Source organism: Pseudomonas fragi (assembly GCF_025426255.1).
Taxonomy (GTDB): Bacteria; Pseudomonadota; Gammaproteobacteria; order Pseudomonadales; family Pseudomonadaceae; genus Aquipseudomonas; species Aquipseudomonas kulmbachensis.
The window spans coordinates 5,037,771-5,150,287 of the sequence record NZ_CP104861.1 but is presented as its reverse complement, the minus strand read 5'-3'; the positions used below and the strand labels follow the sequence as shown (position 1 = coordinate 5,150,287).

Genomic DNA, 112,517 nt, shown 5'->3' with positions numbered 1-112,517 from the left:
CTTGGATCTCGACGCCATTCTTTGGCTGGAAGATTTCCTCAAAAATTACCCCGGCACCTTGCTGTTGATTTCTCACGATCGGGACTTTCTCGACGCCGTGGTCGACAACATTGCCCACGTCGATCAACGTAAAATCACCCTCTATCGCGGTGGTTACAGCGCGTTTGAACGTGCCCGTGCCGAACGTCTGGCCCAGCAACAGCAGGCCTACGAAAAGCAACAGGCGCAACGTGCGCACATGGAAAGCTACATTGCCCGCTTCAAGGCCCAGGCCACCAAGGCCCGTCAGGCGCAAAGCCGGATCAAGGCCCTGGAGCGCATGGAAGAACTGAGCGCGGCCCATGTGGATTCGCCGTTCGACTTCGTGTTCCGCGAAGCAGTCAAACTCTCCAGCCCGTTGCTCGACTTGTCCGATGCGCGTCTGGGTTATGGCGACAAAACCATCCTGGAAAAGGTCAAGCTGCAACTGGTTCCCGGCGCCCGTATCGGTTTGCTTGGGCCAAACGGCGCGGGTAAGTCGACCCTGATCAAAAACCTTGCCGGCGAGCTGGAGCCGCTCTCAGGTCGTCTGGCCCGGGGTGAAAACCTGGTGGTTGGCTACTTCGCCCAGCATCAGCTCGACTCGCTGGACTCCAAGGCCAGCCCCTTGCTGCACATGCAGCGTTTGGCTCCGGCTGAACGTGAACAGACCCTGCGCGACTTCCTCGGTGGCTTCGACTTCCGCGGTGCGCGTATCGACGAGCCGGTGCTGAATTTCTCCGGTGGCGAAAAAGCCCGTCTGGCGCTTGCGTTGATCGCCTGGGGCCGACCGAACCTGCTGCTGCTCGACGAACCGACCAACCACCTTGACCTCGAAATGCGTCTGGCGCTGACCATGGCGTTGCAAGAGTTCAGTGGTGCAGTTTTGGTGGTGTCTCACGATCGCCATTTGCTCAAAAGCACCACGGATGAATTCCTGTTGGTGGCCGACGGCAAGGTGCAGGAATTCGACGGCGACCTCGAAGACTATGCGCGCTGGCTGGCGGACTATCGTTTGCGCAATGCGCCGGCAAGCAACACGCCGGTCAACCCTGACAAAACTGATAAAAAGGCTCAGCGTCAGGCTGCTGCTGCGTTGCGTCAGCAATTGGCTCCGCACAAGCGTGAAGCCGACAAGCTCGAAAGCGAACTGGGCAAGGTCAACGAAAAGCTGGCCAAGATCGAAACCAGCCTCGGTGACAGCGCGGTTTACGAGGCGGCGCGCAAAGACGAATTGCGTGATCTGCTGGCTGAGCAGGCAAAGCTCAAAGTGCTCGAAGGTCAGCTGGAAGAGCGCTGGATGGAAGCTCTGGAACTGCTTGAATCCATGCAGGCAGAACTGGAAGCCCTGTCCTGATGGAGGCCCTGCATTTACCGCTGCCCGCCGAACTGATCGCACCGCTGTGGATCGGCTTGCAGATTCTGCTGATTCTGTTGGCGGGCTATTTTTCTCAGCGCGTCGTGGCCCGTTTCCTTACTCGCCTAGGTCAGCGTTACCCGTTCCCGCCGCAGTTGATGATGCCGCTGCGGGGCGGTTTGCGCTGGTTCATCATGGGCAGTGCGGTGATTGTCGTCCTGGAGCGTCTTGGCGTCTCTGCCACGGTATTGTGGACGGCGCTTTCGGGCTTTGTGGCGGTGGCGGCAATCGCCTTCTTCGCCATGTGGAGCGTGCTCTCCAACCTGCTCTGCGCAGTGCTGATCTTCACCGTGGGGCCGTTTCGCATTGGTGATGTGGTGGAGCTGCTCGACACGCTCGACAAGCCGGGCGTCAAAGGCCGGGTCGTGGCCATCAACCTGCTTTACACCACTCTGATCGAGCCCGCTGAAGCGGGTAGCGGCAGCAGCATGGTGCAAGTCCCCAACAGTCTGTTCTTCCAACGCTCGGTTCGCCGCTGGCGTGAAGGCGACCTTTAATAGTACTACGCCCCATCTGTAGCCGTTGCCGCAGCCTGCGATAAGTGCCGAAGGACCTTCAAGAGGGTCGCTTCGCAACCCATCGCAACCCATCGCAGCCTGCGGTAGCGGCTACAAAAAGTAGTGGTCAATTTTCAACCAACGCATTAGCTTAAGGACTTGTTACAGATTTTGTCCGAGGTGTGCGATGTCGTTGGAAACGTGGTTGGCCTTTTTTGCTGCCTGTTGGGTTATCAGCCTGTCCCCCGGCGCGGGTGCAATTGCCTCGATGTCGTGTGGCCTGCAATACGGTTTCTGGCGCGGTTACTGGAATGCATTGGGCCTGCAACTGGGCCTGGCGCTGCAGATCGCGATTGTCGCCGCGGGTGTAGGCGCAGTGCTCGCGGCCTCATCCACCGCCTTCTATGCGATCAAATGGTTTGGTGTGGCCTACCTCGTCTACCTCGCGGTCAAACAATGGCGTGCGCTGCCAGCTGACCTCAGCGATGACGCCGCCGTACGGCCCATCGGCAAACCGCTGGCGCTGATATTTCGTGGCTTTCTGGTCAACGTCAGCAACCCCAAGGCGCTGGTGTTCATGCTCGCCGTCTTGCCGCAGTTCGTAAATCCCGCAGAGCCGCTGGTGTCCCAATACCTGACGCTGGGCGTGACCATGATCTGCGTTGACCTGATTGTTATGGCTGGCTACACCGGCTTGGCGTCCAAGGTCCTGCGTCTGCTGCGCACTCCCAAACAACAGCAGCGCATGAATCGCACTTTTGCCGGTTTGTTTGTCGGCGCGGCGGGTTTTCTGGCAACGCTGCATCGCTCAACAACCTAAAGGCCTTGAGTCGGGGTGATGGGAAGTGAACAATGTGTTACTTCTCATTTCCATTCGGATTGATCGATGACCGCCCGCTCGCGTTTTTTGGCATGGCTACTGCTGCCCGTGCTCGCGTTGTGCAGCCTTGCTGCTTCTGCCAACGCCCCGGAAGGTGCCTCACAGGCGCTTCACTTAATTGACTACATTGGTGCGGACTACCCGCCTACGGTTGAAAGCGGCAAGGTCATCGACGAGACCGAATACCGCGAGCAACTCGAATTTCTGGTTGTGCTCAAAGGGCTGATCGCTGATTTGCCGCAGCGCCCTGAGCGTGACGAGCTGGTGCAAGGCGTGAGTGCCTTGCACACTGCCATCGAACAGCGTGAAGACGGCGTCGCCGTTGCCCGTGCCGCGCGCCAGCTCGGCGCCAAGCTGGCCGTGGCCTACGAGGTCAGTCAAGCCCCCGCGATTACCCCAGACCCTACCCGCGGCGCGCCGCTCTACGCCCAAAATTGCTCGGTGTGCCACGGTGAAACCGGCGCCGGTGATGGCCCCGCGGGTGTCGGTATGACACCGCCTCCGGCAAACCTGCGCGACGCGCAGCGTCTGGACCGGCTGAGCCTCTACGCGATCTACAACACCCTGGGTCTGGGCGTTGAGGGCACCGACATGCCCTCGTTCGCCGATCAGCTGGACGAGCGCCAGCGCTGGGACTTGGCCACCTACATCGCAGGCTTGAGTAACGATCCGACGGCGTCCAGGGCCGACAAAACCTACAACCTGGCGGACCTTGCCCGCCAAACCCCGAATGAAGTGCTGGCGGCTGAAGGCCCCGAGGCGACAGCGACTTTCCGTGCCCAGCGGGCGCAGCCGCCGCAAGTCAAACGCGGCCCGGCGCAGTTGCTTGACTACACCAGTGCCACCCTCGACAAAAGCCTTGCAGCCTACCGCGCGGGTGACCGTGAGCAAGCCTACGACCTGTCGGTTGCGGCTTATCTCGAAGGGTTTGAGCTGGTAGAAAGCTCGCTGGATAACGTCGACGCCAACGTGCGTAAAAACACCGAGAAAGCCTTGATGGCTTATCGGCAATCGCTGCAGGACGGGTTGCCAATCGAGCAAGTCGAGCAACGTCTGGACACCGCCAAAACCTTGCTCAAAGCGTCTGCGGGGCTGTTGGGCGACGATGGCTTGAGCTGGACCTTGAGCTATATCTCGGGCCTGCTGATTTTGCTGCGCGAAGGCCTGGAAGCGATTCTGGTACTGGCCGCGATCCTCGCATTCCTGCGTAACACCGGCCAGCAATCGGCTGTGCGTAGCGTCAATATCGGTTGGGGGTTGGCCTTGGTTGCCGGTCTTGCGACATGGGCGCTGGCCGCCTATGTGATCGACGTCAGCGGTGCTCAGCGTGAATTGCTTGAAGGCTGCACCGCTTTGTTCGCCAGCGTCATGGTGTTGTGGCTGGGCGTGTGGATGCACGACCGGCGTCACGCGGCAGCATGGCAGGACTACATCAAAAGCAGTCTGGTCAGCGGCGGCGGACGCTTTGGCTTCGCGATCCTGGCGTTCTTCTCGGTATACCGCGAACTGTTCGAAGTGATCCTGTTCTACGAAACCCTGTGGCTGCAAGCAGGCCCGGCCGGGCACAACGCTGTACTGGCGGGCGGCGCCACGGCTTTGGTATTGCTGATGGGCCTGGCGTGGATCATCCTGCGTGGCTCGGCCAAGCTGCCATTGGCGCTATTTTTCGGCATCAATGCGGCGCTGCTCTGCGCGCTGTCGGTAGTATTCGCCGGGCATGGCGTAAAAGCGCTGCAAGAGGCCGGTATTTTCGGTACGCGCCCTGTGGCGTTCTTCGACTTCGAGTGGCTGGGTATTCACGCGGATGCCTACTCGCTGGGTGCGCAGGCCGTGGCGATCCTGGCAATTATCGTGCTGTATAGCCGCAGCAAGTTGGCGGAAAAGCGCCGGGTGCAGGCCTGACCTTATAGCAACCCCGGTGGGAGCGATCCTGCTCGCGAAGGTCGTTCGCGAGCAGGCTCGCTCCCACGGTTGAAGTTTTCTGTAGCCTTCACTGTTCAGGAGTTATCCCCATGCGTGTCTGGATCGACGCAGACGCTTGCCCCAAGGCAGCGAAGGATCAAGTCATCAAGTTCGCCCTCAAGCGTCAATTTGAGGTCGTACTGGTGGCAGGCCAGAGTCAGATCAAACCGACTTATGCGCTGGTTAAACTGATTGTGGTGCCCAGTGGCCCGGATGCGGCGGATGACTATTTGGTGGAGCACGCAGTGCCCGGTGAACTGGTGATTTGCAGCGATGTGCCGCTGGCTGATCGGCTGGTCAAGAAGGGAGTGGCGGCGCTGGACCCGCGGGGCAAGGAGTTTGACCCGCAGAACATGGGCGAGCGGCTGGCGGTGCGCAATCTGTTCACCGATCTGCGCGAGCAGGGCCAGGTGAGCGGCGGGCAGGGTGCCTATGGCGAACGTGAAAAGCAGGCGTTCGCCAATGCCCTGGACCGCATCCTGACCCGGCTGGCGCGGGGCTGATCAGGCTTTTTGCGTCAACTCCAGCACGCGGTCAACCATCTTGTTGATCCCGGCCGCTGCTTCGCTGATGGATTTGGCAAGCATATAGGCCGGGGTGCTGACCAGTTTGCGGGCCTTGTCTTCGACAATCTCCGACACTTCGCAGTCTTCGTGGGTGCCGCCCATTTTGGTCACGGCCGCAGCGGTATCCGCGTCTGTACCGATGGTGCAGATCACCCCCGGGCCATAAATCTTGGCGGCGATGGCGGGAGAAATACACATCAGGCCAATAGGTTTGCACGCTTGTGCAAAGGCTTCGGCCAGGCTCAAAACGTCTGCCTGGACCGAGCACGCGGCGCCTTCAGTGGCAAAGCTGGAGAGGTTTTTGGCTGCACCAAACCCGCCCGGCACGATCAGGGCGTCAAAGTCTTCGACTCGGGCTTCGCGAACATCCTTGATCTCACCCCTGGCAATACGCGCCGATTCCACCAGCACGTTGCGCGTTTCGGGCATTTGTTCGCCGGTCAGGTGGTTGATGACGTGAAGTTGCGCAATGTCGGGGGCAAAACATTGCACTTTGGCGCCACGCTGATCGAGGCGCAGCAGGGTGATGACGCTTTCGTGGATCTCGGCACCGTCATAGACGCCGCAGCCCGAAAGAATGACGGCAACTTTTTTTGTGGTCATGTTGGTCTCCTTGTTCATGGCGTTAATGTCGCCTGATTTGGCGCTTGATGCCATAGGGTTTCGCAGGAAGTGCGCCTACGCTTGATGGATCGTCGGTCGGGGTGTGCCATGAAGCTGATTTTGTATGCAGTGCCGTTTTTCTTTGTGCTGATTGCTGTCGAGCTGCTGGCCGACCGCTGGCGCGGGATGCGTACCTATCGCCTGGCAGACACCATCAGCAGCCTGAGCGCGGGAGTGCTGTCGACCACGACCGGGTTGCTGACCAAGGGCGTGGGCCTGATCACCTACGCCCTGGCGCTGAAGTATGTGGCGTTGCTGCAACTGCCTGAGGACAGCCTGTGGGTCTGGCTGTTTGCTTTCGTGTTTTATGACTTCTGCTACTACTGGCACCACCGCCTTGGGCATGAGCGCAACGTGCTGTGGGCGGCGCATTCGGTGCATCACCAGAGCGAAGACTACAACTTGTCCACAGCCCTGCGCCAAACCAGTACCGGGTTTATATTTGGCTGGATCTTTTACCTGCCGATGGCGTTGTTGGGCGTGCCGTTGCTGGTGTTTGTCACGGTGGCGACCCTTAACTTGCTCTATCAATTTTGGGTCCATACCCGCCATGTGCCCAAGCTGGGCTGGTTCGAGTGGTTCTTTGTGACGCCTTCCAATCATCGGGCTCACCATGCGCAGAATGCTCTCTACATGGATCGCAATTACGGCGGGGTGTTCATTGTCTGGGATCGTTTGTTTGGCACCTTTCAGGAAGAGGATGACGCCGAACCGGTGATTTTCGGTGTGACCACCCCGTTGCAAAGCTGGAATCCGCTCTGGGCCAACTGGCAGTTTTACGGTCAGTTACTGGCCGATGCGCGGCGCACCGAGCGCTGGTGGGACAAGCTGCGGATCTGGTTTATGCCCACGGGCTGGCGCCCCGCGGATGTGGCGGCGAAGTACCCGATGAACAAGCCGGACCTGAGCCAGTTTGTAAAATTCGAGGTGCCATTGGCGCTGCGCCAACAGCTGTATATCGCGATGCAATTTGTGGTGTATGTAGCGCTGGGCAGTTATTTGCTGAACCTGGGCGAGACGTTGCCGACCCCTGCTCTGATCCTGGGTTGGGGCTATATGGCGTTGGGATTGTTTGTATTGGGCGCCAGCCTGGAAAACCGGCCTTGGGCACTGAAGCTTGAGTGGCTGCGCCTGGCGCTGAACGTGCCACTGGTGTGGCTGGCCCCTTGGGTGGGGCTGTGGCCGTCCAGCGCTTTGGGCTGGATCGGCCTGTTCAGTTACACGGCGCTGAGTGTGATGGGGCTGTACATGTGCAGAAACCGCATCACTCAGCTGGCGGGTTGCTGATCTCGGTGGTGCTCTTGCTCTTCTCTTCGAGTGCGGTCTGTTTGGCCTGACGCGCATTTTTGAAGCGGCGACGGGCCCACAGGCACAGACCGATCAGCAGCAATCCACCGAGCACCCACAGCTCATATTTCTTGACGTTGCCCAGCAAGCCTTCGAGCACGGCGCCAAAATGGTAGGCGGCGGTCGCCAGCGCGATAGCCCAAATCGCAGCGCCAATGCCGTTAAGCAGCAAGTAGCGGCCCGGCGGGTAGCCTGACAGACCAATGGCTACAGGCATGACGGTACGCAGGCCGTAGACGAAGCGGAAACTCAAGACCCAGATATCCGGGTGCTTGCGAATGTGCTCCAGTGCCTTGTCGCCCAAAAGTTGCCAGCGCGGTTTACGCGCCAACAGTTTGCGGCCGTGCTTACGCCCCAGGAAGTACCACAGCTGGTCGCCGGCATAACTGCCGAGGAACGCCACGATCATGACCAGTTTGAGGTCCATGTATCCGCGGAACGCCAAGAAGCCTGCGAGAACCAGGATGGTCTCACCTTCAAAGAACGTCCCTAGAAACAGGGCGAAGTAGCCAAATTCTTGAAGAAATTGTTGGAGCATTGTCTGGATGCTGGCGAAATGAACGCGCAGCCTACGCCTTAAGGGACGTTCAGGAAAGTATCGAACTGTGTCTTGTCGTTAACAATTCCTACAAATCATGTGTATTTGACTTACATCATTAGTGTTGTCATCTAGTGTTCATGACGAGGAGCTATAAAGGTGCGCGCGCGTAATTGCTGCCCGTTGTCACCCGGTGTAGCGGCTGCCAAAGGCTGCGATCAGGTCTGCAGGGACTTCGACGTGATGGGGTTGCTACGCGCCCCATCGCAGCCTTCGGCAGCGACTACAGGGGACGGACGTCAGAACAAACTCAACAATTGATCCTCTAATCAGGCTCTAGCCCGCATAAAGCGCCTCTGAGCGGTTTAAACCCACAAGCGTTGATGGCATTCTGGCAACTTGACTGGCGGCGCCGCTTAACTGTTACGAGAGTCAAACCCGCTCTTACAGGAACATTCAATGAATACCGAAGGACTTGCAGAACTCGTTGCCACTGAAGCTCAGCCGATTGCCGAGCCAGTTCCTGAAACCCCGCCTGTATCGCAAGGTCCGGCGCCTGCTGCGGCTGAAACGCACGCGGCGGTGCATCCGACGATTGTCGTTCCTGGCCTTGATGACAGCAGCCTGTATATCCATCGTGAACTGTCGCAATTACAGTTCAATATTCGAGTGCTGGAACAAGCGCTGGATGAGTCCTATCCGCTGCTTGAGCGATTGAAGTTTCTGCTGATTTTTTCCAGCAACCTGGATGAGTTTTTTGAGATCAGAGTCGCGGGTCTGAAAAAGCAAATTACCTTCGCCCGTGAACAGGCCGGTGCTGATGGCTTGCAGCCACATCAGGCGCTGGCTCGCATTAGTGAATTGGTCCACGGCCATGTTGATCGCCAATACGCGATCCTCAACGACATTCTGTTGCCCGAGCTTGAAAAGCATCAGGTGCGCTTTATTCGTCGTCGGCACTGGAACACCAAGATCAAGGCGTGGGTACGCAAGTTCTTCCGCGACGAAATCGCGCCGATCATCACCCCGATTGGCCTGGACCCGACCCACCCGTTCCCGTTGCTGGTGAACAAGAGCTTGAACTTTATCGTTGAGCTTGAAGGCATCGATGCCTTTGGCCGCGATTCGGGCCTGGCGATCATCCCGGCACCACGTCTGCTGCCACGGGTTATCAGGCTGCCAGAAGAGGTCGGCGGTGCAGGGGACAACTATGTGTTCCTGTCGTCGATGATTCACGCCCATGCGGATGACCTGTTTCAGGGCATGAAGGTAAAAGGTTGCTACCAGTTCCGTCTGACCCGTAACGCCGACCTGGCGGTCGATACCGAAGATGTAGAAGACCTTGCCCGCGCCCTGCGTGGTGAGCTGTTTTCACGTCGCTACGGCGATGCCGTGCGCCTGGAAGTCGCCGATACCTGCCCTAAACACCTGTCGGACTACCTGCTCAAGCAGTTCAGCCTGCACGAAACCGAGTTGTATCAGGTCAATGGCCCGGTGAACCTGACGCGTCTGTTTAGTATCACGGGGCTCGACAGCCACCCGGAGCTGCAATACACGCCGTTCACCCCGGCTATCCCGAAGCTGTTGCAGAACAGCGAAAATATTTTCAGCGTGGTCAGCAAGCAGGACATTTTGCTGCTGCACCCGTTCGAATCGTTTACCCCGGTCGTTGATTTGCTGCGCCAGGCGGCCAAAGACCCGCATGTATTGGCAGTACGCCAGACCTTGTACCGCAGCGGCGCCAACTCTGAAATCGTGGATGCGCTGGTGGATGCAGCGCGTAACGGCAAGGAAGTGACCGTAGTGATCGAGCTGCGTGCGCGTTTTGACGAAGAGTCCAACCTGCAACTGGCCAGCCGTTTGCAAGCGGCCGGTGCGGTGGTGATCTATGGTGTGGTCGGCTTCAAGACCCACGCCAAGATGATGCTGATCCTGCGCCGAGAGGCGGGGGAGATCGTGCGTTATGCGCACCTGGGTACCGGCAACTATCACGCGGGCAACGCCAAGCTCTACACCGACTACAGCCTGCTGACCTCCGACGATGCGCTGTGTGAAGACGTCGGCAAGTTGTTCAGCCAGTTGATCGGCATGGGCAAAACCCTGCGCATGAAGAAGCTGCTGCACGCGCCGTTTACGTTGAAAAAGGGCATGCTCGACATGATTGCCCGTGAAACCCAGTTTGCCGTTGAAGGCAAGCCGGCGCACATCATCGCCAAGTTCAACTCGCTGACCGACCCGAAAATTATTCGGGCGCTGTACAAGGCCAGCCAGTCCGGCGTGCGAATTGATTTGATCGTGCGTGGGATGTGCTGCTTGCGGCCAGGGATTCCAGGTGTTTCGCACAATATCCATGTGCGCTCGATCATTGGCCGCTTCCTGGAGCACACGCGGGTGTTCTACTTCCTCAATGGTGGCGAAGAGCAGATGTTCCTGTCGAGTGCTGACTGGATGGAGCGCAACCTCGATAAACGCGTCGAGACCTGCTTCCCGGTCGAGGGCAAAAAGCTGATTTTGCGGGTCAAGAAAGAGCTGGAGTGCTATCTGACCGACAACACCCACAGCTGGAGCCTGCAGTCGGACGGTCGTTATATCCGCAATACGCCAACCGGCAACCAGAACCCGCGCAGCGCCCAAGCCACGCTGCTTGAGCGCCTGAGCCTGCCGGTACTGGCAGTCAGCACCGGGCCGTCGGTTTAGCAGGTGAAGCGAGGTAAGCAAGCTTCGTAGCAGCTGCCGAAGGAACGAGGCTGCGTTCGGCTGCGCAGCAGTCGTAAACCCGGTGGGCGTGATGTAGCTGAAACATCAAGGCTGCATGGTTTTACGACTGCTGCGCAACCGGACGTAGCCTCGCACTGCTCGTCAACTGCTACAGGTATTGTGCTCGCCATGTAGCTGCTGTCTTAGGCAGCGGCTACAAAACGCGGTCAGGAAACCGTCAGCACAATCCCGACCCGAGTCAGCCATTGCGCTTCTTGCTCGAAGTCGGCCTGGGTCAGCGGGTTCAGTTCCAGCCAGCCTTCGGGGAAGATCACTTCAAGGTGATCGCCCTCGGCGCGCAGCTTGACCTGCGAGGCTTCCTGGTTGCCACGGATGTGGTAGAACAGGATCGCAAAGCGCAACAGCACGCACAGGCGAATCAGCTTGATGCCGTCTGCGTCAAATTCGGCGAATTTGTCTTTTGGAATATTACGTCGATGACCGCGTACCAGCAGCGCGAGCATTTGCTGGTCTTCGCGTGAGAAACCGGCAAGGTCGGAGTGCTCGATCAGGTAGGCGCCGTGCTTGTGGTAGTGATAGTGGGCAATGTCCAGGCCCACTTCATGCACCTTGGCCGCCCAACTCAGCAGCTCACGCCAGACACCATCCTTCAAATCCCACGACTTGGTCACCTGGTCAAAGGCGCGCAGGGCTTTGCGTTCAACCCGGGCTGCTTGCTCGCGGTCGACGTGGTAACGGTCCATCAGCGAGCTGAGCGTGCGCTCACGCACGTCTTCGTGGTGATGACGCCCCAGCAGGTCGTACAGCACGCCTTCACGCAGAGCGCCGTCACAGTGATCCATGCGCTGCAATTCAAGCGCATCGAACACTGCTTCAAGGATCGCCAGCCCTGCCGGGAAGATGGCACGACGGTCAGGCTTGATGCCTTCAAAGTCGATCTTGTCTACTTCGCCCAGCTTGAACAGCTTGCGCTTGAGCCAGGACAGGCCTTCAGCGTTCACTTCGCCGTTGCCATGACCGCCGGCCTTGAGGGCCAGGCCAATTGCCCGAATGGTGCCCGAGGAGCCAATGGCTTCATCCCAGGTCAGACGGTGCAGAGCGTGTTCAATGCTCATGATCTCGAGACGCGCCGCGGTGTAGGCCTGGGCGTAGCGAGCCGGGGTGATTTTGCCGTCGCGAAAGTAACGCTGGGTGAAGCTGACACAGCCCATCTGCAGGCTTTCGCGCAGCAGCGGTTCAAAACGCTGGCCAATGATGAATTCGGTACTGCCGCCGCCGATGTCGGCCACCAGGCGTTTGCCCGGGGTGTCGGCGAGGGTGTGGGAAACACCCAGATAGATGAGGCGCGCTTCTTCACGACCGGAAATAACTTCGACGGTGTGGCCCAGAATCTCTTCGGCGCGCACGATAAATTCGTTGCGGTTACGCGCCTCACGCAATGCGTTGGTGCCCACAATCCGCACAGCACCCAACGGCATGCCGTTGATCAACTGGGCGAAACGCTTGAGGCAATCGAGCCCGCGCTGCATGGATTCTTCGGTGAGTTTGCGTTCTTCGTCGATGCCGGCAGCTAGCTGCACCTTTTCACCAAGACGCTCAAGAATACGGATTTCGCCGTTCTGGGCCTTGGCCACCACCATGTGAAAGCTGTTAGAACCCAGATCGATGGCGGCGATCAGGGACGGATTCCTGGCTTGGGATTGGGGCATGGTTGAGGGGTCTCGGTCGATAACTTGGCCATCGTGCCACGATCAAACGCTCGCGCCAACGCGTGATGTCAGATGCATTGATATGAAGCACGAAAGCAGTGACGTTAGTTGGTATCGAACAACTCGTCTTTTCAGGCGATCCGATTTCTGTAGCCGCTGACGAGGTACGAGGCTGCGATCGGTCGCAAAGCAATCGTAAATCCTGAAGTTCGGGAGCACCTGACACGCCGCGCAGCCTGACTTTACGACGACTTCGTCGCCGATTGCAGCCTCGTACCTCGTCAGCGGCTACAGAGTCTCTACAGCGTCCCGATAAAATTCGCCAGCTCCGGGGTTTGCGGGTTGGCAAACAGCACTTTTGGATCACCCACCTCATGTACTTTGCCTTGGTGCATAAACACCAGTTTGTCACCGACTTCACGGGCAAAACGCATTTCGTGGGTCACCATAATCAGTGTCATGCCTTCGCGAGCCAGTTGGCGCACCACGCTGAGCACTTCGTTGACCAACTCCGGGTCGAGCGCCGAGGTAATCTCGTCGCACAGCAGCACTTTGGGTGACATGGCCAGCGCCCTGGCAATCGCCACCCGCTGCTGTTGCCCGCCCGACAGACGCTCGGGGAAGGCATCGAACTTGTCGCCAAGCCCCACCCGCTCCAGCATCTGGCGTGCCAGTTCGGCAGCCTTGGCTTTTGGGACCTTTTGCACCACTTGCGGGGCGAGCATGACGTTTTCACCCACGCTCAGGTGCGGGAATAGATTGAACTGCTGAAATACCATGCCGACCTTCTGGCGCAGGCTGCGCAAGTCGGCCCGCGCGGCGTCCAGGTATTCGTTATCGACTTCAATCACCCCATCGTTGATCGACTCCAGCCCGTTCAGGGTTCTGAGCAGGGTGCTCTTGCCCGAGCCGCTGCGACCGATGATTGCGACCACTTGGCCCTGTTCGACGGTCAGGTCGATGCCTTTAAGTACATGGTGGTCGCCGTAGTATTTATGCAGGGCGGTAACTCTAAGCAGAGGCATGCAGTCTCCTTTCCAAATAGCGCGCACTGAGCGACAGGGGGTAGCACAAAAGGAAATAACCGAGCGCCACCAGGCCATAGACCATAAATGGCTCAAAAGTGGCATTGGCCAGCATGCTGCCGGTCTTGGTCAGCTCGGTGAAGCCGATGATCGAGGTTACGGCGGTGCCTTTGATAACTTGCACCGAAAAGCCCACGGTCGGCGCGATGGCGACACGCAAGGCTTGCGGCAGGATCACATAGCGCAATTGCTCAAGCGGGCTGAGGGCCAAGCTGGCTGAGGCCTCCCACTGGCCGTGGGCAATTGACTCGACGCAGCCGCGCCAGATCTCGGCCAGGTAGGCACTGGTGAACAATGTCAGGGCCAGTGCTGCGGCCATCCATGGCGAAATATCGATGCCCAGCAACGCAACGCCAAAGAAGATCAAAAACAGCTGCATCAGCAACGGAGTGCCTTGAAACAGCTCTATATAGCCGCGTGCCAGGGTGCGGGCGAAGCGGCTTTTGGAAATGCGCATCAGCAACACCAGCAAGCCGATCAGGCCGCCGCCGATAAACGCGACGAGTGATAAGGCCGCGGTCCACTGCAAGCCCGTCAGCAAATTGCGCACGATGTCCCAGAAGGTGAAATCCATCAGCAGCTCCTGGTCAGGTAGCGGCGACCGACCCAGTTCAGCAACTGGCGGATCAGCAAGGCCATGCACAGATAAATCAGGGTCGTCAGGGCATAGGTTTCAAATGCCCGGAAGTTGCGCGACTGAATAAAATTGGCAAAGAAGCTCAGCTCTTCGGTGGCAATTTGTGAGCAGACAGCCGACCCGAGCATCACGATGATGATCTGGCTGCTAAGCGCTGGCCAAACCTTCGCCAGCGCCGGTTGCAGCACCACGTAGCGAAACACTTCAAATCGGCTCATGGCCAAGGCTGCTGCGGCTTCCAGCTGCCCTTTGGGGATCGCCTGAATGCCTGCGCGAATGATTTCCGTGGAATAAGCACCGAGGTTGATCACCATCGCCAGTACGGCGGCCTGCCATTCGCTGATATGCACGCCCAGGCCCGGCAGGCCAAAGAAGATAAAGAACAACTGCACCAGAAACGGTGTGTTGCGGATCAACTCGACATACAGCCCGAACAGCGCAGCAAATGGCCGAATATTCCACGCCCGCATCACTGCGCCGACAATCCCCAGGCTGACCCCAAGCAGCGTGCCGATGGCCGTCAGCTCCAGGGTGAACAGGGCTCCGCGTAATAACAGGTCGCTGTTTTGCAGCACCGGTAAAAAGTCGAACTGATAAGCCATGATTGACCTCGTCGCAAACTATCAGAGGTCGGCTGGCAACGGCTCTTTAAGCCACTGCAGCGCGTTTTTTTCCAGGCTGCCGTCAGCCTTGGCCGTGGCGAGAATCTGGTTCACTTTGTCCAGCAACTCTGGCTGGCCCTTGTTGACGCCCACGTAGACAGGCGAGTCCTTGAGCTTGAGTTTCATCGCCGGGATGCGCTTGGGGTTGCGCTCGCTGATGGTGACCATCACCACGTTGCCGCTGGCGATCAAATCCACCTGGCCTGCCAGATAAGCGGCGATGGTCGAGTTGTTGTCTTCGAAGCGTTTGATGGTGACACCGGCCGGGGCCACATTGGTTAGCTCAATGTCTTCGATAGCGCCCCGAGTGACGCTGATGGTTTTGCCCTTGAGGTCGTCCAAAGTCTTGATTTGGACGTCCGGTGGACCAAACACGCCGAGGTAGAACGGCGCGTAAGCGTGGGAGAAGTCGATGACTTTCTCACGATCCGGGTTTTTGCCCAGGCTGGAGATCACCACATCGACTTTGCCGGTAGTCAGGTAAGGCACGCGGTTGGTGCTGTTAACAGGTGTCAGTTCAAGCTTGACCTTGAGTTGGTCGGCCAGCAATTTGGCGGTGTCGATATCCAGTCCGCGGGGCTTCATGTCAGGACCGACCGAACCGAAGGGCGGAAAATCCTGCGGCACTGCGACCTTGAGCGTACCGCGGGCAATCACATCATCAAGGTCATTGGCGTGAGCGGGGGCCTGGCTCAGCATCAGGCTGGCGAACAAGGCGCAAATCAGGGCGCTGTAACGCTGGGTCATGGCAACTCTCCGGGAACGGGCGGGCGGTGGTGTCTGTTTTGTAGAAGAGCACAGCCCATGCCAACAGCCGTTTCAGAGGGTCAGATGCCAGATTTGGGGGTGTTTTGCAGCCTGACGAGCCTCAATGGTGCGAAAGAGTTGAGATTTATGCACCTCAATGGAGCGCGCCACTTCGGTGGGCTTGCACAAAAGCCCCGGGCGATATCCGCACTCATGTACCACTATAGTAAGAGTCAATCGTCCCTCACCTTCCTGAACGCGAGGATGACAGCTATGATGTGCTACGTTTTTGCTTACAACCACGGAGACTTCCATGAGCAGCGATCTTATTAAACACGTCACCGACGCTAGCTTTGAGGCCGATGTTCTCAAGGCTGAAGGCGCTGTACTGGTCGACTACTGGGCTGAATGGTGTGGCCCTTGCAAAATGATCGCGCCGGTTCTGGACGAGATCGCAGAGACTTACAAAGGCAAGCTGACTGTTGCCAAGCTGAACATTGATGAAAACCAGGAAACCCCTGCCAAGCACGGCGTACGCGGTATTCCTACGTTGATGCTGTTCAAGAACGGCAACGTCGAAGCCACCAAGGTTGGTGCGCTGTCGAAGTCGCAGTTGGCTGCATTCCTCGACGCCAATATCTAAGCGTCGATAAAAGCCCCGCTAAATGCGGGGCTTTTTCATGGCTCAAGGACTAGACGCTATGAAACTCAAGTGGTACATTCGGCCCCGCACTGGTTTCTCCACTGCCCCCTGCAAGCCGTCGCCGACGCACTCCTTATCGAATTAGTACGCGATCCTGTCGCCTTCTCTGCGGCGCGGCCTCATTAAGCCAAAAGCTTAATTTCCCCCTCCATAAATGATTACGTCATTCCTATATGAACCTGACTGAACTCAAGCAAAAGCCGATTACCGAACTGCTCGAATTGGCCGAACAGATGGGCATAGAAAATATGGCCCGTTCGCGCAAGCAGGACGTGATTTTCTCCCTGCTCAAAAAGCACGCGAAAAGCGGCGAGGAAATCTCCGGTGATGGCGTGCTGGAGATTCTCCAGGACGGCTTCGGCTTCCTGCGCTCCGCTGACGCCTCTTACCTGGCCGGCCCGGACGATATCTACGTCTCGCCTAGCCAGATTCGACGCTTCAACTTGCGCACTGGCGACACCATCGTCGGTAAAATCCGTCCGCCAAAAGAAGGCGAGCGGTACTTCGCACTGCTGAAAGTCGACACGATCAACTACGATCGTCCAGAGAACGCGAAAAACAAGATTCTCTTCGAGAACTTGACCCCGCTGTTCCCGACTATTCGCATGAAGATGGAAATCGGTAACGGTTCCACCGAAGATCTGACCGGTCGTGTCATCGACCTCTGTGCTCCGATCGGTAAAGGTCAGCGCGGTCTGATCGTTGCTCCGCCAAAAGCGGGCAAGACCATCATGCTGCAGAACATCGCGTCGAACATTTCGCGTAACAACCCTGAAGTGCACTTGATCGTTCTGTTGATCGACGAGCGCCCGGAAGAAGTTACCGAAATGCAGCGTACCGTACGCGGCGAAGTGGTTGCTTCCACCTTCGACGAGCCACCAACCCGCCACGTGCAGGTTGCTGAAATGGTGATCGAGAAGGCCAAGCGCCTGGTCGAGCACAAAAAAGACGTAGTGATCCTGCTCGACTCCATCACGCGTCTGGCCCGTGCCTACAACACCGTAATCCCGAGCTCCGGCAAGGTATTGACCGGTGGTGTCGATGCTCACGCCCTTGAGAAGCCAAAGCGTTTCTTCGGTGCTGCGCGAAACATCGAAGAAGGCGGTTCGCTGACCATCATCGCTACCGCGCTGGTTGAAACCGGCTCGAAGATGGATGAAGTGATCTACGAAGAGTTCAAAGGCACCGGTAACATGGAACTGCCTCTGGACCGCAAAATCGCTGAAAAACGCGTCTTCCCTGCGATCAACATCAACCGTTCCGGCACCCGCCGCGAAGAGTTGCTGACCGCAGACGACGAGTTGCAACGCATGTGGATCCTGCGCAAGTTGTTGCACCCGATGGACGAAGTCGCAGCTATCGAGTTCTTGATCGACAAGCTGAAGCAGACCAAGACCAACGATGAGTTCTTCCTGTCGATGAAGCGCAAGTAAGTCGTCGCAGGCTAAGCAAAAGCCGGGGAAACCCGGCTTTTTGCTGTCTGAGCTTTTTTGATCCGGGCAGCTCTCCCTTCAGAACAGACGGCTTGGGCGCTACACTCTGCTTCCCAACGCCACGGCCACTATGAGGCTCAAGCATGCAGTATCGCGACTTACGCGACTTTATTAGCGGCCTGGAAAAGCGCGGCGAACTCAAGCGCATCCAGGTTCCAGTGTCTCCCAAGCTGGAAATGACAGAAATCTGCGACCGTACTTTGCGTGCGAAAGGTCCGGCTTTACTGTTTGAAAACCCGGTGGGCTACGACATTCCGGTGCTCGGTAACCTGTTTGGTACGCCGGAGCGCGTGGCCTTGGGCATGGGTGCCGAGGCGGTCAGTGAGTTGCGTGAAATCGGCAAGCTGCTGGCGTTCCTCAAGGAGCCTGAGCCGCCTAAAGGTTTGAAAGACGCATGGTCCAAGCTGCCGATCTTCCGCAAGATCATTGCCATGGCCCCCAAAGTCGTCAAAGACGCGGTGTGCCAGGAAGTGGTCATCGAAGGTGATGACGTCGATCTTGGCCTGTTGCCGGTTCAGCACTGCTGGCCGGGTGACGTTGCGCCGCTGATTACCTGGGGCCTGACCGTGACCAAGGGGCCGAACAAGGAGCGTCAGAACCTGGGCATTTATCGCCAGCAGGTGATTGGCCGCAACAAGGTCATCATGCGCTGGTTGAGCCACCGTGGCGGCGCGCTGGATTACCGCGACTGGTGCGAAAAACACCCTGGCCAGCCATTCCCGGTATCCGTGGCCCTGGGTGCTGACCCAGCGACCATTCTCGGTGCTGTGACCCCTGTGCCGGACAGCTTGTCGGAGTACGCCTTTGCGGGCTTGCTGCGGGGCAATCGCACCGAGCTGGTGAAGTGCCGTGGCAACGACCTGCAAGTGCCTGCCACTGCAGAAATCATCCTTGAAGGCGTGATTCATCCCGGTGAGATGGCCCCAGAAGGCCCGTACGGCGACCATACCGGTTACTACAACGAAGTCGACAGCTTCCCGGTGTTCACCGTCGAGCGCATCACCCATCGGGTCAAACCGATCTACCACAGCACCTATACCGGCCGTCCACCGGATGAACCGGCGATTTTGGGTGTGGCGCTGAACGAAGTGTTTGTGCCGATCCTGCAAAAGCAGTTTCCGGAAATCACCGACTTCTACTTGCCACCCGAAGGCTGCTCGTACCGCATGGCCATCGTGACCATCAAAAAGCAGTATCCGGGGCATGCCAAGCGCGTAATGCTGGGTGTGTGGTCGTTTTTGCGCCAGTTCATGTACACCAAATTCGTTATCGTCACTGACGACGACATCAATGCCCGCGATTGGAACGACGTGATCTGGGCCATTACCACGCGCATGGACCCCAAGCGCGACACGGTGATGATCGACAACACGCCAATCGATTACCTCGACTTTGCCTCACCGGTTTCCGGCCTGGGTTCGAAGATGGGGCTGGATGCGACCAATAAATGGCCGGGTGAAACCACCCGCGAATGGGGCCGGGTCATCGTCAAGGATGAGGCGGTCACTCGCCGGATCGATGACATCTGGAATCAATTAGGAATAGATTGATGCGTGTAACCTTGCAGCCTTCAGGTGCGGTACTGGAAACCTTGCCTGGCGAGCGAATTCTGGATGCGGCCCAGCGTTTGGGCTATGAATGCCCACAGAGCTGTCGCAATGGTAATTGCCACGTGTGTGCGGCCTTGCTGGTTGAGGGTCAGGTGGAGCAGGCGGGTGATGTGCGTGATCACGGCGAGTTTTACACCTGCCTGGCGGCGCCGCTGGAAGACTGTGTAGTGTTGTGGGATGGCGTGCTTGCGTTGGGAGAGTTACCGGTGCGTAGCCTGGCGTGTCAATTGACCGAATGTGTCGATATGGGTGGCGATGTGTGGCGGGTGCGCTTGCGTGCACCTGCGGGCAAGCCACCGCGTTATCACGCCGGACAATACGTGATGCTGGAACGTGAAAACGGCGATAAATCGGCGTTTTCGCTGGCCAGCGCGCCGCATTCGGGGCGCGACCTTGAACTGCATGTGCTGGTGCGCGAAGACAGCGCGCGGCGCCTGATCGAACAACTGCAGCGCAACAAAATGGTTCGTCTTGAGCTGCCGTTTGGTGACACCCATTTGTCCGAACTGCCGGACGGGCCGTTGGTCTTGATCGCTGCTGGCACCGGCATGGCGCAAATGCACAGCCTGATCGAGCATTGCCGCGCCAAAGGCTTCAAGCATCCGGTGCATCTGTATTGGGGGGTACGTCGTCCCGAGGACTTCTACACCCTGGAACAGTGGGCTGAGTGGGAGAAAATCCCCAACCTGTTCCTGCACAAGGTGGTGAGTGACTTGTGTGGCTGGGAAGGGCGGTGCGGCATGTTGCATGAGGCAGTGTGTGAAGACATCAGCGATCTGGCCAGCGTGCATGTTTATGCCAGCGGCTCGCCTGCGATGATCTACGGCACTCTTGATGCGCTGGTGGCTGCAGGCATGGACGCACACCAGATGCGTGCCGATGTGTTTGCCTATTGCCCGCGGCCTTGAGCACAACGCAACATCCGTAGTCGCTGCCGAGGCACGAAGGCTGCGAGCTGTTAAAATTTAAAGCTCGCAGCCTTCGTGCCTCGGCAGCGACTACGTCATAGCAAGTTCAAAAGCGCAGGCCGGTGGTAATCATTGCCGCATTGAAGCCTAGCAGCACCAACTCGGCTGCTACCGGGCCGTAGTAAGCGCCGACCGAGGGAATAATCACCGGGGCTACACCGAAGCGGTTGAGCGGAATCTTGTCCTGGTATTCACCGTGGTAGCCTTCCAGCAGGCCGCCTGTCAGCTTCAGGTATACCGGGTACGTGTCGCTATCAAAGCGTTTGCCTGCATAGGCGTAATACGAACGCTGTCTAAATGAGTTGCGAAAGGTCGCTCCGCCGAACAACCAGCCTGAAGCGTCATGGTGCTCAATGCCGATCAGATCCTGATTGTTGTTATGTTCTGAATCTGGCGAAAAGTGTCGGGTATAGACACTGGTTTGCAGATACCAGAAGCCATCTTCTTTTTGCTGTGTGTCATCTTGTGCCAGTGCTGAACTGGCATACGCCAATATCAACAGGTAGCAAATCCCAATGTTTTTCATGTAACAACCTCTGTTGGGTGTGCGCCTGTGGCTGGCAACTATAAAGGGATTGTTTGAAGAATCCCTGAACGAAAGCCGTTTTGAGTCTAGTTGCATATGTGAAGTCGCCGAGCCATACGTCTTGCTGGGCGGGCCATAGCGTATTGGGTGCTATAAGATTCAGGTCGTTATTTTGTTTACTGCATGTAATGCCTGTAGGACCCAATGCCTTCTGCGATAACTACCCGTGAATCTGCCTGCTTGAATCTGGCTTATCCGCCGCGACTCGACCTAGGGGCGCCGTTGACCCCGGAGCAATTGCTCAACTCCATGCACAGCACTATGGCGCGTCACCAAGGCGGGCCGGTTTGGTTGTTTGCGTATGGCTCCCTGATCTGGCGTCCAGAGTGCACGGCGGTCGAGCGTGTGCGTGGCCGGGTGCATGGCTACCATCGCGGGTTGTATTTGTGGTCCCACGAGCATCGCGGCACGCCGCAATGGCCGGGCCTGGTGTTTGGCCTGGACCGTGGTGGTTCATGCAGTGGCTTTGCTTATCGCTTGCCCGAAGACAACCTCGACGCCTCGCTCTACGCCCTGTGGCTGCGCGAAATGCCGGTGCCCTCGTATCGTCCTCACTGGCTTACCTGCCGACTCGAAGATGGCAGTCAGGTGCAGGCCTTGGGGTTTGTGCTGGAGCGACATCTGCCCAGCTATGCGGGCAACCTTCCGGATGGCGTGTTGAGCCAGGTACTGGCCAACGCCAGTGGGCGCTACGGCACTACTCGCGATTATGTCGAGCAGACCGTAAACGCCCTGCGCAGTCACGCCATGCCAGATCGAAACCTGGAGGCGCGACTCAAGCGCTGTGGGCCGGTCACGCCTTAAGCGGGAGCGCTGACCGCACGTTCTTCACTGGCCGTATTTTTGTGGCGCAACGTCGGGATCATAAACGCGATGGCCAACAGGCACGCGCTGATCAACAGCACAAAGCCGCCATCCCAACCGAAGTGGTCAACCAGATAGCCCATGGCCGCACTGGCCGCGACCGAGCCGCCCAGGTAGCCGAACAGCCCGGTGAAGCCCGCGGCTGTTCCTGCAGCTTTCTTCGGTGCCAGTTCCAGCGCCTGCAAACCGATCAGCATCACCGGCCCGTAAATCAGGAAGCCGATAGAGAATAGCGCGATCATGTCGACGGTCGGGTTGCCCGGTGGGTTGAGCCAGTAAACCAGCGTTGCGACCGTCACCAGCGACATAAATACAATGCCGGTCAGGCCGCGATTGCCGCGGAAAATTTTGTCCGACATCCAGCCGCACAGCAACGTGCCTGGAATTCCCGCCCACTCATAGAAGAAGTATGCCCACGAGGTGGTATCCACCGTGAAATGCTTGGCTTCCTTGAGATAGGTAGGCGCCCAGTCCAGTACGCCGTAACGCAGCAGGTAAACGAACACGTTAGCCATGGCGATGTACCAGAGCATTTTGTTGCGCAGCACGTATTTGACGAAGATCTCTTTGGCGCTGAATTCGTCTTCGTGGCTGGAGTCGTAACCCACCGGGTAATCATTCTTGTACTGCTCAATCGGCGGCAAACCGACAGACTGCGGGGTATCGCGCATGGCAATAAACGCAAATAACGCTACCACCAGGGCAACCGTTGCGGGCACATAGAAGGCGGCGTGCCAGTCGTTGAACCAGGCCATGCCCAGCAAAAACAGCGGGCCGATCAGGCCGCCGCCCACGTTGTGAGCCACGTTCCATACCGATACCACACCGCCGCGTTCCTTCTGCGACCACCAGTGAACCATGGTCCGGCCACTCGGCGGCCAGCCCATGCCCTGCGCCCAGCCGTTGATAAACAGCAAAATGAACATCATGGTCACGCTGGACGTTGCCCAAGGTGCGAAACCGAAAATGAACATCACGCCGGCTGAAATCAACAAGCCAAAGGGCAAGAAGAAGCGCGGATTAGAGCGGTCTGACACCAGTCCCATAAGGAACTTTGACAAGCCGTAAGCAATGGCAATCGCTGACATCGCGACACCCAGCTGACCCCGGGTATAACCCTCGTCGATCAGGTACGGCATGGCCAGCGAGAAGTTTTTACGCAGCAGGTAGTACCCCGCGTAACCGAAGAAAATACCGGCGAAAATCTGCCAGCGCAGTCGTCGATAAGTGCTGTCTATTTTTTCTTCAGGCAGGGGAGCCTGGTGTGCGGCAGGTCGGAAAAAAGCAAACATTCAAGAGCTCCAAATTTCTTGTTATATCAGCGAGCACGAACGTTACATTTTCGTTACTGAAAATGACAGGCATTGTCTTCAGGTGTTGAAGGAAATATCCAGCATGCTGTTTTCACTAATGAACATGGCGTGTGGATATAAAACTATCCACAGGGATGACGAATTTATCGGCTGCGAATGTTTAAGTAGGCAGCGGCCCTATGTGCAATCGGAGCCATCCCACGGCAGGATCGGAGCCCATGAACTGAGAAATTGGGCAGCACATTAATAGTATTTCCCCCTCTGCACCCATGTGGGCGCGGTTTGGTGCAATTGCGGGGGGGAAGGTATGAAATGTGTATTGATGGTGCTGGGTATGTTGATGACATTGAGTGTATGGGCGAAAGGCTATCCACCTTCGATCGAGCATGTCGTCAAACCTGAATATCCAATTGATCTGCAGCGTATCAAACTGTCTGGCGAGGTCTGGGTGCGCTTTATGGTCAACGCCGACGGCTCGGTGGTCGATCCGCAAATTATCTACAGCACTCATCCGCAATTTTCCGGGGCCACCTTGAAGGTCGTCCGCCAGTGGCGATTCTCGACCTGGCCGCTGGAGGGAGATAACCCTGCGCAAGTCGAAGTCAACGCGCCGCTAGTGTTCAGTTTTGACACGAGCCGCAGCTCGGTGACCGATCTGCGCGATTTTGATCTGGGCGGGGCCACTTGCCGGCAACTCAATACCGAGGTCGAACGTTATATGCGGCGCAAGATCAACATGCCGCTGGCACAGCTGAAATTGTTTATGGCCACTCACGACTGGTTAGTTGGCGCGTATATTGCGAAAAAATATTCCAGCGAGCAGTTGGCAGTGGCGCTGTTTGATCTGTCACAAGGGATGGTAAGGGTGGTGCAGACCTGCCAGCAAAAACGCAGCCGCAAGTTTATGGATATTTTGCCCGAGAGCGTCAGGACGCTACTGATGATGGAGGATGCAAGGGTCGAAGAGGTGAGCATAAGCCAGGCTCACAGGCCTATGGCTTTGCAGGTGCTGGCCGATAACGGTGGATAGGCCTGCAAGCAGCCCCGTATGCTTGCCCTCAAACCGAACAAAGGAGCGAATTGTGAAAGCGTGGATCATGTTGATGCTGGCCCTGTCCTTGCCGATGGCGGCAGTCGCGCAAGAGGAACAAGAAGGCGGCGACAAGGTCAGCTATATCACCCTGAGCCCGCCATTCGTGGGCAACTACGGCCTGGACGGTAGCTCAAGGCTCAAAGTCTACAAGGCCGATATTTCCTTGCGCGTGACGGGTGCCGAGGCGGCCAAGGCAGTTAAAGCCAATGATCCGCTGATTCGCAATCAGTTGGTGGGGCTGTTTACCCAGCAGACCAGCGAAACCCTGGGCAGTGTCGAAGCCAAGGAAAAGCTGCGCCAGGATGCCTTGAAGCAAATCCAGCAAGTGATGACCGACGAAACCGGCAAGCCGATGGTCGACGACCTGCTGTTTAACAATTTGATTGTTCAGTAGGGCGCCGTAGACCCGGTGGGAGCGGGCTTACGAGGCAAGGCTCTTGCGAAACCGCGCCAGAGCAATGGCGAAAAACACCAGTCCGATACCGGCCAGTGCCAGCAAGTCAGGCCACACCACGCTCACTCCCGCACCGCGGAACAGGATCGCCGCGCTCAAGCTTACAAAGTGAGTCGACGGCGAGCACTGCATCACCCATTGCAGCCACACGGGCATGCTGTCCAGCGGTGTGCTGCCGCCCGAGAGCAAGAGCATCGGGATGATCACCGGGATCGCCAGCAGACCGAATTGCGGGGTTGAACGGGCCAATGTGGCGAGGAAGATCCCCAGCGCGGTGCTGGCGAACAGATACAGCGCGGTAACCAGCAAAAACAGGGTCAGCGACCCCGCCAGCGGCACGCCCAGCGCCCACTTCACCACCACTTCCAGCGATATCCAGGTGCACAGCACCACGACCAGCATGTTGCTCCAGATTTTTGCCAGCATGATTTCCAGCGCCGTCAGCGGCAGCACCAGCAAATGGTCGAGGGTTCCGTGTTCGCGCTCGCGCAGCAGGGCGGTGCCCGTTAGCACAATGGCCAGAATGGTGATGTTGTTGACGATCTGGATCACGGCCAAAAACCATCCGCCTTCCAGATTGGGGTTGAACAACGCGCGGCTGGAGATCAGTGCCGGGGCTTTAGTGGCCGCGTCACCCTGGCCAGAATAGTTGAGCAGTTCCCGCTGGAAGATCTGCCCGATGTATCCCGCGCCCATAAAGGCCTGGCTCATAGCAGTCGCGTCGATGTTGACTTGCACACCGGGTTCGCGGCCTGCCAGCAAGTCGGCCTGGAAGTTGGCCGGCACATTGATCACAAACGTGTATTGGCCGTTATCCATCGCTTGATCGAGCTGGTCATAAGGCAAGGCTTGCGGCGTTTTGAACTCTGGCGGCAGCAGCGATTCACTGAGTTTGCGTGACAGAGGACTGTGATCTTCATCAATGATGGCAACGCTGGCGTTGTGCACACCGATGATAGAACTCGAGGCGGGCATATAAATCGCCACCGTAAAGGCATAGAGCAAAAACAGCAGCAGCACGCTGTCATGCCGCAGGCTGGTGAGCTCTTTAAGGCCAAGACGCAGGATGTGCGAGAGCTTGTGCATCAAACCTCCTGCTTCTTGAGCATGATCAAACTCAGCCCGGTAAACGCGACAAAAAAGCCAAACAGCGCCAGGCACTGCGGCCACAGTTGCCGCAGGTCGAGCGCTTTGGTGAAGGTGCCCACCGCAATATCGAGGAAGTGCCCGGCCGGGAACAGCATGCCCATCAGTGCCGACGCACCCTCCAGTGAGGAGCGCGGCACAAGCAATCCGGAAAACTGAATAGTCGGCAAGCTGGTGATGATCATGGTGCCCAGGATCGCTGCGATCTGGGTGCGGGTGAATGCGGAAATCAACAGGCCCATGCTGGTGGTCGACAACACATACAGCAGCCCGCCCAGCGCCAGAGTAATCCCGCTGCCTTTGAACGGTACGCCAAACAGCCAGCGGTTCATGGCCACCAGCAATGCCAGGTTGACCAGGCTCACCGCCAGGTACGGCGCCTGCTTGCCCAACAGAAATTCAAGGCGCGTCAGCGGTGTGGCATAGAAGTTGGTGATCGAGCCCAGCTCTTTTTCACGCACGATGCCCAGTGCGGTCAGCATGGCCGGGATAAACGCGAGAATCAGCGCCATCACGCCCGGACCGATGGCGTTTACGCTGATCACATCCTGGTTGTAGCGAAAACGGGTTTCAAGCTTGGCAGCGGCCTGCCTGTTTTGCGCCAGGCTGCTCAGGGTGGCCAGTTGTGCAAGGTTGGCCTGATGCACGGCCTGCACATAGCTACGGCTGGTTTCGGCGCGAAACGGCATGCCGCCATCAAGCCAAGCAGCAACCGTAGGCTGGCGCCCGGCATACAAATCGCGGCCAAAGCCCGGCGGGATCTCTAGGGCGATTTTGATTTCCGAGCGCTGCAGGCGCTTGTGCAACTCGTCAGCACTACGGATTGGCGCGTGCTCTTCGAAGTAGCGTGAACCCCGGAATGCTTCGAGATAGGCCCGGCTTTGCGGGCTTTGGTCCTGATCGTAGACAGCGAAGGCAAGGTTCTCGACGTCCAGCGAAATGCCGTAGCCAAAAATCACCATCATGAACACTGCACCCAGCAAGGCGAAGGCCATACGCACTTTGTCGCGCAGCAGTTCTTTGGATTCACGGCTGGCGACGGCGATCAGTCGGGTCAGGCTAAAGCCTCTTTTACTGACCGGCGGCGGTGCTTTGACGACCGACGTGGCGCCAGGCTCTGCCGCAGGTTCAGGGCTGGCCCCCTGATCGTTTTGTGCCTGCTCAAGGCAGGTAACGAAAGCGGCTTCCAGCGTGTCACCCTTGAACTGTTGTTGCAGCGCATCGGGGGTATCGCAGGCAAGTACCTTGCCTGCGTGCATCAGCGAGATGCGGTCGCAGCGCTGGGCTTCGTTCATAAAGTGGGTGGACAAAAAGATGGTCACCCCCTGCTCGCGAGACAACTCGATCAGCAGGCGCCAAAAGTCATCACGGGCGGCCGGGTCGACGCCGGAGGTCGGCTCATCGAGGATCAGCACTTCGGGGCGATGCAGCACGGCAACCGCCAGCGACAAACGCTGGCGCAGGCCCAGCGGCAGTTCTCCGGACTGCTGTGCGGCCACAGCGCCGAGGTCGAAACGTTCGATCAGCTCTTCGATACGCGGCTCGCTTTCAGCCTTGGGCAAGTCGAAGAGTTGCGCGTGCAGCACCAGGTTTTGTCGCACGCTCAACTCGCCGTACAGCGAGAAACTTTGCGACATAAAACCAACCCGTTTGCGGGTGGCCAGGTCTTTGGCATTCACCGGGTTGCCGAGCAGTTTGGCGCTGCCCTCGGTGGCTGGCATCAGCCCGGTCAGGACTTTCATGGTGGTGGTTTTGCCACAGCCGTTGGAACCCAAAAAGCCGAAAATCTCACCTCGGCCAATGGCAAAACTGACCTTGTTCACCGCCGTAAAGTCACCGAACTTAAGCGTCAGGTCGTGGGCTTCAATGGCGATATCGCTGTTGTCGCTGGTGCGAGGCGGGATCACCAGCGGTTCATTGCTGTGGCCGCTGTCGCCCTGGTAATGGGTAAAGGCCTCGTCGAGTTTTCCGGTGCCGGTGGCCGCCGACAATTCCTGACTTAACCCTGAAGCAATCAATTTGCCGCGATCAAGCATCAGGCAGTGCTCAAACTGCTCGGCTTCTTCCATATAGGCAGTCGCCACCAGCAGTGTGAGTTGCGGGCGCTGGCTGCGTACGTCGTCCACCAGCTCCCAGAAACGCCGCCGCGACAGCGGATCGACGCCGGTGGTGGGCTCGTCGAGGATCAGCAAGTCCGGCTCGTGAATCAACGCGCAGCACAGCCCGAGCTTTTGCTTCATCCCGCCCGACAGCTTGCCCGCCGGGCGTTCGGCAAAACGCTCAAGATCGGTGGCCTTGAGCAGCTCGGCCATGCGCTGTTCGCAGTCGTCTTTTGACAGGCCGAACAGAGTGCCGAAAAAACGGATGTTTTCGCTGATCGACAGTTCGGGATACAGGTTGCCGCCCAAGCCCTGGGGCATAAAGGCTATCAACGGGTACAGGGTGTTGCGGTGACGGCGGTTGTCAATCGGGCCGCCAAGTACCTCAAGGGTGCCTTGTTGCAGTTTTTTGACCCCGGCAATCAGCCCCAGCAGGCTCGATTTACCCGCGCCATCCGGGCCGATCAGCCCGCAGCGCGTGCCTTTGGGCAGGCTGAAGGTAATATCGAACAGCGCTTGCTGTTTGCCGTACCAGTGGTTGATGCCACTGGCGTTGAGCGCCAGATCGCTCATTGCAAATTAGCCGGCCAGTTCACGTCGGCGGTTCGCACATAGCCTGCACCCGGCATGCCTGGCTTGGCCTGTGGCACGGCGCTTGGGTCGGTGAGGCGCAGTTTGACCCGAAACACCAGCTTTTGCCGCTCGTCGCGGGTTTCGACTTCTTTGGGGGTGAATTGCGATTTGGCGGCAACAAAAGTAATTTTTGCCGGCAGCGCCTGATCGGGCAGGGCGTCGAGCACAATGCGAGCGTCGGCGCCGACCGTCAGTTTGCCGACCACCGAAGCGGGCAAGTACAGGTTCATGTACTGGTCGCTTGGGTCGATCATCATGAAGACCCGTCCGCCTGCGCCCAGCACTTCGCCCGGTTCGGCGAGGCGCAACTGGATTACGCCGTTGATAGGTGCGCGCAGGCTGCTGTCATCGATTTCGCTGGTCAGTTGTGCGACCTGAGCTTGGGATGAGCCAATGGCGGCTTTGGCGGCAGCGACCTGGGCCTGGGCTGCGGTCACTGCTGCGTTACTGGTGTCGAACCGGGCCTGTTGCTGGTCCAGTTGTTGGCCGCTGGCAAAACCACGCTGGGACAGTTGACGAAAACGCGCGAGTTCCTGGCTGGCCAGCAGTTTTTCGCTTTGGCGTAATTGCACGTTGGCTTCGTTGGCGGCCAAGGTTTGGCGGGCGCGCAGTACTTCGGCTTCGGCTTGCGCGCGGCTGGCTTCCAGGGTGCGGGTGTCCATGCGGGCCAGCAGTTGGCCCAGGGTCACGCGATCGCCCTCGTCGACCAGTACTTCGGCCAGTCGGCCCGGGGTTTTTGCCGCGATTTGCACTTCAGTGGCTTCGAGCCGACCGTTGCCCATGCTGATGCCTTCAGGGAGGCGGTCGTGCTGGGATTTCCAATAACCGAACCCGCCTGCTGCAATCAGCAAGACAGCCAAGGGGATAACGAAATAGTGGGAAATACGGTGATTGCTAGACATGCCGACATCCTGTGTCACAGAGCGCTCTAGTTTGACGGTTTCAAGGCAAAAACCACTTGATGCCAGTCAAAGGAAGACCAGAGCGTAGACGGCTTTTGAGCTGCAAGCGGCAAGTTTTTAGCTTTAAGCTAATCCCTTGCAGCTTGAAGCTCTGCGATAGCAGCCCATTGCTCCGGGGTCACGGGCATCACTGAAAGGCGGCTGCCTTTTTGTACCAGCGGCATTTCGGCCAGTGCGGTTTGTTGTTTGAGGTAGTCGAGTTTGATCACTCGCGGGAAGGTCTGCTCATGGGCGACTTGCAGCGCGCTCCAAGGGTTTTTCTCGGCGCTGGCCTTGGGGTCGAAATAATGGCTTTGCGGGTCGAGCGCGGTCGGGTCCGGGTAAGCAGCCTCGCAAATGCGACCAATCCCGGCAATACCCGGCTCGGGGCAACTGGAATGATAGAAAAAGAACAAATCACCCACCGCCATGGCACGCATAAAGTTACGCGCTTGATAGTTGCGCACGCCGTCCCAGCGCGCTTCGCCGATTTTCTGCAAATCCTTGATCGAGAACTCGTCAGGCTCGGATTTCATCAACCAATAGGCCATTTTTGCTACTCCAGAAATATGCCGTGGTTATTTTGTCTGGCAACTTTTTGATAAACCGACAGTCGGTTGACGTCAGAGTTTGCGTGTGTGTTCGTGTTGTCGCAAAATGCCCGACTTTTAAGCTTGACGCTGCTGCACGGGCCATACCAAAAACCGTTGCTGTCATCGTGTTGATTTGCCTGAAGGGGGGCAATCGATGAAACGCAAACCGGATTTACTGTGGATATTGGTTATTTTGTTCGGTTTGGGTGTGGTTACAACGGGCTATGCACAAAGTCTCTGGTCAAACTCGATCGATGCGCCTGCTGAATTGGCGCAACAGCAAGTACAACCCTTCAAACGCTAAACCTTGATCACGATGGCATCGCATCACCCGCGATGCCATGGCTGTCAGTGGGCGACGTACCACTGCCTGTCCGAGACCGTGCCCTGCAAAGGGACATCCCAGCTGGCCTGAGCCAGACTCTCGACCTTCTGACACTCGTGGGCCAGCCCCAGTAGTATCGGCTTGCGCCAGCTTTGGCGCCTTGCCTGATATGCCAGGCTGCGGTCATAAAAACCGCCACCCATACCCAGTCTTCCTCCCGTGGCATCAAACCCCACCAATGGCAACAACACCAGGTCGAGCGCCCAGACCTTGCGTTGGCGTGCGCGGTTGATGCGTGGTTCGAGAATACGAAAACGGTTGGGCATCAGCTTTTCACCGGGGGCAACCCGCTGAAATACCATCTTGGTTCTTGGCCAGGCACTGAGCACTGGCAGATAGGTAATCTTGCCTCGGCGCTGAGCTTCACGCAGCAGCAGACGCGGATCGATTTCACCGTCAGTGGGCAGGTACAGAGAGATGTGTTTGGCGCGGCGAAACAGCGGGTGTTGCGCCAGTTGCCGGTACAGGCCGCGAGCGGCCTGGCGTTGCTCGCAGGGCGACAGGTCGCGGCGGGCTTTACGCAGCATTCGGCGAAGTTGCGGGCGGGTAGGCGTCGCAGGTTCGTTCATATGGCGTGCTGTTCAGGAGCGAGTACACCGGATGGTGGCTCGTGGAAGCCAATGCCAGCAGGTGGCTGGCATTGTGCTAGTAAATCAGGCTCCCCGACGTACCGCTGTCGGCTTGGCCCTTGAACCCGAAAGTTCAAGGTGGAAGTTGCAGTAGACCTTAAGGCTTTCCGTCTAGCGGACATGCACACCGGCCCAACGTGCAAGCTCCAGGGTAGTGCGAATCGGCTCAGGGACATCGCTAACTGGCGAATACTCCAGGGAGTGGCGCGAGTATACCCCAAAGAAACCTTTTGAATCAGCTTTGGCGTTCGTTCGGATCAGTGGCCAACACCAGATCAACGCGCTCCAGCAGGTCGCGTACCTGCTCGCGGGTGGCGCTGCTGGTCTGAACTTCGGCGACTTCCTGCTTGTGCAGCAGATCGTGGGTGATATTCAGCGCGGCCATCACGGCGATACGGTCGGCGCCAATAACTTTGCCGCTGCTGCGAATTTCACGCATTTTGCCATCCAGGTAGCGGGCGGCGCTCACCAGGTTGGTCCGTTCTTCCTGGGGGCACATGATCGAATATTCTTTATCGAGGATGTGCACGGTGACGCTACTGCTTGAACTCATGAGTCTTGCTCCAGGGCTTTGAGGCGCGAAATCATCGATTCCACCTTGTGTCGGGCGATTTCGTTTTTTTCAATGAGGTGCGCGCGTTCCTCGCGCCAAGTCTTTTCCTGAGCAATTAAGAGTCCGTTTTGACGGTTTAGTTGCTCGACTCGGCTAATTAGCAACTCGAGTCTGGCCATCAGTGCATGCAGGTCGGTGTCTTCCATTGTGTCCTACTGTGTAATTTCTGATGGATGGCCAAGGCCTGTTGAGGTTTCGTTGTGCCAGCAGACCCTATGTCAAACGAGTTGACGCCTTGATGGTCTGGCACGTCAGCCGATGCTAGGATACAAGCCCTCCATTCTAGACATAGCGCCGCTTGGCGCCTAGCTGACCATGCCTATTCAGAATTCCCCGTATCAAGCCTTTGTTACCCTGCTGACCGCCAGCGGCCACTCCGTTTCGCCTGCTGAACTGCATGGCCACTTGTTGGGCCGCAGTTGCGCTGGCGCCGGTTTCGATGCCGACGGCTGGTTGGTCGAAGCCGCCGAGCTGTTGGCAGGCGAGCCACAAGACAACGTACGCAATGCCTTGATCGGTTTGCAAGAGATGGTCAAGGGCGAGCTGAACAGCGACGACATGACCGTTGTGCTGTTGCTGCCAACCGATGACACACCGCTGACCGAGCGCGCCGCCGCATTGGGTCAGTGGTGCCAGGGCTTCCTCTCCGGTTTCGGCCTGACTCGCCGCGCCTACGCGTTGAGCGATGAAGCCAACGAGGTACTGCGCGACCTGGCAGCCGTTGCTCAGGTGCAAGATGCACTGGAAGAGTCCGAAGACGGCGAAAGCGACTACATGGAAGTGATGGAATACCTGCGCGTTGCGCCGCTGTTGCTGTTCACCGAAACCAAAAAAACCGCTGAACCTGCTGCAGCCAAGCCTTCGCTGCACTGATTGATCGTAAAGAGGGAACCCGTCTGCCCATGATCCATATCCCGAAATCGGAATACGCACGTCGCCGCAAGGCACTCATGGCGCAGATGGAGCCCAACAGCATTGCGATTTTGCCCGCTGCGGCGGTGGCTATTCGCAATCGCGATGTCGAACATGTGTACCGGCAAGACAGCAATTTCCAGTACCTGAGCGGCTTTCCCGAGCCTTCGGCGGTGATCGTATTGATCCCGGGCAGGGCGCACGGCGAGTACGTACTGTTTTGCCGTGAGCGCAATGCCGAGCGCGAACTGTGGGACGGCTTGCGTGCCGGGCAAGAGGGCGCTATCCGCGACTTCGGCGCCGACGACGCATTTCCGATTACCGACATCGACGACATCCTGCCGGGCCTGATTGAAGGCCGTGACCGGGTGTATTCGGCGATGGGCGGCAACCCCGAATTCGACCGCAACCTGATGGAGTGGGTCAACGCGATTCGCTCCAAGGCCAACCTCGGCGCTCAGCCGCCTAACGAATTCGTTGCTCTGGATCATCTGCTGCATGACATGCGCCTGTATAAATCGGCGGCAGAACTCAAGGTCATGCGCCATGCGGCGCAAATTTCGGCTCGTGCCCATGTGCGTGCAATGCAGGCCAGCCGCGCCGGCCTGCATGAATACAGCCTTGAGGCCGAGCTGGATTACGAATTCCGTAAGAGCGGGGCAAAAATGCCAGCCTATGGCTCCATCGTCGCCTCTGGCGATAACAGCTGCATCCTGCATTACCAGGAGAACGACGCCCTGCTCAAAAGTGGCGATCTGGTATTGATTGATGCTGGCTGTGAGATCGATTGCTATGCCAGCGATATCAGCCGCACCTTTCCGGTGAACGGCAGGTTTTCGGCGGAGCAAAAGGCTATTTACGAGTTGGTGCTGGCTGCGCAAGAAGCCGCCTTTGCCGAGATAGCCCCCGACAAACACTGGAATCAGGCTCACGAAGCCACGGTCCAGGTCATTACCGCAGGCCTGGTGGAGTTGGGTTTGTTGCAGGGCGATGTTCAGGAATTGATCGCAAGCGAAGCCTACAAGGCGTTTTATATGCACCGCGCCGGCCACTGGCTGGGACTCGATGTGCATGACGTGGGTGAATACAAGGTCGGCGGCGAGTGGCGCGTGCTGGAAGTCGGCATGACCCTGACTGTCGAGCCGGGCATCTATATCAGCCCGAACAACCTGAGTGTCGCGAAAAAATGGCGCGGCATTGGTGTGCGGATCGAGGACGACGTAGTGGTCACCAAACACGGTTGTGAAATTTTGAGCGGCGATGTGCCAAAAACCGTCGCCGAGATCGAAGCCCTGATGGCGAGCGCGGCATGAGTCGGGTCAATCTGGCAATCATCGGTGGCGGTCTGGTGGGCGCGAGCCTGGCGCTGGCGTTGCAGGCCGGGGCCAAGGCCCGTGGCTGGAAGATCGTATTGATCGAGCCGTTCGCTCCCGGCAACAGCTATCAGCCCAGCTACGACGCCCGCTCTTCGGCGCTCAGCTATGGCGCCCGGATCATCTATGAGCGTTTGGGCCTGTGGCCATCGATTGCCGAGCGCGGCGAACCGATCAAGGACATTCATGTGTCCGATCGCGGACGATTCTCGACGGCGCGGTTGTCGGCTAGCGAAGAAGGGGTTCCGGCCCTGGGTTATGTGGTTGAAAACGCCTGGCTGGGCCAATGCCTGTGGAAAAGTCTGGACCCGGACGTGATCAGCTGGCGTTGCCCGGCCGAAGTTATCCACATGCAACCGCTGGAAGACGGCTACCGCCTGACCCTTAACGATGAGACAACCCTGGAGTGCGACCTCGCGGTATTGGCCGATGGTGGGCGTTCGGGCTTGCGCGAGCAGTTGGGCATCCATGTGCGTCAGCAGCCTTATAACCAGAGCGCGCTGATAGCCAATATCACCCCAAGCCGACCTCACGGCGGGATGGCATTCGAGCGTTTCACCGACGAAGGCCCGATGGCCTTGTTGCCGTTGCCGGACAACCGCTGCGCACTGGTATGGACCCGTCTGGGGATGGACGCACAGCGTCTGGCAGCACTGGACGAACGTAGCTTTCTCAGCGAACTGCAGGGCGTGTTCGGCTACCGTCTGGGCACGCTCAAGCAAGTGGGCGCGCGGCATCTGTACCCGTTGACGCTGATTGAAGCGCAAGAGCAGGTACGCCCGCATCTGGCGGTATTGGGTAACGCGGCCCACAGCCTGCATCCGATTGCCGGGCAGGGCTTTAACCTGTCCCTGCGAGATGCCCAGGCCTTGGCCGATGCTTTGCTGGCCAGTGATAAAAAGCCCGGTGATTTCACTACGCTGCTGAGTTATCAACAGGCGCAAAAACTCGACCAGCAACTGACCATAGGCTTTTCGGACCAGGTAACGCGGGTGTTTGGCAGTGAGCAGCCATTGGTTTCGCTGGGTCGAAACCTCGGTTTACTCGGCCTCGACCTGCTGCCACCGGCCAAGCGCTGGTTTGCCCGCCAGGCAATGGGCCTGGGCACCCGCGCAGACAGTTGATGACGACTGGGGCGAGTACGCTCCATGTCGATCCATTTTTTCAGGTGCGGCGTACGCCGCTAGCGAGACAGGCTTAAAGCATGGAAATGCGCGCAGATCTGCTGATTGTTGGGGCCGGAATGGTCGGGAGCGCACTGGCGCTGGCGCTCAAGGACAGCGGGCTGAAAATCCTGCTGCTCGATGGCAGCCCGCTGAGCGTCCAGCCCTTTGCCGCCGAGGCGCCGTTCGAACCTCGGGTCAGCGCCCTGTCGGCGGCCAGCCAGCGTATCTTGCAGCGTCTTGGCGCGTGGGAGGGCATCACCCGACGTCGTGTCAGCCCCTATTCGCATATGCAGGTATGGGATGGCAGCGGCACAGGGCAGATCCACTTTTCGGCGGCCAGCGTGCATGCCGAGGTGCTGGGCCATATTGTCGAGAACCGCGTGGTGCAGGACGCGCTGCTTGAGTGCCTGCAGGGCACCAGGATCGAAATGCTGGCCAATGCGCGCATGGAACAGATGCGCCGTTCAGGCGACGACTGGCTGCTGACCCTGGCTGATGGCCGCACCCTGCGTGCGCCGCTGGTGGTTGCCGCTGATGGCGCCAACTCGGCGGTTCGTCGCCTGACCGGCTGTGAGACTCGGGAGTGGGATTATCAGCATCACGCTATCGTCACCAGCGTGCGTTGCGCTGAACCCCATCAGCAGACCGCCTGGCAGCGTTTTACCGACCACGGTCCGCTGGCATTTTTGCCCCTTGAGCGCGATGGTCAGCAGGACTGGTGCTCGATTGTCTGGTCGACCACCCCCGAACAGGCTGCGCACTTGATGGCACTGGACGACGCAACCTTCTGCCGCGAACTGGAACTGGCCTTTGAAGGCCGTCTGGGCAGCGTGTTGAGTGCTGATCCGCGGGTGTGTGTGCCCCTGCGTCAACGCCATGCCAAACGCTATGTGGCCGAAGGCCTGGCGTTGATCGGTGATGCGGCGCACACCATTCACCCGCTGGCTGGGCAGGGTGTAAACCTGGGGTTTCTGGATGCGGCGGTGCTGGCACATGTATTGTTGCACGCGGCTGAGCGCGGCGAGCGTTTGGCCGATGTGCGTGTATTGAGCCGTTTCGAGCGTCGGCGCATGCCGCACAACCTGGCCTTGATGGCGGCGATGGAAGGTTTTGAGCGGTTGTTCCAGGCCGACTCGCTGACCGCACGCCTGCTGCGTAATACCGGCTTGAAGTGGGTCAATAAAATGCCTGAAGCCAAAGCGCTGTTCGTGCGCCAGGCGCTTGGCCTGAGCGGCGACTTGCCACCGCTGGCCAAGCCCTGAAAAATCTATGTAGCCGATGTCGAGGCACGAGGCTGCGAAGCGTCCCCGTTTCTTGAAGGTCCTTCGGCCCTTATCGCAGCCTGCGGCAGCGGCTGCAGGGCTTCAGTAACATCTGGTAACTCCTCGGTGGCGAGTTAGGTTGAGCTGTTAAATGTGATTCACTACCATTTACGCCCGATTCGCATTAAGAGAGACCGCCCCTCATGTTGGCACCCAAGCGTCTACTGACTGCCCTGGCCCTAACCGTTTTTGCGAGCAGCGTTTCTGCTGCCGATGAAGTGGTGGTTTACTCCTCGCGTATCGACGAGCTGATCAAACCGGTATTTGATGCCTACACCGCCAAAACAGGGGTCAAGGTCAAGTTCATCACCGACAAGGAAGCGCCGCTGATGCAGCGCATCAAGGCTGAGGGGCAGAACGCCACCGCCGACCTGTTGCTGACCGTAGACGCCGGTAACCTGTGGCAAGCCGAGCAAATGGGCATCCTGCAGCCGTTCACCTCCGAGGTGATCGACAAAAATATCCCGCCGCAATACCGCTCCTCCTCCCATGAGTGGACGGGCCTGAGCCTGCGCGCACGGACCATCGCCTATTCGACTGACCGGGTTAAGCCTGAAGAGTTGTCGACCTACGAGGCTTTGGCCGACAAGAACTGGGAAGGTCGACTGTGCCTGCGCACCGCCAAGAAGGTTTACAACCAGTCGCTGACGGCCACCATGATCGAAGTGAATGGTGCTGAGAAAACCGAAAAAATCCTCAAGGGCTGGGTCAACAACCTGTCTACGGACGTATTCTCGGATGACATCGCGGTGCTCGAGGCAATCAACGCCGGGCAGTGTGACGTGGGTATCGTCAACACTTACTACTACGGCCGTTTGCACAAGCAAAAGCCGGATCTGGCGGTGAAACTGTTCTGGCCTAATCAGGCTGACCGTGGCGTTCACGTCAACTTGTCGGGCATTGGCCTGACCAAGTACGCCCCGCATCCCGAAGCGGCCAAGGCACTGGTGGAGTGGATGACCACTCCTGAAGCCCAATCGATTTTTGCTGGTGTAAACCAGGAATTCCCGGCCAACCCAAGCGTTGCACCTTCGGCCGAAGTGGCCAGCTGGGGCAAATTCAAGGCCGACGAACTGCCGGTTGAAGTGGCGGGCAAGCGCCAGGCCGAAGCGATCCGCATGATGGACCGTGCTGGCTGGAACTGATAAGAGTCTGAAGTAATACCTGTGGGAGCGGGCTTGCTCGCGATAGCATCGCCGGGGTTTCATTTGAAACTGCGGTGTTTGCATCGCGAGCAAGCCCGCTCCCACATTCGTTTTCACGTCGTCCCACCCACCTTCCGAGAGTTTTTCGTGGCCCATCCTGCCCAACGCCGCTGGTATCCGCTGGTCTTTGTCATTGCTGCTCTGGTGCTGTTGCCGCTGAGCGTTTTGCTGTTGTCCTGGCAAAGCATTGATGGCCAGATCTGGAGCCACCTGTGGGACACGCAAATGCCGCGCCTGCTGGGCAATACCTTGACGCTGATCGTCGGGGTGGGTGTTGGGGTCACGCTGCTCGGTGTGAGCCTGGCGTGGCTGACCAGCCTGTGTGAGTTCCCCGGCAGGCGTTGGCTGGATTGGGCGCTGATGCTGCCGTTTGCGATTCCTGCCTATGTGCTGGCGTTTGTCTTTGTTGGCTTGCTGGATTTTGCCGGGCCCGTGCAAACCCTGCTGCGTGAATGGTTTGGCATGGGTCTGAGGTTACCGCGGGTGCGTTCTACCGGCGGGGTGATCATCGTGCTGATTCTGGTGTTCTACCCCTACGTCTACCTGTTGGCGCGCACGGCGTTTCTGGCGCAGGGCAAAGGCCTGATGGAAGCCGCCCGGGTACTGGGGCAAAGCCCGTGGCAGGCGTTCTGGCGCGTGGCGTTGCCGATGGCGCGCCCGGCGATCGGTGCGGGTGTGGCGCTGGCCCTGATGGAAACCCTGGCCGACTTTGGCGCCGTGTCAGTGTTCAACTTCGACACCTTCACCACCGCTATCTATAAAACCTGGTACGGTTTTTTCAGTCTGTCGACAGCGGCGCAATTGGCCAGTTTGCTGTTGCTGGTGGTCATGCTGGTGCTCTACGGCGAACGCCGCGCCCGAGGTGCCAGCCGCGCCAGTAACGAACGGCCACGCGTCAGCGCCTTGTATCACCTGCGTGGGCCCAAGGCGTGGCTGGCCAGTGGTTGGTGCTTGCTGGTGTTTGCCTGTGCGTTCGTGATCCCGATGCTGCAACTGGTGGTGTGGTTCTGGCAGCGAGGGCGGTTTGACCTGGACGAGCGATACACCGGTTTGATCCTGCACACACTGTATTTGGGCGCCATGGCGGCGCTGATCACCGTCAGCGTGGCTCTGGTGCTGGCATTTGCCCGACGTCAGGCGCCTACCCCGGCCATTCGCGCCGGGGTCAGCCTGGCGAACCTGGGCTATGCCTTGCCGGGCTCGGTGTTGGCGGTGTCGATCATGTTGGCATTCAGCTACCTGGATCGCGAACTGGTGATCCCGGTATCGGGCTGGTTGGGCGGCGCGGGCAAGCCGCTGTTACTGGGCAGCCTGTCGGCCTTGTTGTTGGCGTATCTGGTGCGGTTTATCGCCGTGGCCTATGGCCCGCTGGAAAACAGCCTGGCGCGTATTCGTCCTTCCTTGCCGGAAGCTGCACGCAGTCTGGGGGTCAGTGGTCCACGACTGTTTTTCAAAGTGTATCTGCCGTTACTGCTGCCAGGCACCTTGAGTGCTGCACTGCTGGTGTTTGTCGATGTGCTCAAGGAAATGCCGGCCACCTTGCTGATGCGCCCGTTTGGCTGGGATACGCTGGCGGTGCGGATCTTCGAGATGACCAGCGAAGGCGAATGGGCGCGGGCCTCGTTGCCCGCCCTGACGCTGGTGCTGGTCGGTTTGTTACCAGTCATCGGGCTGATTCGTCGCTCGGCACATCGAATCGGTTAGGTGTCAGTCCTCCTCCATGCGGCTACAATGCGCGGCATTCGGTGCGGTCTGTCTGTCAGACCAGGTTTCTGCGTGATGTAAGAAGGCCATTTTTCAGGCTTGAAATGCTTCGCAGCCTGTCCGCACCCTCGCCAAGCCCGGAAGGAGAAACCCATGGGACAGCGTACGCCTCTGTATGACCTGCATCTCGCCCTCGGCGCGAAGATGGTCGATTTTGGCGGTTGGGATATGCCCTTGCATTACGGCTCGCAAGTTGAGGAACACCATGAGGTGCGCCGCGACTGTGGGGTTTTTGATGTCTCGCATATGACCGTGATCGACATCACCGGGCTACAGGCCAAGGAATGGCTCCAGTACTTGCTGGCCAATGATGTCGAGCGTTTGAATACGCCCGGCCGCGCCTTGTACAGCGCCATGCTCAATGAGCAGGGCGGTGTGGTCGACGACATGATTGTCTATCTGATGCCCACGGGTTATCGGCTTATCGTCAATGCCGCTACACGTGATCAGGATATGGCCTGGATGGAGACTCAGCGCCAGGGCTATGACGTGCAACTGCAGGAGCGCCCGGAACTGGCCCTATTGGCCATTCAGGGGCCACAGGCACGGCATAAAGTGGCCGAGCTGGTGAGTCAGGCACGTGGTCAGTTGATCCAGCAGCTCAAGCCCTTCGAAGGGCAGAGCAATGGCGACTGGTTTATCGCCCGTACCGGCTATACCGGTGAAGATGGTCTGGAAATTGTCCTCCCGGCCGATCAGGCCCCGGCTTTTTTCAACGATCTGGTAGGCGCCGGTATATCACCGATTGGCCTGGGCGCACGCGATACCTTGCGTCTTGAAGCCGGCATGAACCTCTATGGGCAGGATATCCACCTGTCTGTTTCCCCTCTTTGCGCCAACATGGCCTGGACCATCGCCTGGGAGCCTGCCTCGCGCAAGTTTGTGGGGCGCGAAGCGCTGGAGGCCGAAAAGGCTGGTGGCGTGCAGCTCAAGCTTGTGGGGCTGGTGCTCGAGGAACGGGGCGTTTTACGCGCTCATCAGGTGGTTCGCATCGCCAATGTTGGCGAAGGAGAGATCACCAGTGGTAGCTTCTCTCCTACGCTAAGCAAATCGATTGCCTTGGCGCGAGTTCCGATGGCAACGGCTGATCGTGCCGAGGTTGAGATTCGTGGCAAGTGGTACCCGGTTCGCGTAGTCAAACCTACTTTTGTTCGTCAGGGTAAAGCCCTGATTTAACCTTTACTGGCGGGCATGCACAGAGTGTGTGCCGCTGACATTAATTCTTGAGGACACTGAATATGAGCCTGATCCCTGCTGAGTTGCGCTTTGCCGAAAGTCACGAGTGGGCACGCCTGGAAGCGGATGGCACGGTTACCGTCGGCATCAGCGATCACGCTCAGGAAGCCTTGGGGGATGTGGTGTTTGTTGAGCTGGCCGAAGTCGGCAAAGTATTCGCCGCAGGCGATACCGCGGGCGTTGTGGAATCGGTAAAAGCAGCTTCGGACATCTACTCGCCGGTGTCGGGCGAAGTGATTGCGGTCAACGAAGCACTGGCAGACAGCCCGGAGTCGCTGAACAGCGAACCGTACACCAGCTGGATTTTCAAACTCAAGCCAAGCAACACGGCCGAGCTGGAAAAGCTGCTGGACGCTGCCGGCTACAAGGCTGCAATCGGCGAGTAATCCCCGGTTTACTGTGGGATTGACTATTGCTCTTGTGGGAGCGGGCTTGCTCGCGATGGTATCCATGCGGTTTACCTGACAGACCGCGTGAGCCGTATCGCGAGCAAGCCCGCTCCCACATGTGTATCGAGTTGTATTTAAGCGTCTTTCAGTACTGCTTTCACCGCTGCAACCGAACGCTCCACATCGGCCTTGGTCATTGCCGTAAACATCGGCAACGATACGATCAGTCGTCCGACACGCTCGGCAACCGGGAACATCCCCTCCTTGAAGCCCAGCGCACGATACAAACTCAGCAAGTGAATTGGCGGGTAGTGGTAGCCCACGCCGACGCCCAGCGCCTGCATCTCTTTCATGAAGGTTGCACGTGCAGGCTGGCCGTCCTTGCGCTCAGGCAATACAAGCTGGAACAAGTGCCAGTTGGTGTTGTTGAAGTCTGCGACCGGCAGTTGTGCACCGTACTTGGCTTCAAACTCTGGCCCGAAGCATTCGAAATAATGCTTGGCCAATTCCCTGCGATGGGCCGTGATGGTTTCGATATGGGCAAACTGGCCCAGGCCAATCGCAGCGGCGATGTCGGTCATATTGAACTTGCCGCCCAGTACATCGACATCCAGACCGTCGAAACCGGTGCGGGTAACGCCTTGCAGGCGATATTTCTCGGCCAGTCGGGCTTCTTCTTCGTTGTTCAGTACCAGGCAACCGCCCTCGGATGAGGTGATGTTTTTGTTGGCCTGAAAGCTGAACGAGACAAAGTCGCCGCGAGCCCCAATACGCTGACCTTGCCAGCTGGAGCCCAGCGCTTGAGCAGCGTCTTCAACGACACGCAGATTATGCTTTTTGGCCAGCGCGTAGAGCGCGTCCATGTCTACTGGCAAGCCCGACAGGTACACCGGAATGATTGCTTTGGTGCGCGGGGTGATGGCTGCTTCGAGCTTGGCCAGATCGATATTGCGTGTTACCGGGTCGATATCGGCAAACACCGGCGTGGCGCCGACTTCGATAATCACGTTAGCGGTGGCCACCCACGAAATAGGTGTAGTGATGACTTCATCGCCCGCACCGATACCTGCAATGCGCAGAGCGATTTCCATAGTGCAGGTGCCGGAGTTGAAGGTGCGCACCGGGCGCCCGCCAAAATACTCGGACAACTGCGCTTCGAAGGCCTGGACCTTTGGTCCGCTGGTAATCCAGCCCGAGCGCAATACGTCGCCCACGGCAGCAATGGTGGCTTCATCAATGGTGGGTTTGGAAAACGGCAGGAAAGGCAACGAGCTCATAGAGGCGTGACGTCCGATGTGAATGAGTTTGGGTGACCAAAGAGCAGTAGCATATCGCTCAAGATCATACTCGGAGGATCGCTCACATCGGGTGAAAATTCTGTATGGCGGCTGAATCAAAAGGGCAGACCTATCGCCTGTAGCCGCTGCCGCAGGCTGCGATGAGATCCGAAGAATGATCAGAATCTCAGGGTTGCTGCGCAACCCATCGCAGCCTGCGACAGCGGCTACAGGAGCAGGGTTTACTCTGCCGTGGCGTTTTTCACCAGAATCGCGTTAGCCAGCTCCATGTCGCTGACCTTCAGGTTCGGGTTGTCAGCACGCACCTGTTGCATGGCCGATTCCAGGTATGGACCACGGATCGAGCCGTTACTGGCAACAAAGCTGCCCGCATCATCTTGAGCCGCGATCACTTTGCGGTCTTTTTTGAAGGTCAGGTAGGTGGACCCGGTGGTAGCACCGGAGGACAACACATTGCGCCAGAAGCTGTCGGCCATTGCGGAGCCAACAGGGAGGGACAGCAAGGCAATAGCGGCTACAGCATATTTGAGACGCATGACAGTTACTCCGAATAAGTTATCTACCGGTTTTGATTGTAGTTAATGCTCTGGAGTTCCGTAACGTCATGGCACAATTTCTACGCTCAGCACCGTTCCGTTTTGGGCGGTCACGCGAACGGGTGTTCCCACTGCAGCGTCAGGCCCTACGGCCATCCACACGCTATCCCCAACCTTGATTTTGCCTCGCCCTTCAACAATAGCCTGTTGAACGACAAACGTGCGACCGATCAGCTCGTGCCCACGGCGATTCAGGTTGGGCTGGTCGCCACTTTCGACACTGCCGCGCTGGCGCCTCCACCAATACACCGCAGTGAGAATCGCCAGTACGCCAAACAGCGGCAGTTGCAGGGTCCATGACATTTCCGGGATCAGAAACGTCAAAACCCCAACGATGATGCCGGCAATACCGACCCACAGCAGATAACCACCGGCGCCGAATACCTCCAGAATCAACAGCACTGTGCCCAGCGCCAGCCAGTCCCAGTAGCTAAGGTGTTGCAGGAACTCCCACATACCTCAGACCTTTTTGCTGTCAAAGGTGGCTTTGACGATTTCCCCGATGCCGCCCACGGCGCCGATGACCTGGCTGGCTTCCAGCGGCATGAGGATGACTTTGCTGTTGTTGGCCGATGCGAGCTTACCCAGCGCATCGATGTATTTTTGCGCGACAAAGTAGTTGATCGCCTGCACGTTGCCTGAGGCAATGGCTTCGGATACCACCTGCGTGGCCCGAGCTTCGGCTTCGGCCTGGCGTTCGCGGGCTTCGGATTCGAGGAACGCGGCCTGACGACCACCCTCGGCTTCGAGGATCTGCGCCTGTTTTTTACCTTCGGCCGTCAGGATTGCCGCCGCTCGCAGACCTTCAGCCTCCAGAATTTGTGCACGCTTGATACGTTCGGCTTTCATTTGCCCGGACATGGCGGCCATCAGGTCGGCTGGCGGGCTGATGTCCTTGATCTCGATCCGGGTGATTTTGATGCCCCAGGGAGCGGTGGCTTCATCGACGGTGCGCAGTAATTTTTCATTGATGCCGTCACGCTGGCTGAGCATGGCATCGAGTTCCATCGAACCCAGCACGGTGCGGATGTTGGTTTGCAGCAGGTTGCGAATGGCGTGTTCGAGGTTGTTGACCTCGTACGCGGCCTGCGCCGTGTTGACCACCTGGAAAAAGCACACGGCATCGATTTGCACGGTGGCGTTGTCGGCGGTGATGACCTCTTGCGGCGGGATGTCCAGTACGCTTTCCATCACGTTGATCTTGCGTCCGATGCGATCCATCACCGGAATGATGATGTTCAGGCCCGGCTTAAGGGTGTTGGTGTAACGCCCGAAGCGCTCCACCGTCCATTGATAGCCTTGGGGAACGACCTTGAAGCCCATAAAGAGCACGGCGATTGCCAAGGCGACAAATAACAGGACTACAGTACCCACTTGCATAACCATTCCTTGTTTTGAGGTGTGAAAAACAAACGAACGAGGAGTGTAACGATCAAGAAAATTGCGCAACTGTTTAAATTTTAGCCAAAACAATTCAATCACGCATGGGTAACTCGCAGCGCCTCTTCGATTGAGGTCGCCCTGGCGGCGACTTTGTGAGCTGCGGCCAGTCTCAGTCCGAGCATGCCTTGTACACAGGCCAGGCTGCGAATGGCGTTCAGGTCGGTATCAGGGCCAATCAGGGCCAATCAGGGCCTTGAGTTTTTCGCTCATCAACATGACTTCGTAGACGCCGACCCGCCCGCTGTAACCGGTGTCCCGGCATTGCGCACAGCCCTTGGCCCGACAGGCCTGAGCAGGTGGCGGATGGGTCCAGTCCGGGGCGAAGCCCGCCCAGTCGCCGGGGCTCAGCGGGCACTCGGTCTTGCAGGCAGGGCACAGGGTTCTGAGCAGTCGCTGGGCCATGACGCCCAGCAGCGTGGCTTTTATCAAGTAGGGGGCTACCCCAAGTTCTTGCAGGCGGCTGATGGCGCTGGGGGCGTCGTTGGTGTGCAGGGTCGAGAGCACCAGGTGTCCGGTCAGCGCCGCCTGGATTGCCACTTCTGCGGTCTCCAGGTCGCGTATTTCACCCAGCATGATGATGTCCGGGTCCTGGCGCAGCAGGGCCCGCACGCCATTGGCGAACGTCAGGTCGATATTGGGCTGAACCTGCATTTGATTAAACGCCGGTTCAATCATCTCGATCGGGTCTTCGAGGGTGCACAGGTTGATTTTGGAGGTGGCCAGTTGTTTGAGCGTTGCATACAGGGTGCTGGTTTTACCTGAGCCGGTAGGGCCGGTGATCAAAATAATGCCATTGGGCCGGGTGGTCATTTGCTGCCAGCGCTGCAGGTCCTCTGGAGTGAGGCCCAACTGGTCGAAGTTTTTCAGCAGTACCTGCGGGTCAAAAATACGCATCACCATTTTTTCGCCAAAAGCCGTGGGCAGGGTGGCAAGCCGGAGTTCCACTTCAGCTCCGCTCGGGGTCCGGGTTTTTATTCGACCGTCCTGGGGTTTGCGTTTTTCGGCGACGTCCATCCGGCCCAGGCCTTTGAGGCGGCTGATAACGGCCATCGTCACCTGCGGCGGGAACTGGTAGACGTCATGCAACACCCCGTCGATGCGAAAGCGTACACAGCCTTGTTCGCGCCGCGGCTCAATATGGATGTCGCTGGCGCGTTGCTCGAAAGCGTACTGAAACAGCCAGTCGACAATCTTCACCGTATGGGCATCGTTGGCATCCGCTTCGCCAGTGCCCAAGGTGATCAGTTGCTCGAGGTTGGTGCGGACGCTGACTTGCTGATCGTTGAGTGCAGCCCCGGTGACGGATTTGGCTAGCTGAAAAAACTCCACACTCAGGCGCTGGATTTCCAGGGGGTTGGCAATCACCCGCTTGATCGGCCGCTTGAGCACCTGGCGCAAATCGGCTTCCCAACTGCTGACCCAAGGCTGGGTGCTGGCGATGGTGATGGCCGCGTCATCGGCCGCCACCGCGAGGATTGCATGGCGTTGGGCAAAGGCAAAAGACATCAGCCCGGTAACGGTGGCGGCATCGATCTGGAGCGGGTCGAGGCGCAGATAGGGCTGTTCTGCCTGGTGGGCGAGCCAGGCGGTGAGGGTTTCAATATCGAGGATTTTGCCTGGTTGGCTGGGGTCGCATAACTGCCGATTTGCCAAAAACACCAGTGGATGCAAGGCATCGTCGGGGGCTTCGCGGCCGCAGACCAACGCCTGTTCGGCGCAGCTTTGGTGGATACGGCCCTGGGCAAGCAGGGTGGCCAACAGGTATTTGAGGTCCAGCCACTGGTCATGAAGTGGGGCGATGCGCATAAAAGCTCCTTTGGGCATCGGCTCAGACAGATCCTTGTCTGGCCGTGAACCTCAAAGCCTAGTCGCGCGACTATCGCCTCCATGAGGCCAATGGTTGCTAACCATTACCGCAAAACGTGGAGCATCGGCGCTTTGGATTCCTGCACGGGGATCAATTCCATTTCAACGACGCTGATCAGATTGCGCATTTTCTCGCCGATGATCTGGGCGCGATGCCAGCTTTGTTCATGGCTCAGGATTTCAATGCTCATTGTGTCCTGATCGCGCACCACATCCACTTGTTGCGGGATCAGTTGCTGCAACGCAAACAGGTTGAGCACTCGACACAAAACATCGGCATCCGCCTGCGCCTGGATACGGTAGAGCACTGGGCAAGGGGCTGCGTTGCTGGCCCACACATCGGGGCGCAGCGAGGGGGTGGCGACTTCCAGATGCGGCATGCAATAGCTCCTGTTCAGACTGGAGAAATTTTTACATGCCGTCAGGGAATTTTTTTATCTAAAATGTTTTAAATCAACTAAAAATAGACTTGATCAAGTCTTAATATATAAATTTAAAGGTGTTTTTATGCGCAGCGAGCTGGACGCTTACGACCGACGTATTTTGGCGCTGCTGCAAGAGGACGCTTCGTTGTCCAGTGCGCAGATCGCCGAGAAGGTTGGACTCTCGCAATCACCCTGCTGGCGGCGTATTCAGCGGATGAAGGATGAAGGGATCATTCGTGGCCAGGTGACCTTGCTTGACCGCAAGAAAATCGGCCTCAACACGCAAATTTTTGCCGAGATCAAACTCAATGCCCACGGGCGTTCCAACTTCACCGAATTTACCGACGCGATTCGTGGTTTCCCCGAGGTACTGGAGTGTTATGTGCTGATGGGGGCGGTAGATTTTTTGCTGCGTATCGTGACTGCCGACATTGAGGCCTATGAGCGCTTTTTCTTTGAAAAACTGTCCATGGTGCCGGGCATTCAAGAAGTGAATTCGATTGTGGCGTTGTCTGAAATCAAGTCCACCACGTGTTTGCCGGTCTGACCTTCACCCAAAAAACGGCCTTCGCAAGGAAGGCCGTGGGTGAGGTTTGAACACGGTGTCAGTGAACAAACAGCGCAATCAAAATAATGATCGGAATAGGGATGCCGAGAAAAAACAGCAGAAGTGAGCGCATTTCATTCTCCAGTAAGCAATAGACCGCAATTAAACAAGAGGGGTTGTGGTGGTGTGCGTCAGGTACGTCACTGCATCGCGACGACGGCCGCCAAAAGTGGCGCACAGGCTGGCGAAAAACGCCCCGATCAGCAGTGTGATAAACATCCACAAGGTGGACCAGGCGGCTACTTTGGCTGCGGTATCAGCCGCTTCCTTGGCTTTTATCTTGGCGTCTTCAACCGCTTGATGGGCTTTGGCATACACCTGATCAACCCTTTGCTCGGCCTCAGGCTGGCTGAGGTTGGTGCGCTGAGCGACTATTTGGGCCAGGTAGGTACGGTCTTCGTTGCTCAATTGCCCGTCGTTGCCCAGGCTGTGGACGAAGATACGGGCCACGGTGCCATGGGCGGCGTCTTCGCTGACAGCTGTGCCGCGATCATCGCGAAACAGGGTGTCGATAAAGTAGTCCGAACTTTTATTGGCATTGCTGCCTGCGGCGCTGCTCATCGCTGTGGCAGCCCCTGAAGCAACACTGGCACTCGCTTGAACACCGCTGCCAATTACGCTGCTGACCGAACCTGCGATCAGCGTCGCGGTTACCAGCGTGGCCACGGCCCAGGCTAAAAAGCCATGCGCGGTGTCGCGAAAGTAGACCTCATCGCCATGCATGTTGGTCCATTTGACCCGCAAACGTCCGGCCAGATAACCGCCCATACCTGACGCGATGATTTGCGTGACGGCCAGCCAGACGATGGCTGTAATGCCCAGGCCCTTGGCGCCAACCCCTTCGTTGGCCCACGGTGAAACCGCCGAAAACCCCAGGCCTGCGCCCAGCATGATCAACAGCAGAGATAGCGCGGCAGCAGTGGCCGCTCCGGCAAAGATGGCGGCCCAGGAAACACCAGAGTGTCCAGAGGAGTCTTGCAGGGCTGCGGGATAGTGCTCAGTTGTCCCGATCATTATTGTTGTGCTCCTGAATGGTAGGAAGTGCAGCGTTCATTCAAGAGATTGCAGGGGATATGCCAATACTGGGTGTATTGGTAATTTCATATTTTTCAATGAGTTAAAAACTATTGAAGCTGCAGGTGCATGCAGTTTGCATGATTGACGCTAAAACCGGCGGGCGTAATGCATTGAAACAATTTAGCGAGAGAGGGCGTAGGCCAAAAAAAAACGGGAGCCTTGCGGCTCCCGTTATGCACATCAGTCGTCGTGACGGTGCTTGTTTTTGCGGTGGCCATACGCATGGCCACGGCCACGATGGTCGTCACGGTAGTAGCGACGGTTATCGCGATCACGGTAGCGGCGATCGTCGCTATCGCTTTTATTGCCCATGTAGTTACCCAGCGCGCCACCGGCACCACCGCCTGCGGCTGAGCCGACCAGAGCCCCCGTGCTGCCGCCGACACTGCGGCCCAGCACGTTGCCGCCTGCAGCACCCAGTGCGCCGCCAATGGCTGCTTCGCCACGGCTGCGTTTGTCGGCACCCACGGCACTGCCTGCCGCGCCACCCACACCTGCACCAATTGCAGAACCGGTCGAGCCGCCGAGCTGTTGGCCAACCACGGCGCCAAGAACCCCGCCTAATGCGCCGCCTACACCGGCTTCGGTGGTGCCACCGGCCGAGGCAACGCCACTGACCAGGCCAAGGGACAACAAGAGAATCGAGGTGAGCTTCATAGATGAGCCTCAAAGAGATGACGGCGCGATCCTGAGGCTGCGGAGGTTGGCTGACAATCGAAATCCGACGAGTAACACGAGTTGTACACAATTCTATAAGTTGTTGTTTTCACTAGGGAACTTATTGATTTTTTGGTGGTCTGTTAACTAGTTCGGTGAGGCCGTTTCCGTAGGGAAACGGCCTTTTTTGTGCCTGAAATATGGATGCGGCTGGCTCTAATGTGGGAGCCGGGTTTGCCCGCGATGGCATCACTGACTTTTACCCGACAAGCCGTGTCGCATGAATCGCGAGCAAGCCCGTTCCCACACTTGCCTATCAGCTGGCCTTTGCCATGATCAGTTTCGACGGGCTGGCCGCCTCCAGGCAAATAGCCACGAACTTGGAGGTAGGCGTGTGGCTGCCTTCGCCCGTGCTTTCCAGCGGCACCAACGGGTTGACCTCAGGGTAATAAGCCGCAGCTTGCCCTGCAGGAATATCAAACGCCAACAGGGTGAAGTTTTTGACCCGGCGCTCGTGGTGGTCATCCCAGATCGAAACGATGTCGACTTTCTGCCCCGGTTTGAAGCCCAGGCGGATGATGTCGGCTTCGTTGACGAACAGCACGTCGCGTTGCCCCTTGACCCCGCGGTAGCGGTCATCGAGGCCATAGATGGTGGTGTTGTACTGATCGTGGGAACGCATCGACTGCAAAATCAGGTCAGGCAGCTGGCCGGTGGCACGGGTACGGGCATCCACCAGATCCTGTGGCAGCACGTTGGCCCGGAAGTTGGCGCGCTGGGACGGCGTGTTCCACTGTCGCGCACCGGCCGAGTTACCCAGATAGAAGCCACCCGGATGCTGGATGCGGGTGTTGAAGTCCTTGAAACCGGGGATGGTGTCGGCGATCAGTTCGCGAATGCGCCGGTAGTCGGCCACTACCCAGCTCCAGTCAATCGGATGAGTACCCAGCGTGGCGGCGGCGATACCGGCAATGATTGAGGGCTCCGAACGCATCTGGTTCGACAGTGGCTGCAACTGGCCGTTGGAGTCGTGAACCATGCTGAACGAGTCTTCCACCGTGACCGCCTGCGGGCCTTCGGCCTGGATGTCGATATCGGTACGGCCCAGGCACGGCAAAATCAGCGCTTCCTTGCCATGCATCAGGTGGCTGCGGTTGAGTTTGGTACTGATCTGTACGGTCAGTTCGCAATTGCGTAGCGCCTGCGCTGTACGCGGGCTGTCCGGGGTGGCCTGGGCAAAGTTACCGCCCAAGCCGATAAAGACCTTGGAGCGCCCATCCAGCATGGCGTGGATGGCTTCAACCACGTTGTGACCGTTTTCACGTGGCACCTTGAACTGGAAGCGCCGCTCAAGGGAGTCCAGGAAGGCCACCGGCGGGCGTTCGTTGATGCCCATTGTGCGGTCGCCCTGCACGTTACTGTGGCCGCGCACCGGGCACAGGCCAGCGCCAGGGCGGCCGATGTTGCCGCGCAACAGCATCAGGTTGGCGATCTCCTGAATGGTCTGCACCGAGTGTCGATGCTGGGTGATGCCCATCGCCCAGCACATGATGACGTTCTTGCCCTTGAGGTACATGCGGGCGGCGCGTTCGATATCCACCAACGTCAGCCCGGATTGTTCCACCAGGTGCTCCCACGAGGTGTCATCGAGGCTGGAGATATAGTCGAGAATACCTGCGGTGTGTTCATTCAAAAAGGTGTGATCAAACACGGCCGGCTCGCCTGCTGCCTGGGCATCGCGCTCCCACTGCAGCAGAAACTTGGCCATGCCGCGCAGCAGCGCCATGTCGCCGCCCAGCGCCGGGCGCAAGTAGGCGGTGTTGGTCGGACGATCACCGTTGGTGAGCATTTCCAGTGGGTGCTGCGGATGCTGGAAGCGTTCGAGCCCGCGCTCTTTGAGCGGGTTGACGCACACCACCTGGGCGCCGCGTTTAACGGCCTCGCGCAGGGGTTCGAGCATGCGCGGGTGGTTGGTGCCAGGGTTTTGTCCCAGAACGAAAATCGCATCGGCGTGCTCGAAATCATCGAACGTTACCGTGCCTTTACCGACGCCGATGCTTTGCGCCAACGCCACGCCGCTGGCCTCGTGGCACATGTTCGAGCAGTCCGGGAAGTTGTTGGTGCCAAACGAGCGCACAAACAGTTGATACAAATATGCAGCCTCGTTGCTGGCCCGGCCCGAGGTGTAGAACTCGGCTTCATTGGGGCTGGCAAGATTTAGCAGATGCCTGGCGATCAAGGCAAATGCGGCATCCCAACTGATGGGGGTATAGCGGTCAGTTTCAGCGTTGTAGCTCATCGGCTCGGTCAGGCGGCCCTGATATTCCAGCCAGTAGTCGCTTTGCTCAAGCAGCGCGCTGACACTGTGCTTGGCGAAAAACGCAGCATCGACCCGACGCTTGGTCGCTTCCCAGTTCACCGCCTTGGCGCCGTTCTCGCAGAACTTGACCAGGCCGCTTTCCGGCGAGTCGCCCCAGGCACAGCCCGGGCAGTCGAAACCGCCGTTCTGATTGGTCTTGAGCATCATGCGCAGGTTCTTCAGCGCGTTGTCGCTGGTCAACCAGGCTTGCGCCACACTGATCAGCGCGCCCCAGCCACCGGCCGGGCCTTTGTAGGGCTTGTAGCGGGGAGTTGGGGTTTTGTCGGCTTGATGGTGAGTGCTCACGGTTGATTCTCCTGCGCTGGGCTGTAGACCCGTGGCGCGCTTTTTTGTGGCAGATGAATAAGGTTGAGGTTGTGGCGCCGGGCCCATTGCAGCGCCAGGCCCGTGGGCGAGGACAGGCTGATCAGGGTCTGGATTCCGGCGCGCAGCACCTTTTGAATCAGTTCAAGGCTGCAACGGCTGGTAACGATCGCCGCGCCGCCAGCCAGATCGATGTTTTGCCGTACCAGCGCCCCGATCAATTTATCGAGGGCGTTGTGTCGGCCAATGTCTTCGCGGCCCATCAGCAACTGGCCCTGGCCGTCCATATAAACAGCCGCATGCACGGCGCCGCAGTGCTGGCCTAATGGCTGGAAATCACTGATGCGCTGGCGCAAGCCTTCAAGCCACTGTGCCGGTGGCAACGGTGCGCCGGGCAGTACCTTGAGGTCGGGCAGTGCTTGTTCGAGCGCTTCCACGCCGCATAGACCGCAACCGCTGGTGCCCGCCAGTTGTCGGCGTTGTTGCTTGAGGTTCCAGAACGCTCGGCTGGCGATTTCTACCTGTGCGTATTGGGCCGAACCTGCGCCCGTGAGCTTGAGGTCGTAGAGCTCGCTGGCGTCATGAATAATGCCGCTGCCCAGGCTGAAGCCGACGATAAAGTCCTCGAGGTCAGTGGGCGTAACCAGCATCACGGCCTGGTTGATACCGTTGTAGGCAATCGCCAGGGCGACTTCTTCGGCCAAGGCGGTTTGCGCACCGCTGCTGTGATCCAGGGTGACGTAGTCATAGTTCTGGCTGGCAGCAGGCGCGGGCGTAACAGAGGCGGGCGCCGCGCACAGAGGGCGCTTGGCGTTCATAAGGCAGTTCCGACAATCTATCGAGCCCTAAGCCTAGGCGCGACACAGTGTCGCGTCTAATCATCACTGCTGATCTATTGATAGATGGCGTCGATCAAGAGGCGGTTTGTGATTTCTGATAAAGCGCAAAACAGGCTTCGGCCAAGGCGGAGCGTGGCGCTTCGCGGCGCATGATCAACCCCAGGCGGGCCAGGGTGTGGGCGTCTTCGATGGGATGCAGGCGCAAGTGATCGGTCAGGGCTTCGAGTCCGCCTTCAAGGGGCATCACTGCGCAGCACAGGCCGCCGTGGACCGCTTGGATCAATTGATGAACGGCATCGGTTTGCAGCAGCGGTTGCGGCGTGAGGTTACGGCTGTGGAAGTTGTGGTCGATGGACTTGCGAAAATGCATGCCGCTGCTGAGCAGGCCTAGCGGTAACGTAATCAGGGCCTCCCAGCTCAAGGGTTGATCGCCAAAATTGAAATGCCGCTGGTCGTACAGCAGGCCCATGCGGGTTTCGTCCAGGGTGAGTGCGTCAAAGCGTTCCTGGTCGAGGTGCTCAAGGTACGACACGCCGATGTCCAGCCGATTGCTGGCCAGTTGCTCGAGAATTTGCTCAGAGCTGAGCGCCGACAACTCGAAGCGCAGTTCGGGATGCTCCTGATGCAGGCGTTGCAATAAAGGCAGCGGATCAAAACTCGACAGCGGTACCACCCCCAGGCGCAGGGTGCCGATCAGATTGCCGCGACAGGCGGCCGCTTCGGCATGCAAGCCATCGTAGGCAGCCAGTACGGTACGGGCCCAGGCCAGCACTCGTTCGCCGGGGGCGGTAAAACTTTCGAAGCGCTGGCCGCGATTGACCAGATGCAGGTCGAGTTCCTGCTCAAGGCTGCGCAAGCGCATGGACAGGGTGGGCTGAGTGATATGGCAGCGGGCGGCGGCCTGGCCGAAATGCCGGGTTTCATCGAGGGCAATGAGGAATTTCAGCTGTTTGATGTCCATCGTCGCTCCAGGCGCAATTCAGTGGGCGATTCTAGCGTGCTTGCTCTGCTCAATGATGGTCTACGCTCACGGGTCTGGATATTTCAACCTGAGGAGCGTGATGAATGAGCATTTTCAGCTTTGTGAAAGAAGCCGGTGAAAAACTGATCAACCTGTTGACGCCGGGTAACGCCAATGCCAGTGAGGAACTCAAGAAGCACGTGCAGGAAGTGGGCCTGGGCAATCCGAATATCACCGCCACCGTTGACGGTGACAAAGTGACGGTCAGTGGCGAAGTGGCCACGCAGGAAGAGAAAGAAAAAATAATTCTGGCAGCGGGCAATATCGCGGGTGTGGCCAGTGTTGAAGACCAGATCACGGTGACCGGGCCTGTTGTTGTGGCTTCCCGGTTTGTCGTGGTGAAAGCGGGCGACACCTTGAGCGCGATTTCGCTGCAGGTGTACGGCAATGCCAATCAGTACAACAAGATTTTTGAAGCCAACAAACCGCTGCTCAAGGACCCGAACAAAATTTATCCGGGCCAGACGCTGCGTATTCCCGAGTAAACCTGCCAACTTGTAGCAGCTGCCGAAGGCTGCGTTCGAGCGCGAAGCGGTCGTTAAATCTGAGGCTGCGGTGTATCTGGCACACCGCGATTGCTGATTTTACGACTGCTGCGCAGCCGAACGCAGCCTCGCTGAGCTCGTCAGCTGCTACGAGCTCTGGTTACAGCCCTTCAAGCAACTCGCGATAGTCGCCTAGCGCGGCAAATTCTGCGGTGTCTTTCGGGCCTTTTTTGCTGTCGGGCTGTTTGACCGCCAGCAGGTGGGCTACGCCAAAATTTTGCGCGCTGCGCAGAATCGGCAAGGTGTCGTCGATAAACAGGCTGCGTGCCGGGTCAAAGCCGATATCGGCTTGCAAGGCATCCCAAAAGGCCGGGCTTTCCTTGGGGAAGCCGTAGTCGTGGGAGCTGATCAGGCGTTCGAAATAAGGCGCCAGTTCGATGCGCTCCAGTTTCAACGACAACGAATCACGGTGCGCATTGGTGATCATGATTACCCGCTTGCCTGCCTGTTTGATCGCGGCCAAAAAGGTATCAGCGTCCGGGCGCAAGGCGATCAGGTGGGCGGTTTCGAGCTTGAGCTCGCGCACCGGGATTTTCAGCTCGCTGCTCCAGAAATCCAGGCAATACCACTTCAACTGTCCAGCATTTCGCTCAAACAGTGGCGTCAGCTCCAGATCGGCCATTGCCCGGCTGATGCCATGCAACTCGGCATAGCGCTGGGGCAGGTGTTCTAGCCAGAAGTGATTGTCGTAGTGCAGGTCGAGCAGCGTGCCGTCCATATCGAGCAGCACGGTATCGATGTCGCGCCAAGGTAAAACGGTCATGCAAAACTTCTCCTACGGGTGAAAAATTTCCGACACAGACAATCGGAAAAGCCGGGGTATAGTACCCCGTTCATATTGAGGAGCCGCTATGCGCCAAAAACCCACCGTACTTGCCCGTGAAATTGTTGCCAGTAGCCGATTGTTTCGGGTCGAAGAAGTGCAACTGCGCTTCTCCAATGGCGTTGAACGCACTTACGAACGGTTGGTGGGGCGCGGCAATGGCTATGGCGCAGTCATGATTGTGGCAATGATCGATGCCGAACACGCGATTTTGGTTGAAGAATATTGCGGCGGTACCGATGAGTACGAAGTGTCTTTGCCTAAAGGCCTGATCGAGCCGGGTGAGGATGTGCTGGCCGCAGCCGAGCGTGAGCTGAAGGAAGAGGCTGGCTACGGCGCTCGCCAGCTTGAGCATTTGACCGAACTGTCGTTGTCGCCTGGCTACATGAGCCAGAAAATCCAGGTGGTATTGGCTACCGACCTTTATGAAGAGCATCTGGAAGGCGACGAGCCAGAGCCGATGCGCGTTGACCGAGTCAACCTGCGTGAGCTGTCGAGCCTGGTGCTCAACCCGCAATTCAGCGAAGGCCGCGCGTTGGCGGCGCTGTATCTGGTTCGTGACCTGTTGACCCAGCGCGGAGTGTTCCAACCGTGAGTGATTTGCCGCATCCCTTGCTTGAAGGCGTCATCACCCTGGCCCATGCCGCTGGTGCCGCGATTTTGCCGTTCTGGCGCGCGGGCGTTGCAGTCACTGCCAAGGCCGATGATTCGCCGGTAACGGCTGCTGATCTGGCGGCGCACCACGTGTTGCTCGATGGCCTGACGGCGCTGGACCCGAGCATTCCGGTGCTGTCGGAAGAAGACGCCAACATCGCGCAAGATGTGCGGGCTGGCTGGACGCGCTGGTGGCTGGTTGACCCGTTGGATGGCACCAAGGAATTTATTTCAGGTAGCGAAGAGTTCACCGTCAATATTGCGCTGATCGAGCAGGGTCGCGTGGTGTTTGGCGTGGTTTCGATGCCCACCAGCGGTCGTTGCTACTACGGCGGAGCGGGTTTGGGTGCATGGCGGGCGGATGCCGATATCGTTGTACCGATCAGCGTGCGCAACACCCCCCCTGCGGGCGAAGCTTTGACCGTGGTTGCCAGCCGTCGGCATTCCAGCCCCGAGCAGGAGCGTTTGCTGGCCGGGTTGAGCGAACAGTTGGGCGAGTTGCAACTGACCAGTGTGGGCAGTTCGTTGAAGTTTTGTCTGTTGGCTGAAGGGGCTGCCGATTGTTACCCGCGTCTGGCGCCGACTTCGCAGTGGGACACTGCTGCTGCGCAGGGTGTGCTTGAAGGTGCGGGCGGCGTAGTGCTGCAACTGGATGGTAAACCGTTCAGCTACCCGGCCCGCGAGTCGCTGCTCAATGCATCGTTTCTGGCGTTGCCGGCCAAGGCGCCGTGGCGTGAGAAATTGCTGGACCTGGCACAACACTGATCCTCATCTGTGGGAGCGGGCTTGCTCGCGATGCGGACGCTGCGGTCTTTCAGTTAAACCGCATCGATGCCATCGCGAGCAAGCCCGCTCCCACATAAATTCAATCAGCGATGCAGCACGTACTGCCCGCTGAAGCGCACCGCATCTTCCCCGCCCTTGGCATTGATCACCCGTGTGTCGAGGGTCAGCCGTGCGCGGCCGTGGCGTTTGTACATGGCCACAAACTTGTTCCAGGCTGCGTCGCCGGGCGCATCACACAGTGCGATGGCGTCCTGGGTCACAGGCAGCGGGTAGCTGATATGACCTTCCTGAATCACGATATGCCCGTCCTCGATCCCCGCCTCGCGCAGACTCAAGTGCAGCCAGCCCCAGCCCGCCAATACCGCGCCGCAGTACAGGCTGCCACCAAACATGGTGCTCTTGTGGTTGATATTGGCCGCAAGGGGTAACTGCAAACGCAGTTGCCGGTCTTGCCAGCTCAATACGGTGAGGCCCATTTCACGGGTGAGCGGGATGTCGTGATGGAGTATCGATTCCAGATAACGACTGTCGCGGTTCATGCAATGGCCTCTTTAATCAAGTTCATCAGGGTGTGGATGGCTGGCGCTATCGAAATTCAGCCCGTGCTTGCGCAGTTTGTCGTGCAAGGTTTTACGCGGCACACCCAAGGCTTCGGCCAGGCTGCGCATGGAGCTGTGGGAGCGCTCAAGCTCGGCGGCAATCAGGCTTTTTTCAAAGTGTTCGACCTGCTCGCTCAGGCCTCCTGGCACTCCATTACTCGCCGATGGCTGGCCATCAGCAGAGTCGTCCAACGCCAGTTCAAGGCCCAGGGCGAAACGCTCGGCGACGTTCTGCAGTTCTCGCACGTTGCCCGGCCAGTTGTGCCGCAGTAACAGCGCCCGTTGCGCCGGTTGCAACACGTTGGGCGTCAGGTCGTGGCGTACGCTGGCTTCGCCGGCAAAGTAATCAAACAGCATCAGGGCGTCTTCACCCCTTTCACGCAAGGGCGCGATACGTAGAGGCGCAACGTTCAGCCGGTAATACAGGTCGGCCCGGAACCGCCCCTGGTCGGCTGACTGGCGCAGGTCTTCCTTGGTGGCGGCGATTACCCGGATATCCAGCGGGATCAATTGATTGCCGCCCAGCCTTTCAACCACGCGCTCTTGCAGCAAGCGCAGCAACTTGACCTGCACATCCAGGCTCATGCTTTCGATTTCATCGAGAAACAGGGTGCCGCCGTTGGCAAATTCAAACTTGCCGATCCGGCGTTTTTGCGCGCCGGTAAAGGCTCCCGGCTCATGGCCGAACAGCTCGCTTTCAACCACCGATTCTGCCAGCGCCCCGGCATTGATTGCCACGAACGGGCCGTTGCGCCGACTCGACAAGTCATGCAGCGCCCGTGCGACCACTTCTTTGCCGGAACCGGTTTCACCCAGAATCAGCACGTCGGCCTTGGTCGCTGCCAGCGCGCCGATTTGCTCGCGCAGGCGCAACATGGCTGGCGACACGCCCACCAGTCGCGTGCTCAGTAACTGGCGATCACTCAGGGCCAGACGCAGGCTGCGGTTATCCAGCACCAAGGTGCGCAAGGCCAGGGCACGGCGCACACTGTCGAGCAACGCGTCGCTGGCAAAGGGTTTTTCAAGGAAGTCATAGGCACCAGCACGCATGGCCTGCACCGCCAGTGGCACATCACCGTGACCGGTGATCAGCAGCACCGGCAGTTCCGGGTCCTGGCCATGCAGCTGAGCGAGCAGCTCCAGCCCGTCCATGCCCGGCATGCGGATGTCGCTGACCACCACGCCCGGCCAGTCGCGGCTGATGCGCTCGGCAAGACCGTTGGCTTCGGCCAGCGGCAATACGTTGAGCCCGGCCAGATCCAGGGTTTGATACAGGGCCTGGCGCAGGTGCGGGTCATCATCGATCAGGATGACCTGAACGCTTGGATCGATGGGCTGGCTCATTACCTGGAGTCCTCCGAGGCTTGCAGACTCACGCCCGGCGCGCCGGCGCGCAGTCGTAAGGTAATTAAAGCACCGCCTTCCTTGTGGTTGGCGAATAACAATTCGCCGCCAAAGGCACGGATCAGCGTGTCGCAAATGGCCAGCCCCAGGCCCAAACCCTGGGTGCGGGTTTTGGTGGTGTAGAACGGCTCACCGGCACGGCCCAACGCCTCAAGGCAAAACCCCGGCCCGTTGTCGCGAATGTACACAGTGACGCCTTCCGGGGTCGATTGGGCACTTAACCACAAGCGCCGGGGCGGGCCTTTTTCCGTCAGGGCATCGAGGGCATTGGCCAGCAGGTTGCCCAGCACCTGGCGCAAGCGGGTCTCGCCTGCTTCGACCCACAACGTGGCGGCGGGCAAATCGCGAATCAGTTCGACTTCCATGCTGCGTCGACGCTTGGCCAGCAATGCCAGTGCATCGTCCAGCGCCGGTTGCAGGGCGACGCTTTCCGGCGCATGGCGATCACGCCGGGCGAACGCGCGCAGGTGGGCAATGATCGACGACATGCGCCCGGTCAGTTCATTGATCAGCTTGAGGTTGCCGCGTGCGTCTTCGATGCGCTGGTGATCGAGCAGCACTTCAGCGTTTTCGGCGTAGCTGCGGATGGCCGCCAGCGGCTGGTTGAGTTCGTGGCTGATACTGGCAGACATGGTGCCCAGTGCTGACAACTTGCCAGCCTGCACCAGATTGTCCTGTGCGAGCACCAGTTCCTGTTGCGCATGTTCGCGCTCCAGCACTTCTTCACGCAGCAGCCGGTTGAGCCCTTCAAGATCACTGGTGCGCTCTGCCACACGCATTTCCAGTTCACGGCGGGCCTTGGCCTCAAATGCGATCCGGTCCAGGTAATGGCGCCGACGCTGCATCATCAAACCGATCAGCAGCATGACCACCAGCAGGGTGGCGCCACCAATGGCCAGCACCGTGCGCACCGAACGGTCGATCAGCGTACGCGGGGCAAGAATATTGACACTCCAGCCGGTCTCGTCGATTTTTTGGGTTTGCACCAGCCAGGCATTCAGGTCGAGGTTCAGCGGCTTCGGGTCGCGAGTCGGGTAGGGCAGGATGGCGAAGATGGCCTGACGCTCTTCTGCCGACAACTCGCGGGTCGCTCTAAAGCGCCATTCCGGGCGCGAGGTGAGGACTACCACGCCGTTGTTGTCGGTGGTCATCAGTTGCTCGGGGGTATTGCCCCATAACTGTTCGGTGTGGTCGAGATCGACCTTGACCACCAGTACGCCGAGTTTTTTATCTCCGTCGAGTATCGGTGCCGCGAAGTAATAGCCGCGCTTGCCGGAGGTGGTGCCCAGCCCGAAGAAACGCCCCAGTTTGCCCTCCATCGCCTCGCTGAAATACGGGCGAAAGGCGAAATTGCGGCCGATAAAGCTGTCGCTTTTATCCCAGTTTGAGGTGGCCAGGGTATCGCCGTGGGTATCCAGCAGGTACATGACCACGGCACCGGTCTGGTTGCAGATGCCATTGAGCAAGTGATTGGCCTTGGCCTGTGCCTGGGGATTTTCAGGGTTGGCCAGCACGTCGCGCAGGTCTGGCAGTTGGCCGAGGATCTGCGGCAGTACTTCATAACGATGCAGCGTACCCAGCAGGTTGGCGACGTACAGGTCGAGAGTCTGGCGGTTTTGCCCGGCCAGTTCACTTCGGTAATAGCGCTCGGCCAGGTGCTGCAACGGCCACAACAATGGCGCGAGGCACAACGCCAACAAGGCCAGGCTGCGCCAGCGGGGTCTGCGAGGAACTGAGGAGGAGGTGATCATCGGGAGGCTGCGCCGCAAGAGTACGGCGCAGTATACCAATGCAACACCTGTAGCCGCTGCCGAAGGCTGCGATGGGTTGCGCAGCGAAGGTCCTGCGGACCTTATCGCAGCCTGCGGCAGCGGCTACACAGAGCTACTCGGTCACACACTCGTGCAATGCGGCGCGCCAGTCGGCCTGGCTGACGCCCCATTCGCGGGCCAGACGGCTGCAATCAAGGCGCGAGTTCTGTGGGCGTGCCGCGGGTGTCGGGTAGGCGCTGGCCGGGATGGGCTCCAGGGTTGCACATGACTTGCCTTGGGCGCTCAGGTGCTCGGCAATGGCCTGGGTGAAGCCAAACCATGAGGTTTCACCCTGTGCGGTCAGGTGGTATGTGCCCCAGGCCCCGGCTTCACCCGCTTGCCAGCGTTCGATCAAGGCGCGGGTGCTCTGGGCAATGGCGCCTGCCCAGGTCGGCGCGCCGATCTGGTCAGCTACCACGCGCAATTCCGGCCGCTCCTGGAGCAAACGCTGCATGGTCAGCAGAAAGTTCTTACCGTGGGTCGAGTACACCCAGCTGGTGCGCAGGATCAAATGCTGAACACCTGTTGCCGCGATGGCCAGTTCACCGGCCAGCTTGCTTTTGCCGTAGACACCCAGCGGGTTGGTCGTGTCGTCTTCGGTGTAAGGCGCAGGTTTGCTGCCATCGAACACATAGTCGGTGGAGTAGTGGATCAATGGAATGCCCAGCGCCGCCGCCTCTTCAGCAAACACGCCAGGGGCGATGGCATTGATCGCGAACGCCAGCTCCGGCTCGCTTTCAGCAAGATCCACGGCAGTGTGTGCGGCGGCATTGATGATCAGGTCAGGCTTGTGCGCCCGTACCTGAGCACGGATTTGCTCGGGCTGGCTCAGATCCAGCTCGTCACGGCCCAACACAATCAACTCGCCCAGACCGGCAAGGCGCTTTTGCAGCTCAACCGCCACCTGGCCGGTTTTCCCGCTAACAAGAATTTTCAAGGCAACTGCTCCGTTAGTCATGCAACCAAGTCCTTGGGGTCAGTGCTGCCCAGACGCTCGCCCTGATAGCTGCCGTCTTGAACCCGGCGGCACCAGTCGAGGTTGTCCAGATACCACTGCACGGTTTTGCGCAGGCCGGTTTCGAATGTTTCTTCCGGCACCCAGCCCAGCTCGCGTTCGATTTTGCTGGCGTCGATGGCATAGCGTTGGTCGTGGCCCGGGCGATCCTTGACGAAGGTAATCAGGTCGGCAAATTGAGTGACACCTGTCGGGTGCTCTGGTGCCAGCTCTTCGAGCAGGGCACAGATACTGCGCACTACGTCGATATTGGTTTGCTCGTTGTGGCCGCCGATGTTGTAGGTTTCGCCAACCACACCTTCGGTCACGACTTTAAGCAGGGCGCGGGCGTGGTCTTCCACGAACAACCAGTCACGGACTTGCAGGCCATTGCCATACACCGGCAGCGGTTTACCGGCCAAGGCATTGAGAATTACCAGCGGGATCAACTTCTCCGGGAAGTGGAACGGCCCGTAGTTGTTCGAACAGTTGGTCAGCAACACCGGTAAACCGTAGGTGCGGTTCCAGGCGCGGACCAAGTGGTCGGACGCCGCTTTGCTGGCTGAGTACGGCGAGCTTGGGGCGTAGGGCGTGGTTTCGGTGAACAGGTCATCGACGCCATGCAGGTCGCCATACACTTCATCGGTCGAAATATGGTGGAAGCGGAACGCGCTTTTTTCCGGCTCGGGCAGAGTCAGCCAGTAAGCACGGGCTGCTTCGAGCAGGCTGTAGGTGCCTACGATATTGGTCTGGATAAAATCCGACGGGCCGTCGATGGAGCGGTCAACGTGGGACTCGGCCGCCAGGTGCATGATTGCCTGGGGCTCAAAGCGCTGGATGATTGCGCTGACTGCGGCCTGGTCGACGATATCGGCCTGCACGAACTCGTAACGGGTATCGGTGGCGATGCTTTGCAGCGATTCAAGGTTACCGGCGTAGGTCAGTTTGTCGAGGTTGAGTACTTCGTGCCCGGTGTTTTTGATCAGGTGACGAATCAACGCTGAACCAATAAAACCGGCGCCGCCAGTGACTAAAATGCGCATGTGGATTTTCCTTATTCCCTGAAGGTGTTCGAACGTATGGCGCATAGCTTGTGGGGATGAGCGGGGAGGTGCAAGTGGGAGCTGTCGGGAATACAAGTACGTTGGTGTGAAAGTAGATTTATATCTGCTTTGTAGCGACAAAATTATGTGTAAGGCTGATAAATTAATTTTATTGCCGATATTTATCGGCTATAAAGGTGTTTCTCGTTGACGCGATGCAGACCTGCGTCCACTGTCTTGTTTTTTTATGCCACCAAACCCCCGATGCTTTCCAGGAGTCCAGATGACCACTTTGCAAAGTTCGCCACGCGCTGACGGTTTTTACATGCCGGCTGAATGGGCTGCGCAGACCCAAACCTGGATGATCTGGCCCGAGCGCCCGGATAACTGGCGCCTGGGCGGCAAGCCCGCTCAGGCGGCACATGCGGCCGTGGCCAAGGCCATCGCGCGCTTTGAGCCGGTGACGGTCGGGGTGTCGGCTGCCCAGTACGAAAATGCCCGCGCACAACTCGATGTGCCGAATATTCGCGTGGTCGAAATGTCCAGCGACGACGCTTGGGTACGCGACAGCGGTCCGACTTTTGTCATTAACGACAGCGGTGAAGTTCGCGGTGTGAACTGGGACTTCAATGCCTGGGGCGGATTTGACGGCGGTCTGTACTTTCCGTGGAACCGCGATCAGCAAGTAGCCAGCAAGGTGCTGGAAATCGAGCGTTGCCCGCGTTACTACACCGAAGGTTTTGTACTTGAGGGCGGCTCGATTCACGTCGACGGCGAAGGCACGCTGATCACCACGGCCGAATGCCTGATGAACCGCAACCGTAACCCGCATCTGTCTCGCGAAGAGATCGAAGGCGTGTTGCGTGCGCAATTGGCTGTGGACAAGATCATCTGGTTGCCAGACGGCCTGTTCAACGACGAAACCGATGGCCATGTGGATAACTTCTGCTGTTATGTGCGCCCTGGCGAAGTACTGCTGGCCTGGACTGATGACGAGCGTGACCCGAACTACCTGCGTTGCCATGCTGCGATGGACGTATTGGCAACCAGCACCGACGCCAAGGGGCGCCCATTTGTAGTGCACAAGATGCCGATTCCGGGGCCGATGTACGCCACGCAAGAAGAGTGCGATGGCGTCGACAAGGTGGCTGGTAGCCAGGATCGTAATCCGTCCGAACGCTTGGCCGGTTCTTATGTGAACTTCCTGATCGTCAACGGCGGCATCATTGCGCCGAGCTTTGACGACCCGATGGATGAGCAGGCCAAAGGCATTCTGCAAAAAATCTTCCCGCAACACGAAGTGGTGATGGTGCCGGGCCGTGAGCTGCTGCTGGGCGGTGGCAATATTCACTGCCTGACCCAGCAACAACCTGCGCCGCACAAGGCGTAAACCGCGGTCTCTGTAGATACTCTGTTCCAGGTCAAGCCCCCTGCTCGCGAATGATTACTTCGCGAGCAGGCTCGCTCCCACGCTTGAAACATCTCTGTAGCCGCAAACTGTCGGAACAATCGGGTTGTACACGTCCACCGCTGGCACACCCTTGGCGTTGTAGAGCTTAGGGTCGCACGCTGGCGGCCGATTTCCAGGCCGGTCAACAGGCGCGAATGCAGGTTCCGGGTTTTATCGTCGATAAAATCGTTTTGCCTTCCATAGGATGTGCAGCACCTGATTCGCCCGGTTCTCGAAACACACTAAAAGCCATACCGGCGTTTTTCCGCGCATGACAGAAGGCTAGGCTGGTGCTCTGATTTATTGAACATTCGGAGTAACCCATGAGCACCACACCTGTCTTGCATTACATCTATGACCCCCTGTGTGGTTGGTGCTACGGCGCCAAGCCGCTCATTGACGTGGCACGCGGCATTTTGCCGGTAGTGGCCCACGGTGGCGGGATGATGGCTGGTGCGCAACGCCAACCTGTGTCGGCGCAACTGCGCGATTACGTGATGCCCCACGATCATCGGATTGCCCAGTACACCGGGCAGCCGTTTGGTGAGGCGTACTTTGAAGGTTTGCTGCGCGATACCACGGCGGTGTTTGATTCGCAGCCGCCGACCACGGCCGTGCTGGCTGCCGAGCAGTTGGCCGGACGCGGCCTGGAGTTGTTAGGGCGTTTGCAAACGGCGCATTACGTAGAAGGGCGGCGGATTGCCGATATCGACGTGCTGATGGCAGTAGCGGCCGAAATGGGGCTGGAGGCCGATGGGTTTCGGGCAGCTTACGATGCGGCAAGTGGCGAGGTAACCCAAGCGCACTTCAAGGCCAGCCGCGGGTTGTTGTCACGGGTGGGTGGCCAGGGCTTTCCGACCGTCGTTCTGGAGCAGTCCGGTCAGTACCAGGTGATCGACCTTGGGCCGTATCTGGGCAAGCCAGAAGTTTTTGCTGCCTGGCTGCGCCAGCGTGACGGAGTGCCCGCCGAGCACACTAGCGCTTCAGCCCCGGCCTGTGGTCTGGATGGCTGTCAGTAACATTTTTTGACACTTGATTCACAAACAGCCCAATTAACAAATTTTTCACGAAATTGACACGTCACCTTCACGGCGGCTAGGATTCCCGCCAACGCCTGTGGCAATAAGCCATGCACCAACTTTGTAAAGACCTGCGCTGTAGGTCTTTTTTGTTTATGTGAAGCAACCACCACTCAATGTTTCAGCTTGAAATCCACAGCGCGCCTCTATTCAGAAATAAGGAAAATAATATGTTGAACAAGCGGATAGGTCTGCTCGCTTTGGGCGTACTCAGTGCTACCCAGGCCATGGCTAATGATCAAGCTGATGCAAAAGGTTTTGTAGAAGACAGTCACCTCAATGTATTGGCGCGCAACGCCTACATCAGCCGTGACTACAAGAATGGCAAGCAGGATAAAGCTGAATGGGGCCAAGGCTTCCTCGGCACGTTCAGCTCCGGCTTCACCCAAGGCACCGTGGGCGTGGGTGTAGATGCTTTCGGCATTTACGCACTGCGTCTGGATGGCGGCCGTGGCAAAAGCGGCGCGGGTGGTATCGACTTCTTCAAGCAAGGCGCCAGCGGCAAAGCAGCTGATGACATCGCTAAAGCGGGCGCGGCAGTGAAGTTTCGCGTGTCCAATACCGTGCTCAAGTACGGCGATCAAATGCCTGCGCTGCCGGTACTGATGTACGACAACTCGCGTCTGATGCCAGAAAGCTTCACCGGCACTCTGTTGACCTCCAAGGAGATCAACGGTCTGGAAATCAACGTGGGTCGCTTCACCGCAGAGTCGCGTAAAAGTGCTGAAGCGCGCGACAGCGGCGACCTGAAAAGCATCAACGTATTCGGCGGTAGCTACAAGTTCACCGACAACCTGTCGGCGTCCCTGTACGGCTCCGAAATGGAAGACGAGCTGAACAAGCAATACGTGGGCGTGACCTACGCGATCCCGCTGCAAGACAAACAGTCGCTGACGTTTGACTTCAACGGCTACCGCACCCACGTCAAAGAAGACTACGCACGTGACGTGCTGAAGGTTGACGGCCAGGACAACAAGATCTGGAGCCTGGCAACCACCTACGGCTTTGGCGCACACACTGTGACGCTGGCTTACCAGAGCAGCACCGGCGAAATCGGCTATCCGTACGGCGGCTACCGCAATGCAGGCGGCGTGGGCGATGGCGGCAACACCATTCTGCTGGCCAACTCCTACTGGTCCGACTTCAACGCCAAGGACGAACGTTCGTGGCAGTTGGGTTATGGCTTCGACTTCGGTGCCGTTGGCATTCCGGGCCTGACCTACAACATCGCCTACGTTCGCGGCACCAACATCGACGACGGTTCCGACCGTGGCCGTGGTACCGAGCGCGAAATCTTCAACCAGGCCAAGTACGTAGTACAAAGCGGCCCGGTCAAAGACCTGAGCGTGCGTCTGCGCGGCTCATGGTTGCGCGTATCGAACAACGCCAGCGACTACAACGTCGGCGGTAACGAAGTCCGTGTATTTGTTGATTACCCGATCAGCATCTTCTGATGCTACCGACCTGTTAAACAGGTTGGACATCTGAATAAAAACGCCCCGACTGGTTCGGGGCGTTTTTTTTTTCGTCGCAATTTACGGTTGCAGACAGAGTACATTCAGATGAAACCATCGCTAACACTTGAGTTGTCCCGAGGGCTAGTTGGCCAGTAGCTGAAACTCTTACCATTATTCCCTTGAGGTTATATTCCTTGGGTGGCATATTTTGAGTATGGACTGGGATGTTGAATACACCGACGAATTTGGCAATTGGTGGGAGAGCCTTGGTGAAAAGGAACAAGTCAGCGTGGCGGCCAGCGTCAAATTGCTGGGGCTGCTTGGCCCGGGACTGCGTTTCCCCCATTGCAGCGATATCAAGGGTTCGCGGCACGGGAACCTTCGAGAGCTGCGCGTGCAGCATGCGGGCCGCCCCTATCGGGTGCTTTATGCCTTTGACCCGCGCCGCTGCGCATTGCTGTTGATTGGCGGCGATAAGACCGGTCATGACCGTTGGTATGAAGAGTACGTGCCGTTTGCGCAAAAACTGTACGACCTACATTTGGAAACACTGCTTGAAGAGGGTCGAAAAAATGGCTAAAAAATTCGCTGAGCTTGAAGCTCGCATGGCTCCAGAGGCTCGTGCTCAGGCGCAGGCTTTGTACCTCCAGCATTTGAAGGAGCTGCCTTTACATGAACTGCGAAAAGCACAGGAGTTGAGTCAGGAAGCATTGGCCAAAAAGCTGCATATCAACCAGGCCGCAGTCTCCAAAATGGAGCGACGCACAGACATGTATATCAGCACCTTGCGCAATTACATTCAGGCCATGGGGGGCGAGCTGGAAATTATCGCGACCTTTGCGGATGGTCAGGTAAAAATCGAGAATTTTGCCGAGTAATCGTGGCCTCGTGGATTGCCAAAGCACGGTGCCTTAGGAAAACGCCTCATCCTCCTGCGCGCACTCGCGCAACCAGTTCATAAACACCTGCAAGCGCTTGGGCACAACGCTGAGCGGGGGGTGGACCAGATAATAGTCGTAGTGTCCGCATTGGCTGAAACCACCAAAAGGCAGTACCAGCTCGCCGCGATCAATCCGTTTTTGCACCAATTGCTGGCGCCCGATGGCGATCCCTGCGTGGCTCATAGCGGCCGTTACGCTCAGGTCCGAGCGGTCAAAGGTCAGGGTGCGCTTGGGCAATGCTGCGAGCAGGTTGTGTTGTTCGGCCCACAAGGTCCACTCGGCATCATAGGCAGCGTGATCCCAGGCCAGGGAGTCGTGCAGGGTGGTGCAGTTGCTCAGGTTTTGCGGGTTTTCCAAAAGCCTGTGGCGTTGCGCATATTCGGGGCTGCACACCGGGGCCATTCGCTCACGCATCAATCGCTGGCTGGTCAGGCCGGGGAATTCGCCATTGGCGTAGTACAGGGCCAGGTCAATTTTGCGCGTGCGAAAATCGACATTGTCGTTACCCACTCGCAGATCCAATGAAACCAGTGGGTAGCGCTCAATAAAGTCCGCCAGCCGGGGCACCAACCAGCATTGGGCTACCGAAGGCCTGGCATAGAGCGCAATGGAACCGGCGATCTCTGCCTGTGACGATTGTTCTAGTGCCTCGGACAACTCGCCCATCGCACTCTGGAGGATTTCGAAGATTCGCTCGCCTTCGTCAGTCAGGCTGACTTGACGCGTAAGACGCTGGAACAGCTTCATGCTCAACGCAGCTTCCAGCCGACTGATGCGGTGGCTCACGGCGCTGGCGGTCAAACACAGTTCCTGCGCAGCACGGGCAAAGCTCAGATGTCGAGCGGCGACTAAAAAGGTGTGAAGGTTGGCGAATTGGCTGCTGTTGAGCCTGGAGCTGATACGGGGAGGAAGATTAAGCACGGAAATTGTCCCTCAAGCCAACGGCTGACTTTAGGCGTAATGTTGCTCGCCCCCACGGTTGGGGTCATAGCATTACGGCTTGTGGCGGGATGTGGCAATGCGTGCATCTTGCCACATCCGCTTTGTGCGTGAATCAGCCCAGCAACTCTCGACCCTTGGCCAGATAGGCGTCCATTTCGTCAGCAGGCACCATATTGCCGCCCGTAGCCCAGACCAGATGGGTGGCGTTGCTCATGGCCTGTGGATCCAGACCTGCGCGGGCCAGATAGCCTTGCTGATCGGCCTGGACCCTGGCAATACCGGGCACCCCCGCCAGCGCTGAGGGCTCAAGGCGCAGACCTTCGCTGCGTTCCATCAGGGCCAGCAAGCTGTACATTTCTTCGTCGCTGACGGTGTAAAAGCCGTCGAGCATGCGCTGCATCGCCTTGCCGACAAAACCAGAGGCACGGCCCACCGCAAGGCCATCTGCGGCGGTCACGTTATCAATGCCGAAATCCTGCACGCTGACTTCGTCGTGCAGCCCGGTGTATACGCCCAGCATCATGCAAGGTGAGTGAGTCGGCTCGGCGAAGATGCAGTGCACTGCGTCTGCGAAGGCCAGTTTCAAACCGAAGGCCACGCCGCCGGGCGCACCACCCACGCCACAGGGCAGGTACACGAACAGGGGGTGTTGCGCATCGACGCTGATCTGCGCCGCTGCCAATTGCTGCTTCAAACGCTCACCGGCCACTGCGTAGCCGAGGAACAGATTGACCGAGTTTTCATCGTCGACGAAATGACAGGCCGGGTCCGACTCTGCCTGCTGGCGGCCTTGGGCCACGGCCACGCTGTAATCGCTTTCGTACTCGACCACCGTTACGCCATGGGAGCGCAGCTTGTCTTTCTTCCATTGCCGCGCATCTGCCGACATATGCACGGTCACCTGAAACCCCAGCGCGGCGCCCATGATGCCGATCGACATACCGAGGTTGCCCGTGGAGCCGACGGCTATTTTGTACTGGCCGAAAAAGGCCCGTGCCTTGTCGCTGTGCAGCAGTGCGTAATCGTCATCGAGGGTCAGCAGGCCCCCGGCCAGCGCCAGGTCTTCGGCATGCTTGAGCACTTCATAAATTCCGCCGCGGGCCTTGATCGAACCCGAAATCGGCAGATGGCTATCGCGCTTGAGCCACAGCGCGCCGTTCAGGCTTTGCCCGTAACGCTCGCCGAGCAATGGCTGCAAATGCGTCATGGGCAGGATATCCGACTCGATAATGCCAGCACTGCCCTCTGTCTCAGGAAAGGCAACTCGCAGGTAGGCAGCAAACCGCCCAAGGCGTGCGCTGGCATTGGCCACGTCGGCACTGGTCAGGCCTGTATCGCCAAGCGCCTGCGCCGCCGGCGCCACCCCAGGATTGAACCAAGTGGTCTCTTGAAGCGCGACCAGATCGCGAATCAGAGGGTAGCTGGCATACCAGCTTTCAAGTGTTCTGCCCAAAATCATGACGTGGTCCCTTTAAACGATAAGTCTGAAAATACGGGTTAAATCAAACAAAGTGCGACAGCAACAGGGTCAGCCCCAGCGCGATCGTCGACGCCAGCACAGTGGCGGTGGTGAAGGTTTTCAACGCGTCGGTCAGGGATACGCCCAGGTATTCCTTGACCACCCAAAAAGCCGAGTCCGTGACATGGGTCCAGCCCATCGCACCGGCGCCGATGGCAATACAGATGATCTCTTTGCTCACGGTGGGGTGCGCACCCAGCATAGGCAATACCATGCCTGCGGCGCTGATCATCGCGACCGTTGCCGAGCCGACGGCGAAGTGCATCAAACCGGCCACCAGCCATGCCAGAACGATGGGGTTCATATTCAATTGGGTCAACGAGGCGGACAACGCGTTACCCACGCCGCTGTCGATCAGGATGCCGTTGAATGCGCCACCGGCGCCAATGATCAGCAGGATGCTGGCCAACGGAGGAAAGCTTTTTTGCGTGTGGGTGAGCAAGTCGGCCATGGACAAGCCGCGGCGCAAGCCCAGTGCCCAGTAAGCGAACACCACAGCAATCGACAGTGCGATCAGCGGCGTGCCGAGAAACGAAATCACGCTGAATGCCGTGGAGTCATGGGGCAGTCCAGCGGCGAAACTTTTTGCGACCATCAGCAGCAACGGCAGGGCGATGGTCAGCAGGGTCACGCCCAGGCCCGGCAAATCACGGGTTTTACTGTCATCACAATGCTCGTTCAAAAATGCTTCCTGAGAGTCCGGTGCTTCGGGCTTGCACACCAGTTTGACCCACAGTGGCCCGGCAATAATGGCGGTCGGCAATGCGACAATCAGACCGTACAAAATTACTTTGCCGACATCGGCCCCCAGCATCCCGGTGATCGCCATCGCGGCAGGGTGCGGCGGCAACATGCAATGAACCGCCATCAGCGACACGGCCAACGGCACGCCCAGATACAGAAGGTTGATTCTGGTTTCTTTAGCGACCACATAGATCAGTGGAATCAGCAGTACGAATCCCACCTCGAAAAACACCGGGATGCCAGCAATAAATCCGACCAGCATCATGGCCCACGAGGCACGCTCTTTACCCAAAGCCTTCAACAACGCTTGAGCGATACGCTCCGCGCCGCCTGACTCCTCCAGCATCTTGCCCAGAATCCCACCCAGGCCAATGATCGTTGCCAGAAACCCGAGGGTTCCGCCAACACCGGCTTCGTACGACGAAGCAATTTTTACCAGTGGCATGCCCGAACCGATTCCCACCACAAAGCTCGCAGCGGTCAGGGCCAAGAAGGCATGAACGCGGACTTTGACGATCAGGAAAACGATCAGGGCGATGGCGCAAAACAACACCAGCAATAGAGTGGGACCGCTGTGCATAGGAGGTGCTCCGGGAAGCGCTTTTATTGTTGAAATAAGTGATCGACGTCACTTTGCTATCGCCAATTAGAGGGCACGGCCGCGGAGCTGACAAAGGATGGATTTTCACGGGACAGATGATGTGGGGTCATCTATAGGAGGGTTAAAACACCCTGCGGGGGCGATGCGGTTTGGGCGCGAGCCTGCTCGCGAAGCTCAGGAGACCTTCGCGGACAGGCTCGCTCCCACAGGGTCAGAAGTCCCAGCGGGTGGTGACCATAAAGTTGCGTGGCTCGCCGTAAATCGCGGAGTTATAGAACCCGATATTGGTGAAGTAGTACTTGTCGAAGACGTTGTTGACGTTGAGCGTGGTCGACAGGTTTTTAGTGAATTGATAACGGGTCATCAGGTCCACCACCCAGTAGGGCTTCTGCGAGAAATCTTCGTACCTGTCCTTGGGGCTGTTGTACATCTCTTGCCAGGCAGTGCTCTGCCAGCGTGCGCCACCGCCCACGGAGACTTTGTTCAGGTCGCCCTTGAGTTTGTAGATGGTGTAGAAGCTGAGCTGATCTTCGGGTTCAAAGGTGGAGATCTTTTTACCGGTGTCATCCCGTACCACCTTGTGTGTGTATCCGGCCTGCAGGCTCCAGCCCGGACTCAGTTCGCCGGATACTTCCAGCTCGTAGCCCTTGGTTTTTGCGGCAGTGCCCTTGAAGGCGTAGTTGGGCGGGGTGGGTTGCAGGTTGTTCCAGGCATCGTCAGGAATCGGGCGGTTGCTTTCCTTGACCTCAAAGTACGCCAGACTGGCGTTCAGACGGCCATCGAAAAACTCGCTCTTGAGACCGATTTCATAGTTTTCACCCTCGTCCGGATCAAGCATCTTGCTGTTGCGATCCAGGTTGTAGAACTCCTGGGGCATGAACACATCGGTGTAGCTGGCATACGCCGTCAGGTAGTCGGTCAGGTCATAGGTGATGCCCGCGTAGGGAATCAAACGCCCCGTCTCGCGATAGGTATTGGTCGTACCGGTGAGGGTGTAGTCGACTACCCGGCCCCCCAAAAAGACTTTCAGCTCATCGGTAACATTCAGACGTGTGGTCGCGTACATGCCTGTCTGGCGCACAGTGTCATCGCTGATTTGCGAGGCGCTGCCCCAGTCAGGTTTGGCCAGGTGGCCGTTCCAGTTGAAGTAATCCACAAGGTTGGGCGTGGCGAAAGTTACGTCCCAGTAGCCTTTGCCTTTCCAGTTTGCGGTGCTGATCGAGCCGCCCAGCACCAGATCGTGCTCACGGCCGAGAAACTCGTAGGGACCGCTGACATAAAGGTCGGCCGCGTCGCTGGTGGTTTCGCCCTTGTAACGCTGTGCGTTGATTTTGGCGGTGCCATCAGCCGCAGGCTGGTTGAATTGGATGGCACCCAGCTGGGCGTCGTAACCATTGATCTTGTGGTCCAGTTGCAGCTTGCCCACCCAGCCACTGCCCAGATCCTGTTCCAGGGTCGCGAACACGGTCCGGGTGTATTGCTGCCAACTGCTCCAGTCGGTGGCGTTGCTGAACGAGCGTTTGGCGTTGTTGATTTCGCCTGCGTAGTTGTAGAGCGGAAAACTGCCCGACCAGGTCGAACCCTGGGGTTTGTTGTCCTGGTAGTCGGCGCCCACGGTCAGCAAGGTGTCGGGTGTTACGTCGACTTCGAGGATGCCGTAGAACACCGAACTCTGGTTCGAGTAGCGGTCGATATACGACTGCCGGTCCTGGTAGGCCGCCACCGCGCGACCGCGCACATTACCGGTTTCGGTCAACGGACCACTGAGGTCCACTTCAGTGCGGTAGTTGTCCCAGGAGCCAGCGCCTGTGGTGATATGGCCGTGAAAATCGCTGGTGGGCTTCTTGCGCACCAGGTTAATGGTGCCCCCTAGCGAACCCGCCCCGCTGAGCAGGCCGGAGGCGCCCTTGAGCACCTCGATACGGTCATAAATCGCCATGTCGCTCAGGGTGTTACCCGCCGAATAGGCGACGTTGCGTACGGCTGAGGGAATACCGTCGTACTGGAAGTTATTGATCGAAAAACCACGGGAGTAGTAGTTGGTCCGGTCAGTGTCATAGGCCGATACGGTAATGCCGGGGGTATGGCGCATCACATCGTCGACATTGTCGAGGGCGAAGTCATCCATGTGCTGACGGGTGATAACGCTGATCGATTGCGGCGTTTCGCGGGGTGTCAGCACCAGACGGGTGGCCGTGGCAATGGCCCCCGGCGTGTAGGAACCGGTGCCTTCGGTGACCGTACCCAACTGGTTTGTGATGACTTGAGTGGCCCCTAGTTCCAGCGTTGCGTCAGTGCCGCTGGCGACAAGCACGTAGCCCCCATTGCTCTGGCGCTCGGCGTGCAAGCCGCTGTTGGCGAGCAAGCGGTCCAGCCCTTCCTCGACGCTGAATGAGCCTTCAAGGCCACCCGTCGTGAGGTGACGGGCCTGCTCAGTGTCGAACGAAATCGTCACCCCTGCCTGCACGCCAAATTGGGTAAGGGCATTACCCAGCGGGCCTGGGGCAATCCGGTAAGCGGTCTGGCTTTGCGCCGATACTTGAGTGGGTATCAGTGCCAGACCGGACAGGCTGGCGAGGGACGCGCCAAAGACCGCCAGGCGAACAGCGCGCGTTATTTTGGTTGTGGCATTGAGGGGGAGCGGGGGCATTCGGTGATCCTTGCGTGGTCATGGCACAAACGCGCTGTAGTCGCGGCTTATGTCATTGACGGATGAGAATCGAAATCAGCAAGGTTAAAATTCAAACCACATGGGCCTGAGCTTATGCCGGTTCGATGCTGGCCCAGTAGCGGGTCAGGAAACGAACCTTCACCGGTAAGGTCTTGCTCAGGTTCTCCAGCACCGTTTCGGTGTCATCGATACGAAATGCCCCCGAGATGCGTAATTCCTGCACCGCTGTTGCACAGCGCAGCACGCCCGGGCGATAGCGGCCCAATTCCTCGATAAAGTCGCTCAAGCGCCAGTCGTCCACGCTCAGCATGCCCTGCACCCAAGCGGTTGAGGCCGCAGGGAGAGCCTGCGCCTCATCGACTGAATCGCTATTGAACGTCACTTGTTGACCGGCCTCCAGGCGCAAGGGCTGATCGAGATGCCCGTACGGGCGAATTTCAACTGCCGATTGCAGTACGCCGACTCGTGTTTGCCCGGACAGCTGACGCACGCTGAACCGGGTGCCGAGCGCACGCACGCTGCCGTCGCCGGTATGTACGATAAAGGGTCGCTGGTCTGGGTCCTTGGCGGTCTGCACCAGAATTTCACCGCGGTGCAGGCGGATCAGTCGCTGCCAGGAGTCGAAGTGGATATCCAGCGCCGTATCGGCGTTCAACTCCAGTTGCGAGCCATCGTCGAGGCGCAACGAGCGCCGTTCACGGATGCCAGTGCGTTGCTCGGCGAGCATCGAGCGATACGGCACTTGCTCAGCGGCCAACCATGTACCGCTGCCAACGGCCAGCAGCATGCCGAGGATTTTCAACACATCACGGCGTTGAGCTTTCGCCGCATCAAGACTGGAGCGGGCCGCTTTGGGCGGGATCATGGCCCACTGGCTTTGAAACTTCTCGACCCGGGCCCAGGCCGCGGCGTGTTGCGGGCAGGACGTCAGCCATGCTTGCCAGGCTTGGGTGCGTGCCTCGCTGACGGTGCCGTCATTAAGTTGCACATACCAGGTGGCAGCGGCTTCAAGCATGTTGAAATCCGGTGTGCTGGGCATCAGTTCTCGACCAGCAACAGACAGCGGGTCATGGCGCGAATCAAATGATTTTTCACCGTGGTGACCGACACCTCGAAACGTTCGGCGACAGCCACGTAGGTCAAGCCTTCGAGCTGCACCGCGAGGAAAATTTCCCGGGTCCTGCTACCCAGATCATCGAGCAAGGCGTCGATCGAAATCAGTGTCTCGATAATTGAAAGGCGTATTTCTGGAGATATATCCACGGGTTCCGGCTTGAGGGCCAGCGCCTGCAAATACGCCTGCTCAATGGTGCGCCGACGTACTTTGTCGATCAGCAGTGAACGGGCAATGGCGCTCAAATAGCCTCGTGGCTCGCGAATGGGGGTGTCATGGCGGGCGGTCATGACCCGCAGGAACGTGTCCTGGGCCAGATCAGAAGCATCCGCCGCGTTGCCCAGCCGCATGCGCAGCCAGCCTTTTAGCCAACCGTTGTGTTCGCTGTACAACCGATGAAGTACTGAATGATCGAGCGCCGACATAATAATGTCACCAAGGTGTAATTGGTAATCAGTCGCATTATTGTGATGGCAGAGTGTTTATGCAAGGGGTGGGTCTTTGTTGGGGATGGCTGGCATGTTTAAGAACTGCTGGTTTCACGCTTTTTCTGCGGACTCAAGACAACAGCCGAATCGTTCGAAAGCACAGCGTGTAACACAACTTCAAATCACTCGCAATTTTCTGTGTGTAGTGTGTGTACTAGTTAATTGCATCATCGTTCGATGGTGTGTAACGTACACAACAATGCAGGGGTGGTGGCGTGCGTAGTCGTGAGCTTATTGAATTGCTGATCGCGGATGGATGGTTTGAGATAGCAGTGAAGGGCAGTCACCATCAGTTCAAGCATCCAGCCAAAGCTGGCCGGGTAACGGTTCCACATCCCAAGGCTGAAATCGCGAAAGGGACGCTGCACAACATTCTCAAATCCGCAGGTCTCAAAGGAGAGTTACGGTCATGAAATTCCCAGTGGTATTACATAAAGACGCTGATTCCGAATTCAGCGTGACGGTGCCTGATGTGCCGGGCTGCTTCTCGGCAGGCAGCACTTTTTCACAAGCGTTGGATAACGTGCTGGAGGCGCTGGCTTTGCATCTGGAAGGCGTTGTGGCTGATGGCGGCGAGCTGCCCCAGGCCAAGGATGTGGACGCTCATCTGGACAATCCGGATTATGTCGGCGGGATTTGGGCAGTTGTGGACTTTGATTTGACGCCCTATCTCGGGAAGTCGGTCCGCTTCAACGCTTCCTTGCCTGAAAACCTGCTGCTGCGCATTGATGAGCGAGTCAGCAAGGACCATCGCTATGCGTCACGCTCCGGGTTTTTAGCGACAGCTGCCTTGCGCGAGCTGAGCATTCAGGTTTTCTGATGGTGGGAGAGGGCGCTTTGGCTTTCTCCAAACCCCGGAAACAAAAAAGGCCCACCTTGCGGTGAGCCTCTTTCGGTGTTGCGTATGGTGCGGCACCAGACGAACGGTATGTTTCGGGGAGACCAGGTTTTTCGGGTGTCTGGAGTTCGCTGGAAAATTCGGCGTACCCCAACTAGTAACTATAAATAAATCAGCTAGTTATGGCGTTAGGTGGAATCGAACTCGGGATTTTTGAGATGTCAGCACGTTGTCGGTCTGCAAGTAATTCAGAGCCGCATACGGAATAGTAAACCTCCTGAATTCGAACGTTGTCGATCATCCCCTCCGTAGAGAATAGGCAGGTATCCGCCCAAAGCTGCCGTGGCGACAGGCAGCAGACGGTCAGAAGTGGACACCTGGATGCCCCCGACCTTTGCATCGCCTTGGAAGAGATCACATTGGCCAACCCAAAACGCACCTTGAGCAAACGCGGCTAGGCGCGTTCACGCCGTTATAGTCGACTCTATTGCCGACCGTACTTCCCGGAGCCTTTTCCCAGTGTCTGACATGCCGACCAACTTCGCTTACACAAAACGCTTCAACGCCGTACTCGCCTACATTGATGCCAATCTCGAAGGTGACCTGTCGGTGAAGACGTTGAGCCATGTGGCGAACTTTTCGGCGTTTCACTTCCATCGGCAATTCACCGCGTTCGTAGGAGTGCCTGTCTCGCGTTATGTGCAACTGATGCGGCTACGACGCGCGGCACATCGCCTGGCCTCCCTCGCTGATCACTCGGTACTGGACGCCGCACTCGGTGCCGGCTTTGAAAGTCCCGAGGCATTTTGCAGGGCGTTCAGGCGGGCGTTCGGTATGACGCCGAGTGCGTTCGGGAAGGAACCGAACTGGCAGGTCTGGAGTACGGTATTCGCAATCCCTCACTTTTCCAGGACTATCATCATGCAAGTACGAATCGTGGAATTCCCTGAAGTCAGGGTAGCAACGCTTGAGCACTGCGGACCCGCCGGGCTCGTCAATGAGAGCGTATGCAAGTTCATCGAGTGGCGTATGCAGAGCGGACAGTCGCCGGTGGCATCGAGTCGCACCTTTGGCATTCCCTATGGCAACCCCGATACGACACCTCCACAAGAATTCCGCTTCGCAATCTGCGGCGAGATTCACGAGGCCGTGGCGTCGAATGAGTTCGGTGTGCACGAGATCGTCATTCCTGGCGGTCGCTGCGTCGTGGTGCGACACGCGGGGTCACCGGATCACATCGGCGAAACGATCTATCCGATTTACCGCGATTGGCTTCCGGCCAGTGGAGAGGAACTTCGTGACCAGCCGCTGTTCTTTCATTACCTGAGCGCCTATCCCGAGACACCGCAGGATCAATGGCAAACTGATGTGTATGTTCCGCTGCTATAGCGGAGCAAGCAGCTTTCGACCCTGACGGACGTTGACGAGTGTCCGCGCAGCAATGTGACAGGTTCTAGGGGGAGTTTCCAACCCCAGAAACAACAAAGCCCTCGCATTTCTGCGAGGGCTTTGTTTTGTATGGTGCCGGCACCAGGAGTCGTACTGGATCTTAAGTCTATGATTATTAACAAAATTTCAGATAGTCGCTCTGCTTTCTACCTCTAAAACTACCCCAAGGCGCCCCCTCCAAAATGGCAAGCGAATTTGCATCTTAACCGGGAGCATTTTGCAAGTGGTTGCTTGTATACGGCTGGAGCTGTATCGCAAGTAAACGCAACTATACGGAGAAAACAAGAGAATTGGCCAACTTATACCTCCCGCACATATTGCGTTGGAAATTCAGAAATGGCACCTTTGGTGCTCGCTAGGGAAGGTACTCCAACGGAGGCGGGCATGGCTAATACTTATAATATTTACAAAGTAAAACCCCATAAGCTGGAACAACTCAAAGAAAAGCTCCGGGCAGTAGGTCTGGCTGAGCAGAAAACTCATGTTGCACAAGCTTACGCGAAAACATTTTACTATTCTGAAGTTAATCCGGGGAACGACGTTTGGTGGTGGGATACGTATCGAACCTTCTTTAAAGATGGTTTGCCAGCGCCTAAAAATATTTTCAATTTTGGGATGTTGCTTTGTCAACATACAGCCCAGCCTGAAACGATCTATGCGGTCAGTTTGGGGAAGTCGCATTTTTATCTGTCTAAGTTTATTCAGCTTGATTTTGGCATTGACTTGGCTATCCGCATGGCGGACGAAAACTCAATCCTCCTGAAGAAAAGCCGCTATTTTACGGGTACTAAAAGACAGGATGTTTCGTCGTACCAACAATTTCAGATTGATAGCTACGAGCCGGGCGAATCAGTTGATCATCTCAAGCTAAAAGCAGCAGACAAAGATGTCTGGGGGAAACGTAATATTATATTTGCAGACTCCATCCAAATGGACATGGATAAGGCACCACTCGAGTTGTCAGAAATCTTCGAGCAAATCGAAAGAAGTTACCAGGACGACAAAATTATCCACTTGCCTAAATTAGAGGCTGTGACAGATGAGTTGGGCGCTGAACTGGATGCTGTTGCGTTTGAGAGCTTGAAACGTGGGGAGGGAGGCGTTGCCATTCAAGAATTCCAAGTGCACGGAGTTGCAATATGCTTTAGTTTTCATGACTACGATTATCGAATTTCAGCAAGAACTGCAGATGACATTTATCGCAAGGATTTAGGGAATACGCTTGATATTGTTAATGTCTCGGAGTTCATTCGAGATCATGCAGGGATTACAAATATTAATGAGCTCTCCGTTCAGTTTAAGAATGAGGATTCTGGGGCTTTTACTAAGCCACTTAAAGAGCTGCTGGATTTCCCGATATCCTTCGATGGTGCAGATTACTTTCTGAAAAGTGGGGAGTGGTTTGTTTTCAATCAGACTTTTATGGATTATCTAAAGCGTTCCTTGGAAAGTATTGATGTAGTTATTGAGGAGGATTTAGTAGAAGCGGATTTTCAGAATTGGAAAGCCGAGAAAGAGCGAAAAATTGCCGCCAATGAACCGGTCGATGATAAGCTTACTTACCGAGAAGCATATTTCAACCAGAAAATATGTAGTGAGCGTGGATTTGTATTGCTTGATCGACAGTTGACTCTAATTCAGTCGCTAAAGAAAAAGAAAAATCAGTACCGGGTCGAGATTGCTGACATATTCAAGTCAGGTGAGATTATTTCCGTGAAAATTTCTGAGACAAAATCTGAGCTCATTTATAATATTGAGCAATCCAAGGACTCTGTAGAGTTGATCAAAAGAAAAACAATAAAATTCGATAAGTCCATCAAAACAGCTTCCTTGTGGTTTGTGTTTGAGGGGGACATAAGAGAGATTACAGATTACAACTCCATTCAGTTCCTTCTGGCTGTGGAATCATGGCACAAGCTTGTCAAAGGATTCGGATTGAAGCCAAAGATATACATATCCAAACACGTAATCTAAATATGCAGTTAGTGTGGGTATCAATTCAGGTGTCCGCTAAGTGATTGAATACCCATGATCTTTCTAAACGACGGACGAGCAGCCGTACTGTCAAAAAGTAATAATACTTCGTCGCCTTACTGCGCCGGGTCAGGCGATGATCTAAGAACCATGCGACATGTTTTCTCTGCCAAGCCCACGGCGTCTTTCGCTGCCAACGCTCTGCAATCTCCATTTGAATAAGCTTCGCTTGACGCAAATGGCGTTGCCGTGTTGCATACGACCCCGTCAGCACCGCAGCCAAGAACAGTTCCATATCGAAGGGCTTACTCATGTCCGCCCCCCGATGTAGGCTGCAACCACATCAATCCTACCGTGCCCCAATTCGTAGCTGATTTGTCGTCGGGCCTCGCGGTCAAGGCACCGATTGATCCCGCAACATTCCCCGCCGTTGATCGGCGCGCGGTGATTCGTGATCCGCTCATAGCGTTCACACGCGTACGCCGCCCGTAGCTCATGAAAACCTTTGAGGTTGTGTGCATGTAGGACGTCTCGTGCCGGACGGATGACTTCCCGCAGAACACTTAAGTAATTTTCGCTTAGTGCAATCAGGTTGCGGCCACCCGCAGGCGATACCTGTTCTGCAAATTTAAGCGCTTCGCGAATGTGGTCATCCACCCTGATCCAACGAGGCGCGGTTGCGCCGCCGCGGCCACCTTTAGTGCCATCCTGGATGTTGATCTTGTCGTAGTGTTCGGCCTCTCTTCGCAGGCGCGAAAGGTCGGCCAAGATGGCCTCGCGCAAGCGCATGCCGGTGGCTCGCGCCAACTGGACGATGGCCGCCGCGCGCGGCATTTGGTGTTCGCAGAGCACGTCGACGATGCGCTTCACGTGTTCGCGGTCTTGGCCTTGCGGCACCGAGCGACGAACACTGTTCCGCCGCATTCCCAGCGTCTTGCTCGGACTCGGCACTTTCACATACTGATCACCGCGAAGTGCGGCCATGGTGCGGTTTACGCTGGACAACCGGTTTTGCGCGGTGGCGATGCTGATAGCGCCTTGTTCAACTTGGTGACGCAGATGACCGGCGTAGTCCAGCAAGGTCCGCCAATCAATTTGCCTCGCATCGTTAAGCCTGGGCCCATCCTCAGACCGACACCATCGTACAAATGCCAGCCAACGATCACTGTGCGCTTTGACGGTCCCGTAATGCCCTCCGCCGAACATGTCTTTTAACGCCTGCGGCCCGGCATAACTCAATTGCCGGCCATAGCCAAAATTGCGCCCATCACCTCTACCGACCAATCCCATGATCAAACTCCTCTCGAGCCAACTCTTGAAACCATCCCCACGTCATCCCGCCAAGAATGTTGAGTGTTATCAGGGATCAAGGCCCCTGCGACCTGTGAGGTTTGTCCACTAACGCGGGACTGACGGCTCTTTACGACCGGGAGCTTGGGCATCTCATGATCTGGCCTCCTGAGCACTTCCTGGGAAGTGCTCAGGAGGCTGCACTGGCTGACGAGACCGGTGCCGCGAGATCCTGAGTCAGGTGAGGGCAGTGAGGCGATGACCGGGGCATACCTGACTGTCAGTCAGGTGCAGTTCATTCACTAGTCTGCGGCACCATAATCTGCATCGCTGTTGCTGGCGACTTCGGTGTTTGTCACGCCGATTGTCACGAGGGGAAATGCCGCAATGCCTTGTACGAGTTGAGCTGCAGCAGCGGTAGGAGCGCCCGTCTCTTTCCGGAAGAAAGAGACGGGCGCAGGTTGGCGCAATGAAATGGCCAAGCGGATAGGTTGCTGCAGGGCAGCTGGGTAGGGGATGTATTTGCCGCAATGGCAATGATCTGAAGTTGGCATCCATCACTCGGTGAGTGACCGTGCGAGCCGCCGGACGCTAATCGCACTTTGGGAGAACCACCACGGTGTGGCGTAGCCTTAAAGGTTCTGGCTACCTGGGTTGCTGTCAACGACAGCACTTGCCCGATCTTTTCTACGCCTGTGGATAATTCGGGTCAAGGCTCGAATTTTCGGGAGTTCTGCGGCTGTGGATGAAATTATCCACCGGTGGAAATCAGTGGTTTTCCACAGACAGTTTGCGTGGGCTTTAGATTTTTTAAGTGAGGTCCATCCAAGCGGGGCGGCTTTGCAGCCCCGCTTGGATGGACCCGCGTGGGCAAGCGGATCGCTGAGATATGAAGACCGAGCGCTTACTCAGTTGTGCCACGTTTTGCTTTTAGGCGAGTGACGTTCGCTCCGGTCTGGTTTGCGAATTCGTGTGGAGTGACATGCTCCTGCCGGTTGGCCTCCAGGTACCGGCTCCACCAGTTCATGATCAGCCTGCGCTCCTCGATGAACTCGGCCTTGTGGATGTAAGCGGCGCGGACGTTGTTGCGCTCCTTGTGGCTCATCTGCCGTTCAATAGCTGTCTCCGACCACAATCCTGACTCGATCAGTGCGCTGAAGGCTATCGAACGAAACCCATGCCCGCAGATATCGGTGTTGGTGTCGTATCCCATCGTCCGAAGCGCGTTGTTCACAGTGTTTTCGGACATGGGCCTCCAGGGTTTGGCATCGCCTGCAAACACCAGGTCGAACTCGCTCCAGCGGGCGAAACGCAGCTCGCTGGATCGTACAAACATATGCAGTGACAGCATCACCGTCAGACGGGTAAGTGCCCGGCCTTTATAGGTGTCGATCCGCTCCTGTAGTTCCGGCAGTCGCGATAAGGGTAGGGCGGGGCGATGTACCACCCGCGGGGCTTTGATCGAGCCTTCGAGATCGTAAGCAGGGTTTATGGTGATAAGCCGGAGGCGCTTTGCCTCGCGCATGATGCTCTGCAGGTAGTTTTGTACCCTTAAAGCAACGTCGATCGTTCCGCGCTTCTTGATCGCTTCCAAGGGCTGCATAAGGTCATGGGTGTCGAGATCAACAATGGCGCTTGCGCCGATCAGCGGGAATACGTGGGTTTTGAGGCGGCTCATCACTGTCTTGGAATGGTCTGGTGCCCACTTGGCCGACATTTCCGTCCGTCAGGTTTGACGTAACGGAGCCGCCACCCTTTGCGGCCATTGGGTTGGACTGGAAGGTAGAAGCCATCGCCGTCAAAAAGCTTTTAGACGCTGTCGATGGGCTTGGCTGAGCGGTAAGCAGAATCGGAGGGCGGGGCAGTGGTGCGAGACATAAGGGTACTAGGGCCTTTATCGAATGACCTGACCCCTATATTTATTAGGTTTTGAAGTAACCCGAAAGAACCCCAAAACGAAAAAACCCGCCAGAAGGCGGGTTTTCGGGGGTTTCAAAGACTGTGCTGACTGTCTATGAAACCTAATGTGGTGCCGGCACCAAGAGTCGAACTCGGGACCTACTGATTACAAGTCAGTTGCTCTACCAACTGAGCTATACCGGCGTTATGGGCGACGAGTATACCCGGATGTTTGCGCTTGTAAACCCCTGATAACAGACTATTTTCACGATTCTGGCTGGGGCTCGTTGAAAAATTAGCGCAGGTAGTCGGCGGTGAGCCGAATTTTCACTGAATTGGCCAGCGGCGACACTTCGTCGCTCATCTGTTCCACCGCATTAAAGATATGCAAACCCCAGCTCAAATAGCGTGCCGCTGTCATCACTGTTTATCCGTACCTGGCCGCCATGCAGTTGCATGATCGAATGCACAATCGCCAACCCCAGGCCGCCGGAGTCGCCAGGTTGTGCCCGTGACGGGTCGACCCGGTAAAAACGGTCGAACAGCTTGCCCAGATGCTGCGCCTCAATCGCCGGGCCAAGGTTGTGCACTCCGATCCAGCAAAACCCGGCATCGTCATGGCGGAGCAAGCGCACGGTAGAACCTGCTTGAGCATGGCGCACGGCATTGGCCAGCAGATTGCCCAGCGCTCGTTGCAGCAGTTGTTGATCGGCCACAAGCGGCCCGCTGAGCTGATTATCCAGTTGCAACTGACGGTCTTCGGCCAGCGCCTCGAAGTAATCACATAGCCCATCGCCGACCTCGCGAAGGTCCAGCGCTTGTAGCTGCAATGGGCGCTGGCCGTGTTCAGCGCGGGCGAGAAACATCAGATTTTCGGCCATGCGATTGAGGCGTTCGTACTCTTCGATATTCGACGCCAGCACTTCTTGATACTCGGCCGGGCTGCGCGACTGGTTCAGGGCCAGGCTGTTGCTGCCCAGCAGGTTGTGCAGCGGTGTGCGGATTTCATGGGCCAGGTCGGCGGAGAACTGCGACAGGCGCGCAAAGCTGTCTTCGAGCCGCGCGAGCATGGCGTTGAGTGCCTGCACTGGTTCTTTGAGCTCGGTTGGTATGGCTTCGGTGGGCATGCGCCGGTCAAGGCTGCGTGGGTCGATATGGCGCATGGCCTGTGCCAGTTCGCGCAGTGGCGTGAGGCCTCGGCGTAACAGCAGTAAGCCAAGTCCGAAGGCCAGCAATGTGCCCAACCCTGCTGCCATGTACAAGCGCATGCGGTAACTGGCGAGCATCTGCTCACGCTCATCCAGGCGCTTGCCTACCGTCACGCTGAGGATTTCATCAGCCGGGCCTCGAGCCATACCGGCAAGCAGCACTGTCGCGTCCAGGGTTTTGATATCCGTGCGCTGCGGTGCCCGGTCCTGAGCGATAGGCGGCATATCCGGCACGTCCTGTTGATGCGGGTTGATGGCGATCAACGGGCTGCCATCTGCCCGTTTGACCAGCAACACGCTGTCCAGGTTGCCCAGCATGTTCTGGTACAAACGCGGGCGCTCTTGCAGGGCTTCGAGGCTGTCGCTGTCATGCAGCAGGGCGCGGACTTGCTCAAGGCGCCCGAGCAGCGCCTGGTCATCACGAAACGCCAACTCCGAGGCCAGGGAGCGATACAGAAATACCCCGATCACACTCAGCACCAACGCACAGGTCAGGGCAATCGCCAGCGCGAGGCGCCAGGCGATGGATTTACTCATCGGGTGCTTCCAACTGATAGCCGACGCCGCGCACGGTGTGGATCAGTTTGGGCATATACGGGTCGTCGACCTTGGAGCGCAAGCGGCGCACGGCGACTTCGACCATGTTGGTGTCGCTGTCGAAGTTGAGGTTCCAGACCTGCGAAGCGATCAAGGTGCGCGACAAAACTTCGCCCTGACGGCTGGCCAGCAGTTGCAGCAGCGCAAATTCCTTGTTGGTCAGGCTGATGCGCTGGCCGCCCCGGCTGACCCGGCGGCGCAGCACATCAATTTCAAGATCGGCAATGGTGTATGCCTCGGCCTCGCGCATGGGGCCACGGCGCAGCAAGGTGCGCACCCGGGCGAGCAACTCGGCAAAGGCGAAGGGCTTGAGCAGATAATCGTCGGCACCCAGTTCGAGGCCGCGCACGCGGTCTTCGATGGCATCCCTGGCGGTCAAAAACAGCACCGGCGTGGCGCTGCGCTGGCGAATCAGTTGCAGCAATTGCCAGCCATTGAGCCCCGGCAGCATCACGTCGAGGATGATCAGGTCGTATTCCTGTTGCTCGACAAAGTAACGGCCGTCCAGCCCGTTCAGCGCCACATCCACTGCAAAGCCTGATTCCTTGAGGCCCTTGGCCAGGAAATCTGCCGTCTTGGCTTCGTCTTCAACCACTAACAAACGCATCGCACACCTCGATCAATCGTCTGCACAGGCTAGGCGCCTTCGCGGGTGTTGCCTATTACAAACTTGTAATGCAACTGACGGGGTTCTGACGAGGGTCGCTGGTTAAGGTGGACGCATTCGTACAGGAGCTTGCCGATGATGCTGAAAACCTTGTTGTTATGGACTGCCGTTGGCGTTGCCAGTGCCGCCCATGCGGCGCCGAATCTGGCGCGTCATGCCGATCTGGACCTGGCCACTGCCCGGCAGTTAGCCGATGCCACGCTCAAGCACTGCACAGGTGCGCTGAGCGTGCTTGATCGCGGTGGCAATGTGCTGGTGGCGATGCGCCCGGAGGACGTTGGCCTGCACAACCTGCTGGCCAGCCAGCGCAAAGCCTGGACTGCGCTGTCGAGCAAAACGCCGACCCGGTTGTTTGCCGAGCGAGCGCGCAGCAATCCTGAAGCGAGCAACCTCAATACCATCGCTGAACTGTTGTTGCTGGGCGGCGGTGTGCCGCTGTTTGCCGAGGGCGAACTGGTGGGCGCAATGGGCGTGGCCGGGGCCGGAGGTGCTGAGCAGGACGAAGCCTGTGCGCTAAAGGCCGCGCAACAGATTGGCCTGACAATTCAACGCTGAATTGATTGTTTTTTAACCAACAGGATTAATCATGAAAACTCTACGAATGACATTGGCGGCTTTGAGCCTGAGCGGCCTGTCGAGCCTGGCATTGGCAGCGGGTAACCCTTTGAGCGTGCATGTGCTCAACCTTGAAAATGGTCTGCCATCGCCGGGTGTCAACGTGACGCTGGAAAAGCATGTGGGTAAAGACTGGCAGCCGCTGGCACAGGGCGTGACCAACGAGCAGGGGCGTATCGGCGAGCTGTTCCCGGCCAAGCAAGCGTTTGAGGCGGGTGAGTATCGTGTGGTGTTCAAAACCGGTGAGTACTTCAAGAAAACGGGCCATGAGACCTTCTTTCCGGAAATTCCGGTGATTTTTGAAGTGAAAAATGTGGACCAGCATTACCACATTCCGTTGCTGCTCAGCCCTTATGGCTTCTCGACGTATCGCGGCTCGTAGGCTACAAGCCAGCTCCCACAGGGGGCGAGAGACTTATCCACAACGCTGCGCCAGCAGCATCAGGTTGCGCGGGGTCAGGTGGTTGTCACAGAACTCGCCGACCTGTACCTCATAACCGTTTTCCTCCAGATACAGCGCCCGATCCAGCACCAGCCACACCTCCAGCGGGCGCCGGAACAGCCCGCGCACCAATTCAAGATTGCGCACTTGCGCCAGCCGTTCCCAGCCTGCGGCTTGCAGTGCCGGCCAGTCTTCGTCGCCGCTTGTGGATAAGTTCTTCAGTGCTGCCAGATCTGCGCAGTATTCGGCAAACGGCTTGTTCAGCCAGGTGCCGGGCAACGAGGGTGTGGATAAGTATTCATCACACTGACGGTGCTGGCGCTGCCACAGATCAAAACCCAAACGCCGTGCCATCGACTCGTCACGCTGGCGCCGTACGCGGGTGCCTGCAGTGACGGTTTCGCTCATGGGCAGGCCCAGGTCGTCCAGCGACAGCTGCAAGCCGGACGCCTTGGCGGCCGTGGATAAGGCCTGATAGTGCGACCCGCCGATGCGGTTGTAGCAGCAGGGCGACACGGCAAGTTGTGCACAACCCGCCGCGCTGGCCAGTTGCAGCAGGCGCACATGCAAGTCGCCACAAGCATGCAGCGCCACGGGTGTCATCTGGGCCGTGAGCTGCAAGGCGGCTTCGGGGGCGAGCACGTCTTGTTGAATATGGTGTGCTGGCAAGTGATGGCGCTGGCTGAGTTGCTGGCCGGACTCGATCAGTGCCGGGTCGTACTCCAGACAGGTCAGTTGCTCTCCAGCGCTCATAAGTCGACGACCTAAATGGCCTTTGCCTGCGCACCAGTCCAGCCAGTGCGTGGGTTTTTGCTTGAATGTCAGGCTCTGGGCGAAGGCTTCGATTTGTTGCCATTTACGCCCCGGCACATCCACCTGCAAGCGCTGGGCAACGGGGGCAATGGCTTGGGTGGGCAGACGGTTAACCGCGCTCAGAGCGAGCGAGGTCGCCGCCAGCTCAGGGAACGGCGCGGGGGCGGGCAAGTGTTGAGGCTGGTTGTGGCTGGCTTCGGCGTCTTGTAGCGAGCGCTGGCGCAACCACTGCGCCAGTTCGGGGTGTTGCGCTTCCCACGGCACATTCAGCGCAGTGAAGGGCCGTGGGCGCCAGAGGTGCTGGTGGTCGAGCAGAAACCGGTCCAGCGCCTCAAAGCGGGCGAGCAGGTCAGCGCCCTTGGCAGGCATCGACGCGCAACCAGCGCTCCAGCAGTTTGAACCCCTGGATCAGCACAAACGACATGATCAGGTAGATCGCGCCTGCGGTCAGGAACATATCCACCGTCAGGTAGTTGCGAGCAATGATGGTGCGGGTCATGCCGGTCAGTTCCAGCAGGGTCACGGTACTCGCCAGCGAGCTGGCCTTGAGCATCAGGATCACTTCGTTGCTGTAAGCCGGCAGGCCGATACGCGTGGCCCGCGGCAGGACGATATGCACCAGGGTTTTGAAACGCGACATGCCCAGGGCCCGTGCTGCCTCGATTTCACCCGGCGGGATGGCCTGAATCGCACCACGCAGGATCTCGGCAATGTACGCGGCCGTGTGCAGGGTCATGGTGATGATTGCGCACCAGAACGGGCTACGCAGGTACGGCCACAACGCGCTTTCACGTACCAGATCGAACTGAGCCAGACCGTAATAGACCAGAAACAGCTGGATCAGCAGCGGCGTACCACGGAAGAAAAAGATATAGGCGTAAGGCAGCGAACGCACATACCAGAGTTTGGATGAGCGGGCGATGCCCAGCGGAATAGCCACGATCAGACCGGCGATCACCGAGATTGCGGTCAGCTCCAGGGTCAGGGTTGCGCCCTGCATCAGCTTGGGCAGCCATTTGAGGATTACTTCCCACTCCATTACGTCCTCCTCACGAAGCCGCGCGCTGCGCGTTTTTCAAGCACGTGCATGGTGCCCATGGCCAATACGGTCAGGCCCAGGTACATCACGGCTGCCACCATGTAGAAGGTGAACGGGTGTTTGGCGAAGGTCACGGCGTTTTGCGCCTGACGCATGATTTCTTCCAGACCGATTACCGACACCAGTGCGGTATCTTTCATCAGGATCATGAACAGGTTGCCCAGGCCGGGCAGGGCGATACGCCACATTTGCGGCAGCACCAGCCGGGTGAAAATCCGCGGTTTGGACAAGCCCAGTGCCATGCCCGCTTCGCGGTGGCCTTTGGGGATGGCCAGAATGGCGCCGCGAAACACTTCGGTGGCATAGGCACCAAAGCACAGGCCCAAAGCGAGCACGCCTGCAGCGAAGGCACTGAGGGTGAGTTCGGGCATGCCGATGTGTTCGCCGATGGCGCGCACCAGATTCACGCTGCCGAAGTAAATCAGCAACACCCAGAGCAGTTCGGGCACGCCGCGAACCAGGGTCGAATAGGCGCCGCCCAACCATCTAAGCGGTTTGTAGGGGGATGTTTTGGCCAAGGCACCGAGCAATCCGAGCACCAGGCCCAGACACAGCGCAGTAAGTGCCAGCTTGACGGTCATCAGCGCGCCAGCGGCAAGCGCCGGGCCGAATCCGTATAGATCGATAGTCATGGGGTAGGCAGGCTTTGCTAGGGACTGGTGCGCCCGTGGGCGCACCAGTCAGGCAGGTCAGTAGATGCTGAACGGGAAGTACTTGTCGTTGATCTTCTTGTACGTGCCGTCTTCAACGATTTGCTTGAGGGCCAGGTTCAGCTTGGCGCGCAGTTCGTTGTCGCCTTTACGCAGAGCGATGCCGACTTTGTCGTCTTCGTTGACCGGCTCACCCTTGAACTCGTATGCCTGGCCAGCCGGGCTTTTCAGCCAGTCGTAGTTGGCATACTTGTCAGCCAGCAAGGCGTCTACACGGCCCGAAGTCAGGTCGAGGTAGGCGTTTTCCTGGGTGTCGTACAAGGAGATGGTCGCGTCGGTGCCCAGGTTATCGTCCAGCCAGGTTGCAGCTTGAGTTGAACGCTGGGTGCCCAGGGCCTTGCCCTTGAGGGACGCGAGGTCGGTTTTGAAATCGACTTTTTTCGGTGCGATGAACTGCTGCTTGTTGGAGTAGTACGGGTCGGTGAAATCGACCGCTTGCTTGCGTTCGTCCGTGATCGACAGCGACGACACGATGAAATCGTACTTTTTGGCGTTCAGTGCCGGGATGATGCCGTCCCAATCGGAGGTGACGATTTCACACTCGGCTTTCATCTTGGCGCACAGGGCCATCGCTATGTCGGGGTCGAAGCCCACAACTTCACCACTGGCGTTTTTGTTATTGAATGGTGGGTAAGCACCTTCAATCCCGACTTTGTACTTATCAACAGCCAGGGCGTTGGCGCTGAAAACCAGTGTGGCGGCAGCGGCCAGGAGAAGCTTTTTATAGTTCTGCATTCGTGTTGCTCCGTTAGCGGTTGCTGGACATGAATTGTTTACAGCGCGCCGAAACCGGGTTGTCGAACACCTGTTCTGGCGACCCTTGCTCTTCGATCAGGCCCTGATGCAAAAACACTACTTCGGTGGACACCTGACGGGCAAAGCCCATCTCGTGGGTGACCAACAGCATAGTGCGACCTTCTTCGGCGAGCGCGCGGATCACACTAAGTACTTCTTGAACCATTTCCGGGTCAAGTGCCGATGTCGGTTCATCGAACAGAATGACTTTGGGTTGCATGGCCAGCGTGCGGGCAATCGCTGCACGTTGCTGCTGGCCGCCGGACAATTCGGATGGATAGGCATGACGCTTTTCGCCAATGCCGACCTTGGCCAGCAGTGCTTCGGCAACTTCGATTGCTTCGGCTTTGCTCTGCCCCAGAACCCTACGCGGGGCCTCGATAATGTTGTCGAGGATGGTCATGTGCGGCCACAGGTTAAAGTTTTGAAATACAAAACCCAGTTCACTGCGCATGCGATTGATCTGCTTGCCGTCGGCCGCGACCAGTTCGCCATTTTTGGCTTTCTTGAGTTTGAGCTCTTCCCCGGCGACCACGATCTGGCCTTCATGGGGGTTTTCCAGAAGGTTGATGCAGCGCAGCAGGGTGGACTTGCCGGAACCGGAAGAGCCCAGGATCGAGATCACGTCGCCGTCGCGTGCGGTCAGCGAGATACCTTTAAGTACCTCAAGCTCGCCGTAGCGTTTGTGCAAGTTGCGGATTTCAAGCGCGGGCGTGGCCAAAGCCATGTGCGTTCCTCATTGTGTTCGGGTGCGATCCTGCTGTTGGGCGGCCTTCCTGGCGCAGGCCAAGCTAGCATAGGGTTGCAGAGGCAACCAGCCGCCCTGAAGACACAAAAGACGCGAGGGTGGCAGTTTGTCGCATCGCTACAGCAGAGTGTCGCGCCGACAACAACCGACCCTGTATTTCGCCGTTCGGCCAGACAGGTGTCGCTTAAAAAAGGTCGCGATGTTGCCAGCTTTGGCCCGGTGTTGGAAGCGCGAACCTACTAAAGGTTAAAGATGCGCACCGCTTTTGGGCTATATGGGCAATTTTGGGTATTTTTGGTGCGCTGAGACCCATGTAACTGAGTGTTACGGTAACGAATTGGCAAAAAGCCATTACTCTCAATAGGTTGCAGTTGGGGGCAGGAATCGTTGCAGGCCGCGAAAACCGTGCACTTGTCACATTCTGGCTCATTTATTGCGTAAAGGATTCTAAACGCCCCGTTGGTTACTTTTTACGAAAGTCAACGCGGGTGCTCGGAATGGCTTCAATGAAAGGTAGTCCCAATGAGCAATACGCAATCCTCTAACGGTCTGGAACAAGGGCTAAAGCCACGGCATGTGACCATGCTGTCGATTGCCGGTGTTATCGGCGCCGGTTTGTTTGTCGGCTCAGGACACGCGATTGCACAAGCGGGTCCCGCTGTACTGCTGGCTTACGCCGCCGCTGGTACGTTGGTGGTGTTGGTGATGCGCATGCTGGCCGAAATGGCCGTCGCATCTCCTGACACCGGTTCGTTCTCCACCTACGCCGACCGTGCCATCGGGCATTGGGCCGGTTTCACCATCGGCTGGCTGTACTGGTGGTTCTGGGTACTGGTTATCCCACTGGAAGCTGTCGCTGCCGGCACGATCCTGCATGCCTGGTTCCCCGGCACGGCGATCTGGGTCTTTACCCTGGTCATCACCCTGTTACTGACGGCCACCAACTTGTTCAGCGTCAAGAACTACGGCGAGTTCGAGTTCTGGTTTGCGTTGGTCAAAGTGCTGGCGATTATTGGCTTTATCATTTTGGGTCTGCTGGCGATTTTCGGCTTTCTGCCTACCAGTCAGGTCAGTGGCGTCGCGCATCTGTCAGACACCATCGGCTTTATGCCCAACGGCATGGGCGCGGTGTTGGCGGCCATGTTGACCACCATGTTCTCGTTCATGGGTACTGAAATCGTCACCATCGCGGCGGCGGAATCCAAAGACCCAAGCAAGCAAATCACCAAGGCTACCAACTCGGTGATCTGGCGGATTGGCTTGTTCTACCTGGTGTCGATTTTCATCGTTGTGGCCCTGGTGCCGTGGAACGACCCGGCTCTGGCCCAGTTCGGCTCCTACCAGACCGTACTCGACCGCATGGGCATCCCGAATGCCAAGCTGATCGTTGATATCGTCGTATTGATCGCGGTAACCAGCTGCTTGAACTCGGCGCTCTACACTTCCTCACGGATGCTGTACTCCCTGAGCAAGCGCGGCGACGCACCGGCTGCGGCCAAGCGCACCAACGCCTCTGGCACGCCTTACTGGGCGGTGATGATGTCTACCGGCGCAGCTTTTGTGGCGGTATTCGCCAACTACGTGGCTCCGGCTGCAGTGTTCGAGTTCCTGCTGGCCAGCTCTGGCGCCATTGCGTTGCTGGTGTACCTGGTGATTGCCGTGTCGCAACTGCGCATGCGTCAAAAGCGTATGGCTTTGGGCGAGAACATCTCGTTCAAAATGTGGCTGTTCCCGGGCCTGACCTGGGCGGTGATCGTATTTATCGTGGCCATTTTGACCATCATGCTGTTCCAGGAAGCGCACCGTGTTGAAATCATGGCTACCGGTTTGCTGAGCATTCTGGTGGTGGCGGCAGGCCTGTTAGTGGCACGTCGTCGACGCATTGAGAAACTGGGGGCAACGGTACTCAACTGAGGCCAGGACGGCTCTCGCGGTTGAATACACAAGCAAGGCCGCCATCCTCGGGGATGGCGGCCTTTTTTGTGGGTGGCATCAGCGCTGAGGGTGTGAGGCTTCGACCAGCGCTTGCTCGCGGTCGAGTTCGGCGCGCAGTTCTTCCTCGGTGGGCAGAACCAATGTGTATTTACTGGCGAACAATTGCTCGTTTCCATGCAGCACCGAGTAGCGCACCACCGAGGCATCTTTCTGCGCGCACAGAATGATGCCCACGGTGGGGCAGTCTTCGGGGCCGCGCTTGAGGTCGTCGTACAGGCGTATGTACATGTCCATCTGGCCGATGTCCTGATGCGTCAGCTCACCGCGTTTGAGGTCGAAAATTACAAAGCACTTGAGCAGGTAGTTGTAGAACACCAGGTCCACATAGAAGTCTTTGCTTTCGGTGCTGATGCGCTGTTGGCGGGCAACGAAGGCGAAGCCTTTGCCCAGCTCCAGCAAGAACCCTTGCAGATGATCGATCAGCGCCTGTTCCAGCCCCGTCTCGAAAAGCCCCGCAACCGTCGGCATGCCCAAAAACTCCAGCAGTACAGGGTCGCGTACAAACTCGCGCGGGCTTTTGTTCAGGGGAAGTACATTGGCTGCGGCTTCCTGAATGATCGCAGGACGATCCTGGCTGACCAGCAGGCGTTCGTAATACAGCGTCCCGATTTGCCGCTCAAGGGCGCGGGTCGACCAGTTCAATGTGGCAGCTTCGTTCATGTACCACTGGCGCGCACTGTCTTTTTCGACCCGTAACAGGGTGCGGTAGTGGGTCCAGCTCAATTCGTGACGCAGTGCGTCACATTTTGGAAATGCCTGATAGAAAAGCCGCATGTAGCGAAGGTTGGAGGTATCAAAGCCTTTCCCGAATTCTTGTGTCAGAGATTTGGCCAGTGTTGAAAGCAGCTGCTTGCCATAAGTGGCCCGAGCAGCCCCGGCCTGTTCGTACTCGATGATATGTCGGCCCATGTTCCAGCAGGTTTGCACTTGCAATGTATCTACCAGGCGCAAGGCTTTTTGCCGGGCCTGGCGGATCAGATCGCCCAAGGAGGTGAGCAGGGGAGCCAGATTTGAATCGTGGGTGTTGGCGGGTAGCGGAGGGTTCATTGTTTTTGCCGCGCATTAGCCAGAGGAACTAATGAGGATGTCATTGCCATTTTGTATTGGCAGTTGGTTTTTTGCGGGAAGCGTCTTAAATGTAAAGATGAAAATTACCGGTCTTATGTGAGGTGTTCATGCTCGAATTACGCCCTAGTTGCGAATGCTGCGATTGCGACTTGCCACCTGATTCTGCGCAAGCACGGATTTGCTCATTCGAGTGCACCTTTTGCGCAACCTGTACGGAGCAGAACCTGGGCGGTCTTTGTCCTAATTGCGGGGGTGAGCTGTTGGTGCGACCACGTCGGCCGGCCAATAAACTGGCGAATAACCCGCCGTCGACTGAGCGGATTTTCAAGCCGCAGGGCTGTACTGCGTGTTGAGGTTGTAGCCGCTGTCGAGGCACGAGGCTGCGATTGATTGCGAAGCGATCGTAAGCCCGTGTATCAGCGTTTATCTGAAACGTCGAGCTGCATGGTTTTGCGACTGCTGCGCAGTCGATCGCAGCCTTGCTGCGCTCCTCAGCGGCTACGAGTTATTGTCCGGGGGTGATAACCCGCCCCGGCACATCACTCACCAATTCCCCGCTCTGCAACCACTGCAAGGCAATCGGCCACAAGCTGCTTTGAAAGCGGCTGTGAAAAAACGCGAAATGGCCTATGGCTGCTTCGTTGATATCTTGCGGTTGAATGCGCAGGTGCGTGCGTGAGCTGGCGCTGAAGTAACTCAGCAAGCGCTCGATTGCCGCCACGGTGCCAAAAGGATCATCGCTAAAGCTGATGGCGAGGGTTTTGGCCGTAACGCAAGAAAAGGGCAGGGCGGCAAGGCCGCGTGCGCTGGGGAGCTTCTCGTAGCGCGTGCTGAAGGCGCTCCAGTCCCTGACCACGCCCGCCGGGGTGTCTTCGAGCCAGCCCAGGCGCTTGCCGGGGAAGTAGCCGCAGACGCGAGTCAGCAACGGCATGACCCCGTGCCATTTGGCGAGCATCTGCCAGCGCTGTGCTGGCGCGTAGTCGCGCCAGTGGGCAAATTGCGCACCCACTGTCACCAGATGGCGAATCGCCTGCCCGGAGGCCGCCAGGCCCGCTGCACAGCCGCCAAAGCTGTGGCCGACTACATCGACCGGCTGGCCGGGGTATTCGCGCTGGGCGCGCTTGAGGATGGCTTCAGTGTCCAGCGCCCCCCAGTCCGACCAGCTGGCTTCAAAGCCGCGCAACGAGCCTATGCGTGAGGTGCCGATGCCGCGATAGTCGAACAGCATCACGTCCAGGCCGTGGCTGAACAGGTATTCGGCGAACCTTGAATAGTACTGACAGCGCACCGAGGTGGCGGCGCTGACCACCACCACGGCACGCGTACTGTCGGGTGTGCGCTGGCGCCACTCAAAACCGCCCAGCAGGTAACCGTCAGCAGCGGGTTCGGTGAATGCCCGGCTGACAGGTTCGATCAGGGCTACGGTCAGTGTGTGCTCCGGGTATTGCGTTCCTGCAACAGGCGAGAAGCTTCGACGTAGGCCTTCTGGAATGCCGGGGTTTCGATCCAGGCCACGGCGCTGTCTTCATCGTCGCCATGTACCGCGATGCGGTATTCGATCAGCAGGCCCATCAGGAAGTCGGTCGCCGGTTCTTCTTCCTCTTCCGAGATCACCAGTTCCAGTACCGGGTACTGCAGGAATACCGCGCACATGGTTTGCAGGTTGATGGCTTCGGCGCCTTTCATGACCTGGAACAGATCATCGTAATCGGCCGGGTCAAAGCCGTTGTCGAGAATGTCCTGGAAGTTGAACGTGCTGAGATCGATTTTCACATCATCGAACGGACTGTCGATCAGTGCGTCAGCCGAGGCTTTGGCCGGTTTGCCGACGCGGTTCTGTTTAGCTTTGGTTTTGGCCCGCTGCGCGTTCTTTTGCTGTTTTTTTGGCGATGACATGAATGTGTGTCCTTTGCAGGCTGAGGAGAGGATTGAACCCTATCTCTTTGCAATCGCCAAGAGAGGTGGCGCCACCGGGTATAAATCACGGCCAAAAAAAAACCCGCACTAGGCGGGTTTTTCGTTGTTTTGATGTTGTGTAAACACCACATCAAAACTGAATGTGGTGCCCAGAGACGGAATCGAACCGCCGACACGGGGATTTTCAATCCCCTGCTCTACCGACTGAGCTATCTGGGCAACGGGGCGCATTAGAAGCCTTTTTCGATAACTCGTCAAACACTTTTTTGAAAAATATTTAATTATTACCGTCGCTTACAGACCAAACCCTTTAAATCCGGGGTTTATTCGGTCGGCGGAACGTAGCCTTCAGCTTGTGCGTATTCTTCGCCGCTGAAGAACTTGTCCATTTCGCCCTGCAAATATTTTCGATCTTCAGCGTTCATCATGTTCAAGCGCTTTTCGTTGATCAGCAAAGTCTGGTGTTTTTGCCAGTCAGCCCAGGCCTTGGCCGAAACGTGCTCGAAAATGTCCTGGCCTTTGGTGCCCGGAAACGGAGCGCGTTCAAGGGCAGGCAGTTCTTCTTTGTACTTGCGGCAGATGATGGTGCGGGTCATGACGACTCTCCAGCGTTCAATAGGTCGGCTGCGCGTTTGAGCAGCTTCTTGACCGGGGCGGCAAGGCCCAGGCGCGGCGGGGTGGCGAGGTTATACCAGAGCCAGTCGGGCTCGGCCACGTGATGGCCGCACGAATTGACGTGGATCAGCCAAGGTTCGATGGCCAGTTGGAAATGGCTAAAGGTATGGGTCAGGCCTGGCAATTCGTGTTGCGCGCCCAGGGTCAGCGAGTGTTGTAGCGCCAGATGCTCGATGTCTTGCAGGTCATCCAGCTCGGGCAGGCTCCACAGTCCGCCCCACAAACCGGTCGAAGGGCGACGGTAAAGCAGGATAGCGCCCTCGGCGTTAGCCAGCATCGGCATTAACGTGCGTTTTTGCGGGATGGTTTTGCGCGGTTTGGGGATCGGGTAACGCGTCTCCAGGCCCAGCAGGTGGGCTTCACAGCCGCTTTCGAGCGGGCACAGCAGGCAGCTGGGCTTGCTGCGTGTGCAGAGCGTGGCGCCCATGTCCATCATTGCCTGGGTGTAGGCGTTGACCCGGTCATGGGGGGTGAAGCGCTCAGCGGTGGCCCATAGCTGTTTGGCGACCTTGGGTTCGCCGGGGTAGCCCTCTTGCGCGGTATAGCGCGCCAGCACCCGTTTGACGTTGCCGTCGAGGATCGGTGCGCGCAGGCCCATGCTCAGGCTCGCAATCGCCCCGGCTGTGGATAAACCGATGCCGGGCAGCTCGACCAGTTTTTCGACATCACGGGGGAATTCGCCGTCATGTTCGGCGACGACGATTTTGGCGGTTTTTTGCAAATTGCGTGCACGGGTGTAGTAGCCGAGGCCGGTCCACAGGTGCAGCACTTCGTCTTCCGGTGCCGCAGCCAGGGCTTCGACCGTTGGCAGCGAGGCCATGAATCGGTCGAAGTAGTTCAGCACAGTGCTGACCTGGGTTTGCTGCAACATGATTTCCGAGACCCACACCCGGTACGGGGTGATGCCCTGTTGCCAGGGCAGGTCGTGGCGGCCGTGGCGGTCATACCAGTCCAGAACCGCCGTTGAAAATTGCTCGTCTCTCATCGGTTGAACAGCCCCTTGAGAGCGTTTTTGAGCTCAGGGCTGACTTTGTCGCCGAGTTTCTCTTCAAGTTTGTCGCTGAGCTTGTTGCCCGCCACTTTGGCGGCCACCTTGCCCAGGCCCTCTTTATCCAGGCGGCAGGCCTTGGCGCCAAGCTCCAGCGGGCCACGGCAACGCAATGGCAGCTCGATGCCGACAAAGTTCTTGCCGACTTGGCACGCCGGGTCCGGCATGGCGCGGGTATCGCCTTCGATGGTGATACCAATGCGGTAGTCCATGCCCAGTACGCGCAGGTCGATGTCGCCATCGCCTTTTACGCTCAGGCCGGGCATGCGCACGATCATGTCGGGGTTGCTGGCCACGCCGTTACGAAACACCAGGCTGCCCTTGAGCTCCTTGAAGGGAGTGTCCTTGGCCAGCGGGGCGCCGCTCAGGGTTTTGCGATTGAGGGTGGAGATGCCCTTGCACAACTGCTGTTCGAGGTTGGCATTGAGCAGCACGCCGTTGCTGAGGGCAAAGTTGGCGGTGCCGTTGAGGCTGGAAATCAGCGCGCGCTGGCTATTGCCGCTGCCCGTGACGTTGCTGTTGAGAGTCAGCAGGCCGGTAACGGGCGGTTTTTGACCTTGGCTTTGCAGGATTTTTTCGACTGGAACATTGGTGATGCGGGTCTGCAGCTTGGCCAGTGGCAGCATGGGCCGCACGTCCAGGCTGCCGTTGGCCGCAAAGTTACCTTTGTAGAGGTTGCCGCTCAGGTTTTCGAGGGTGAGCAAGCCATCTTTGCTGTTGGCCTTGAGCGCAGCATTCTGGATCGGCAGTTGGGTCAGGGTCAGTTGACCAAAGCTGATATCGGCATTCAGGTCGAGCGCCTTGAGGCGGGTAACAGGAATGATCTTGGTCGTGCTCCAGCCGCTTTTGGTCGGTGCATTGGGCAGTGGAGTGTCACCCGATGCGGCCAGTGCGTCGGCTTCGCTGCCTTGTACTTCGGCCTGGCGAGCGGCACTGGCGCCGTTGGCTTCGGCTGATTTAGGCGGCAGGTAGCGATCAGCGTTGAACGTGTCGCCTTTAAGCTGGACACGCACGGCCTGTTTGGCGAAGTCCTCAATGGCAATGCGCCCGGTAAAGGTGCTGTCGTCGACTTTCAGGTTGAGGTCGTCAAAGGTCAGGCTGGTCGGTGTGCCAGACAGGCGGCTGACCAGTTCGACTTTGCTCAGGCTCTCGGGTGCCATTGCAGGCAGCGGGTGGCCGATGCTGTCGAGAAATCTGGCCAGATCGAGCTGGGCAATCGATACGCCGCCGCTGATTTGCGCGGTGGTGTCCAGGTTATTGACCTTGAGTTCACCCAGGGCCCGCAGCTGGTTGGCGGAAATCTTCAAACTGCTCCATTCGGCGACGTTGGCAGCCAGATCAACCAGAATTTGCCCCTGCGCCGCGAAAGTCATGGTTTTGCCTTGCAGCGGCTCACCCGAGGCTTCGCCCGTGACTTTCATGTCTTCAAGCTGATAGCGCTTGAGCACTCGGTCAAAACGCAGTTTGCCGTCGACTTCGGTTTTGACCCGCATCACGGGCTGGTTGGTGCCCAGAAAGGCGGTCAGTTTGACCGGGATGCTGGTGGCTTCGTGAACCGGGCCGGTGCTCAGCTGGATACTTTCGGCGCTGAATTGCTTGCCGCTTTGCTCGTCGTTGTACTCAACCCGCGCATTGTTCACGGTCAGGCTGTCGATATCGAGCTTGAGCGGTTGGCTGACGCTGTCCGGTTTGCTGGTCGGTGCTGGCTCGGTGCTGGCGGTCGTCGCGGTGTCGGATGCTGGCTTGCCGATGTCCTGCCAGTTGCCGTGACCGTCCTTGTCGCGAGTGAGGCGCAGGTTCAGGCCTTCGACACGAACATCGCTCATTTGCACTTCTTTGCGCAGCAGCGGCAGTACGCGCACGGACAGACCGAGCATTTGCAGGTCGGCAAAAGGCTGGGTCGGCGCTGCGAGGGTTGCGACGCTGGCGTCGTGCAGCTCCAGGCCTAGCCAGGGAAAGAGGCTCCAGCCGATGTCGCCATTGAGGGTCAGCTCAATGTGGGCTTTGTCACGGGCTATCTGGCGGATCTCGTCTTTATAGTCGTTGGGATCGAACAGATGGCTCAGGGCGAAACCCAGGGCCACGATGATCAGCAACAATCCGAGAAGCACCAGACCCAGGATTTTGCCGAACGCTTTCATGGGCGAGTCCTTGTAAGTCTGAGTGAAGGGGAGTTTTAAATTTAGCCGCAGAGTATAGCGCCACGCGCAGGCGGACTGGGGTTGGATAGTTACGGATCAATTTGCTTCTTTTAGACCGTATCAGCTTGGGCATTCGTCTGCGTTCAGATGGTAATCTGCGCGTGGTTTTCCGACCTTCTGCGACGTATTGTCGCGCATGAACTTGGCCCGACAAAAATGACTGTGTGCCGCAAGGCGCCAAAGTCGGGGGTTGAGCGCGTCCGGGAACCTCTTCATTACCTGGGGGAAACATCTATGAGTACCAGCAGCGTTGCGGGCAGTCTTGCCTCACAACCGGCGTTCCTGTCCAAGGAGCGCATCATTGCCAAACCCGGCTTCAATCGTTGGCTGGTCCCGCCAGCCGCATTGGCCATTCACCTGTGCATCGGCATGGCCTATGGCTTCTCGGTGTTTTGGTTGCCGCTGTCCAAAGCCTTGGGCGTGACGGCGCCTGTGGCTTGCGCACCGGACATGAGCTTTATCGCGCAAGTGTTTTCATCGCAATGCGATTGGCCGATCTCGATGCTCGGCTGGATCTATACCCTGTTTTTTATCTTCCTCGGTTGCTCGGCAGCGGTGTGGGGCGGCTGGCTTGAGCATGCCGGGCCGCGCAAGGCCGGTGTGGTGTCGGCACTGTGCTGGTGTGGCGGTTTGCTGATTTCCGCGTTGGGCATTTATACCCACCAGATCTGGCTGATGTGGTTGGGCTCGGGGGTTATCGGCGGTATCGGGCTGGGCTTGGGCTATATCTCGCCGGTGTCGACGTTGATCAAGTGGTTCCCGGACAAACGCGGCATGGCCACGGGCATGGCGATCATGGGCTTTGGTGGTGGTGCAATGGTCGGCGCACCGCTGGCTGCAGCACTGATGAACCATTTTGCCGGGCCGGACGGCGTGGGCGTGTGGCAGAGCTTTGTGGCGATGGCGGCGATTTACTTCGTGTTCATGATCGGCGGCGCGTTGTCGTACCGCGTGCCACCGACCGGCTGGAAGCCTGAGGGCTGGACTGCTCCGGCGAAAAAAGCTGCGAACGCGATGATCACCCAACGCCACGTGCACGTGAGTGTGGCCTGGAAAACCCCGCAGTTTGCGCTGGTGTGGCTGGTGCTGTGCCTTAACGTATCGGCCGGTATCGGCATTCTGGGCATGGCGTCGCCATTGTTGCAGGAAGTGTTTGCGGGCAAGTTGCTGGGCAATGACCTGACATTCAGCCAGCTGGATGCAGCGCAATTGGCGCAAATTGCGGCGATTGCAGCGGGCTTTACCGGACTGTTGAGCCTGTTCAACATTGGCGGGCGATTCTTCTGGGCGTCGTTCTCGGACTACCTGGGACGTAAAAATACCTACTTCGTGTTTTTCGCGTTGGGCTTTGCGTTGTACGCGATGATTCCGAACCTTGGTCATCTGGGCAACGTGTCCCTGTTCGTGGCGGCGTTCTGCATCATCTTGTCGATGTACGGCGGCGGCTTTGCCACGGTACCCGCCTATCTGGCAGACCTGTTCGGTACCCAGATGGTCGGTGCGATTCATGGTCGTTTGCTGACGGCCTGGGCGGCTGCGGGCGTGCTGGGGCCGGTGCTGGTCAACTACTTGCGCGAGTATCAGCTGAGCATCGGGGTTGAACGTGCGGCGGCCTACGACATCACCTTGTACATCCTCGCAGGGCTGCTGGTGCTGGGCTTTATCTGCAACTTGCTGGTGCGTCCGGTGGCCGACAAGTACTTCATGACCGATGCCGAACTGGCGGCCGAACAGGCGCTGGGCCATGACAAGGGCGCGGACGCAAGCACTTCGCTGGAGTGGAAAGCTGCGCCAGGCAGCCAGCCACTGGTTATCGCGGCCTGGCTGGCCGTGGGTATTCCATTGCTGTGGGGCGTGTGGGTGACGGTGCAGAAGACGGCGGTGTTGTTTCATTGATCCAGAGGGCGCCACGTCCTGTGGCGCCCTTGTAGCCGCTGCCGAAGGCTGCGATCGAGCCCGCAGGGCTCGCGTTTGCAAGCTTGCAGGAAGGCCCTTCGGGCCTTATCGCAGCCTTCGGCAGCGGCTACAAAATCCGCAGTAGCCTTCACTCCGTCAGCCACATCACCCTTAATGTTTCTGTTTGCCAGACCCGTGCCTATAATGGTCACCTTTTTCGCCCAATGATTTTGCGGAGCTGGTGATGGCCGAACGTAAGGCGTCAGTCGAGCGCGATACTCTGGAAACCCAGATTAAAGCCTCGATCAACTTGGATGGTACCGGTAAGGCCCGATTTGATATCGGTGTTCCTTTTCTTGAGCACATGCTCGACCAGATCGCCCGACATGGGTTGATCGACCTGGACATCGAGTGCAAAGGCGACCTGCATATCGACGATCACCATACCGTCGAGGATGTTGGCATTACCTTGGGTAAAGCCTTCAGCCAGGCTGTCGGCGATAAAAAAGGCATGACCCGTTACGGTCACGCCTACGTCCCGCTGGATGAAGCGCTGTCGCGTGTGGTTATCGACTTTTCCGGTCGTCCAGGCCTGCAAATGCATGTGCCTTACACCCGCGCCACGGTAGGCGGCTTTGACGTTGACCTGTTCCAGGAGTTCTTCCAGGGTTTCGTCAACCACGCCAACGTCAGCCTGCACATCGACAACCTGCGCGGCACCAACACCCACCACCAGATCGAAACCGTGTTCAAGGCTTTTGGCCGCGCGTTGCGTATGGCGGTTGCGCTGGATGAGCGTATGGCCGGGCAAATGCCATCGACCAAGGGCGTGCTCTGATGCAGACAGTGGCGGTAATCGATTACGGCATGGGTAACCTGCACTCGGTAGCCAAGGCGCTGGAGCACGTGGGCGCCGGTCGGGTGCTGATTACCAGCGACGCCAACGTGATTCGCGAAGCAGATCGCGTGGTGTTTCCGGGTGTGGGCGCGATTCGCGACTGCATGGCGGAAATCCGTCGACTGGGTTTCGACTCGCTGGTGCGTGAAGTCAGCCAGGACCGTCCGTTCCTCGGTATCTGCGTGGGCATGCAAGCCTTGCTCGACAGCAGTGAAGAGAACGGTGGCGTTGATTGCATCGGCCTGTTCCCCGGCGCCGTCAAGTTCTTCGGCAAGGATCTGCATGAAGACGGCGAGCACCTCAAGGTGCCGCACATGGGCTGGAACGAGGTGCAGCAAAAAGTCGATCATCCGCTGTGGCACGGCATCCCCGACCTTGCGCGTTTCTACTTTGTACACAGCTACTACATTGCGGCGGGCAATCCTCGCCAGGTGGTGGGGGGCGGGCATTACGGCGTCGATTTTGCCGCAGCGCTGGCCGAGGGCTCGCGCTTCGCGGTGCAGTTCCACCCGGAAAAAAGCCATACCCACGGCTTGCAGTTGCTGGAAAACTTCGTGGCCTGGGATGGTCGCTGGTAATGGCGCCTCGCAAGAAGCCGCCGATTCTCACGCTCACCCCCGAGCAAGAGAACGAAGCCAACAGCAAGATCAAACGCTTTATGGAAGACCGCTTCGAACTGGACCTGGGTTCATTCGAAGCGGCTGAAATCCTTGAGCTGTTCACCCGCGAAATCGCGCCGCATTACTACAATCGCGCGATTTTCGATGTGCAGACGCACCTCAAAGAGAGGTTCGAGAGCATCGAAAGCGACTTGTGGGCGCTCGAGAAGAACTGATTTCCGAGTCTCAGACTCCCGAATTTGAAGGTTTGCCATATGCTGATTATTCCCGCTATCGATCTTAAAGACGGTGCTTGTGTACGTCTGCGCCAAGGCCGTATGGAAGACTCCACGGTGTTCTCCGATGACCCGGTGAGCATGGCTGCCAAATGGGTAGAGGGCGGTTGCCGCCGTCTGCATCTGGTCGACCTGAACGGCGCCTTTGAAGGCCAGCCGGTCAACGGCGAAGTGGTTACGGCGATTGCCAAGCTGTACCCGCATCTGCCGATCCAGATCGGCGGCGGTATTCGCTCGCTGGAAACCATCGAGCATTACGTCAAGGCGGGCGTTAGCTACGTGATTCTGGGCACCAAAGCGGTGAAGAACCCCGAGTTCGTGGCTGAGGCGTGCCGTGCATTCCCCGGCAAGATCATTGTCGGCATGGACGCCAAAGACGGTTTCGTCGCCACCGACGGCTGGGCTGAAGTCAGCACCGTACAGGTCATCGACCTGGCCAAGCGTTTTGAAGCAGACGGCGTGTCGGCCATCGTTTATACCGACATCGCCAAAGACGGCATGATGCAGGGCTGCAACGTGAGCTACACCGCTGCGCTGGCCGCTGCGACCAGCATCCCGGTGATCGCTTCGGGCGGCATCCACAATCTGGGTGATATCAAAGCCCTGATGGACGCCAAGGCTCCGGGCATCGTGGGCGCCATCACCGGCCGTGCAATCTATGAAGGCACGCTGGATGTGGCCGAGGCGCAAGCCTTCTGCGACAGCTACAAGGCCTGAGGAGAGACCCATGGCGCTGGCCAAACGCATCATCCCTTGCCTGGACGTGGATAACGGCCGGGTTGTAAAGGGCGTCAAATTCGAGAACATTCGCGATGCTGGCGACCCGGTAGAAATCGCCCGTCGCTACGACGAGCAGGGTGCTGACGAGATTACCTTTCTCGACATCACTGCCAGCGTCGATGGCCGCGACACCACGTTGCATACCGTCGAGCGCATGGCCAGCCAGGTGTTTATCCCGCTGACCGTGGGCGGTGGCGTGCGCTGCATCCAGGACATCCGCAACCTGCTCAATGCTGGTGCGGACAAAGTCTCGATCAATACTGCAGCGGTGTTTAACCCGGAGTTTGTGGGTGAAGCGGCGCAGCATTTTGGTTCGCAGTGCATCGTGGTGGCGATTGATGCGAAAAAAGTCTCACAGCCGGGCGAGACCCCGCGTTGGGAAATCTTCACTCATGGCGGGCGCAAGCCTACCGGGCTCGATGCAGTCGAGTGGGCGATGAAGATGGAAGGTCTGGGGGCTGGCGAGATTTTGCTGACCAGCATGGACCAGGACGGCATGAAGAATGGTTTCGACCTGGGCGTGACCCGTGCCATCAGCGATGCGCTGGGCATTCCGGTGATTGCCTCGGGGGGTGTTGGCAACTTGCAGCATCTGGCCGACGGCATTATCGAAGGTCACGCCAGTGCGGTACTGGCGGCGAGTATTTTCCACTTTGGCGAATACACCGTGCCAGAGGCCAAGGCGTACATGGCTGAGCGCGGGATCGTGGTCCGTTAAGGCCAAAGGCTACTGGACAGCATGGCGTGCCCACGGCACTCTTGAGCACGCCATGGATTTAGGTCGCCTGTCATGTTTAAACGCTTTTTGCTCGTTCTCGCCGGTTCCACTCTGTGGCTGGCGAGTACCGCTTCTGCGGTTGATGCATCGCATTCATCGATAGTGTTGCTGACTGAAAACTTCCCGCCTTACAACATGGCCAAAAACGGCAAAAATTTCGCGCAAAACGAAAATATTGAAGGTATCGCCGTCGATATCCTGCGCGAAACCTTTAAACGTGCCGACATCCCCTACAGCATGACCTTGCGTTTCCCTTGGGAGCGTATCTATCACCTTGCCCTCGAAAACCCCGGCTACGGCGTGTTTGTCACAGCTCGCGTGCCCGAGCGTGAAACGCTGTTCAAGTGGGTCGGGCCGATTGGCCCGGATGACTGGGTGTTGCTGGCTCGAGGGGATAGCCCGATTACCCTGACCTCGCTGGAGCAGGCCCGCCAATACCGGGTGGGAGCTTACAAAGGCGACGCTATTGCCTTGTCCCTGGAAAAGCAGGGGCTGGCGCCGGTGATTGTGTTGCGCGATCAGGACAACGCCCGCAAGTTGCAGGCTGGGCAAATCGACTTGTGGGCCACGGGTGCTCCCGCGGGGCAGTTTTTGGCGCGTCAGGTGGGAATTTCCGGGTTCAAGACGGTGTTGCGTTTTAATCAGGCCGAACTGTTTTTGGCGTTGAACAAGGATGTACCGGACGAGGTGGTGAACAAGTTGCAGAAGGCACTGGACCAGTTAAAGGCTGAGGGTGTGGTCGAGAAGATCCGTGCGAAGTATCTGTAAAAAACGCACTAAAACCCTGTAGCAGCTGCCGAAGGAACGAGGCTGCGTTCGGGTGCGCAGCGCCCGTAAATGCTGAATCCGAGATTTATGTGAGCCACCGCAGTGCTTGGTTTTGCGGCTGCTGCGCAACCGAACGCAGACTCGTTCCTTCGGCAGCTGCTACGAAATTGACGTACAGCGCAGCAGTCAGCGGTAAACCCCATCCTTCCCATGCCCGGCCATTGCCTTGTTGCTGCGCACGCCGATCATTTGTTTGATATCAATCCAGTCGATGCCCTGGGCCTTGAGCTTTGGCAACTCGCGCTCCAGCACCGCCAGAGTCTGTGGGTAGGGATGGCCGATCATTACGGCTGAGCCTTGTTTGTGCGCCAGCTTGATCGCGGTTTCCAGTTGTTTGGTGATCGCCTGCTCGGTGCGCACGTCATCGAGAAACACATCGCGTGAGACGCTGGCCAGGCCGATCTTTTGCGCCTCGGCTGCGGCAACCGTCTGCGCGCTGGTGCGACTGTCGACAAAGAACTTGTGGCGCTGCTGCAAATTACCCATCAGCCAGGCCATCGCCTGCGGCTGGGATGTCATGCGGCTGCCCATATGGTTGTTGATACCACTGGTGTAGGGCACGGCCTTGAACGCGGCGTTGAGGCGCTTTTCAAGTTCCTCCATGGGCAAGTCCGGATGCCAGGCAAAAGGCCCGGTGGCCGGGTCCATCGGCATATGCAGGATGACGATTTTGCCTGCCTTGTGGGCTTCGCGAGCGAATTCGGCCGCGTGGGGCGTGTCGGGCATCACGGCGGTGGTGACCGGGCCGGGCAAGGCCAGCACGCGGCGGTCGCGTGGCAGGTTTTGCCCAAGGTCATCAATGATCAGGCTCAGATAAGCCTTGTGTGGCGTGGCGGGTGTGCCAGCCGGGGCCGCATGGGCGGCACCGGTCAGGCAGCAGAGCAGGGCGAAAGCCAGAGACAGACGCACCTCAGTTGCCGCGTGTGATGCTCAAGCCTTTAAGCAGGCTCAGGGCCTGGCTCAGCTGGAAGTCATCGTCCTGCGGCATGGGCTTGGCTTTAGGGTTGGAGCCGGTGGGTTTGTCAGCACCGCCATTGCCATTGCCCAGGTGACCTTGCAGGTCGGCTTCTTTGTAGTACTCGGTGTCTTGCTCGCGGGTGATCTTGGCGCGGCTGACTTCGATGTCCGGAACAATGCCCTGGGCCTGAATCGAGCGCCCGTTCGGGGTGAAGTACAACGCTGTGGTGATTTTCAGCGCACGGTCATTGTTCAGTGGCAGCACGGTTTGCACCGAGCCTTTACCGAAGCTGGTCGTGCCCATCACCACGCCGCGTTTTTGATCCTGCAGGGCACCGGCGACGATCTCGGACGCCGAAGCGCTGCCGCCGTTGATCAGCACCACCAAAGGTACGTTCTCGCTCAGGTCTTTGCCGGTTGCCGAGAAGCGCAGCTCGGAGTTGGCGATACGGCCCTTGGTGTAGACGATCAGGCCTTTGGTGATGAAGTGATCGACCACTTCTACCGCCGATTGCAGCACGCCACCCGGGTTGTTACGCAGGTCGAGGATGATGCCCTTGAGGCGCTTGTTGCCGTTTTCTCTGCGCAGTTTTGACAGTGCAGAGGCGACTTCTTCGCCGGTCTTGACCTGGAACTGGGTGATGCGGATATAGCCGTAGCCGTCTTCAAGCAACTGGGCCTTGACGCTTTTTACCTGAATATTGGCGCGGGTCAGGGTCACGTCAAACGGCGTGCCGCCATTGCGCACCAGGGTCAGGGTGATTTTTTGGCCGATCTTGCCGCGCATTTTATCCACGGCTTCGGTCATGCTCAGGCCACGGGTGGGCTGACCATTGATCTTGACGATAAAGTCGCCCGCCTGAATACCGGCCTTGCTCGCAGGGGTGTCGTCGATCGGTGAGACGATTTTGATATTGCCGTCTTCGGAACCGACCTCGATACCTAGCCCGCCAAACTCGCCGCTGGTGCTTTCCTGCAGCTCGGCGAAATCTTCGGGGCCCAGGTACGCGGAGTGCGGATCGAGGTTGCTGAGCATGCCTTTGATGGCATTCTCGAGCAGGGTTTTATCGTCTACGGGTTCAACATACGCAGCCTTGATCCGGTCCATGACCTCGGCAAATGTGCGCAGCTCTTCCAGGGGCAGCGGAGCCTTGGTACTGGCTGCGGCACCTGCTGGCTGAATGCTCGGCTCGGCAGCAAATGCCATCGGCGAGCCGATCACCAGAGCGATCGTCAGGGCCAGCGAGTTGAGGCGGGACAAATGCGGCATGTTGAGCGAACTCCTACGTATTAAAGGTGATGGACTCATCCCTGAGTGCGACACCATTGTGCAGGATCGCTTGGGCGCCCCTGCTGACGAATAGCAAAATACAGTGCTGGCGTGGCTTGACCGCCGCTGTTGCCCACGGTGGAAATTACTTCGCCGGCCTTGACGATATCTCCGGCCGACTTGAGCAACGTCTGATTGTGGCCATACAAGCTTAAGTAACCATTACCGTGATCCAGAATTACCAGCTGGCCTGCGCCACGCAGCCAGTCGGCAAACACCACGCGACCGCCATGTACGGCGTGAACCTGACTGCCAGCGGCGGCGCTGATCATCACGCCGTCCCACTTGGTGCGCGAATCGTCGCCACGGGTTTCACCGAAGCGGGCAAGCAATCGACCATCAACTGGCCACGGAAGTTTGCCCCGGGCTTGAGAAAAAACACCGCCGTAAGAAGCACCGGCACTCGACACCAGTGCGCCGGGTGTTGATTTGACCGCTTTGCGCGGGGCGTCGGTAACAACCGATTCAGCCTCGCGCTGGCGTTTTTTCTCGGCTTCCTGCTGCGCGATCAAGGCTTTCTGGCGCGCCTCTTCGGCTTCGCGGGCCTGACGGGCAAGGGTTTCCTCGATGGTCTTGAGGACTTTAGCCAGATCGGCCTGATCCTGCTCGCGGGCTTGCAACTTTTGATCGCGGTCTTTTACGTCGGTATTAAGCTTGGCCAGTACTTGCTGGCGCTCTGCGCGCACTTTGTCGAGTTCTGCGCGCTGGGTCTCCAGGCTGCTTTTTTGGGTCAGCAGTTGCGCCTGTTGCAGGTTGATATCGGCTTCGACATTGGCCAGTTGGCGCAGGGTTTCGTTGAAACCCTTGAGCTGCTCCAGACGAGCCTGGCTCAGGTAATCGTAATAGGTGAGGGTTCGGGCGAACTTCTCGGGATTTTGCTGGTTGAGCAGCAGTTTCAGGTATTCCTGCCGGCCACCCTGATAGGCGGCACGGGCCTGAATGGCGATCAGGCGTTGCTGTTCAAGTTTTGCGCTGTGGAGTTTTTTTTTCTCGCTATCGAGGCGCAGCAGCTCGCCTTCACTCTTTTTTAGTTCTTGTTGCAGGGTTTCTACCTGCTTCTCCAGTTTGCCGATTTCGGTTTCGGTGCCGCGCAGGTCTTTCTGCACGCCGGATTTTTCTTCCTGGAGCTTGCCGAGGAGCTTTTTCAGCTCGCCGATATCCTGGCGCGTGGCGTCCAGCTGCTGTTGGGTTTGCGCGCGCTCGTCGGCAAACGCCGGTTGGAGCAGGCATGCGAAGGTCAGGGCTATAAGGGCGCGAAGCATGGGGCGGGCGACACCTGGGGAACGGGACGGCCTAGTATGCCCGCCCTCGTCACCTATAAGAAATGGATGAAGGTGAAATTGTGATGAAACGGCCGGCCCCTGTGGGAGCGAGCCCGCTCGCGAATGTCGTTAACGATAGCGTGTGTTGATTGGATCATCGCGGCGCGCTTGAGACCTTCGCGAGCAGGCTCGCTCCCACAGGTTTTAATTTAAGCGTCGAGCAGAATCGATTTGCCGGTCATTTCTTCAGGCTGTGGCAGACCCAGCAGCTTGAGCATGGTCGGTGCCACATCGGCCAGTACACCGCCTTCGCGGACCTTGAGTGCACGCTTGCCCACGTAAATGAACGGTACGGGTTCACAGGTGTGGGCAGTATGAGCCTGACCGGTAGTGTCATCGGACATCTGCTCAACGTTGCCGTGGTCAGCCGTGATCAGGGCTTCGCCGCCGACTTTTTCCAGCGCCTCGACAATCCGTCCCACGCACGCGTCCAGGCACTCAACCGCTTTAACGGCTGCGTCGAACACGCCGCTGTGGCCAACCATATCGCCGTTGGCGTAGTTGACCACGATCACGTCATAACGCTGATTCTCGATGGCATCGACGATATGGTCGGTGACTTCGGGAGCGCTCATTTCCGGCTGCAGGTCGTAGGTGGCAACTTTCGGCGACGGCACCAGAATGCGCTCTTCACCCGGAAACGGTTCTTCACGCCCGCCCGAGAAGAAGAAAGTAACGTGGGCGTATTTTTCGGTTTCGGCGATGCGCAGCTGGGTTTTGCCGTTTTTGGCCAGGTAATCGCCGAGTACGTTCTCAAGGCTGCCGGGCGCAAATGCGCTTGGCGCCGGGATGCTGGCAGCGTATTGGGTCAGCATCACAAAACCGGCCAGTTTTGGCTGACGGGCACGTGCGAAGGCGTTGAAATCGTCTTCAACGAACACGCGGGTCAGTTCGCGGGCGCGGTCGGCACGGAAGTTCATAAAGACTACGGCGTCGCCGTCTTCCACTTTCACCGGCTCGCCGAGGGTCGTGGCTTTAACGAATTCGTCGCTCTCGCCACGGGCGTAAGCAGCCTCCAGACCTTCCTGGGCCGTGGTGGCGTTGAATTCGCCCTTGCCATCGACGATCAGGTTGTAGGCCTGCTCTACACGGTCCCAGCGATTGTCGCGGTCCATAGCGAAGTAGCGGCCAATCAAACTGGCGATACGGCCTTTGCCGAGAGCCTTGAACGCTTCATCCAGTAATTCGATGGACGATGCAGCGCTTTTTGGCGGTGTATCGCGGCCATCGAGGAAGGCGTGCAGGTAGATTTTTTCTGCACCGCGTTTGAATGCCAGTTCGGCCATCGCAATCAGGTGGTCCTGGTGGCTGTGAACGCCGCCATCAGACAGCAAACCGAGAATATGCACGGCCTTGCCTGCGCTCACTGCCTTGTCGACAGCGGCGCAGATGGTCGGGTTTTCAAAAAACTCGCCATCACGGATCGATTTGGTGACGCGGGTGAAATCCTGATACACCACGCGGCCGGCGCCCAGATTCATGTGGCCGACCTCGGAGTTGCCCATCTGGCCGTCCGGCAGGCCGACATCCATGCCCGAACCTGAAATCAGGCCGTTTGGCATGCTCGCGCAAAGACGATCCAGCACCGGTTTCTTGGCCGAATAAACGGCGTTGTATTCGTGACTTTCACTGTGACCGAAGCCATCCAGGATGATCAGGACCAAAGGTTTAGGCGTGGTAGTCATAGATCCCACTCGTGGCTGGTTTAATAGAAGGTATGAAGAGGACGCGCAGTTTAAAGCGAAGTTCATGTGGCGTCACCGCCGGGCGGGGTTTGGCCGACCAAGGTGGCTGTGTATACTGGCCCACATTTTACGACCCTGGAACCTTCTGATGGTTGAGCACCTGATTGCATTTGCGACTTCTCACTACCTGCTTGTAGGCGCGTTTGTCATCCTGCTGGCGTTGCTGATCACCCACGAAATAAGCCGTGGCGGGCGCAGCATCAGCACTGGCGAACTGACCGGTCTGGTCAATCGCGACGAAGGCGTGGTGATTGATATTCGTCCGGCCAAGGACTTTGCTGCCGGCCACATCGTGGGTGCATTGAACATTCCACAAGACAAGCTGATGGCGCGCATTGCCGAGCTGGACAAGCACAAGGGCAAAACCATTATCCTGGTTGACGCTCAGGGCCAGCATTCGGGCTCCCACGCTCGTGAGCTGCTCAAGGCTGGTCACAACGCGGCCAAGCTGTCTGGCGGTATCTCCAGCTGGCGCGCCGACAACCTGCCAGTGGTGAAGTAAGCATGTCCAAGGTCATCGTTTACTCCAGCGACTACTGCCCTTACTGCATGCGGGCCAAGGCTCTGCTTGAGAAAAAGGGCACTGCCTTCGAAGAAATCAAGGTCGACGGCAAGCCTCAGATACGTGCCGAGATGGCTCAGAAGGCAGGTCGTACGTCGGTCCCGCAAATCTGGATCGGCGACAAGCATATTGGCGGATGCGATGACCTGTTTGCTCTGGAACGCGCAGGTAAATTGGATGCGCTGCTGAACGTCTGACTCTCATTCTCTATAAGCCCCAAGATCAACAAGGATCTGTGATGACTGACCAACAGAACACCGCTGCTGTTAGCGATGAAGACTCCGCTCCACAATTCTCCCTGCAGCGCATCTACGTGCGTGACCTGTCGTTCGAGGCCCCAAAAAGCCCGGCGATCTTCCGTCAGCAGTGGGAACCGAGCGTTGGCCTGGATCTGAACACTCGTCAAAAGCCACTGGAAGGTGACTTCCACGAAGTGGTTCTGACCCTGTCGGTTACCGTGAAAAACGGTGACGAAGTGGCGTTTATTGCTGAAGTTCAGCAGGCTGGCATCTTCCTGATCAAAAACCTTGATCCAGCGTCGATGAACCACACCCTGGGCGCGTTCTGCCCGAACATCCTGTTCCCGTATGCCCGTGAAACCCTGGACAGCCTGGTAACTCGTGGCTCGTTCCCGGCACTGATGCTGGCTCCGGTGAACTTCGATGCCCTGTACGCGCAAGAATTGCAGCGCATGCAGGAAGAAGGCTCACCGACTGTTCAATAAACAGTCGTTGCCGAAAAAAGCGCCTGAGGGCGCTTTTTTTTTGGGTATGTCGAAGACTCTGTGGGAGCGAGCCTGCTCGCGAAGTTCGTTAACGATAGCGCGCGGGTGATGTTGAATCACCAGTTCTTGACGCCTTCGCGAGCAGGCTCGCTCCCACAGATAACGGGATGTGAATTACTTGAAACCCAGTTGCCGCCAGGCTTCGTACACGGCAACCGCCACGGTGTTGGACAGGTTCAGGCTGCGGCAGCCTTCGCGCATCGGCAGGCGCAGGCGATGTTCGCCATCCAGTGCATCGAGCACTTCGGGTGGCAGGCCACGGCTCTCCGGGCCGAAGATAAACGCATCGCCCTCGGCAAACTGCGCGTCGTGAAACGGCTTGGAGCCTTTGGTGGTAAAGGCAAACAGGCGCGGGTGGCCCAGGCTTTCAAGGCAACTGGCCAGGTCGGCATGGCGCTTGAGCGGCGCGTACTCGTGGTAATCGAGCCCGGCCCGGCGCAAGCGCTTGTCGTCCAGCTCAAAACCGATAGGCTCGATCAAATGCAGGTGGCAGCCGCTGTTGGCGCACAGCCTGATAATGTTGCCGGTATTCGGCGGAATTTCTGGTTGAAAAAGGATGACGTGAAACATGCACGGCTCCG

At 58.0% G+C, this 112,517-nt stretch carries 109 protein-coding genes, 2 tRNA genes, 1 other RNA gene and 2 pseudogenes (2 of these 114 cut by a window edge); 51 read left to right on the top strand and 63 right to left on the bottom strand.

Features of this window, described 5'->3' with window-relative positions; genetic code table 11:
• From N7D90_RS23625 to N7D90_RS23605, 5 genes are all read left to right on the top strand, one after another.
• Positions 1–1,375, top strand: partial view of an ATP-binding cassette domain-containing protein gene (locus N7D90_RS23625; RefSeq protein ID WP_261740232.1) — the 3' portion only. It extends 536 nt beyond the left edge of the window; the window shows 1,375 of its 1,911 coding nt (coding positions 537–1,911); its start codon lies beyond the left edge, outside the window; its stop codon occupies positions 1,373–1,375.
• Positions 1,375–1,932 (top strand): mechanosensitive ion channel family protein, encoded by a 558-nt coding sequence (locus tag N7D90_RS23620; protein ID WP_261740231.1) that lies wholly within the window; start codon positions 1,375–1,377, stop codon positions 1,930–1,932. Before N7D90_RS23625 ends, N7D90_RS23620 begins: the two co-directional genes overlap by 1 nt.
• A gap of 187 nt (positions 1,933–2,119) precedes the next feature.
• Entirely contained in the window at positions 2,120–2,752 is a 633-nt protein-coding gene (locus N7D90_RS23615) for a LysE family transporter (protein WP_261740230.1), read from the top strand.
• 66 nt (positions 2,753–2,818) lie between these two features.
• Positions 2,819–4,714 carry a cytochrome c/FTR1 family iron permease gene (locus N7D90_RS23610; RefSeq protein ID WP_261740229.1) on the top strand — a complete coding sequence of 632 codons (1,896 nt, stop codon included), beginning with the start codon at positions 2,819–2,821 and terminating at the stop codon, positions 4,712–4,714.
• 110 nt (positions 4,715–4,824) lie between these two features.
• Positions 4,825–5,277, top strand: coding sequence for a YaiI/YqxD family protein (locus tag N7D90_RS23605; RefSeq protein WP_019824452.1), 453 nt, complete (start codon positions 4,825–4,827; stop codon positions 5,275–5,277).
• Here N7D90_RS23605 and elbB read toward each other — a convergent pair whose 3' ends face one another.
• Positions 5,278–5,943, bottom strand: coding sequence for an isoprenoid biosynthesis glyoxalase ElbB (gene elbB, locus N7D90_RS23600; protein ID WP_261740228.1), 666 nt, complete (start codon positions 5,941–5,943; stop codon positions 5,278–5,280).
• Between the two features lie 108 nt (positions 5,944–6,051).
• Between elbB and N7D90_RS23595 the strand changes: the two genes are divergently transcribed.
• Positions 6,052–7,290, top strand: a complete 1,239-nt coding sequence (locus N7D90_RS23595; protein ID WP_261740227.1) for a sterol desaturase family protein — start codon at positions 6,052–6,054, stop codon at positions 7,288–7,290.
• On the opposite strand, the gene N7D90_RS23590 is transcribed toward N7D90_RS23595, so the two are convergent.
• The gene (locus N7D90_RS23590; protein ID WP_261740226.1) at positions 7,268–7,888 is read right to left on the bottom strand and encodes a DedA family protein; all 621 of its coding nucleotides are present in this window, start codon (positions 7,886–7,888) and stop codon (positions 7,268–7,270) included. The two genes, N7D90_RS23595 and N7D90_RS23590, sit on opposite strands and share 23 nt — an antisense overlap.
• A gap of 459 nt (positions 7,889–8,347) precedes the next feature.
• On the opposite strand from N7D90_RS23590, the gene ppk1 reads away from it, so the two are divergent.
• Positions 8,348–10,585: a polyphosphate kinase 1 gene (gene ppk1 / locus N7D90_RS23585; protein WP_261740225.1), complete on the top strand. Its 2,238-nt coding sequence runs from the start codon at positions 8,348–8,350 to the stop codon at positions 10,583–10,585.
• Between the two features lie 227 nt (positions 10,586–10,812).
• Here ppk1 and ppx read toward each other — a convergent pair whose 3' ends face one another.
• From ppx to N7D90_RS23560, 5 genes are all read right to left on the bottom strand, one after another.
• Positions 10,813–12,315, bottom strand: coding sequence for an exopolyphosphatase (gene ppx, locus N7D90_RS23580; RefSeq protein WP_261740224.1), 1,503 nt, complete (start codon positions 12,313–12,315; stop codon positions 10,813–10,815).
• Between the two features lie 299 nt (positions 12,316–12,614).
• Positions 12,615–13,340: an amino acid ABC transporter ATP-binding protein gene (locus N7D90_RS23575; protein ID WP_261740223.1), complete on the bottom strand. Its 726-nt coding sequence runs from the start codon at positions 13,338–13,340 to the stop codon at positions 12,615–12,617.
• Positions 13,327–13,977 carry an amino acid ABC transporter permease gene (locus N7D90_RS23570; RefSeq protein ID WP_261742518.1) on the bottom strand — a complete coding sequence of 217 codons (651 nt, stop codon included), beginning with the start codon at positions 13,975–13,977 and terminating at the stop codon, positions 13,327–13,329. Before N7D90_RS23570 ends, N7D90_RS23575 begins: the two co-directional genes overlap by 14 nt.
• Positions 13,974–14,639 (bottom strand): amino acid ABC transporter permease, encoded by a 666-nt coding sequence (locus N7D90_RS23565; protein WP_261740222.1) that lies wholly within the window; start codon positions 14,637–14,639, stop codon positions 13,974–13,976. The genes N7D90_RS23570 and N7D90_RS23565 overlap by 4 nt, the downstream gene beginning before the upstream one ends.
• 21 nt (positions 14,640–14,660) lie before the next feature.
• The gene (locus N7D90_RS23560) at positions 14,661–15,446 is read right to left on the bottom strand and encodes a transporter substrate-binding domain-containing protein (protein WP_261740221.1); all 786 of its coding nucleotides are present in this window, start codon (positions 15,444–15,446) and stop codon (positions 14,661–14,663) included.
• A 313-nt stretch (positions 15,447–15,759) separates the two neighbouring features.
• On the opposite strand from N7D90_RS23560, the gene trxA reads away from it, so the two are divergent.
• The 4 genes from trxA to N7D90_RS23540 all read left to right on the top strand — a co-directional run bounded on the left by trxA (position 15,760) and on the right by N7D90_RS23540 (position 20,160).
• Positions 15,760–16,089 carry a thioredoxin TrxA gene (trxA, locus tag N7D90_RS23555; protein ID WP_016783018.1) on the top strand — a complete coding sequence of 110 codons (330 nt, stop codon included), beginning with the start codon at positions 15,760–15,762 and terminating at the stop codon, positions 16,087–16,089.
• Between the two features lie 233 nt (positions 16,090–16,322).
• Complete coding sequence (rho, locus tag N7D90_RS23550) at positions 16,323–17,582, top strand: transcription termination factor Rho (protein ID WP_048360574.1); 1,260 nt, start codon at positions 16,323–16,325, stop codon at positions 17,580–17,582.
• 143 nt (positions 17,583–17,725) lie between these two features.
• Complete coding sequence (gene ubiD, locus N7D90_RS23545; protein ID WP_261740219.1) at positions 17,726–19,192, top strand: 4-hydroxy-3-polyprenylbenzoate decarboxylase; 1,467 nt, start codon at positions 17,726–17,728, stop codon at positions 19,190–19,192.
• A complete protein-coding gene (locus N7D90_RS23540; protein ID WP_261740218.1) occupies positions 19,192–20,160 on the top strand; it encodes a CDP-6-deoxy-delta-3,4-glucoseen reductase in 969 nt (322 codons plus the stop codon). The genes ubiD and N7D90_RS23540 overlap by 1 nt, the downstream gene beginning before the upstream one ends.
• Positions 20,161–20,266: 106 nt before the next feature.
• Here the strand turns inward: N7D90_RS23540 and N7D90_RS23535 are convergent, their stop codons facing one another.
• Positions 20,267–20,746 carry a sn-glycerol-3-phosphate transporter gene (locus N7D90_RS23535; protein ID WP_261740217.1) on the bottom strand — a complete coding sequence of 160 codons (480 nt, stop codon included), beginning with the start codon at positions 20,744–20,746 and terminating at the stop codon, positions 20,267–20,269.
• A gap of 216 nt (positions 20,747–20,962) precedes the next feature.
• Between N7D90_RS23535 and N7D90_RS23530 the strand changes: the two genes are divergently transcribed.
• A complete protein-coding gene (locus N7D90_RS23530; protein ID WP_261742517.1) occupies positions 20,963–21,610 on the top strand; it encodes a gamma-glutamylcyclotransferase in 648 nt (215 codons plus the stop codon).
• Here N7D90_RS23530 and glpT read toward each other — a convergent pair.
• Positions 21,607–22,962, bottom strand: a complete 1,356-nt coding sequence (gene glpT / locus N7D90_RS23525; protein ID WP_261740216.1) for a glycerol-3-phosphate transporter — start codon at positions 22,960–22,962, stop codon at positions 21,607–21,609. The two genes, N7D90_RS23530 and glpT, sit on opposite strands and share 4 nt — an antisense overlap.
• A gap of 355 nt (positions 22,963–23,317) precedes the next feature.
• Here glpT and N7D90_RS23520 point away from each other — a divergent pair, with 355 nt between their 5' ends.
• A complete protein-coding gene (locus N7D90_RS23520) occupies positions 23,318–24,013 on the top strand; it encodes an energy transducer TonB (RefSeq protein WP_261740215.1) in 696 nt (231 codons plus the stop codon).
• Positions 24,014–24,065: 52 nt separating this feature from the next.
• The gene (locus N7D90_RS23515) at positions 24,066–24,470 is read left to right on the top strand and encodes a flagellar basal body-associated protein FliL (RefSeq protein ID WP_261740214.1); all 405 of its coding nucleotides are present in this window, start codon (positions 24,066–24,068) and stop codon (positions 24,468–24,470) included.
• Positions 24,471–24,497: 27 nt separating this feature from the next.
• Here the strand turns inward: N7D90_RS23515 and N7D90_RS23510 are convergent, their stop codons facing one another.
• From N7D90_RS23510 to N7D90_RS23495, 4 genes are all read right to left on the bottom strand, one after another.
• Positions 24,498–25,616, bottom strand: coding sequence for an ABC transporter permease (locus N7D90_RS23510; protein WP_261740213.1), 1,119 nt, complete (start codon positions 25,614–25,616; stop codon positions 24,498–24,500).
• A complete protein-coding gene (gene rbbA, locus N7D90_RS23505) occupies positions 25,616–28,348 on the bottom strand; it encodes a ribosome-associated ATPase/putative transporter RbbA (protein WP_261740212.1) in 2,733 nt (910 codons plus the stop codon). The genes N7D90_RS23510 and rbbA overlap by 1 nt, the downstream gene beginning before the upstream one ends.
• Positions 28,345–29,310, bottom strand: a complete 966-nt coding sequence (locus N7D90_RS23500) for an HlyD family secretion protein (protein WP_261740211.1) — start codon at positions 29,308–29,310, stop codon at positions 28,345–28,347. The genes rbbA and N7D90_RS23500 overlap by 4 nt, the downstream gene beginning before the upstream one ends.
• A gap of 128 nt (positions 29,311–29,438) precedes the next feature.
• On the bottom strand, positions 29,439–29,900 hold the full coding sequence (locus N7D90_RS23495) for an EVE domain-containing protein (protein ID WP_261740210.1): 462 nt from the start codon (positions 29,898–29,900) through the stop codon (positions 29,439–29,441).
• A gap of 196 nt (positions 29,901–30,096) precedes the next feature.
• Here N7D90_RS23495 and N7D90_RS23490 point away from each other — a divergent pair, with 196 nt between their 5' ends.
• Positions 30,097–30,246: a hypothetical protein gene (locus tag N7D90_RS23490; RefSeq protein ID WP_261740209.1), complete on the top strand. Its 150-nt coding sequence runs from the start codon at positions 30,097–30,099 to the stop codon at positions 30,244–30,246.
• 44 nt (positions 30,247–30,290) lie between these two features.
• On the opposite strand, the gene N7D90_RS23485 is transcribed toward N7D90_RS23490, so the two are convergent.
• The 4 genes from N7D90_RS23485 to N7D90_RS23470 form a co-directional block, all read right to left on the bottom strand.
• Positions 30,291–30,896 (bottom strand): 5-formyltetrahydrofolate cyclo-ligase, encoded by a 606-nt coding sequence (locus N7D90_RS23485; RefSeq protein WP_261740208.1) that lies wholly within the window; start codon positions 30,894–30,896, stop codon positions 30,291–30,293.
• 86 nt (positions 30,897–30,982) lie between these two features.
• A non-coding RNA gene (gene ssrS / locus N7D90_RS23480) (6S RNA) lies at positions 30,983–31,160 on the bottom strand.
• A gap of 31 nt (positions 31,161–31,191) precedes the next feature.
• Positions 31,192–31,509 carry a cell division protein ZapA gene (locus N7D90_RS23475; protein ID WP_261740207.1) on the bottom strand — a complete coding sequence of 106 codons (318 nt, stop codon included), beginning with the start codon at positions 31,507–31,509 and terminating at the stop codon, positions 31,192–31,194.
• Positions 31,506–31,715 (bottom strand): TIGR02449 family protein, encoded by a 210-nt coding sequence (locus tag N7D90_RS23470; RefSeq protein ID WP_261740206.1) that lies wholly within the window; start codon positions 31,713–31,715, stop codon positions 31,506–31,508. Before N7D90_RS23470 ends, N7D90_RS23475 begins: the two co-directional genes overlap by 4 nt.
• A gap of 169 nt (positions 31,716–31,884) precedes the next feature.
• On the opposite strand from N7D90_RS23470, the gene N7D90_RS23465 reads away from it, so the two are divergent.
• From N7D90_RS23465 to gcvH, 8 genes are all read left to right on the top strand, one after another.
• The gene (locus tag N7D90_RS23465; protein WP_261740205.1) at positions 31,885–32,442 is read left to right on the top strand and encodes a YecA family protein; all 558 of its coding nucleotides are present in this window, start codon (positions 31,885–31,887) and stop codon (positions 32,440–32,442) included.
• A gap of 29 nt (positions 32,443–32,471) precedes the next feature.
• Complete coding sequence (gene pepP, locus N7D90_RS23460) at positions 32,472–33,794, top strand: Xaa-Pro aminopeptidase (RefSeq protein ID WP_261740204.1); 1,323 nt, start codon at positions 32,472–32,474, stop codon at positions 33,792–33,794.
• Positions 33,791–34,978, top strand: a complete 1,188-nt coding sequence (gene ubiH, locus N7D90_RS23455) for a 2-octaprenyl-6-methoxyphenyl hydroxylase (RefSeq protein ID WP_261740203.1) — start codon at positions 33,791–33,793, stop codon at positions 34,976–34,978. The genes pepP and ubiH overlap by 4 nt, the downstream gene beginning before the upstream one ends.
• 86 nt (positions 34,979–35,064) lie before the next feature.
• Positions 35,065–36,282, top strand: coding sequence for a 2-octaprenyl-3-methyl-6-methoxy-1,4-benzoquinol hydroxylase (locus tag N7D90_RS23450; RefSeq protein WP_261742516.1), 1,218 nt, complete (start codon positions 35,065–35,067; stop codon positions 36,280–36,282).
• Positions 36,283–36,485: 203 nt separating this feature from the next.
• On the top strand, positions 36,486–37,487 hold the full coding sequence (locus N7D90_RS23445) for an extracellular solute-binding protein (RefSeq protein WP_261740202.1): 1,002 nt from the start codon (positions 36,486–36,488) through the stop codon (positions 37,485–37,487).
• A gap of 147 nt (positions 37,488–37,634) precedes the next feature.
• Positions 37,635–39,251, top strand: a complete 1,617-nt coding sequence (locus N7D90_RS23440; RefSeq protein WP_261740201.1) for an ABC transporter permease — start codon at positions 37,635–37,637, stop codon at positions 39,249–39,251.
• A gap of 153 nt (positions 39,252–39,404) precedes the next feature.
• Positions 39,405–40,487, top strand: a complete 1,083-nt coding sequence (gene gcvT, locus N7D90_RS23435) for a glycine cleavage system aminomethyltransferase GcvT (RefSeq protein WP_261740200.1) — start codon at positions 39,405–39,407, stop codon at positions 40,485–40,487.
• Between the two features lie 62 nt (positions 40,488–40,549).
• Positions 40,550–40,933 carry a glycine cleavage system protein GcvH gene (gcvH, locus tag N7D90_RS23430; RefSeq protein WP_095000723.1) on the top strand — a complete coding sequence of 128 codons (384 nt, stop codon included), beginning with the start codon at positions 40,550–40,552 and terminating at the stop codon, positions 40,931–40,933.
• 137 nt (positions 40,934–41,070) lie between these two features.
• Here the strand turns inward: gcvH and N7D90_RS23425 are convergent, their stop codons facing one another.
• From N7D90_RS23425 to N7D90_RS23400, 6 genes and pseudogenes are all read right to left on the bottom strand, one after another.
• Entirely contained in the window at positions 41,071–42,213 is a 1,143-nt protein-coding gene (locus N7D90_RS23425; protein WP_261740199.1) for a DegT/DnrJ/EryC1/StrS family aminotransferase, read from the bottom strand.
• Positions 42,214–42,455: 242 nt separating this feature from the next.
• On the bottom strand, positions 42,456–42,770 hold the full coding sequence (locus N7D90_RS23420; RefSeq protein WP_095027893.1) for a DUF2388 domain-containing protein: 315 nt from the start codon (positions 42,768–42,770) through the stop codon (positions 42,456–42,458).
• 66 nt (positions 42,771–42,836) lie between these two features.
• A complete protein-coding gene (locus N7D90_RS23415; RefSeq protein WP_261740197.1) occupies positions 42,837–43,286 on the bottom strand; it encodes an NfeD family protein in 450 nt (149 codons plus the stop codon).
• 3 nt (positions 43,287–43,289) lie between these two features.
• The gene (locus N7D90_RS23410) at positions 43,290–44,210 is read right to left on the bottom strand and encodes an SPFH domain-containing protein (protein WP_048360552.1); all 921 of its coding nucleotides are present in this window, start codon (positions 44,208–44,210) and stop codon (positions 43,290–43,292) included.
• Positions 44,211–44,308: 98 nt separating this feature from the next.
• Positions 44,309–46,079 (bottom strand): annotated as a pseudogene (locus tag N7D90_RS23405) (GspE/PulE family protein).
• Positions 46,080–46,183: 104 nt separating this feature from the next.
• Positions 46,184–46,519 (bottom strand): hypothetical protein, encoded by a 336-nt coding sequence (locus tag N7D90_RS23400; protein ID WP_261740196.1) that lies wholly within the window; start codon positions 46,517–46,519, stop codon positions 46,184–46,186.
• A 127-nt stretch (positions 46,520–46,646) separates the two neighbouring features.
• Here N7D90_RS23400 and N7D90_RS23395 point away from each other — a divergent pair, with 127 nt between their 5' ends.
• Positions 46,647–47,111: an Lrp/AsnC family transcriptional regulator gene (locus tag N7D90_RS23395; RefSeq protein ID WP_261740195.1), complete on the top strand. Its 465-nt coding sequence runs from the start codon at positions 46,647–46,649 to the stop codon at positions 47,109–47,111.
• A gap of 162 nt (positions 47,112–47,273) precedes the next feature.
• Here the strand turns inward: N7D90_RS23395 and N7D90_RS23390 are convergent, their stop codons facing one another.
• The 5 genes from N7D90_RS23390 to N7D90_RS23370 form a co-directional block, all read right to left on the bottom strand.
• Positions 47,274–48,185 (bottom strand): hypothetical protein, encoded by a 912-nt coding sequence (locus N7D90_RS23390; RefSeq protein ID WP_261740194.1) that lies wholly within the window; start codon positions 48,183–48,185, stop codon positions 47,274–47,276.
• A gap of 243 nt (positions 48,186–48,428) precedes the next feature.
• Complete coding sequence (locus N7D90_RS23385) at positions 48,429–48,905, bottom strand: glycine zipper domain-containing protein (RefSeq protein ID WP_048360548.1); 477 nt, start codon at positions 48,903–48,905, stop codon at positions 48,429–48,431.
• A 316-nt stretch (positions 48,906–49,221) separates the two neighbouring features.
• The gene (locus N7D90_RS23380) at positions 49,222–51,570 is read right to left on the bottom strand and encodes an FdhF/YdeP family oxidoreductase (protein WP_261740193.1); all 2,349 of its coding nucleotides are present in this window, start codon (positions 51,568–51,570) and stop codon (positions 49,222–49,224) included.
• Complete coding sequence (fdhD, locus tag N7D90_RS23375; RefSeq protein WP_261740192.1) at positions 51,567–52,406, bottom strand: formate dehydrogenase accessory sulfurtransferase FdhD; 840 nt, start codon at positions 52,404–52,406, stop codon at positions 51,567–51,569. The genes N7D90_RS23380 and fdhD overlap by 4 nt, the downstream gene beginning before the upstream one ends.
• 94 nt (positions 52,407–52,500) lie before the next feature.
• Positions 52,501–53,388, bottom strand: coding sequence for a LysR family transcriptional regulator (locus tag N7D90_RS23370; protein ID WP_261740191.1), 888 nt, complete (start codon positions 53,386–53,388; stop codon positions 52,501–52,503).
• Between the two features lie 104 nt (positions 53,389–53,492).
• On the opposite strand from N7D90_RS23370, the gene lysM reads away from it, so the two are divergent.
• Positions 53,493–53,933 carry a peptidoglycan-binding protein LysM gene (gene lysM, locus N7D90_RS23365; RefSeq protein WP_261740190.1) on the top strand — a complete coding sequence of 147 codons (441 nt, stop codon included), beginning with the start codon at positions 53,493–53,495 and terminating at the stop codon, positions 53,931–53,933.
• A 160-nt stretch (positions 53,934–54,093) separates the two neighbouring features.
• On the opposite strand, the gene yrfG is transcribed toward lysM, so the two are convergent.
• Positions 54,094–54,756: a GMP/IMP nucleotidase gene (yrfG, locus tag N7D90_RS23360; protein ID WP_261740189.1), complete on the bottom strand. Its 663-nt coding sequence runs from the start codon at positions 54,754–54,756 to the stop codon at positions 54,094–54,096.
• An 88-nt stretch (positions 54,757–54,844) separates the two neighbouring features.
• On the opposite strand from yrfG, the gene nudE reads away from it, so the two are divergent.
• Positions 54,845–55,411 (top strand): ADP compounds hydrolase NudE, encoded by a 567-nt coding sequence (gene nudE / locus N7D90_RS23355; RefSeq protein ID WP_261740188.1) that lies wholly within the window; start codon positions 54,845–54,847, stop codon positions 55,409–55,411.
• On the top strand, positions 55,408–56,235 hold the full coding sequence (gene cysQ, locus N7D90_RS23350) for a 3'(2'),5'-bisphosphate nucleotidase CysQ (RefSeq protein WP_261740187.1): 828 nt from the start codon (positions 55,408–55,410) through the stop codon (positions 56,233–56,235). Before nudE ends, cysQ begins: the two co-directional genes overlap by 4 nt.
• Before the next feature lie 104 nt (positions 56,236–56,339).
• On the opposite strand, the gene N7D90_RS23345 is transcribed toward cysQ, so the two are convergent.
• From N7D90_RS23345 to rfbB, 5 genes are all read right to left on the bottom strand, one after another.
• Positions 56,340–56,795 carry a thioesterase domain-containing protein gene (locus N7D90_RS23345; protein WP_261740186.1) on the bottom strand — a complete coding sequence of 152 codons (456 nt, stop codon included), beginning with the start codon at positions 56,793–56,795 and terminating at the stop codon, positions 56,340–56,342.
• Between the two features lie 12 nt (positions 56,796–56,807).
• A complete protein-coding gene (locus N7D90_RS23340; RefSeq protein ID WP_261740185.1) occupies positions 56,808–58,199 on the bottom strand; it encodes a sigma-54-dependent transcriptional regulator in 1,392 nt (463 codons plus the stop codon).
• Entirely contained in the window at positions 58,199–60,010 is a 1,812-nt protein-coding gene (locus N7D90_RS23335) for an ATP-binding protein (RefSeq protein WP_261740184.1), read from the bottom strand. The genes N7D90_RS23340 and N7D90_RS23335 overlap by 1 nt, the downstream gene beginning before the upstream one ends.
• 133 nt (positions 60,011–60,143) lie before the next feature.
• The gene (gene rfbD, locus N7D90_RS23330) at positions 60,144–61,028 is read right to left on the bottom strand and encodes a dTDP-4-dehydrorhamnose reductase (RefSeq protein WP_261740183.1); all 885 of its coding nucleotides are present in this window, start codon (positions 61,026–61,028) and stop codon (positions 60,144–60,146) included.
• Positions 61,025–62,107: a dTDP-glucose 4,6-dehydratase gene (rfbB, locus tag N7D90_RS23325; protein ID WP_261740182.1), complete on the bottom strand. Its 1,083-nt coding sequence runs from the start codon at positions 62,105–62,107 to the stop codon at positions 61,025–61,027. Before rfbB ends, rfbD begins: the two co-directional genes overlap by 4 nt.
• A 283-nt stretch (positions 62,108–62,390) precedes the next feature.
• On the opposite strand from rfbB, the gene aguA reads away from it, so the two are divergent.
• The 5 genes from aguA to N7D90_RS23300 all read left to right on the top strand — a co-directional run bounded on the left by aguA (position 62,391) and on the right by N7D90_RS23300 (position 66,971).
• Entirely contained in the window at positions 62,391–63,497 is a 1,107-nt protein-coding gene (aguA, locus tag N7D90_RS23320) for an agmatine deiminase (RefSeq protein WP_261740181.1), read from the top strand.
• 383 nt (positions 63,498–63,880) lie between these two features.
• Positions 63,881–64,576 (top strand): DsbA family protein, encoded by a 696-nt coding sequence (locus tag N7D90_RS23315; RefSeq protein WP_261740180.1) that lies wholly within the window; start codon positions 63,881–63,883, stop codon positions 64,574–64,576.
• Positions 64,577–64,806: 230 nt separating this feature from the next.
• Positions 64,807–66,090, top strand: coding sequence for an OprD family porin (locus N7D90_RS23310; RefSeq protein WP_261740179.1), 1,284 nt, complete (start codon positions 64,807–64,809; stop codon positions 66,088–66,090).
• Between the two features lie 217 nt (positions 66,091–66,307).
• Positions 66,308–66,673, top strand: a complete 366-nt coding sequence (locus N7D90_RS23305) for a type II toxin-antitoxin system RelE/ParE family toxin (RefSeq protein WP_261742515.1) — start codon at positions 66,308–66,310, stop codon at positions 66,671–66,673.
• The gene (locus N7D90_RS23300) at positions 66,666–66,971 is read left to right on the top strand and encodes a helix-turn-helix domain-containing protein (protein WP_261740178.1); all 306 of its coding nucleotides are present in this window, start codon (positions 66,666–66,668) and stop codon (positions 66,969–66,971) included. Before N7D90_RS23305 ends, N7D90_RS23300 begins: the two co-directional genes overlap by 8 nt.
• A gap of 33 nt (positions 66,972–67,004) precedes the next feature.
• Here the strand turns inward: N7D90_RS23300 and dsdC are convergent, their stop codons facing one another.
• The 6 genes from dsdC to N7D90_RS23270 all read right to left on the bottom strand — a co-directional run bounded on the left by dsdC (position 67,005) and on the right by N7D90_RS23270 (position 75,050).
• Positions 67,005–67,955, bottom strand: coding sequence for a DNA-binding transcriptional regulator DsdC (gene dsdC / locus N7D90_RS23295; protein WP_261740177.1), 951 nt, complete (start codon positions 67,953–67,955; stop codon positions 67,005–67,007).
• A 133-nt stretch (positions 67,956–68,088) separates the two neighbouring features.
• Entirely contained in the window at positions 68,089–69,435 is a 1,347-nt protein-coding gene (gene dsdA / locus N7D90_RS23290; protein WP_261740176.1) for a D-serine ammonia-lyase, read from the bottom strand.
• 43 nt (positions 69,436–69,478) lie between these two features.
• Positions 69,479–70,819 (bottom strand): GntP family permease, encoded by a 1,341-nt coding sequence (locus N7D90_RS23285; RefSeq protein WP_261740175.1) that lies wholly within the window; start codon positions 70,817–70,819, stop codon positions 69,479–69,481.
• A 232-nt stretch (positions 70,820–71,051) separates the two neighbouring features.
• Positions 71,052–73,490, bottom strand: coding sequence for a TonB-dependent siderophore receptor (locus N7D90_RS23280; protein WP_261740174.1), 2,439 nt, complete (start codon positions 73,488–73,490; stop codon positions 71,052–71,054).
• 112 nt (positions 73,491–73,602) lie between these two features.
• A complete protein-coding gene (locus N7D90_RS23275) occupies positions 73,603–74,550 on the bottom strand; it encodes a FecR domain-containing protein (protein WP_261740173.1) in 948 nt (315 codons plus the stop codon).
• Positions 74,550–75,050, bottom strand: coding sequence for a sigma-70 family RNA polymerase sigma factor (locus N7D90_RS23270; protein ID WP_261740172.1), 501 nt, complete (start codon positions 75,048–75,050; stop codon positions 74,550–74,552). The genes N7D90_RS23275 and N7D90_RS23270 overlap by 1 nt, the downstream gene beginning before the upstream one ends.
• A 278-nt stretch (positions 75,051–75,328) precedes the next feature.
• Here N7D90_RS23270 and N7D90_RS23265 point away from each other — a divergent pair, with 278 nt between their 5' ends.
• From N7D90_RS23265 to N7D90_RS23250, 4 genes are all read left to right on the top strand, one after another.
• Complete coding sequence (locus N7D90_RS23265) at positions 75,329–75,526, top strand: type II toxin-antitoxin system HicA family toxin (RefSeq protein WP_261740171.1); 198 nt, start codon at positions 75,329–75,331, stop codon at positions 75,524–75,526.
• Entirely contained in the window at positions 75,523–75,933 is a 411-nt protein-coding gene (locus tag N7D90_RS23260) for a type II toxin-antitoxin system HicB family antitoxin (RefSeq protein WP_261740170.1), read from the top strand. Before N7D90_RS23265 ends, N7D90_RS23260 begins: the two co-directional genes overlap by 4 nt.
• A 537-nt stretch (positions 75,934–76,470) precedes the next feature.
• A complete protein-coding gene (locus tag N7D90_RS23255) occupies positions 76,471–77,340 on the top strand; it encodes a GyrI-like domain-containing protein (protein ID WP_261740169.1) in 870 nt (289 codons plus the stop codon).
• Between the two features lie 444 nt (positions 77,341–77,784).
• Positions 77,785–79,374: a DUF6119 family protein gene (locus N7D90_RS23250; protein ID WP_261740168.1), complete on the top strand. Its 1,590-nt coding sequence runs from the start codon at positions 77,785–77,787 to the stop codon at positions 79,372–79,374.
• A 25-nt stretch (positions 79,375–79,399) separates the two neighbouring features.
• Here N7D90_RS23250 and N7D90_RS23245 read toward each other — a convergent pair whose 3' ends face one another.
• From N7D90_RS23245 to N7D90_RS23220, 6 genes and pseudogenes are all read right to left on the bottom strand, one after another.
• Positions 79,400–79,687, bottom strand: a complete 288-nt coding sequence (locus tag N7D90_RS23245) for a hypothetical protein (protein WP_261740167.1) — start codon at positions 79,685–79,687, stop codon at positions 79,400–79,402.
• Positions 79,684–80,664, bottom strand: coding sequence for an integrase domain-containing protein (locus N7D90_RS23240; protein ID WP_261740166.1), 981 nt, complete (start codon positions 80,662–80,664; stop codon positions 79,684–79,686). The genes N7D90_RS23245 and N7D90_RS23240 overlap by 4 nt, the downstream gene beginning before the upstream one ends.
• Positions 80,665–81,568: 904 nt before the next feature.
• Positions 81,569–82,542, bottom strand: a pseudogene (locus tag N7D90_RS23235) (phage integrase central domain-containing protein).
• Positions 82,543–82,691: 149 nt separating this feature from the next.
• A tRNA-Thr gene (locus N7D90_RS23230) sits at positions 82,692–82,767 on the bottom strand.
• A gap of 173 nt (positions 82,768–82,940) precedes the next feature.
• On the bottom strand, positions 82,941–84,308 hold the full coding sequence (locus N7D90_RS23225; protein WP_261740165.1) for a heavy metal sensor histidine kinase: 1,368 nt from the start codon (positions 84,306–84,308) through the stop codon (positions 82,941–82,943).
• Positions 84,301–84,975 (bottom strand): heavy metal response regulator transcription factor, encoded by a 675-nt coding sequence (locus N7D90_RS23220; RefSeq protein ID WP_261740164.1) that lies wholly within the window; start codon positions 84,973–84,975, stop codon positions 84,301–84,303. The genes N7D90_RS23225 and N7D90_RS23220 overlap by 8 nt, the downstream gene beginning before the upstream one ends.
• Positions 84,976–85,110: 135 nt before the next feature.
• On the opposite strand from N7D90_RS23220, the gene N7D90_RS23215 reads away from it, so the two are divergent.
• Both N7D90_RS23215 and uraH read left to right on the top strand, forming a co-directional pair.
• Positions 85,111–85,590 (top strand): GlcG/HbpS family heme-binding protein, encoded by a 480-nt coding sequence (locus tag N7D90_RS23215; protein ID WP_261740163.1) that lies wholly within the window; start codon positions 85,111–85,113, stop codon positions 85,588–85,590.
• Positions 85,591–85,621: 31 nt separating this feature from the next.
• Positions 85,622–86,032 (top strand): hydroxyisourate hydrolase, encoded by a 411-nt coding sequence (gene uraH / locus N7D90_RS23210; protein ID WP_261740162.1) that lies wholly within the window; start codon positions 85,622–85,624, stop codon positions 86,030–86,032.
• A 33-nt stretch (positions 86,033–86,065) separates the two neighbouring features.
• Here the strand turns inward: uraH and N7D90_RS23205 are convergent, their stop codons facing one another.
• From N7D90_RS23205 to N7D90_RS23185, 5 genes are read right to left on the bottom strand one after another with little or no spacing between them, the layout of a single operon-like run.
• Positions 86,066–87,274 (bottom strand): SAM-dependent methyltransferase, encoded by a 1,209-nt coding sequence (locus N7D90_RS23205; RefSeq protein WP_261740161.1) that lies wholly within the window; start codon positions 87,272–87,274, stop codon positions 86,066–86,068.
• The gene (locus N7D90_RS23200) at positions 87,255–87,944 is read right to left on the bottom strand and encodes an ABC transporter permease (protein WP_261740160.1); all 690 of its coding nucleotides are present in this window, start codon (positions 87,942–87,944) and stop codon (positions 87,255–87,257) included. The genes N7D90_RS23205 and N7D90_RS23200 overlap by 20 nt, the downstream gene beginning before the upstream one ends.
• Positions 87,944–88,636 (bottom strand): ABC transporter permease, encoded by a 693-nt coding sequence (locus N7D90_RS23195; RefSeq protein WP_261740159.1) that lies wholly within the window; start codon positions 88,634–88,636, stop codon positions 87,944–87,946. The genes N7D90_RS23200 and N7D90_RS23195 overlap by 1 nt, the downstream gene beginning before the upstream one ends.
• Before the next feature lie 57 nt (positions 88,637–88,693).
• On the bottom strand, positions 88,694–89,449 hold the full coding sequence (locus N7D90_RS23190) for an ABC transporter substrate-binding protein (RefSeq protein WP_261740158.1): 756 nt from the start codon (positions 89,447–89,449) through the stop codon (positions 88,694–88,696).
• Positions 89,450–89,462: 13 nt separating this feature from the next.
• Positions 89,463–90,236, bottom strand: a complete 774-nt coding sequence (locus N7D90_RS23185) for an ABC transporter ATP-binding protein (RefSeq protein ID WP_261740157.1) — start codon at positions 90,234–90,236, stop codon at positions 89,463–89,465.
• Positions 90,237–90,779: 543 nt separating this feature from the next.
• Between N7D90_RS23185 and gabP the strand changes: the two genes are divergently transcribed.
• Positions 90,780–92,171, top strand: a complete 1,392-nt coding sequence (gene gabP, locus N7D90_RS23180) for a GABA permease (protein WP_261740156.1) — start codon at positions 90,780–90,782, stop codon at positions 92,169–92,171.
• Between the two features lie 78 nt (positions 92,172–92,249).
• Here the strand turns inward: gabP and N7D90_RS23175 are convergent, their stop codons facing one another.
• Positions 92,250–93,299 (bottom strand): YhcG family protein, encoded by a 1,050-nt coding sequence (locus N7D90_RS23175; protein WP_261740155.1) that lies wholly within the window; start codon positions 93,297–93,299, stop codon positions 92,250–92,252.
• Between the two features lie 128 nt (positions 93,300–93,427).
• On the opposite strand from N7D90_RS23175, the gene N7D90_RS23170 reads away from it, so the two are divergent.
• Entirely contained in the window at positions 93,428–93,673 is a 246-nt protein-coding gene (locus N7D90_RS23170; protein ID WP_261740154.1) for a DUF1272 domain-containing protein, read from the top strand.
• Between the two features lie 152 nt (positions 93,674–93,825).
• On the opposite strand, the gene N7D90_RS23165 is transcribed toward N7D90_RS23170, so the two are convergent.
• The 6 genes from N7D90_RS23165 to N7D90_RS23140 all read right to left on the bottom strand — a co-directional run bounded on the left by N7D90_RS23165 (position 93,826) and on the right by N7D90_RS23140 (position 99,101).
• The gene (locus tag N7D90_RS23165; protein WP_410012342.1) at positions 93,826–94,686 is read right to left on the bottom strand and encodes an alpha/beta fold hydrolase; all 861 of its coding nucleotides are present in this window, start codon (positions 94,684–94,686) and stop codon (positions 93,826–93,828) included.
• A 59-nt stretch (positions 94,687–94,745) separates the two neighbouring features.
• Complete coding sequence (locus N7D90_RS23160) at positions 94,746–95,216, bottom strand: hypothetical protein (RefSeq protein WP_261740153.1); 471 nt, start codon at positions 95,214–95,216, stop codon at positions 94,746–94,748.
• 164 nt (positions 95,217–95,380) lie between these two features.
• Positions 95,381–95,456 (bottom strand) — tRNA-Phe (locus N7D90_RS23155).
• 104 nt (positions 95,457–95,560) lie between these two features.
• Complete coding sequence (locus N7D90_RS23150) at positions 95,561–95,833, bottom strand: oxidative damage protection protein (RefSeq protein WP_261740152.1); 273 nt, start codon at positions 95,831–95,833, stop codon at positions 95,561–95,563.
• Complete coding sequence (gene mutY / locus N7D90_RS23145; RefSeq protein WP_261740151.1) at positions 95,830–96,897, bottom strand: A/G-specific adenine glycosylase; 1,068 nt, start codon at positions 96,895–96,897, stop codon at positions 95,830–95,832. Before mutY ends, N7D90_RS23150 begins: the two co-directional genes overlap by 4 nt.
• A complete protein-coding gene (locus tag N7D90_RS23140) occupies positions 96,894–99,101 on the bottom strand; it encodes an AsmA family protein (RefSeq protein WP_261740150.1) in 2,208 nt (735 codons plus the stop codon). Before N7D90_RS23140 ends, mutY begins: the two co-directional genes overlap by 4 nt.
• Positions 99,102–99,395: 294 nt before the next feature.
• Between N7D90_RS23140 and N7D90_RS23135 the strand changes: the two genes are divergently transcribed.
• The 7 genes from N7D90_RS23135 to N7D90_RS23105 all read left to right on the top strand — a co-directional run bounded on the left by N7D90_RS23135 (position 99,396) and on the right by N7D90_RS23105 (position 105,176).
• Entirely contained in the window at positions 99,396–101,057 is a 1,662-nt protein-coding gene (locus N7D90_RS23135) for an OFA family MFS transporter (protein WP_261740149.1), read from the top strand.
• 244 nt (positions 101,058–101,301) lie between these two features.
• Positions 101,302–101,895, top strand: coding sequence for an imidazoleglycerol-phosphate dehydratase HisB (hisB, locus tag N7D90_RS23130; protein WP_003438561.1), 594 nt, complete (start codon positions 101,302–101,304; stop codon positions 101,893–101,895).
• The gene (gene hisH / locus N7D90_RS23125; protein WP_261740148.1) at positions 101,895–102,533 is read left to right on the top strand and encodes an imidazole glycerol phosphate synthase subunit HisH; all 639 of its coding nucleotides are present in this window, start codon (positions 101,895–101,897) and stop codon (positions 102,531–102,533) included. The genes hisB and hisH overlap by 1 nt, the downstream gene beginning before the upstream one ends.
• Positions 102,533–102,790, top strand: coding sequence for a DUF2164 domain-containing protein (locus N7D90_RS23120; protein WP_261740147.1), 258 nt, complete (start codon positions 102,533–102,535; stop codon positions 102,788–102,790). Before hisH ends, N7D90_RS23120 begins: the two co-directional genes overlap by 1 nt.
• Positions 102,791–102,829: 39 nt before the next feature.
• A complete protein-coding gene (hisA, locus tag N7D90_RS23115) occupies positions 102,830–103,567 on the top strand; it encodes a 1-(5-phosphoribosyl)-5-[(5-phosphoribosylamino)methylideneamino]imidazole-4-carboxamide isomerase (RefSeq protein ID WP_088378464.1) in 738 nt (245 codons plus the stop codon).
• Positions 103,568–103,577: 10 nt separating this feature from the next.
• The gene (hisF, locus tag N7D90_RS23110) at positions 103,578–104,348 is read left to right on the top strand and encodes an imidazole glycerol phosphate synthase subunit HisF (protein ID WP_261740146.1); all 771 of its coding nucleotides are present in this window, start codon (positions 103,578–103,580) and stop codon (positions 104,346–104,348) included.
• Positions 104,349–104,420: 72 nt separating this feature from the next.
• Complete coding sequence (locus N7D90_RS23105; protein WP_261740145.1) at positions 104,421–105,176, top strand: substrate-binding periplasmic protein; 756 nt, start codon at positions 104,421–104,423, stop codon at positions 105,174–105,176.
• Positions 105,177–105,362: 186 nt separating this feature from the next.
• Here N7D90_RS23105 and N7D90_RS23100 read toward each other — a convergent pair whose 3' ends face one another.
• From N7D90_RS23100 to gpmI, 4 genes are all read right to left on the bottom strand, one after another.
• Positions 105,363–106,145: a divergent polysaccharide deacetylase family protein gene (locus N7D90_RS23100; RefSeq protein ID WP_261740144.1), complete on the bottom strand. Its 783-nt coding sequence runs from the start codon at positions 106,143–106,145 to the stop codon at positions 105,363–105,365.
• Position 106,146: 1 nt separating this feature from the next.
• Positions 106,147–107,463, bottom strand: coding sequence for a S41 family peptidase (locus N7D90_RS23095; RefSeq protein WP_261740143.1), 1,317 nt, complete (start codon positions 107,461–107,463; stop codon positions 106,147–106,149).
• Positions 107,464–107,498: 35 nt separating this feature from the next.
• Positions 107,499–108,785 (bottom strand): murein hydrolase activator EnvC family protein, encoded by a 1,287-nt coding sequence (locus N7D90_RS23090; protein ID WP_261740142.1) that lies wholly within the window; start codon positions 108,783–108,785, stop codon positions 107,499–107,501.
• Between the two features lie 209 nt (positions 108,786–108,994).
• On the bottom strand, positions 108,995–110,530 hold the full coding sequence (gene gpmI, locus N7D90_RS23085; RefSeq protein WP_261740141.1) for a 2,3-bisphosphoglycerate-independent phosphoglycerate mutase: 1,536 nt from the start codon (positions 110,528–110,530) through the stop codon (positions 108,995–108,997).
• A 148-nt stretch (positions 110,531–110,678) separates the two neighbouring features.
• Here gpmI and N7D90_RS23080 point away from each other — a divergent pair, with 148 nt between their 5' ends.
• From N7D90_RS23080 to secB, 3 genes are read left to right on the top strand one after another with little or no spacing between them, the layout of a single operon-like run.
• The gene (locus N7D90_RS23080) at positions 110,679–111,092 is read left to right on the top strand and encodes a rhodanese-like domain-containing protein (RefSeq protein ID WP_048360501.1); all 414 of its coding nucleotides are present in this window, start codon (positions 110,679–110,681) and stop codon (positions 111,090–111,092) included.
• Between the two features lie 2 nt (positions 111,093–111,094).
• Entirely contained in the window at positions 111,095–111,349 is a 255-nt protein-coding gene (grxC, locus tag N7D90_RS23075) for a glutaredoxin 3 (RefSeq protein WP_261740140.1), read from the top strand.
• A gap of 41 nt (positions 111,350–111,390) precedes the next feature.
• Positions 111,391–111,876 carry a protein-export chaperone SecB gene (gene secB, locus N7D90_RS23070; protein ID WP_095027950.1) on the top strand — a complete coding sequence of 162 codons (486 nt, stop codon included), beginning with the start codon at positions 111,391–111,393 and terminating at the stop codon, positions 111,874–111,876.
• Between the two features lie 174 nt (positions 111,877–112,050).
• On the opposite strand, the gene N7D90_RS23065 is transcribed toward secB, so the two are convergent.
• Positions 112,051–112,506, bottom strand: a complete 456-nt coding sequence (locus tag N7D90_RS23065; protein WP_261740139.1) for a tRNA (cytidine(34)-2'-O)-methyltransferase — start codon at positions 112,504–112,506, stop codon at positions 112,051–112,053.
• On the opposite strand from N7D90_RS23065, the gene N7D90_RS23060 reads away from it, so the two are divergent.
• Positions 112,505–112,517, top strand: the 5' end (the start) of a protein-coding gene (locus N7D90_RS23060) for a hypothetical protein (protein ID WP_261740138.1). 425 nt of this gene lie beyond the right edge of the window; only the first 13 of its 438 coding nucleotides appear in the window; the start codon lies at positions 112,505–112,507; its stop codon lies off the right edge, out of view. The two genes, N7D90_RS23065 and N7D90_RS23060, sit on opposite strands and share 2 nt — an antisense overlap.

Bases quoted from the DNA above. Each gene is read 5' to 3' on its own strand.
- N7D90_RS23520 (WP_261740215.1), top strand. From the start codon at position 23,318: ATGTTGATGACATTGAGTGTATGGGCGAAAGGCTATCCACCTTCGATC.
- N7D90_RS23245 (WP_261740167.1), bottom strand. From the start codon at position 79,687: ATGAGTAAGCCCTTCGATATGGAACTGTTCTTGGCTGCGGTGCTGACG.
- N7D90_RS23335 (WP_261740184.1), bottom strand. From the start codon at position 60,010: ATGATCACCTCCTCCTCAGTTCCTCGCAGACCCCGCTGGCGCAGCCTG.
- N7D90_RS23215 (WP_261740163.1), top strand. From the start codon at position 85,111: ATGATGCTGAAAACCTTGTTGTTATGGACTGCCGTTGGCGTTGCCAGT.
- N7D90_RS23105 (WP_261740145.1), top strand. From the start codon at position 104,421: ATGTTTAAACGCTTTTTGCTCGTTCTCGCCGGTTCCACTCTGTGGCTG.
- grxC (WP_261740140.1), top strand. From the start codon at position 111,095: ATGTCCAAGGTCATCGTTTACTCCAGCGACTACTGCCCTTACTGCATG.
- N7D90_RS23565 (WP_261740222.1), bottom strand. From the start codon at position 14,639: ATGGCTTATCAGTTCGACTTTTTACCGGTGCTGCAAAACAGCGACCTG.
- N7D90_RS23620 (WP_261740231.1), top strand. From the start codon at position 1,375: ATGGAGGCCCTGCATTTACCGCTGCCCGCCGAACTGATCGCACCGCTG.
- N7D90_RS23450 (WP_261742516.1), top strand. From the start codon at position 35,065: ATGCGCGCAGATCTGCTGATTGTTGGGGCCGGAATGGTCGGGAGCGCA.
- rho (WP_048360574.1), top strand. From the start codon at position 16,323: ATGAACCTGACTGAACTCAAGCAAAAGCCGATTACCGAACTGCTCGAA.
- N7D90_RS23190 (WP_261740158.1), bottom strand. From the start codon at position 89,449: ATGCAGAACTATAAAAAGCTTCTCCTGGCCGCTGCCGCCACACTGGTT.
- ubiH (WP_261740203.1), top strand. From the start codon at position 33,791: ATGAGTCGGGTCAATCTGGCAATCATCGGTGGCGGTCTGGTGGGCGCG.
- N7D90_RS23615 (WP_261740230.1), top strand. From the start codon at position 2,120: ATGTCGTTGGAAACGTGGTTGGCCTTTTTTGCTGCCTGTTGGGTTATC.
- N7D90_RS23120 (WP_261740147.1), top strand. From the start codon at position 102,533: ATGGCGCCTCGCAAGAAGCCGCCGATTCTCACGCTCACCCCCGAGCAA.
- N7D90_RS23140 (WP_261740150.1), bottom strand. From the start codon at position 99,101: ATGAAAGCGTTCGGCAAAATCCTGGGTCTGGTGCTTCTCGGATTGTTG.
- N7D90_RS23540 (WP_261740218.1), top strand. From the start codon at position 19,192: ATGCGTGTAACCTTGCAGCCTTCAGGTGCGGTACTGGAAACCTTGCCT.
- N7D90_RS23495 (WP_261740210.1), bottom strand. From the start codon at position 29,900: ATGGCCTATTGGTTGATGAAATCCGAGCCTGACGAGTTCTCGATCAAG.
- gabP (WP_261740156.1), top strand. From the start codon at position 90,780: ATGAGCAATACGCAATCCTCTAACGGTCTGGAACAAGGGCTAAAGCCA.
- N7D90_RS23200 (WP_261740160.1), bottom strand. From the start codon at position 87,944: ATGGAGTGGGAAGTAATCCTCAAATGGCTGCCCAAGCTGATGCAGGGC.
- N7D90_RS23160 (WP_261740153.1), bottom strand. From the start codon at position 95,216: ATGTCATCGCCAAAAAAACAGCAAAAGAACGCGCAGCGGGCCAAAACC.
- hisH (WP_261740148.1), top strand. From the start codon at position 101,895: ATGCAGACAGTGGCGGTAATCGATTACGGCATGGGTAACCTGCACTCG.
- gcvT (WP_261740200.1), top strand. From the start codon at position 39,405: ATGGGACAGCGTACGCCTCTGTATGACCTGCATCTCGCCCTCGGCGCG.
- hisA (WP_088378464.1), top strand. From the start codon at position 102,830: ATGCTGATTATTCCCGCTATCGATCTTAAAGACGGTGCTTGTGTACGT.
- trxA (WP_016783018.1), top strand. From the start codon at position 15,760: ATGAGCAGCGATCTTATTAAACACGTCACCGACGCTAGCTTTGAGGCC.
- N7D90_RS23270 (WP_261740172.1), bottom strand. From the start codon at position 75,050: ATGTCGGCGCTCGATCATTCAGTACTTCATCGGTTGTACAGCGAACAC.
- N7D90_RS23370 (WP_261740191.1), bottom strand. From the start codon at position 53,388: ATGGACATCAAACAGCTGAAATTCCTCATTGCCCTCGATGAAACCCGG.
- N7D90_RS23340 (WP_261740185.1), bottom strand. From the start codon at position 58,199: ATGAGCCAGCCCATCGATCCAAGCGTTCAGGTCATCCTGATCGATGAT.
- N7D90_RS23305 (WP_261742515.1), top strand. From the start codon at position 66,308: ATGGACTGGGATGTTGAATACACCGACGAATTTGGCAATTGGTGGGAG.
- aguA (WP_261740181.1), top strand. From the start codon at position 62,391: ATGACCACTTTGCAAAGTTCGCCACGCGCTGACGGTTTTTACATGCCG.
- N7D90_RS23135 (WP_261740149.1), top strand. From the start codon at position 99,396: ATGAGTACCAGCAGCGTTGCGGGCAGTCTTGCCTCACAACCGGCGTTC.
- N7D90_RS23225 (WP_261740165.1), bottom strand. From the start codon at position 84,308: ATGAGTAAATCCATCGCCTGGCGCCTCGCGCTGGCGATTGCCCTGACC.
- N7D90_RS23260 (WP_261740170.1), top strand. From the start codon at position 75,523: ATGAAATTCCCAGTGGTATTACATAAAGACGCTGATTCCGAATTCAGC.
- gpmI (WP_261740141.1), bottom strand. From the start codon at position 110,530: ATGACTACCACGCCTAAACCTTTGGTCCTGATCATCCTGGATGGCTTC.
- N7D90_RS23590 (WP_261740226.1), bottom strand. From the start codon at position 7,888: ATGCTCCAACAATTTCTTCAAGAATTTGGCTACTTCGCCCTGTTTCTA.
- N7D90_RS23445 (WP_261740202.1), top strand. From the start codon at position 36,486: ATGTTGGCACCCAAGCGTCTACTGACTGCCCTGGCCCTAACCGTTTTT.
- hisF (WP_261740146.1), top strand. From the start codon at position 103,578: ATGGCGCTGGCCAAACGCATCATCCCTTGCCTGGACGTGGATAACGGC.
- N7D90_RS23195 (WP_261740159.1), bottom strand. From the start codon at position 88,636: ATGACTATCGATCTATACGGATTCGGCCCGGCGCTTGCCGCTGGCGCG.
- N7D90_RS23250 (WP_261740168.1), top strand. From the start codon at position 77,785: ATGGCTAATACTTATAATATTTACAAAGTAAAACCCCATAAGCTGGAA.
- glpT (WP_261740216.1), bottom strand. From the start codon at position 22,962: ATGTTTGCTTTTTTCCGACCTGCCGCACACCAGGCTCCCCTGCCTGAA.
- dsdA (WP_261740176.1), bottom strand. From the start codon at position 69,435: ATGATTTTGGGCAGAACACTTGAAAGCTGGTATGCCAGCTACCCTCTG.
- N7D90_RS23510 (WP_261740213.1), bottom strand. From the start codon at position 25,616: ATGCACAAGCTCTCGCACATCCTGCGTCTTGGCCTTAAAGAGCTCACC.
- rfbD (WP_261740183.1), bottom strand. From the start codon at position 61,028: ATGACTAACGGAGCAGTTGCCTTGAAAATTCTTGTTAGCGGGAAAACC.
- nudE (WP_261740188.1), top strand. From the start codon at position 54,845: ATGCGCCAAAAACCCACCGTACTTGCCCGTGAAATTGTTGCCAGTAGC.
- rfbB (WP_261740182.1), bottom strand. From the start codon at position 62,107: ATGCGCATTTTAGTCACTGGCGGCGCCGGTTTTATTGGTTCAGCGTTG.
- N7D90_RS23595 (WP_261740227.1), top strand. From the start codon at position 6,052: ATGAAGCTGATTTTGTATGCAGTGCCGTTTTTCTTTGTGCTGATTGCT.
- N7D90_RS23400 (WP_261740196.1), bottom strand. From the start codon at position 46,519: ATGCCGCATCTGGAAGTCGCCACCCCCTCGCTGCGCCCCGATGTGTGG.
- hisB (WP_003438561.1), top strand. From the start codon at position 101,302: ATGGCCGAACGTAAGGCGTCAGTCGAGCGCGATACTCTGGAAACCCAG.
- mutY (WP_261740151.1), bottom strand. From the start codon at position 96,897: ATGAGAGACGAGCAATTTTCAACGGCGGTTCTGGACTGGTATGACCGC.
- N7D90_RS23240 (WP_261740166.1), bottom strand. From the start codon at position 80,664: ATGGGATTGGTCGGTAGAGGTGATGGGCGCAATTTTGGCTATGGCCGG.
- N7D90_RS23610 (WP_261740229.1), top strand. From the start codon at position 2,819: ATGACCGCCCGCTCGCGTTTTTTGGCATGGCTACTGCTGCCCGTGCTC.
- N7D90_RS23395 (WP_261740195.1), top strand. From the start codon at position 46,647: ATGCGCAGCGAGCTGGACGCTTACGACCGACGTATTTTGGCGCTGCTG.
- N7D90_RS23535 (WP_261740217.1), bottom strand. From the start codon at position 20,746: ATGAAAAACATTGGGATTTGCTACCTGTTGATATTGGCGTATGCCAGT.
- N7D90_RS23220 (WP_261740164.1), bottom strand. From the start codon at position 84,975: ATGCGTTTGTTAGTGGTTGAAGACGAAGCCAAGACGGCAGATTTCCTG.
- yrfG (WP_261740189.1), bottom strand. From the start codon at position 54,756: ATGACCGTTTTACCTTGGCGCGACATCGATACCGTGCTGCTCGATATG.
- N7D90_RS23465 (WP_261740205.1), top strand. From the start codon at position 31,885: ATGCCTATTCAGAATTCCCCGTATCAAGCCTTTGTTACCCTGCTGACC.
- N7D90_RS23175 (WP_261740155.1), bottom strand. From the start codon at position 93,299: ATGAACCCTCCGCTACCCGCCAACACCCACGATTCAAATCTGGCTCCC.
- elbB (WP_261740228.1), bottom strand. From the start codon at position 5,943: ATGACCACAAAAAAAGTTGCCGTCATTCTTTCGGGCTGCGGCGTCTAT.
- pepP (WP_261740204.1), top strand. From the start codon at position 32,472: ATGATCCATATCCCGAAATCGGAATACGCACGTCGCCGCAAGGCACTC.
- N7D90_RS23205 (WP_261740161.1), bottom strand. From the start codon at position 87,274: ATGCCTGCCAAGGGCGCTGACCTGCTCGCCCGCTTTGAGGCGCTGGAC.
- N7D90_RS23185 (WP_261740157.1), bottom strand. From the start codon at position 90,236: ATGGCTTTGGCCACGCCCGCGCTTGAAATCCGCAACTTGCACAAACGC.
- N7D90_RS23275 (WP_261740173.1), bottom strand. From the start codon at position 74,550: ATGCCCAGCACACCGGATTTCAACATGCTTGAAGCCGCTGCCACCTGG.
- N7D90_RS23425 (WP_261740199.1), bottom strand. From the start codon at position 42,213: ATGAGCTCGTTGCCTTTCCTGCCGTTTTCCAAACCCACCATTGATGAA.
- N7D90_RS23485 (WP_261740208.1), bottom strand. From the start codon at position 30,896: ATGAACGAACCTGCGACGCCTACCCGCCCGCAACTTCGCCGAATGCTG.
- gcvH (WP_095000723.1), top strand. From the start codon at position 40,550: ATGAGCCTGATCCCTGCTGAGTTGCGCTTTGCCGAAAGTCACGAGTGG.
- N7D90_RS23560 (WP_261740221.1), bottom strand. From the start codon at position 15,446: ATGACCCAGCGTTACAGCGCCCTGATTTGCGCCTTGTTCGCCAGCCTG.
- N7D90_RS23420 (WP_095027893.1), bottom strand. From the start codon at position 42,770: ATGCGTCTCAAATATGCTGTAGCCGCTATTGCCTTGCTGTCCCTCCCT.
- N7D90_RS23490 (WP_261740209.1), top strand. From the start codon at position 30,097: ATGAAACGCAAACCGGATTTACTGTGGATATTGGTTATTTTGTTCGGT.
- N7D90_RS23065 (WP_261740139.1), bottom strand. From the start codon at position 112,506: ATGTTTCACGTCATCCTTTTTCAACCAGAAATTCCGCCGAATACCGGC.
- lysM (WP_261740190.1), top strand. From the start codon at position 53,493: ATGAGCATTTTCAGCTTTGTGAAAGAAGCCGGTGAAAAACTGATCAAC.
- N7D90_RS23575 (WP_261740223.1), bottom strand. From the start codon at position 13,340: ATGCCTCTGCTTAGAGTTACCGCCCTGCATAAATACTACGGCGACCAC.
- N7D90_RS23300 (WP_261740178.1), top strand. From the start codon at position 66,666: ATGGCTAAAAAATTCGCTGAGCTTGAAGCTCGCATGGCTCCAGAGGCT.
- fdhD (WP_261740192.1), bottom strand. From the start codon at position 52,406: ATGAACGCCAAGCGCCCTCTGTGCGCGGCGCCCGCCTCTGTTACGCCC.
- N7D90_RS23310 (WP_261740179.1), top strand. From the start codon at position 64,807: ATGTTGAACAAGCGGATAGGTCTGCTCGCTTTGGGCGTACTCAGTGCT.
- N7D90_RS23385 (WP_048360548.1), bottom strand. From the start codon at position 48,905: ATGAAGCTCACCTCGATTCTCTTGTTGTCCCTTGGCCTGGTCAGTGGC.
- N7D90_RS23090 (WP_261740142.1), bottom strand. From the start codon at position 108,785: ATGCTTCGCGCCCTTATAGCCCTGACCTTCGCATGCCTGCTCCAACCG.
- ubiD (WP_261740219.1), top strand. From the start codon at position 17,726: ATGCAGTATCGCGACTTACGCGACTTTATTAGCGGCCTGGAAAAGCGC.
- N7D90_RS23095 (WP_261740143.1), bottom strand. From the start codon at position 107,463: ATGCCGCATTTGTCCCGCCTCAACTCGCTGGCCCTGACGATCGCTCTG.
- N7D90_RS23345 (WP_261740186.1), bottom strand. From the start codon at position 56,795: ATGAACCGCGACAGTCGTTATCTGGAATCGATACTCCATCACGACATC.
- N7D90_RS23470 (WP_261740206.1), bottom strand. From the start codon at position 31,715: ATGGAAGACACCGACCTGCATGCACTGATGGCCAGACTCGAGTTGCTA.
- N7D90_RS23080 (WP_048360501.1), top strand. From the start codon at position 110,679: ATGGTTGAGCACCTGATTGCATTTGCGACTTCTCACTACCTGCTTGTA.
- N7D90_RS23150 (WP_261740152.1), bottom strand. From the start codon at position 95,833: ATGACCCGCACCATCATCTGCCGCAAGTACAAAGAAGAACTGCCTGCC.
- N7D90_RS23280 (WP_261740174.1), bottom strand. From the start codon at position 73,490: ATGCCCCCGCTCCCCCTCAATGCCACAACCAAAATAACGCGCGCTGTT.
- ppx (WP_261740224.1), bottom strand. From the start codon at position 12,315: ATGCCCCAATCCCAAGCCAGGAATCCGTCCCTGATCGCCGCCATCGAT.
- N7D90_RS23315 (WP_261740180.1), top strand. From the start codon at position 63,881: ATGAGCACCACACCTGTCTTGCATTACATCTATGACCCCCTGTGTGGT.
- ppk1 (WP_261740225.1), top strand. From the start codon at position 8,348: ATGAATACCGAAGGACTTGCAGAACTCGTTGCCACTGAAGCTCAGCCG.
- N7D90_RS23170 (WP_261740154.1), top strand. From the start codon at position 93,428: ATGCTCGAATTACGCCCTAGTTGCGAATGCTGCGATTGCGACTTGCCA.
- uraH (WP_261740162.1), top strand. From the start codon at position 85,622: ATGAAAACTCTACGAATGACATTGGCGGCTTTGAGCCTGAGCGGCCTG.
- secB (WP_095027950.1), top strand. From the start codon at position 111,391: ATGACTGACCAACAGAACACCGCTGCTGTTAGCGATGAAGACTCCGCT.
- N7D90_RS23390 (WP_261740194.1), bottom strand. From the start codon at position 48,185: ATGATCGGGACAACTGAGCACTATCCCGCAGCCCTGCAAGACTCCTCT.
- N7D90_RS23500 (WP_261740211.1), bottom strand. From the start codon at position 29,310: ATGTCTAGCAATCACCGTATTTCCCACTATTTCGTTATCCCCTTGGCT.
- N7D90_RS23285 (WP_261740175.1), bottom strand. From the start codon at position 70,819: ATGCACAGCGGTCCCACTCTATTGCTGGTGTTGTTTTGCGCCATCGCC.
- N7D90_RS23605 (WP_019824452.1), top strand. From the start codon at position 4,825: ATGCGTGTCTGGATCGACGCAGACGCTTGCCCCAAGGCAGCGAAGGAT.
- N7D90_RS23410 (WP_048360552.1), bottom strand. From the start codon at position 44,210: ATGCAAGTGGGTACTGTAGTCCTGTTATTTGTCGCCTTGGCAATCGCC.
- N7D90_RS23415 (WP_261740197.1), bottom strand. From the start codon at position 43,286: ATGTGGGAGTTCCTGCAACACCTTAGCTACTGGGACTGGCTGGCGCTG.
- N7D90_RS23475 (WP_261740207.1), bottom strand. From the start codon at position 31,509: ATGAGTTCAAGCAGTAGCGTCACCGTGCACATCCTCGATAAAGAATAT.
- rbbA (WP_261740212.1), bottom strand. From the start codon at position 28,348: ATGAGCGATCTGGCGCTCAACGCCAGTGGCATCAACCACTGGTACGGC.